Source organism: uncultured Microbacterium sp., assembly GCF_963528945.1.
Classification (GTDB): Bacteria; Actinomycetota; Actinomycetes; order Actinomycetales; family Microbacteriaceae; genus Microbacterium.
Window position 1 is genome coordinate 167,740 of record NZ_CAURWX010000003.1, and the last position, 112,738, is coordinate 280,477.

Below are 112,738 nucleotides of genomic sequence, written 5' to 3' on the forward strand. Positions count from 1 at the left end.
TGTACACGGCCCACGTGCCGCGCGCCCGACGCGCCGACTTCCCGCCGGGCCGCGGCTACCTGATCCGCGGGGGAACCGTCACCGGGGTGCACGTCGCCCTCCCGTGAGGCGCGGGAACGGGCACGCCGACCGCCTGCGAGAATGGCAGCGCGCGTGTCGTGCCGACGCGCGCGGGAAGGAACCTCGTGTCCTGGATCGTCACCGGCGGCGCCGGCTACATCGGATCGCACGTCGTGCGCGCGCTCGCCTCCGCAGGTCTGTCGCCGGTCGTGCTCGACGACCTGTCGACGGGCGTCGCGTCGTTCGTGCCCGAGGGCGTGCCGTTCGTGCAGGGCAGCATCCTCGACCGCGCCCTCGTCGAGGAGACCCTGCGCGCGCACGACGCCGAGGGTGTCATCCACGTCGCGGGCTTCAAGTACGCCGGGGTCTCGGTGCAGCGCCCCCTGCACACCTACGCGCAGAACGTGGAGGGCATGCGCGTCATCCTCGAGGCGATGGAGGCGACCGGCGTCGCGAACATGGTGTTCTCGTCGTCGGCGGCGGTGTTCGGCACCCCCGACGTGCCGCTCGTCGTCGAAGACACCGCGAAGAAGCCCGCCAGCCCGTACGGCGAGTCGAAGCTGATCGGCGAGTGGATGCTGCGCGACCAGGCGATCGCCACCGCCGACGGCCCCGCGCCGCTGCGGCACACCTCGCTGCGCTACTTCAACGTGGTCGGGTCGGCCGATCCGACGGTGTACGACGTCAGCCCGCACAACCTCTTCCCCATCGTGTTCGAGGCGCTTCTCGCCGGGAGGACGCCGCGCATCAACGGCGACGACTACGCCACCGACGACGGAACCAACGTGCGCGACTACGTGCACGTCGGCGACATCGCCGCCGCCCACGTCGCCGCGGCCCGACGCCTGGCAGCGGGCGAGCCGATCGAGCCGGCGTACAACCTGGGTTCCGGTGACGGCCTCAGCGTGAAGCAGATCATGGATGCCGTCGCGCGGGTCACCGGCATCCCCTTCACGCCCGAGATCGGGCCTCGCCGCGCGGGCGATCCCGACCGCATCGTGGCGACCGGCGAGCTCGCCGCCCGCGACCTCGATTGGCGCATGCGCTTCTCGGTCGACGAGATGGTGCGCACGGGCTGGGAGGCCCGCCGCGCCGCCGACTGACGACTCAGAGGTCGCGGCTGCGGATCGGGTAGAGGAAGAAGCAGAGCCAGGCGAGCGCCGTGAAGCCCAGGGGGATGACGGCGAGCATCAGACGGATGCCGCCGTCCACCGCTTCGGGCTGCGCATCGCCGAGCGTGGCGTCGAAGCCGGATGCCGTCAGCACCACCGCGACGACGACCGCCTGCAGCACGACAGACCCGCGCACGACGAAGCCGTTCACCCCGAAGTAGGCCCCTTCGCGCCGGTGCCCGGTGCGCACGGCATCCTCATCGATGATCTGCGCGAGCACCACCTCGAGAAGCTGCAGCAGGCCGCCGACGCCGACCCCCGCGGCCACGCCCACGAGGGCGGCGGCCAGCACGCTCTGCGGCAGCACGAAGCCGAGCACGGCGACGCCGAAGACCGCGACGCTCCACAGCAGCGCCGTGCGCGGACTGGTGCGCCGCACGACCGCGCTCCACAGCACGATCGACGGGATCGCGGTCACGAAGATCGCCCCGAGCAGGATGCTGCCCTCGGCCTCGGGCGCGCCCAGCGAGTAGCGCACGTAGAACGGCAGTGCCGCGAGGATCACCGCGATCGACGTCTGGATGAACAGGGAACCGATGACGTACGGCACGAAGGCGCGGTTCGCGAACGTGTACCGCATCTGCATGCGCCACGGCATCGCCGACGCGACGACCGCCTCGGGCACCCGCCGCTCGACCATGCCCCCGGCGAACGACCACACCAGGATGATCAGGCACACACCGCCGAGCACCACCGCCATGCCGGGCCACCCCAGCGGCGACCCGTACAGCAGCGGCGCGCCGGCGGTGCCGAGGATCATGCCGAGGATCGCGAAGATCTGCCGGGGCACGTTGCCGCGGGCGCGCTCGTCGGTCGTGCGGAAGATCTCGGGGAACAGGGCCGAGATGTTCAGCACCACCACGACGAAGGCGATGTCGTACACGGCCACGACGACGAGGAACCACACGATGAGTCCGGCGGCGGGCAGCGCGGGCGGCATCCACACCAGTGCGAAGGCGACCACGAGCGGCACGATGCCCAGGCCGATCCACGGGATGCGTCGCCCCCAGGGGGTGCGCAGACGGTCGGAGAGCGCCCCGACGATCGGGTTGAGCACCGCGTTCAGCACGCCGTGCGCGATCATCGCGGCGGCCACCCATCCGGCGGGCACGGCCAGGTGCGACACGTAGAAGTAGACGACGAACGCCGAGAACGTCTGCGTCATCAGCTGCGTCGGGAATCCGGATGCTCCGAACGCGATCGACTGCGCGCGGCTCGGCGCCGCGTCGAGCCGGCGGTCTCGCAGACGCTCGGTCAGGGTGCTCATCGCTCTCCTCCTCGCTGCAGGTCGCGCAGGTCGCGCCAGCCGATGCGCACGAGACCCTCGTCCTCGATCGCGCGCAGCACGACGGGGTCCTCCAGCAGCCGCCGTTCGTACTCGCGTTTCGGGGCTGCGAAGTCGACGGCGGCCCGCAGCTCGTCGCCGTCGACCATGGGATGCAGGTAGATCTCGGTGACCCCGGTCGGCACGGCGCGCAGCAGCGCAACGAAGGCATCCCGCACCTGCTCGTAGGTCTCCTCGACCTCGGTGCCCTCGCCCGCGAGCGCGAACGGATGCGTCCACAGGCGGTCGACGATCTCGATACCCAGGGCATCGGCGGCCGCGGCGGCGCCGTCGAGCCTCTCGCGCAGCGCGGCATCCGTCTCGTCGCCGTCCATGCGTCGCGGCAGGCGGAACGGCAGCCCGTGCCGCGCCGCGAGCGCGAACACCGGGTCGAGGAAGTCGCGTCCGGTCTCGAGGCCGTAGACCGAGCCCATGTGGTTGTCGAGGTGGGTGACGTCGACACCTGCGGCGAGCGCGGCCTGCAGCTGCGCGTCGAGTTCGGCGGCCACCTCGTCGATCGCCGCGCGCGTCTCGACCGCGGCGGTCTCGGCGGGGAAGTAGCCGTCGGCATCGACGAGCGTCGCCCCACCGGTGAGCGGGCGCCAGCGGTAGCGGGTCCATTCGCTGGTGAGCACCAGGTGCACACCGACGTCGAGGTCGCCGCGGCCGGCGGCGAAGGCCAGCGCCTCGGGCGCCCAGGGGCACGGCACCATCACGGTCGCCGAGTCGATGCGGCCCTCGTCGAGCAGCTCGCCGATGGCCACGTTCGCCGCGTGGCACATGCCGAAGTCGTCGGCATTGAGGATGATCGCCCGGGTGCCGTCGGGCAGACCGAGACGGCGGGTGAGGGCGGCGCGGGGGGTCATCGGGGTCCTGTCCGGGGAGATTCAGTGCCCGGTGCGTTCGACCGGGGAGAGGATGCGGGTGAACAGCGCCGCACGCAGCGCCGCCGACGCTTCGCCGATCGCACCGAGCAGCGGCGCCTCGGGGCCGAAGTCCGACACCTCGAAGCGCATGGGCAGTCGCGGCGCGTACTGCTCGGCGACGCGCTGCACCGCTTCGACGAGCACCGGGTGCGTGCCGAAGCCACTGAGCACGAACGCCTCGGGGTCGAGCACGAGGCTGACGGTGCCGGCGACGACGGCGACGCGGCGGCCGATCTCGGCGACCATCGCCTGCGCTCCCCTGTCGCCCTCGGCGGCCGCGCGGAGGTGCACCGGGAGCGGCAGCGTCTGGTCGCGGCCGTTCACGAGCGCGAGGTCGGCGTACACCTGGTCGTTGAGCACCGGGGCGCCGAGCGGCAGCGGCGACTGCGGCACGTAGGTGACTTCGCCCGCCACACCGGATGCCCCGCGATGCAAAGCGCCGTCGATGATGATGCCCGCGCCCAGGCCGTCGTCGATCAACAGCAGCGCGAAGCTCGACAGCGCGGCCCCCACGCCATGGCTGAGCTCGGCGAGGGCGGCGAGGTTCACGTCGTTCTCGATGCGCACCGCGCAGCCGAGCCGGTCGGTCAGCGCGGCGCGGAACGCCCCACCGTCGGGGCCCTGTTCGTTGCGGATCATGCCCTCGGCCGACACGATGCCGGGCACTCCGATGACCGCGAGATGCACGGGCCCGCCGACCTCGGCGCGGCACTCGTCGACCAGCGCGACGATGCGGTCGACGCGGCGGCCGGTGTCATCCCGTTCCGCGACGGCGCCGTGCCGCTCGGCCCGCACCGCCCCCGTCGCGTCGACGAGGGCGATATGGGCGCTGCGATGGTCGACGTGCACCGCGACGGCCGTGCCCAGCGCGGGGTGCAGTCCCACGCGCCCGGCGGCGGGGCCGCGTGCTCCCGGTTCCACTCCGGCGGGGGCGACGGCGCCCGCGCTCTCGAGCATCCGCAGCACCTGCGACACCGCCGTGCGCGACAGACCGGTCGCGGCCATCAGATCAGTACGCGTCTGGGGGCCCTCGCTCGCCAGCGACTCGAGGATTGCGCGGCCGTTGATGGCGCGCAGAAGTGTCTGCGGCCCTGCGAGCGGTCTGGTCATGAGGTGGCTGTCCCCCGGTCGGTCGCTCTACTTTCCCATACGGCCCGGGCCGGGGGTAGCGCCGTCGCGTCCGCGTCGCACGGTCGGTGCGCGGTGCGGTGCGCGCGGTGTCACAAGGCGCACCCCGGGGCTACGAAAACAGCAGAAAATAAGCGTCGGAGCGACGGAATCTGTTGCCTTCGCGGTGCCGCCCTGTCAGGATCGACACATGGTCACGAAGCCGACGCCCGCGCTCGACGACATCGCGAAGCGCATCATCGAGCTGCTGCAGGAAGACGGCCGACGCCCGTACGCCGAGATCGGTCGTGAGGTCGGACTCAGCGAGGCCGCGACGCGTCAACGCGTGCAGCGACTCACCGAGGCCGGGGTCATCCAGATCGTCGCCGTCACCGACCCTCTGCAACTGGGCTTCCCGCGTATGGCGATGATCGGCATCCGCGTCACCGGCGACCCGCGCACGATCGCGGAGGCGCTGGCCGGAATCACTGAGCTCGCCTACGTGGTCGTGACCCTCGGCAGCTTCGACATCCTCGCCGAAGCCATCTGCGAGAGCGACGAGCACCTGGTCGACCTCATCTCGACCCGCATCCGCACCATCCCGGGCGTCGTCCACACCGAGAGCCTGCTCTACGCGGGCCTCTACAAAGACCTCTACAACTGGGGAACGCGCTGAGGCGTTCCCCGAGGAGGCCACCATGGGAACCACCGTCTTCGAGCGTCATCAGCCCCCGGCATCCGTCATCGATGCCTCGCTGCGCGACACGGCCTTCGCGGTCTTCTGGCTCGACGACGTCTCCCGCACCGCCTACCCTCCCCTGACGGGAACGACGCGCGCCGACCTCGTGATCGTCGGCGGCGGGTACGCCGGGTTGTGGACCGCGGTGCGTGCGAAGGAACGCGACCCCGATCGACGCGTCGTGCTGCTCGAGGCCTCACGGGTGGCGTGGGCCGCGTCGGGACGGAACGGCGGCTTCTGCGAGGCCAGCCTCACCCACGGGCACGAGAACGGCATGAACCGCTGGCCTGACGAGATGGACGTGCTCACGCGACTCGGGCGTGAGAACCTCGACGCGATCGGCGACACGGTGCAGCGGTATGGGATGGATGCCGGCTTCGCCCGCACCGGACAGCTCGCCGTCGCCGTCGAGCCCCACCAGGTCGAGTGGTTGCGCGACGAGGAGGGCTTCCTCGACCGCGAGGCCGTGCAGGCCGAGGTGCACTCGCCCACCTTCCTCGCCGGGGCCTGGGACCGCGACGACACCGCCCTCGTACACCCCGCGAAGCTCGGACTCGAGCTCGCGCGCGTCGCCGCGGAGTCGGGCGTCGAGATCCACGAGCACACCCTCGTGACCGGTCTCGAGGGTGACGGGTCGGGTCCGGTCACGGTCGTCACGAAACAGGGCCGGGTGGTGGCGGATGCCGTCGCCCTCGCCACCAACGTCTTCCCCTCGCTGCTGCGGCGCAACCGCCTCATGACCGTCCCGGTCTACGACTACGTGCTCATGACCGAGCCGCTCAGCGCCGAACAGCTCGCCTCGATCGGCTGGTCGCGCCGGCAGGGCCTCGCCGACAGCGCCAACCAGTTCCACTACTACCGGCTCACCGACGACGACCGCATCCTGTTCGGCGGCTACGACGCCGTCTACCACTTCGGCGGGAAGGTGCGCCCCCGGTACGAGGACCGGATGGAGAGCCACCGCCGGCTCGCCTCGCACTTCTTCACGACGTTCCCGCAGCTCGAAGGTCTGCGCTTCACGCATCGATGGGCCGGCGCGATCGACTCGTCGAGCCGTTTCTGCGCCTTCTTCGGCACTGCTCGGCGCGGCCGGGTGGCGTACGCCTCCGGGTTCACCGGCCTGGGTGTGGGGGCGGCCCGGTTCGCCGCCGACGTGATGCTCGACCAGCTCGCCGGTCGACCCACCGAACGCACGGAGCTCGCGATGGTGCGGGAGCGCCCCGTGCCGTTCCCGCCGGAGCCCGCGGCCTCGATCGGCATCAACCTCGTGCGCACCGCGATGGACCGCGCCGACCACCACGGCGGGCGCCGCAACCTGTTCCTCAAGACGCTCGATGCCCTGGGGATGGGCTTCGACTCGTAGGGCGCCGGTGACGGAGATCTTCTCCCGCCCGCGGCGGGGGATGCTCAGTCGAGACGGGTGACCTGGGCGTGGGGCATCCGCTCTCGCATCACCCGGACGGCCTCGGGGTTGTCGTCGACGAGCACGCTGTCGCGGCCGAGCGCCGAGGCGACCGCTCCGGTGGTGCCGCTGCCGGCGAAGAGGTCGAGCACCCGGTCACCGGGCCGGCTCGACGCACGGATGATCCGCCGCAGGATGCCCTCGGGCTTCTGCGTCGGGTACCCGGTCTTCTCGCGCCCGGTCGTCGGCACGATCGTGTGCCACCACACGTCGGTGGGGAGCTTGCCGCGCGCCGCCTTCTCGGGCGTCACCAGCCCGGGCGCCATGTAGGGCTCACGGTCGACCTCGTCGGAGTCGAAGAAATACGTGCGGGGATTCTTCACGTACACGAGGATCGTGTCGTGCTTGGTGGGCCAGCGTCGGCGCGACTTGGCGCCGTAGTCGTACGCCCAGATGAGCTCGTTGAGGAACGAGTCGCGCCCGAACACCGCGTCGAGCATGACCTTCGCATAGTGCGCCTCGCGGTAGTCGAGGTGCAGGTAGAGCGTGCCGTCGTCGGCGAGCAGGCGCCAGGCCTCCTCCAACCGTGGCATGAGGAAGTCGCCGTAGTCGTCGAAGCGGTCGTCGTAGGTGCGCAGCATGCCGCGCACGCGCTCGTACCGGTGCCCGTGGAACCCGTGACGCACCTCGGCCGTCGGCGTCTCCGCGACGGGTTCGGCCGGGATTCCGTGGGCCACCTCGGCGGCGGTCCCACCGGAACTCAGGACCGACGCGTCCACGGCGGCCGCATCCTGCCCGGATTCCCCCTCAGCGTCGGATGCGTCCTGAGCTGGTGTCGCCCGGCGGGCGGTGACGATCTGGCGCTCGCGGGTGCGACCCGTGTTGAACGGCGGATCGAGGTAGACCAGCGTGAACGAGGCATCGGGCAGGGCGCGCGCCGCCGCGAGGTTGTCGCCCTCGACGATCGAGACCGACCCCCGGCGCACCGGCGCGACCGACACGTCCGGGACGATCGCGACAGCCGGCGCGACCGAGGCATCCGGCGCGACCGAGGCACCCGGCGCGACCGAGGCGTCCGGCGCAACCGGCGCGCCCCGCTCTTCGACTTCTGGCGCGTCTGCGGGCTCGTCGCGCGTCACGGAACGCGGTGCAGCCACGCGTCCGTCGCGAACTTCGACTCGATGAGCGCTTCGGCGTCGGCGAGCTCGTCGGGCGACACCGTGCTGTCTTCCGCTCCGGTCAGCGAGCGGAACGTCGCGATGAACCGGTCGATGATCTCCTCGCGGCTGAGCCCGGTCTGGCTGCGTAGCGGATCGACGCGCTTCGCGGCCGACGTCGTGCCCTTGTCGCTCAGCTTCTCGCGCCCGATGCGCAGCACCTCGGTCATCACCTGACCGTCGATGTCGTACGACAGCGAGGCGTGGTGCAGTACGCCGCCGTTGGCGAGGCGCTTCTGCGCGGCACCGCCGATCTTGCCGGTCGGGCTCGCGATGTCGTTGAGCGGACGGTAGGTCGCGTCGATCCCGAGCGACCGCAGCGCCTGCAGCACCCAGTCGTCGAGGAACGCGTACGAGTCGGCGAACGTCATGCCGGCGACGAGCGACGCGGGCACGTACAGCGAGTAGGTGATGATCTGTCCCTGCGGGATGAGCATCGCGCCACCGCCCGAGATGCGGCGCACGACCTCGAAGCCGTGACGTGCGGCACCTTCCGGGTCGACCTCGTTGCGATACGACTGGAACGAGCCGATGACGACGGCCGAGGCATCCCACTCCCAGATGCGCAGCGTCGGGCGGCGGCGCCCCTCGCCCACTCGCGAGGTGAGCACCTCGTCGAGCGCCAGGTTCATCTGCGGCGACACGGCCTTGTCGTGGATGACCTCCCAGTCGAAGTCGCGCCACCCCGGCGCCGTGACGAGCGCCCGGCGCACCGCCGTGCCGACCGACTCCGGCGTGAAGCCGAGCAGCTGGGCACCCTCGGGCAACGCCGATCGCACGGCCGCGCTGATGGTCGAGGCATCCGATTCGACGGGCAGGCCGTTCACGGCCGCGTTGATGTCGTCGAGTGCCGAGTCGGGTTCGAGGAAGAAGTCTCCCGCCAGACGGAACTGCGCGATTGCGCCGTTCTCGACCTCGAGGTCGACGACGACGAGCTTCCCACCAGGAACCTTGTATTCTCCGTGCACCCACCCAGCCTACGACCCGCCCCCTCTGTTCGCCCCCCGGTGCGGGATCGATATGGCACGCTCCCGGGCCCCTGAACCTGCCATATCGATCCCGCATCGCGGTGGGGCGGTGGGGGTGGGGGTGGGGGTGAGAACCGGGGTCAGGGGCGGGGGAAGCGGGTGTCGAGCCAGGCGAGCGTGTCGGCGCGCACCTCGGCCTGCTGCAGCTCGGCGAAGATCTCGTGGCGGGCGTCGGGGTACACCAGCGTCGTGACGTCGGTCAGACCCGAGCGTCGACGATACGCGTCGGCAAGACGGTGCACGCTGCGCGGCCCGCCCACCGGGTCGTCGCGGCCGACCAGCAGCAGCACCGGGATGTCGTGGCCGAGGTCGGCACGCGGGAGGCCGTAGAGGCGCGCGGCGTCGAGCAGTCCGAAGAGCTTCAGCAACGGCACCCCCGTCGTGAGCGGGTCGGCCTCGAAGGCCGCCCAGATCTCGGGGTCGCGGCTCAGCCACTCGTAGCCGGTCGCATCATCGGCGGCCCACCGCTTGTTCAGCGGCGCAGGGTTGAGTGACCGCGGCGTGCGCAGCGCCGAACCAGACAGGATCACCGCATCGTAAGCCTCTGGATGCTCGTTCACCAGAATCTGCGCGAGGAACGACCCCCACGAGTGTCCGAGCAGCACGAGAGGCAGCGCGGGATTCTCGTCATGGATGATGCCGGTGAGCTGCCAGATCGCCTCCTTCGCGGCGCGCAGCCCGCCGACACCCAGGCGTCCGAGCTTCTCGGGTCCGCCGTGCTGACGGATGCCGGTGCGCCCGTGCCCGCGATGATCGTCGGCGTAGACGTGGAACCCGGCGTCGGTGAGCGCGGCGATCAGCGCGCCGTAACGCCCGGCGTGCTCGCCGACACCGTGCAGCAGCTGCACCACACCGCGCGGCTCGCCCGAGGCGGGGTGCACGTCGTAGACGATGGCGATGCCGTGGGCATCCGTGAACTCGCGGGTCTCCGTCACGCCTGGAAGCCTACCGATTCGCGCGGTCCGCCGATCGGGCCCCGCCCGCGCCCGCTCACAGACCCAGCGCGGTGCGCACGGCGAACGCGGCGTCGCGGTCAGTGACCTCGTGCCCGCCCACCCCGTCGGAGGCCGATCCCAGCCGCACGCCGCCGTCGGCCAGGACTGTGCGCTTGGCCGAGAAGTGTAGGGCGTCGACGCCGGTGCCGGCGAGGGCGACGGCGCTCGCGGCATCCACTCCGCTGCCGGCCATGACCTCGATCGCCCCGTCGGCCGCGTCGACGAGCGCCCGCAGGGTGCCGAGGCCGTCGATCGCGGCGGATGCTCCGCCCGAGGTGAGCACCCGACGCAGCCCGAGGTCGTGCGCGGCGGCGAGGGTGACGAGCAGGTCGGGGGTCATGTCGATCGCGCGATGCAGGGTGACGGATGCTCCGCCCGCCGCGTCGCGCAGCCGTGCCACGGCGTCGGCGTCGAGCCGCCCGTCGGCGCCGAGGGCGCCCACCACCACGCCGTGCGCGCCGGCCTCGATCGCCCGGCGCACGTCGCGCTCGGCCACGGCGAGCTCGTCGCCGGTGTAGTGGAAGCCGCCCGGTCGCGGCCGGATGAGCACGTGCACCTCGACGCCGCAGCCCCGGGCCTCGTCGATCGAGAGCTCCAGCGTCGCGGGTGACGGGGTGAGCCCGCCGAGGGCGAGGGCCGCGGTCAGCTCGACGCGGGCCGCGCCGACCTCTCCGGCGATGCGCACGCCGGCGGCATCCTGCACGGCGATCTCGAGAACGGGGGTTCGGGTCATCCGTTCATTCTGCCCGTCCAGCCCGCCGACCCGATTACTTAGATAGACTAACTAAACGATGACGGCATCCGACGACTCCCTGCAGCTCACCGCGACCGACCTGCGGCTGGCGACGTTCCGACTCGCCCGTCGACTGCGCTGCGCCCGCGCCGCCGACGCCATGAGCGACGCGCAGCTCGCCGTTCTCGCCGACCTGCGCATGCACGGCCGCCGCACGATCTCGACCCTCGCCGAACGCGAGCGCGTGACCGCGCCGTCGATGACGAACATGATCAACGGCCTGGAAGAGCAGGGATACGTCAGCCGCACTCCCGACGCCGACGACCGCCGGCGCGTGCAGGTCGAGATCACGGATGCCGGGGCCGAGGTCGTCGTCGAGACAATCCGCCGCCGCGACGTGCTGCTGGCCGACATGCTCGCCGAACTCGACTTCACCGCCGACGAGCTTTCGACACTGCGGGCGGCGAGCGAGCTGATGAGGCGGGTGACCGACCGATGAGCTCGATGTTCCGTTCCTTCGCGAACATCAACTACCGCATCTGGTTCGCCGGTGCGCTCGTGTCGAACGTGGGCGGCTGGATGCAGGCGACCGCGCAGGACTGGGTCGTGCTCACCGAGCTCACCGATAACGACGCCACCGCGATGGGCGTCACGATGGCCCTGCAGTTCGGCCCGCCGCTCGTGCTCGTCAGCCTCACGGGCTACGTCGCCGACCGGTTCGACCGACGCCGCATCCTGTTCGCGACGCAGGGGGCGCTGCTGCTGCTCGCCGTCGCGGTGGGCACACTGCTGCTCTCCGGCGTCATGACCCTCCCCCTCATGCTCTGCTTCGCCGCCGCGTTCGGCGTGGTGAACGCGTTCGACGCCCCCGCGCGGCAGGCGTTCGTGTCCGACATGGTGTCGGCATCCGACACGTCGAACGCCGTCGCGCTCAACTCAGCGTCGTTCAACCTCGCCCGCATGATCGGTCCCGCCGTCGGCGGCCTGCTCATCGTCGCGATCGGGTCGGGGTGGGTGTTCATCGTGAACGCCGCGACGTTCCTGGCGATGATCGTGGCGCTCTTCCTGCTTCATGCGCAGCTGCTTGCGAAGCGCCCGAAACATCGCGGCCGCGGCGGTCTCGCCGCCGGGTTCCGATACGTGTGGGGCCGCAGCGACCTGCGCGTGGTGTTCGTGACGGTGTTCCTCATCGGGGCGTTCGGCATGAATTTCCCGATCTTCGCGTCGACGATGGCGATCGAGTTCGGGGCGGGAGCCGACGGATACGGTGTGCTGTCGTCGATCCTCGCCATCGGATCGCTCGCCGGCGCGCTGCTCGCTGCGCGGCGCGACCGGGCACGCGTGCGAGTCGTCGTCTTCGCGGCCGGGGGCTTCGGCGTCGCCGCCTTCCTGTCGTCGGCGATGCCGTCGTACGCGCTCTACGGCGTCACCCTCGTGCTCATCGGATTCATGACGGTGACGCTGCTCACCACCGCGAACGGCTACGTGCAGATCACCACCGACCCCGCCCTGCGCGGGCGTGTGCTCGCGCTGTACATGGCCGTGATCATGGGGTCGACCCCGGTGGGCGCTCCGATCGCCGGATGGGTGGCGGATGCCTTCGGCCCACGCGCCGCGATCATGCTGGGCGGCGCGGCGGGGCTCATCGCCTGTGCGATCGGCGCCGTCTGGATGCTCACGTCCGGTCGCGTGCACCGCGACGAGCGGCGACGGTTCGCCCTGACCCTCGACGAGACGCGTCCGGTGAGCGTGATCGACGAGCGCAGCCCGGCGGAGTTCAGCGACGAGGCCGCCATCACCACCCCCATCCGCCTCCCCCGCCGCGACACCCCCTGACCCTCGTCCCGGCTCCCTCCTCCCCCGTCCCCTCCCTCCCTCCCTCCCTCCCATGCGGGATCAATATGTCGGGTTCCCGGGCCCCTGGGCCTGACATATCGATCCCGCACCGCGGTGTGGCGGGCGGGGCGGGGCGGGGACTAGGGGCGGGCGGGGCGGGCGGGGAGGGGCGTGCGGGGAGTAGGGGGCGCGGCGGCGGATGTCAACGGGGTGACCGGAGGGAGAGCGCGGGCGTATTTTCTCGCGCATGGACGACAACAGCACTCCGCACCCGCAGGACCCGGCCGAGGGCGCCGAAAGCGCCGGCGTGCCCGGCACGAGCGGCCAGGGCGGCGCGATCCAGGGCGACAGCTCGCACGGCGACTCGCCGCGCGGACCGATCCAGGGCGACGCCGACGAAGACCACACCGACGACAACGGCAACCAGGGCGCAGCGCAGGGCGGCGCGATCCAGGGTGACAGCTCGCACGGCGACTCGCCGCGCGGTGCCATCCAGGGCGACGCCGGCCCCGACCGTGAAGCCGACCTCGGGGGCGACGCGACCACCGCGGCGCAGCTCGACGCCGACAACCCGGCCGAAGAGGACATGCTGAAGACCCTCGACCCGGAAGACCCGCCCGCGTAGTCCCCAGCTACCGGGCGAGCGCCGTCCCCAGCGGCGCGCGAACACCTCCTCGCCGGCGAGTGATCCCCTTCTCGCACATGACGCAGGGGGTGTTTCGCACGAGCGGCCTCAGGCCAGCAGCAGACTCAGCCCAGCGGCGGCCACTCGTCGTAACGGTAGGTCCGACCGAGCCCGAGGCTCTCCTCATCGATTCTGCCCATCTCGTTCCCCAGCTCGTAGGTGTCACCCCACCACTGGGGACTCTCAAGTTCGATCGACAGGCGGTTGTTCGCGGGGTACACGGTCACCCGCAGGCGGTAGCCCTCGGCATCCGTCCATCCGTCGCCGTACTCGGGCGGCATCCACCCCGCGTCGCGCAGCGCGTCGTCGAACCGGTCGCGGTCGAAGTCGGCCGGAGCCTGGTCGAGCGAGAACCGCACCTGGAAGGTGTAGCACTCGACGTCGGCTTGCCGGCACTCCCACGGGCGCGTGCCGAACCCCACGGAGCCGACCCACTCGCCGTCCTCGGCGCGCAGCCGCCAGCCGTCCTCGGCGATCAGCTGCCGCACCTCCGACAGCCGCTGCTGCGTGCGCTCGTAGTTCTCGAGCGCACGGTCGGCCTGCGCGGCAATCGGCATGGCCTCCACCTCGGCGACCGTGTCGCCCGAGGCATCCGGCTGGGCCGCCGTGACCTCGACGCCCACGACCACCGCCGTCACGAGCAGGGCGGGAACGAGGAACGCGCTGATCCAGGCGACGACGACCCACGGCCGCTCGTCGCGACGTCCGGCGACCATCGCCGGCTCGGCAGGCGGGGCAGCGGCGGTCACCCGGGGCAGCACGATCGCGATGACGAGCACGGCGAGCCAGGCCGCGATCGCGACGCAGATCGCGACGACGTACAGCCCCTGCTCGTAGTCGACCGACAGCGGCACGGTGAGCATGCTGCGCAGCAGTGACATGAGGGGGCCGGAGTCTCCGGCATCCTGCATGGTGAGCGTGAGGGCGACCCACCCCCACCAGTTGACGAACAACAGCGACACGATCGGGGCGGGTGTCGTCGTATAGCCGCGCTTGCGGAGGAGGAAGCGCGGCAGGGCTCCGAGCAGGCCGGCGGCGGGGATGAAGATCGGCGAGGAGAAGAGCAGCAGGAGCGTGCCCCATCCGCCGACGCCGAGGAAGCCGTGCAGCACGAAGAACGTCGGCAGGATCCAGTTCATCCAGGGCCAGACCGCCCAGACGAACCCTTGGATCCCCGCAGGGCGCGCCTTCGGCTGCGGCTGGGGCAGCTGCCAGGGCGGCGCCCCGGCCGCCACCGATTCCGGATTCTGATATGCCATGACTCCCCCTCCGCCGCCAGCCTAGCGAGCGGACGGAGGGGGATCGGATGCCGTGGCGCTATACGCCCAGCACGACCTTCAGCTGCTCGACCGCCCAGTCGAGCTCGGTCGCCCGGATCACGAGCGGCGGAGCGATGCGGATGGTCTGGCCGTGGGTGTCCTTCACGAGCACGCCGCGGTCGAGGAGCTTCTCGGCGATCTCGCGGCCGGTGCCCTTCGCGGGGTCGATGTCGACACCCGCCCACAGGCCGGCGATCCGCACCTCGGTCACGCCGTGGCCGATGAGCGGCTCGAGCTTCTCGGCGAGGTGGGCGCCGAGAGCGCGGGCGCGCTCCTGGAACTCGCCCGTCTGCAGCATCTCGACGACCCGCAGACCCACCGCCGAAGCGAGCGGGTTGCCGCCGAACGTCGACCCGTGCTCGCCGGGGCGGATGACGCCCAGCACGTCCTCGTTGCCGACGACGGCCGAGACGGGCAGCACGCCGCCGCCGAGGGCCTTGCCGAGCAGGTAGAGGTCGGGCACGACGCCCTCGCGGTCGCAGGCGAACGTCTCGCCCACGCGGCCGAGACCCGCCTGGATCTCGTCGGCGACGAACAGCACGTTCTTCTCGTCGCAGATCTCGCGGATGCGCCGCAGATAACCCTCCGGCGGGATGATGACCCCGGCCTCGCCCTGGATGGGCTCGACGAGCACCGCGGCGGTGTCGTCGGTGATCGCTGCGGCGATGGCATCCGCATCTCCGTACGGCACCACGTCGAAACCGGGCGTGTACGGGCCGAAGCCGTCGCGCGCCTGGTCGTCGTCGCTGAAGCTGACGATCGTCGTCGTGCGGCCGTGGAAGTTGCCCGCCGCGACGACGATGCGCGCGCGGCCCTCGGCGATGCCCTTCACGCGGTATCCCCAGGCGCGAGCGACCTTGATGCCCGTCTCGACCGCCTCGGCGCCGGTGTTCATCGGCAGCACCAGGTCTTTACCGGCGAGCTGCGCCAGGGCGGCGGCGAACGGCTCCATGCGGTCGCTCATGAACGCGCGGCTGACGAGCGTCACCCGGCCGAGCTGCTCGGTGAGCGCGGCCACGAGAGCCGGATGCCGGTGCCCGAAGTTCACGGCCGAGTACGCCGCGAGTAGGTCGAGGTAGCGCTTGCCCTCGACATCGGTGACCCAGGCGCCCTCACCGCGGGCGATCATCACGGGCAGCGGGTGGTAGTTGTGCGCGACGTGCGGTTCGGCGTGCGCCTGCTTCTCGTCGACGGGCTCGAGGCCCGCGACGCCGTCGACTCCCTCGGCGCCGGTCACGGCATCCACCGCCGTCACTTCGCACCCCGCAGCTCGAGCGTGCAGCACTTGATGCCGCCGCCGCCGAGCAGCAGCTCGGAGAGGTCGACGGTGATCGGGTTGTAGCCGCGCTCACGAAGCTGCTTCTCGAAGCCCTTCGCGCGCGGCGAGATGATGACGTTGTAGCCGTCGCTGGCCGAGTTGAGGCCGAACACGGCGCCGTCCTCGTCGGACACGAGGATCGCGTCGGGGAAGCGCTCCTCGAGGATCGCACGGCTCTCGTCGTCGAACGCGCCCGGCAGGTACGCGATGTTGGCGCGCTCGGGGCCGCCGTTCTCGACGCCCTGCACCGGGTCGAGCACCGCGATGGCCGTGTCGAGGTGGTAGAAACGCGGGTCGGTGAGGTTGAGCGAGACGACCTCGCGCCCGAAGACCTCGCCCACCTCGCGGTGGCTGTCACCGGTCGAGCGGAACCCGGTGCCGGCGAGGATCACATCGCCGACGAGCAGGAAGTCGCCCTCTCCCTCGTTGACCTCCTGCGGCATGACGGTGTCGTAGCCGTTCGCACGGAACCAGTCGGCGAACGCGGGGGCTTCGCCCTGACGCTCGACGAAGCGGAACTCGGGCACGTAGGCGCGACCGTCGATGAGGAATCCGCCGTTGGCCGTGTAGACCATGTCGGGGTAGCCGGCGAGCGGCTCAATGAGCTCGACCTCGTGGCCCAGCTCGAGGTACAGGTCGTACAGCTTCTGCCACTGCGCGACCGCGTTGGCGGTGTCGGTCGGGCGGCTCGGCTCCATCCACGGATTGATGGAGTAGTTGACCGTGAAGTGCTCGGGGCGGCACATCAGGTAGCGGCGGTGGTGCGCGGTGCGCGCGGGGGCGGACGTGACGGCGGCTTCAGGCGTCGACATGGATGCTCCTCGAATGAACGGGTGCGGCGGACGCTGTCCAGGGGCCCGGCGGTCCTTCGACCTGCTCCTCTCGCGGGAGGTGGCGGGGAAGATGCGACTCGGGCACGCCGCGTCCATTGTGCCACCCGCGGGTCGCGCGACGCCAGAGCGCCGGGTTCCCCCGCTGATTCGCGTCTCGTATCGATCGCCCGTCCTCCCCCTCCGCTTCCCGTCGCACTTTCTGTCGCTCCGGCGGCCCGCGAGCGACAGAAAATGAGACGGGAGCAGCGAGGGGGAGGGGGCGAGGCGAGGGGCGAGGCCGGGTCAGGGGGCGGCGACGACGACCTTGCCGACGGTGTGGCCGGCGGCGACGTGGGCGAGGGCAGCGGATGCCTCGGCGAACGGGTACGCGCGCTCGATCACGGGTTGCAGCGCTCGCGCCTCGAAGAGGGCGAGCAGCTCGCGCACGATCTCCGGCTTCGGCGTCGCCGCGATCGGACGCACCGGCCGCTTCGACCCGATCGAGAGCACCGCCGCGGCGATCATCCGTGGGAGCGGTCCGAGCACGTACCCGCCGTTCCCGGTCACCAGCACGACGCGACCGCCGTCGCGCACGAGCCGCTGCAGCACACGGATCGGCACGCCGCCGGCGACATCGATCACCGCATCGAAGTGCCCCTCGGGGAGTTCCGAGAGCGGCGAGCTGCGGTGGTCGAGCACCCGTACCGCGCCGAGCTCTTCGACGAGCGCGCCGTTGCGCGCCCCGCACGTCGCCCACACCTCGGTGCTGCGCATCGCCGCGAGCTGCACGGCGAACGTGCCCACACCCCCGGATGCGCCGAGCACCAGCACCCGTCTTCCCGGCGCCTCCGCACCGCCCGAGCGGATGCCCGCGGCGTCGAGCGCCTGCCACGCGGTGCCCCCGGCGATCGGGATGCACGCGGCCGCTGCCGCTCCGACCGAGTCAGGACGGACGACGATGCGATCGGCGGGAGCGACCGCATACTCGGCCAACCCTCCCCCGCCCGGCAGCTCGACGACGACGGATGCGCCGAGCGGGGCATCCGTCACCCCCTCCCCCGCCGCAACCACGACGCCCGCCACGTCCATCCCGCGGATGGGCTGCTTCGGCCGGGTGAGACCGAACACCGGTCGCACGAGAAGCGGGTCGCCGAGCATCAGCCGCACGTCGCCGGCGTTCAGAGCCGTCGCCTCGATGCGCAGGAGCACCTCGCCGGGGCCGGGGGTCGGCACGGGCATCCGCTCTTCCTGCACTCCTTCGGCCGGACCGTACGTCTTCCGTCGCCACGCGCGCATGGTCGTCGGCAGGGTCTCGCTCATGTCAGGCCTCCGGGTACTGGAACACGTCGTCGAGTCCCACACCGAACGCGCGGGAGATCTGGAAGGCGAGCTCGAGCGTGGGCGAGTACTTCTGCTGCTCGATCGCGATGAGGGTCTGCCGGGTGACGCCGATCGTGCGGGCGAGCTCGGCCTGCGTGAGGCCGGCGGCCTCGCGGTGCGTGCGGATGCTGTTCGACACGAGCGTGGGCTTGACCATCACACGAGTCCCCGGCGGTAGGCGATGACCCGGGCGACGCCGCCGACGACGGCCGAGACCGCGAAGCCGGCGAACATGGTGTTCGCGATCCAGAAGACGTCGGCGCCGAGGGCGCAGAGGACGATCACTCCGAGTCCCGCGATCACGACGAACGCCTGCTGGACACGGCTGCCCATGCGGCTGATGTCGCGGTCGCGGATGTCGCTGCGGCCCGTGTTCTCGGGGTCGCGCCGGTGGGCGATCAGCCCCCACAGGATGCTGAGGATGATCGTGGCCACGATGCCGAGCCCGATGCTCCACAGCATGAGCGGGAACCAGTCGACGCTCTCGATCGGCCGGGATGCGGCCTGCTGCAGCACGAGCACGACGTACGCGGGGATGACGATCACGCTGACGATGAGCCCCGCCCACGCATTGCGCTCTTCGTAGACCACCACGCACCTCCATGTAAAGGATTCTTGACATGAGGGTACGGCCGGGCAGATCGGAGTGTCAAGAATTATTTACATGCCGCGGATGCATCGCCCGCACACCTTCGCAGATCTGCACTTTCGCGCACCGCATCCGTCGATCCCCTGCGAGATCTTGCAGATCTGCGAGATCTCGCGGGGCGGGCCGCGCACCCTCAGATGACGTCGGCGAACACCGGATCGGGATTGCCGAAGCGGTGGGCGGTGATCGAGATCGCCTGCTCGTGCACGAACGGCAGCAGTTCGATGCGGCCGGCCGAGGTCACCTCGCCGTCGTAGACCGCGAGGTCGGGGTCGCCGTCGACCGCACGGGCGAGCGCCTCGTGCGCCGCCGCGACCGCGGGCCGCGATCCGATCAGACGGATGCGCGAGGCCCGCGTCGCAGGCACCTCCGACCCCTCGACCCCGACGTCGCGCCCACGCACGCGCGTCAACCACTCCTCATCCGTCTCCACGAACACCGCCGCGTCGAGATCACCGAGCGAGTGCCGCACCGCGGCCGGCAGCCCGGTCGGCAGCGAGAGGACGAAGCGCGCCCCGGCCCGCACGGCGGCGAGCACCGTGCGCAGCACCTCCTGCAGCGGAGCATCCGCCGTCGCCCGCAGCTCGACCGTCACCGGCCGGTAGCGGAACAGATTGCGCTCCACGCCCAACCGCGACACGTCGCGCACCTGGCCGAACTCGCGGTCCCAGGCGAGGGCATCCGAGAGCGCCGACTTGCGCAGCCACTCGAACGCCTCGAAGCCGAGCGACGGCTGCGCCGACTCGATCAGCGCGGTGATGCGCGAGTCGAGCCCGCGCAGGTGCAGGGTGCTCGACGGGGTCGACCCGGGAAGCGACCGCCACGACCCCAGCCCCAGCAGATAGTTCGGGCCGCCGGCCTTCGCCCCCGCGCCCACCGACGAGCGCTTCCACCCGCCGAACGGCTGCCGCTGCACGATCGCTCCGGTGATGCCGCGGTTGACGTAGAGATTGCCGGCCTGCACGCGGTCGAGCCACACCGCGAGGTCGTCGGGGTCCTGGGTGTGCAACCCGGCGGTCAGCCCGTAATCGACCGCGTTCTGCATCTCGATCGCCGCGTCGAGCGACGGTGCGTACATGACCCCGAGCACGGGGCCGAAGAACTCCTCGAGGTGGTACCGCGACCCCGCACGCACCCCCACGCGCACGCCCGGGCGCCACAGCCGCCCGCTGCCGTCGTCGTCGGGCGACAGCGCCGGCTCGACGAGCCACTTCTCGTCGCCCTCCAGCTCGGTGAGCGCCCAGGCCAGCTTCCCCTGCGGCTTCTCGATCACCGGCCCGACCTCGGCGAGCGGGTCGGTGGGGAAGCCGACGTGCAGCGAGCGCACCGCATCCGCCAGCTGTCGCGCGAACCGCTGCGACCGCCCGACGGATCCGACGACGATCGCGAGCGACGCCGCCGAGCACTTCTGCCCCGCGTGACCGAACGCGCTCTTCACGAGGTCGGCGACGGCGAGGTCGAGGTCGGCCGAGGGCATGATGACGATCGCGTTCTTGCCGCTCGTCTCAGCGAGCAGCGGCAGGTCGGGGCGCCACGATCGGAACAGAGCCGCCGTGTCCCACGAGCCGGTGAGGATGACCCGGTCGACGGCGTCATGGGTGAGGAGCCGCTGCCCGAGGTCGCCTTCGTCGATGTCGACGAGGGCGAGCACATCTCGCGGTACACCGGCCCGCCAGAGAATGTCGGCGATCACGGCCGCGCACCGGCGCGCCTGCGGGGCCGGCTTGAACACGACACCCGATCCCGCGGCGAGCGCAGCCAGCACGCCGCCGGCCGGGATGGCGAGCGGGAAGTTCCACGGCGGGGCGACCACGGTGACGGATGCCGGCACGAACGACGCCCCCGCGATCGCGTCGAGCTCGCGGGCCTTCGCCGCGTAGTAGCGCGCGAAGTCGACGGCCTCGCTCACCTCGACGTCGGCCTCGGCGAGCACCTTGCCGGTCTCGGATGCGGCGACCTCGATCAGCTCGCCGCGCGACGCCTCCAACGCGGCGGCGACCCGCATGAGCACCTCCGACCGATCGACCGCGGGGCGCGTGCCCCACCCCGATGCCGCGGCACCGACTCCGACGACGACGCGGTCGAGGGCATCCGCCTCGTCGATCCGCGCCGCGGCGAGCACGTCGTCACCGGCGGTCGACCCCGCGATGCGCGCACGGATGCCGGCCGCCCACTCGCGATTCGCGGGCAGGGCGGGGTCGCTGTCGGCCGTGTTGACGAACCCCGGGGCACCGCCCGCCGGGTCCACGACCTCACGCGAGGAGTACACCGCGGTCTCGAGGAACGCCTCGCCGTCGAAGCCGGATGCCTCGTCGGAGCTTCGCGAGATGCCCAGCACCGCTTTGGTGAGGTCGGCTTCCGGCAGCGGCGCGGCGGGCAGAGGACGGACCGACTCGTGAGCGGGCGCCGAACGGTCCTGCGCGCGCCGCGGTCCGGTCGCGAGGTTCGGGTCGGTCGAGCGCTCCAGGGCGTCGAGGAAACGGTCCTGCTCGCGCACGAACAGCGTCTCGTCCTCCCCCAACCGGAACGCGGCCGAGAGGAAGTTGTCGCTCGACGCGTTCTCCTCGAGCCGACGCACGAGGTAGCTGATCGCCACGTCGAACTCGGCGGGCGCGACGACCGGGACGTACAGCAGAACAGGGCCGACCTCACTCGAGACCGCCTGCACCTGCCCCTGCGCCATGCCGAGCAGCATCTCGAATTCGACGTGCTCGCGCACCCCGCGCTCACCCGCGAGCAGCCAGGCGTAGGCGATGCCGAACAGGTTGTGCCCCGCGACGCCGAGGCGTACGGCGTCCGTGTTCTCCGGCCGCAGCGCCCAGTCGAGGCAGCGCAGGTAGTTGGCGTCGGTGTCGAGCTTCGTGTCGTAGGTCGCGGGGGTCCAGCCGTGCATCGTCGCCTCGACGCGCTCCATGGCGAGGTTCGCGCCCTTCACGAGACGCACCTTGATGGGCGCGCCCCCGTGGGCGACCCGGTCGCGCGACCACGCCGTGAGCTCCTGCAGCGCAGGCAGGGCGTCGGGCAGATACGCCTGCAGCACGATGCCGGCGTGGAGTGCGGCCAGGCGCGGATCTTCGAGGATGCGCGTGAACACCGCGATCGTCAGGTCGAGGTCGCGGTACTCCTCCATGTCGAGGTTGATGAAGGTGCCGTTGTCCGCCGCCGTGAGGTAGAGCGGCAGCAGCCGCTCGACGACCCGATCGACGACCGCGTCGAACGCCCACATCGAGATGTGGCTGACCACGGCCGACACCTTCACCGACACGTAGTCGACGTCGGGGCGGCGGATGAGGTCGTGGATGCCGTCGAGCCGGCGCCGCGCCTCGGCCTCACCGAGAACCGCCTCGCCGAGCAGGTTCAGGTTGAGCCGCGCGCCCGACTCGCGGATGCGCTCGATCGCCGGCCCGAGCTTCGCGGGGCGGGCGTCGATGACGAGGTGCCCCACCATCTCGCGCAGCACGCGGCGTGCGATGGGCACCGTGGGGGCGGGCAGCACCGGGGCGATACCGCCGCCGAGCTTGACCGCGCCCTTCAGGTACCAGGGCAGGAAGTCGGGCACGATCGGGGCGAGGCGATGCAGGCGGGATGCCGCGGCACCGAGGCTCTCGGGGCGCATCACGCCGTCGACGAATCCGAGGGTGAAGGGCAGGCCGTTCTCGTCGCGCAGCACTCCGGCGAGCCGCGCTGCCGCGGGGTCGACCTCGGCCGCCGCCGCCTCGATCACCCAGCGGCGCGCGAGCTCGACGGCCCGGTCGGCGAGGGGGGCGGATGCCGCGGCATCCGGAGCGGGAGACGACGACTCTGCCATGCCTCTCACCCTAGGACCGCGCCCCCGCGCGGCCCCGTCGGCGCGCCACGCCCGTCCCCCCGCGCTCTGGGCCCGCACCCGATTGCCCCCTCCCGCCCGCACAACTTCGGAGTCGCGGCGCGCCACGCACCCCTCCCGCCCGCACAACTTCGGAGTCACGGCGCGCCGCGCCGGGGGACGGATGCCTCAACCGGGGTGTCCCGGGGCGCGCTCCGAAGTTGTGCGCGGGGCGGGTTCCGAAGTTGTGCGCGGGGGGAGCCGCGGGGCGAACCAGTCGTTGGCCGACGGCATGGTGATGAGCACGCACTGGACCGCGAGCAGCAGAGTGCCGGCGACGGCCCAGCCTCCCTGCTCCGCAGCCGAGAGCAGCACGATCATCACGAGCGCCTGCATCGTGACGATCCATCGCGTCCACGCCCTCCGACGGATGCCGCCGACGACGACCGCCGCATTGGCCACCACCCCCGCCGCGACCCCGACGACCCACACCGGGAGAACACCGCCCGTCACCAGCGCTCGTTGGGGAGCGACGATCACCAACAGGCCGCCCGCGACCCACGCCCCCACCGAAACCGCGGAGATGAGGAGCGCGAGGACCATCGTCCACGGCATCCGCTCGCGGCCGGCCACCCGCCCCGCGGCGGGCACTCGTTCTCCACCGGGCATCCGCTCCCCCGCCTGCACCCGCGTCTCCGCCTGCGCCCGCGTGGACCCGCCGTCGCGCGCCGGTCGACTGAGCCACTCGGTCATGACACTCCCCCCTCGCCGTCGCCAGACGGCATCGGGCGGACGACGCTCCGGCTCTGGGGTTCGGTCTGTCAGGGCATCGACCGGAGCAGGGCGTCTCCGCTGTGGCGCACGACTTCGGATATCGCCCGCCGACACGCCACGATAGGGCGCTGCGGCGCGGCGTGTCGAGGCCTCGCTCCGAAGTTGTGCGAGGCGTATTGATATACCGCACCACCAGGGGAAAACAGAGGCCAGACGGGCTCAGTTCCAGATGCTGGGCGCGGGCTGCCGCACGGGCGGCAGGGAAGAGGCCGCAGCCCAGTCGTGCACCCACGCGTCGATCTCGGGCACACCCTCGGGTTTGCCGACGGCCGCGAACAGCTCTTCGTTCGGAACGGTACCGCCGGTGCGGCGCAGCATGCGCGCCCGGATGATCGCCCGCGCGTACACCTCGCCCTTCACCACGGCCCGGTGTTCGAGGAACAGCGCCTTGTCGTCGTGCCCGATGAACCGCGACTGCACCTCGAACCGCTGCCAGAGCTGCAGCGACTTGCGGAAGGTGATGGTCTCGCTCGACACGACCGCGTACCAGCCGCGGTCGTTCATCGCGTCGAACAGGCCGGTGCGGATGAGCAGGTCCCACCGCCCCAGGTCGAAGAGCGACAGGTAGCGGCCGTTGTTCATGTGCCGCAGGATGTCGATGTCGGTCGGCAGGGTCGTCAGGCGGATGCTCGCCACCGCCGTCGGGTCGAGCGCCTTGCCGCGGCGCACGCGGGTGCGGGCCCGGAGGATGACGAGGAGGGTGCGCCAGATCACGTTCACGAGGATCGATCGTATTCTTCGGCGCACGATCTGCCCACATCGTTGTCGGAATCCTCCATCGCCGAGAGGGGTGTCGGGCGGGGCATCCGTCCGATTTCCAGATCGCGGATGCCGCGCGTAGAGTCACCGCATGAGCGCCGAAGCCCAGCCTGAAGTCATCGTCCGCCCGGTCCGTGATGTCGACGCGGAAGCCCTCGGTCGCGTGCACGCGCAGTGCTGGCACGAGACCTACGACCACCTCATCAGCAAGGCCGCGCTCGAGAAGATCTCGCCGCGCCGCATGGCCGAGCTCTGGACGCACTGGGCCTCGCAGGGACCCGACTTCACGATGCGCGCTGCGCTCGTCGACGGCGAGATCGTCGGCTTCGTCGGCTCGGGACCGGCCCGCGACAAGGATGCTCCCGCCCTGCGCGAGCTGTACTTCATCTACCTGCTCGACGCGTACCACGGCACCGGCATCGGCCAGAAGCTGTTCGACGCTGCGGTCGAGAAGGACGCGCCGGTCTACCTCTGGGTCGCCGAGGACAACCCCCGCGCGCACCGCTTCTACACGCGCAACGGCTTCACCCTCGACGGTGCGACGCACACCGAGCCGTTCCTCGGCGAGACGTTGACCGAGGTGCGCTTCACGCGCTGACCCCTCGAGCGGTACCGCCCGCGAACGAAGCCCCCACCTGCGAGTGTCTGCAGGTGGGGGCTTCGCCGTGAATGCGGGGGGCGCCGTCAGCGTCCGGAGACGTTGCCGAACACGCGCGCGATCGGCGCGATGACGAGCGGACGGGCGGCGGCCCAGCCGACCGCCATGACCACGAGCGAGGCGATGAACACCCCGAACCCCGTCCAGGTGACCGCGTCCTGCGCGGCGTACATGTGGTTGAGGTTGCGCAGGAAGCCGGTGAGCATGACCAGGGCGACGTGCGCCACGATGAAGATCACGAAGTAGATCATGACCGGGAAGTGCAGCTTGCGCGCCCACTCGACGGGGTACGCCCTCGACAGCCGCTCGGCCTTCTTGGGCCACATTCCCGACATGCGGAACCCGGTGATCGCGGCCAGCGGCGCCGCGATGAACACGGTCACGAAGTACGCGAGCTGCTGCAGGCTGTTGTAGTTGTTCCAGCCGTTCTCGTGCGGCCAGTCGAACGAAACGTACTGCAGCGCCGCCGACAGCGCGTTCGGGATGACCTCCCAGCTCGTCGGCACGATGCGCGCCCAGTGCCCCGTGACGAAGAGCAGCACCACGAAGATCACGCCGTTCACGAGCCAGAGCACGTCGAGCGCCTGGTGGAACCAGATCGTCAGGCTGGTCTTGCCCTTCGGGTTGTTGCGCGGCGCCCAGAACGCGGTCGGCCGCTTCTCGTGACGGATGCGCAGGCCCGAGCGGATGATCAGCACCATCAGGAAGGCGTTGAAGAAGTGCTGCCACCCGACCCACGGCGCGAAGCCGGGCTCGACGGTGACCGCGGGGGCGTACTCGCCGGGGTACGTCGCGAGGAAGTCCTGCAGTGCGGGGAGGCTGAGCAGCGCGCGCACCAGGGCGACGGCCGCGCCCGCGAGCACGCCCAGCGCGGCGGCGCCGAACAGCACGGCGATGCCCTGGGTCCACGTCGGACGCGGTCGGGCGGATGCCGCGGCCGACGCCGCGGGGGCGGCCGGGATGCGGCGCGGTGCCCGGCCGTCCCACACGGTGCGGGGCACGGCGAGGGGTGTCGCCAGATCGCGCGCCAGCACCGATCCGCTGGGAGCGACGGCCGTGGAGGCCGCGGCCGCGGGCGGCGCCTCGGCGGGTACGGGCTCGGATGTCGACGCGGGGGCCGGCGACGCGGGCGGGACGGGCGCGGGCTGGGCCGGCGCGGGAGCCTGCTCGTGCTCGTGGTCGGCTGCGGCCACGGGCGACGATGCCGTGTGGACGGTGTCGGCGGGGACAGTGTCAGCGGGCGGCCAGGGCTCGCCGCCCTGCGCGCGCGGCAGGCCGCGGCGGATGCCCGACGTCGGACCCGAGGCCGCATGAGCGTTCGCCGACGCAGCAGCCGGGGCGGAAACCGCGACGCCATCGGCGGCTACCGCTCCGGGCGCGATGACAGCGGGCACGTCGCTCGCAGCGGGCGTTGCCGACGCGGGGGCCTTCGAGACGTCGCCCTCATCGACGGTTCCGCCGTGCGCAGCGGACGCTCCGGCACCCGTCGCCGGCTCTGCACCGGCGGCGAGCGCAACGGCGGCATCGGCGGGCGGCCACGGCTCGCCACCGGGCGTGCGCGGCAGCCCCCGGCGCACCCGCTGGACGCCCGCATTCTCCGCAACCCCGGGCTCGGCAGCCCCACTCGACGCCGCTCCTGCTGCAGCATCCGCACCCGCCGCGGAGCGATCCACCTCAGGTGCGACAGCGTCCACTCGCGGCTCCGCAGCATCCACCCGCAGCTCCGCAGCACCCGCGCCGCTGGTGACGCCGGCAGCCCCGGCAATAGTCTCGACTCCATCCGGCTCGGCGTGCACGGGCATCGCCGCGACCGCGTCGTCGACGTCCCCCTCGCCCGCCGGCAGCGCGATCTCGGGAGGCCAGGGGTCGCCGCCGGCGACGCGCGGCAGACCGCGGCGCAGCATCCGGCCTTCGCGTGCCTCAGCCACCATGGCTCCCTACTTCCGGGCTTCGAGGGCGGCGATGACCTGCGGGACGACGGTGAACAGGTCTCCGACGATACCGAAGTCGGCCACATCGAAGATGGGGGCGTCTCCGTCTTTGTTGATGGCGACGATGGTCTTCGAGGTCTGCATGCCGGCGCGGTGCTGGATGGCACCCGAGATGCCCAGAGCGACGTAGAGCTGCGGCGACACCGAGACGCCGGTCTGACCGACCTGGTACGACTGCGGCACGTAGCCCGCATCGACCGCCGCACGCGAGGCCCCCACGGCGGCCCCCAGGGCATCGGCGAGGTCTTCGACCAGGGCGAACTTCTCTTTCGAGGCGAGGCCGCGGCCGCCCGAGACGACCCGGGTCGCGCCGCGCAGCTCGGGGCGGGTCGACGTCGCGGCGAGGGCTTCGACGGGGCCGACCGATGCCGCAGCCATGCCGGAGGGTTCCACCGTCAGCGCCTCGACCTCGGGGGCGGCGACCGCTGCGGCGCGCGCCTCGACCGCGCCCTGGCGCACCGTGATGACGGGGGCGCGGAAGGTCGCGGCCGCATCGACGAGGTACGAGCCGCCGTAGACGGAGTGGTGGGCGACGACGCCCTCGTCGTCGCGCGAGACGCCGACGACGTCGACGCAGAGCGCGAGCCGCGCGCGGGCGGCGAAGCGACCGGCGACATCCCGCCCGGCGATCGAGTGCGAGGCCAGCACGGCGTCGGGCTGCACCTGCGCGAAGGCGGCATGCAGCGCGTCGACGACCGGAACGGTCAGCACGGTCGGGTCACCGTCGGCGGTCAGCACGACGGATGCTCCGACGGCAGCCGCCTGTGTGGGCGCTTCCCCCGACCCGCCGACGATCAGCGCGACGGGCGTGCCGATGGTCGAGGCGGCGCCGAGGAGGGCGGCGGCGCTGCTGGCGATGCCGCCGGACGGGTCGACATCGACCAGCACGAGCACGGGGTTCTCGGGACGATTCATCTCACACCAGCCTGTTCTGCACGAGGTAGTCAACGAGCTGCTGGGCGGCGTCGCCCTCATCGACGATCTTCACGCCCGCCGCACGCGGTGGCTTCTCCGACACCGCGGTCATGATCGAGCGCGGCGCGACCGCCGGGTCGGCCGAGACACCCAGATCATCGAGCGACACGACCTCGAGAGGCTTCTTCTTCGCGGCCATGATGCCCTTGAAGTTGGGGAACCGGGCATCCGGCATCGCCTCGGTGACCGAGATGACGGCGGGCAGCGCGGCGGTGACCGTCTGCGACCCGAAGTCGGTGGCGCGCGTGCCGGTCACGGCATCCGCCCCGATCTCGACGGCCGTGAGCGCGGTCGCCTGTGTCCAGCCCAGGTGCTCGGCGAGCATGGCCGGCATCACGCCGCCCGTACCGTCGGTCGACAGGTTGCCGGTGATGACGAGGTCGGGCTCCCCCCGGCGGATGGCGGCGGCGAGCACCTCGGCGGTGAGGCCGAGGTCGGCGCCCCGCAACTGCTCGTCGGCGATGTGCACGGCCGACGCCGCTCCGATCGCGAGCGCCCGACGCACCGATGCGGTCGAGCCCTCCGGAGCCATCGACACGGCCACGACCTCGGTGCCCTCGTGCGCGTCGGCGTACGTCAGCGCGACCTCGAGGGCGCGTTCGGTGATCTCGTCGAGCACCAGGTCTCCCGCGGCGCGGTCGGCCAGACCGGTCTCGAGATCGAGTCTGCGATCGCCGTAGGTGTCCGGCACCTCTTTGACCAGGACGAAGATCTTCATCGAATGCTCCTCACGACTGTGTCGATTCTAGTCCTGCGACACTGCGTCTCAGGCGAGCTGAAACCCAGAACCAGCGGCTCGGCGGCCCAGGGTCGGCACGCCGCGCCCGGTACCGTAGAGGCGTGGCCCGTCCCCGTCCGCTGCCCGTGGATCCGCTCGCCGAGGCGAAGCGGCAGTGGCTCGCGCACGGATGGGCGGATGCCGCCGACGGCATGGCGCTGGTGACCTCGGTCATGCGGGCTCAGCAGTTGCTGCTCGCGCGGGTCGACGCGGCCCTCAAGCCGTTCGGGCTGAGCTTCGCCCGCTACGAAGTGCTGCGACTGCTCGGGTTCAGCCGCGAAGGCCGCTTGCCGCTGTCGAGCGTCGTCGCCCGCCTGCAGGTGCATGCCACCACGGTCACGAGCACCGCCGACCGCCTCGTGCGCGACGGCCTCATCGTGCGCGAACCGCACCCCCACGACGGTCGCGCGGCCCTGCTCGCCCTCACCCCGGCCGGCCGCGACCTGGTCGAGCGCGCGACCACCGCGCTGAACGCCGACGTCTTCTCCTCGCCCGGCATCGACGCAGGCGACGCCGCCGAACTCGTGGCGATCGTCGCGCGGCTGCGCAAGCACGCCGGCGACTTCACCGACCCGCGCCCTGCACCCGACCCGCTCTGACATGGCCCGCTTCGTGCTCGAGACCGTGATCGCCGCGCCGGCGGCCGCGGTCTTCGCCGCCTCGCTCGACCCCGATCTGCACGTGCGGTCGATGGCGGCGCACGGCGAGACGATGGTCGAGGCACCGGCGGGCGGCGTGTTCACCGAGGGGTCGACGGTCACCTGGCGGGCGCGGCACTTCGGCATCCCGTTCCGGCTGCGGTCGCGGGTGTTCGACATCGACGCGCCGCGCGGCTTCCGCGACCGGCAGATCGCCGGGCCGTTCGCCTCGTTCCTGCACGAGCACACCTTCGCGGAGCATCCGCAGGGCACGCTCATGCGCGACGTCGTGACCTTCCGTTCGCCCTTCGGCCTGCTCGGCCGTCTCGTCGACCGCGTGGTCATGCGGGCGCATCTGCGGCGTGTGATCGCCGAGCGCAACCGCACGCTCGTCGCGGAGCTGACGCAGGCATCCGGCCGCGAGTCCGACACCCCGGCCCCGGACAGCGCCTGACCCGCGGCCCCCTCGGCCCTCACCCCTGTCTCGCCCTGCCCGCCCGGGCGTACCCTGAGCGCATGAGCGAACTGCGCCTCCACACCACCCTCGTGCGCCGCGGACCCGCCGCCGCGCTCCTTCTCGACGACGAGCAGGTCGCGGCTCTCGGCGCGGGCAAGACCTTCCCCGTCGCGGTGACGATCGACGGTCGTACCGCCCGACTGCGACTGGCACGCATGGGCGGTGAGAACATGATCGGCTTCAACAAGGCCGTGCGCGCCGAGATGGGTGTCGACATCGATCAGGAGGTCGACGCGGTGATCACGGTCGATGCCGAGGACCGCACCGTCGAGGTGCCGCCCGCCCTCGCCGCCGCGCTCGACGCCGATCCCACCCTGCGGGCCGCGTTCGACGCCCTCAGCTACAGCACGCGCAAGGAGCACGCCCGCTCCGTCGCCGACGCGAAGCAGGACGCGACCCGCGACCGCCGCATCGCGAAGATCGTCGAGACGCTGCGCGGCTGACCCGCTCCGCCAGCGAATCACCCGCCCCGCGTCGTCGCGGGGCATCAGCGGTGGCGGAAGTCGGGCTGCCGCTTCTCGCGGAACGCGGCCATGCCCTCCTTCTGGTCGTCGGTGTCGAACAGCGACGCGAACGCCTGCTTCTCGTGGGCGAGTCCCTCGGCGAGGCCCGTCTCCATCGCCGTGTCGAGGGCGGCCTTGGCGGCGTATACCGACGGCAGCGACTTCGACGCGATGGTCTCGGCCAGCGTCTCGGCCTCGGACAGCAGGTCGGATGCCGCCACCACCCGCGACACGAGACCGATCCGCTCGGCCTCGGCGGCGTCGATGATGCGCCCGGAGAGCACGAGTTCGGCCGCCTTGTAGTAGCCGACCGCGCGGATCAGGCGCTGTGTGCCGCCCATCCCGGGGATCACGCCGAGGTTGATCTCGGGCTGCCCGAACCGGGCGGTGTCGGCGGCGAGGATGATGTCGCACATCATCGCGAGCTCGCAGCCACCGCCGAGCGCGAAGCCCGAGACGGCGGCGATCACCGGGGTGCGCACGGCGGCGAAGTCGCTCCAGGAGCCGAAGTGGTCGGTGGCGAGCATGTCGGCCGCGGTCATGCCCTCCATCTCCTTGATGTCGGCTCCGGCGGCGAACGCCTTCTCCGACCCGGTGACGACGATCGCGCCCACCCCGGGGTCGGCGTCGAAGGCGACCGCCGCGGCGGTGACCTCCTCCGAGACCCGGCTGTTGAGGGCGTTGAGGGCCTGGGGGCGATTCAGGGTGATCCACCCCACCCGTCCGCGCTGCTCGACCAGGATCGTCTCGTACTGATTCATCGGATGCTCCGCCTCCACGTCGTCGTCGGTCCTCTCAGTCTGTCGGCTGGCGCGCGCGGCGTCACACCGACCCGTCGCGGATGTCGGTGATGATGCCGGAGAAGTCGCGGCCGGCCCCGTCGCCCGCGGCGTAGGCGGCGTAGAGCTGCTGGGCGAGGCGACCCATCCGGGCATCCGTGGAGGTCTGCTCGATCGCCTGCAGCGCGAGTCCGAGGTCCTTCGCCATCAGCGCTCCGGCGAACCCCGGCTGGTAGTCGCGGTTCGCGGGGCTCGTCGGCACCGGACCGGGTACGGGGCAGTTGGTGGTGATCGACCAGCACTGTCCCGAGGCCTGCGACACGACCTCGAACAGCGCCTGGTGCTCGAGTCCGAGGCGCTCGCCCAGCACGAACGCCTCGGCGACGGCGATCTGCGACACCGCGAGGATCATGTTGTTGCAGACCTTCGCGGCCTGCCCGAGCCCGGGGCCGCCGCAGTGCACGATGCGCTTCCCCATCGTCTCGAGCAGCGGCCGCGCCACGGCGACATCGTCGTCGCTGCCGCCGACCATGAAGGCGAGCGTGCCGTTCTCCGCACCGACGACCCCGCCGGACACGGGCGCGTCGATGTTGCGGTGCCCCGCGGCGAGCGCGAGGGCGTGCGCGGCGCGGGCCTCGTCGACGGCGATCGTCGACGACTCGATGAAGAGGGTGCCGGGGCGGGCAGCGGCGAGCAGCTCGTTCCGGTACGCGTCGAGCACATGCTTTCCGGCGGGGAACATCGTGATCACGACGTCGGCGTCGGCCACGGCATCCGCCCCGCTCGCGGCGACCCGGATGCCGGCGGCCGTGGCCGCGTGGACGGCGGCGGGAACGAGGTCGAAGCCGTGCACCTCGTGCCCGGCCTTCTGGAGGTTCACCGCCATCGGCAGCCCCATGTGGCCGAGACCGAGGAACGCGACGCGCGTCATGATGCGCTCCGCATCGAGGTGGAGCCGGCGGGGCGGAGCATCTCGCGTCCGACGATCAGCCGCATGATCTCGTTGGTGCCCTCGAGGATCTGGTGCACCCGAAGGTCGCGCACGACCTTCTCGATGCCGTAGTCCTGCAGGTAGCCGTAGCCGCCGTGCAGCTGCAGCGCGCGGTTGGCGACGTCGAAGCCGGCGTCGGTGGCGAAGCGCTTGGCCATCGCGCAGCGCATCGTCGCATCGGGCGCCTTCGCATCGACGGCTTCGGCGCCGTCGCGCACCATGAGGCGTGCGGCCTGCAGGTCGGTGCGCATGTCGGCGATCTGGAACAGGATCGACTGCTTCTCGGCCAACGGTTCGCCGAACGCGAGGCGCTCGTGCACGTACTGCACGGCACGGTCGAGCGCCCACTGCGCGCCGCCGAGCGAGCAGGCGGCGATGTTGAGGCGCCCGCCGTTGAGCGCCGACATCGCGATGCGGAAGCCGCGGCCCTCCTCGCCGAGCAGGGCGGATGCCGGCACCCGCACGCCGTCGAAGATCACCTGCCGCGTGGGCTGGGCGTGCCAGCCCATCTTCTTCTCGAGGGAGCCGAAGCTCAGCCCCTCGGCGTCGCCGGGCACGAGGAACGCGCTGATGCCGTCGGCGCCGGGCCCCCCGCTGCGCGCCATCACGACGTACACGGCGGCCTCGCCCGCCCCCGAGATGAACTGCTTGACGCCGTTCAGCACGAAGTCGTCGCCGTCGCGCACTGCGCTCGTGGCGATGTTCGCGGCGTCCGATCCCGCCCCCGGCTCGGTGAGGCAGTATCCGCCGAAGGCCGCCATGGTGGTGAGGTCGGGCATCCAGCGGGCGATCTGCTCGTCGGTGCCGTAGGTGTCGATCATCCACGCCACCATGTTGTGGATCGAGATGTACGCGGCGACCGCGGGGTCGGCCTGCGCGAGCTCTTCGAAGATCGCGACGGTGTCGGCACGGCTGAGCCCCGAACCGCCCGACTCCTCGCGCACGTAGATGCCGCCGAGCCCGAGCTCGCCGCCGCGGCCGAGCGACTCCCGGGGGAAGATGTGCTGCTCGTCGCGTTCGAGGGCATGCGGGGCGAGTTCCGCGTCGGCGAACTCGCGGACCGCCTCGAGGATAGCCTGGCGCTCCTCGGCGGTGGTGGTGGTGACGGAGGTCATGGTCATCGTCGACTCCTCGGGTGGGTGGCTCGTGGCCGGGTCAGTGCATGGTGGGGATGACGAAGCTGGCACCCTCGCGGATGCCGGAGGGCCAGCGGCTCGTCACCGTCTTGGTCTTCGTGTAGAAGCGGAAGGCGTCGGCGCCGTGCTGGTTGAGGTCGCCGAAACCGCTGCGCTTCCAGCCGCCGAACGTGTAGTACGCGATGGGCACGGGGATCGGCACATTGACCCCGACCATCCCCACCTCGACGCGGGCCGCGAAGTCGCGCGCCGCATCGCCGTCGCGCGTGAAGATCGCGACGCCGTTGCCGTACTCGTGCTCCGAGGCCATGCGCAGCGCCTCCTCGTAGTCGTCGGCGCGGGCGATGACGAGCACCGGTCCGAAGATCTCCTCGCGGTAGATCGCCATGTCGGTCGTGACGTGGTCGAAGAGCGTCGGGCCCAGGTAGAAGCCCTCCTCGTAGCCGGCGACCGAGAACCCGCGACCGTCGGCGAGCAGCGTCGCGCCCTCGTCGACACCCTGCTGGATGTACCCCTCGACGCGTTCCACCGCGGCGCGGGTCACCAGCGGACCGTAGTCGACATCGGGCGACAGGGCCGGGCCCACGCGCAGGCGCTGGACGCGTTCGACGAGCTTGGCGGCGAGAGCATCCGCCGTCGCCTGCCCGACCGGCACGGCGACGGAGATGGCCATGCAGCGTTCGCCCGCCGACCCGTATCCCGAACCGATCAGCGCGTCGGCGGCCTGGTCGAGGTCGGCGTCCGGCAAGACGATCATGTGGTTCTTCGCGCCGCCGAAGCATTGCGCGCGCTTGCCGTTCGCGGCGGCGGTGGCGTAGATGTACTCGGCGATCGGCGTCGAGCCGACGAAGCCGACCGCGCGGATGCGGTCGTCGGTCAGCAGCGTGTCGACCGCCTCCTTGTCGCCGTGCACGACATTGAGCACGCCGGACGGGAGTCCCGCTTCGAGGAACAGTTCGGCCAGGCGCACCGGCACCGAGGGGTCGCGCTCGCTGGGCTTGAGCACGACCGCGTTGCCGGCGGCGAGCGCGGGACCCGCCTTCCAGAGGGGGATCATCGCGGGGAAGTTGAACGGGGTGATGGCGGCGACCACGCCGAGCGGCTGCCGCATCGAGTACACGTCGATGCCCGTGCCGGCGTCGGTGGAGTACTCGCCCTTGAGCAGGTGCGGCGCACCGGCGGCGAACTCGACGACCTCCAACCCGCGCTGGATGTCGCCCTTCGCGTCGTCGACGGTCTTGCCGTGCTCGCTCGCCAGCATCTCCGCGAGCGACTGCATCTCGCGCTGCACGAGGTCGAGGAAGCGCAGCAGCACGCGCGCCCGCTTCTGAGGGTTCGTCGCCGCCCATCCGGGCTGGGCGGCCTCGGCGACGTCGATCGCCGCGCGCACCTCATCGGCCGAGGCGAGCGGTACCCGGGCCTGCACGGCGCCGGAGCTCGGGTCGAACACGTCGGCGAACCGCCCCTCGGTCGGAGCGTGGAGCGATCCGCCAAGGAAATGGGGAATGGTGCGAGTCATTGTGTGACATCCCTTCGTGCCGTCGTTGGCACAACAGGAGTTTACTTCGATGGCCGCTCATTTACTAGGGCGTCCATGTATCTGTCGATCGTGCTCGTCCGGGCCGTTCGTGCGGCGTTCACCGACGCGTCACCTGCGACGACTACACCTGTACATGCGCGGACGGACTCAGACCGGATCGGGTAGTCACAGGATTCCGCGCCACGGAGAGCGCATCGCGCTCCCGAGCCCCCGCCGAATCGGGTCGGCGGGGGCTTCTCCGTTCCCGCGGGGCGCACGGAGCGAACGGATGCGACGACCGATCAGTCGGCCGCGGGGACGAGCACGATCTTGCCGCGCAGCGAGCCGTCGGCCGCCGCGGCATGCACCTCGGCGAGCTCGTCGAACCCGACGCGACGGGAGTCGACCAGCCGCAGTCGGCCGGCGTCGACGAGCGACACGAGATGCGCGAGCTGTGCGGGATCGCTGCGCACGAACACCGTCTCTGCACGCACTCCTCGACCCTCGTCACCGGGGGTCGGCATCCACGCCGTCGTGCTCACGACCGCGCCGCCGTCGCGCACGAGCCCGACCAGCGCCGCGAACTCTGTCGGCTCGATCGGGGCGAGGTTCAGCAGCAGGTCGACCGGCGCCGTGACCGCATCGCCGACCGAGGTCGTCGTGTGATCGACGATTTCGTCGGCTCCGGCCGCCGCGACCGACGCCCGGCTGCGCGGACTCGCCGTGGCGACGACCTGCGCCCCGGCATCCTTCGCCAGCTGCACCGCGTACCGCCCGACCGTTCCCCCAGCGCCCAGGATGAGCACGCGCTGACCGCGCTTCAGCCCCCCGAGATCGAACAGGGCCTGCCACGCGGTGAGGCCCACCGAGGGGAGAGCCGCGGCATCCGCGAGGTCGGGCGCGGCCGGTGCCGCCACCAGCAGCTCGACGGGAGCGATCGCGTATTCGGCGCTCGCCCCGTCGTCGGTCATCGACAGGAATCCGACCACGCGGTCGCCGACCGCGAGTTCGTCGACGCCCGGACCCGAGGCATCGACGGTGCCGGCGAGGTCGTAGCCGGGGACATGCGGGAGCGAGACGGGGAACGGGAGCGTGCCCGCGCGGATGCCCCCGTCGGCGGGGTTGAACCCGGCGCCGGCGACGCGCACCCGCACCTGGCCCGCTGCCGGTTCGGGGATCTCGACCTCGTCGACGCGCAGAACCTCGGGGCCGCCGAGCTGGTGGAAACGCACTGCCTTCATGATGTCCTCTTCTCGTCAAGTGCTTCGATGTTGAAGCACCTGCTCACCGTAGCAGTGCTTCAACATCGAAGCAAGTAGTTCGATCTCGAAGCACGTAAGATGGGCGCATGGCATCCGACTCCCCCGCCCTCGACCCCGCCGAGCTGGGCGTCTACTTCTCGCTCATCGAGGTCAGCAGCCTGCTGCGGCACGCGGTCGAGCAGCAGCTCCGCGAGGCCGGAGGACTCAGCTACGTGCAGTTCCAGCTGCTCGCGACCCTCGGCGACTCACCCGACGGCAGCCAGCGCATGACCACGCTCGCCGACGGCGTCGTCTACAGCCGCAGCGGACTCACCCACCAGGCCGGACTGCTCGAGAAGATGGGCCTCGTCACCCGCGCCCCCTCGCCCGACGACGAACGCGGGGTGACGCTCACCATCACCGCGCGCGGCCGCGACGTGCTCGCCGCCGTGTTCCCCGGGCACATCGAGGTACTGCGCGCCCTCTTCCTCGCACCGCTCGACGCCGACGACATCGCCGCGCTCGCCGGCCCCCTCGAGCGCGTTCGCACGCACATGCGGCAGATCCCGCCCCGGTCGGCCGCACCCCGGCGGAGGAAGAGCGCGGATTGAGGCGGGTGAGCAGCCGGCCTCAGCCGAGCAGCTCGACGATCATCGCGTTCGCCATGCCGCCGCCCTCGCACATGGTCTGCAGGCCGTAGCGTCCGCCCACCGCGTCGAGGTGATCGACGAGAGTGCCGAGCAGGCGGGTGCCCGACGACCCCAGGGCATGCCCGAGCGCGATCGCCCCGCCGCGGGGGTTGAGCTTCGCGGGATCGGCACCGAGCTCGGCCGCCCACGCGAGCGGCACCGACGCGAACGCCTCGTTGACCTCGTACGCGTCGAGGTCGTCGATCGTCAGGCCCGACCGCTCGAGGAGACGGCGGGTCGCCGGGATCGGTCCGGTCAGCATCATCAGCGGGTCGTCTCCGACGACCGCGAAGGAACGGATGCTCGCGCGCGGCGTGAGGCCCAGAGACGCCGCGCGCTCCGCGCTCATCAGCACGGCGGCCGAGGCGCCGTCGGTGAGGGGCGAGGAGTTCCCCGGGGTGATGCGCCACTCGAGCTGTGGGAACCGGGCCGCGAGCTCGTCGGTGCGGAACGCGGGGTGCAGGCCGGCGAGACCCTCCGCGGTGGTGCCGGGGCGGACGGTCTCGTCGGCGACCGCATCCGGTGCCTCGTCGACCGCCACGACCGTGCGATCGAAGAAGCCCGTGGCCCAGGCATCCGCCGCCCGTCGATGCGACTCGGCCGCGTAGGCGTCGAGCACGTCACGGTCGAGACCCCAGCGCTGCGCGATCAACTCGGCCGAGACGCCCTGGTTCACCAGGCCCTCGGGGTACCGCGCGCGCAGCCGGGGCGACATCGGCGACCCGCCCGACGCCGACGACCCGAGCGGCACACGGCTCATCGACTCGACCCCGCCCACCACGACCACGTCGTAGGCGCCGGCGATGATGCCCTGCGCCGCCTGATGCACGGCCTGCTGACTCGACCCGCACTGCCGGTCGATCGTCGCCGCCGGCACCCGCTCGTCGAAACCCGCGGCGAGCACCGCCTGGCGGGCGATGTTCGTCGACTGGTCCCCCACCTGGCTCACACAGCCCAGCAGCACGTCGTCGACCTCGCGGGAGTCGAGGCCGCTGCGGTCGAGCACCGCCTGCAGCACCCCGGCCGCGAGGTCGACCGGATGCACGTGCGACAGCGCCCCGCCCGGCTTGCCCCGGCCCACCGGGGTACGGACCACATCGATCAGAACGGCTTCGCTGCGCGCACTCATCCCCCCATTCTGCGCCCCTGTAACGCCGTCGTCACACGGCCTGCATAGAATCGACGACGCGCCACGACCCCGGCGCATCCCGCTTCATGCTCGCCGCGATCCGGCGCGCCCGCACTCCGAGGACCCACCATGTCCCATGACCCGATCACCGTGTCCATCCGCCGCGAGGTCGACCCCGCCCGCATCGCCGAGGCGACCGCGTGGGTGCAGACCGGCGTGAACCTCGCCAACAAGTACCCGGGATTCCTCGGATCGGGCTGGGTGCGGTCGGGCGATGAGACCAACGTGTGGCACATGCTCTACCGCTTCACCGACGAGGCGACGCTGACTGCATGGGAGCAGTCGGGCGAGCGCGGCTGGTGGCTGTCGATGGGCGAGGGCTTCGTGCGCAGCGAGCGCTCGCGGCGACGCACCGGCATCGAGGGCTGGTTCGACGAGCCGACCACCGGCACCGTCACGGTGCAGACCCCGGGCGGCACGACAGAGGTCGCCGTGGTGAACGCGCCCCCGCGGTGGAAGCAGGCGGTGTCGATCTGGCTCGGGTTCTTCCCCGTGAACCTCGCCTTCACCTACGCGATGTCGCCGGTGCCGGGGTGGGACGGTTTGCCGATCTGGCTGCGGGTGCTCACGACGACCCTCGTGCTCACGCCGATCATGGCGTACCTCGTGTTGCCCTGGGTCACGCGCCGCCTCCGCCGCTGGCTCGCCCGCTAGCCCGCGCCTCCGCGCATCCGCTGCATCCGCTCCGGTCGCACTCCGACCCGCGGTGCATCCGTTCCGGTCGCACGAACGGCTCATCTCGCGCGTCATGACGACCGTTCGTGCGACGGGAGCGGAGAGAACGACCGTTCGTGCGACGGGAACGGGAGCGCGAGCGCGGGCGGGGGCGACGGGCGCGGGTGGCGGCAGAGACGGGACGAGCCCGGCATCCGGGAAGGATGCCGGGCTCGTCGCGCGGTGGATGTTGCGGGTCACTCCCAGACGACGGTGGGCTCCTCGGCCCCGAAGTCGACCTTCGGGGTCTCGAGCGTGACGCCGTAGGTCGAGAACGTGCCGCGCTCGCCGGCCGCGTTCTGCGCGTCGAGCGTCACATCGGTCGCGAGGTAGTCGCTGGCCGAGACGACCGTGCCCTCGGTCACGCGGGCGCCGAGGTTCGCGAGCGTCGACTCGCCCTCGGCGGTCAGCGTGCGCGTGACCGTGCCGTCGATCGGGGTGAAGCCGTTGCCGTTCGTGTCGATGTCGGTGACGTCGAGCCCGCACGGGGTGTCGAACGTCTTCATCGCCAGGCATTCGCGCAACGACGCGGTGACCAGTTCGCGGAACGTCGCGATGCCCGACTCACTGAGCACGGGCTTGAGGTCGTACAGCGCCTCTTCGTCGTCGTCGGTCGCGAGACGGTAGGTCGACTCGCCCTCGATCGCGAAGGCCTCCACGCCCACCCCGAACTCGTAGGTGCCGGGGAAGAGCACGAAGCTCTCGGGGGCCTCCACACCGTTGACCGTCAGCTCGAGCTGCTCGAAGCCGTAGGGCGAGGCCGAGACGAGACCGTCGAACATCGTCATATCGCCGTCGTAACCGACGTACACCTCGAAGTCGCGCGACACCTCTTCGCCGCCGACGGTGAAGGTCGCGGGCACGACGACGTCGCCGTACTTGCTCTCCTTCTCCTTGCCGAGCTCGATGTCGTCGATCGCGCCGAGGTCGAGCGATGCCTGCAGCACCTCGTCGGTGAGCAGCGAGTCGTCATAGCTGGACGTGTCGACGTAGCCCTTGGCCGCCTCGGCGTCACCCTCGGAGAGCGCCGTCAGGTACCCCTCGACGAACTCGGTCGGAGTGGATGCCTCGGGTGCGGGCTCGTCGCCGCCCGAGCTGTCGGACCCGCCGGATCCCCGCATCGACAGGGGGATGATGATCGCCGCGGCGATGACCAGCAGCAGCACGACGCCACCGGCGATGATCGCGATGAGTGCGCCGGTCGAGAGCTTCTTCTTGCCGCCGCCCGGGGCGGGCGGGGTGGGGCCGCCGGGGTACGACGGGCCGCCCGGGTACGAGGGGCTGCCCGGGGCGCCGGGGGCACCGGCTCCGTACGGGGCGCCGTACTGCTCGCCGGGCTGACCCGGCTGGCCGGGGTGACTCGGGTACGCCGCGGTCGGCTGCTGACCGGCGTCCGCACCGGGGTGACCCGGCTGACCGGGGTACGCCGCCGTCGGATGCTGACCCGCATCCGCACCGGGGTACGCCGCGGTCGGATGCTGACCCGCATCCTGGCCGGGGTACGCCGCCGTCGGCTGCTGACCCGCATCCTGACCGGGGTACGCCGCCGTCGGCTGCTGACCCGCATCCGCACCGGGGTACGCCGCGGTCGGTGCGCCGTAGGCCGGAGCCGAGGGTGCCGCGGGCGGCGCGTCCTGCACCGGCGACGCAGGGGCGTCTGCGGTCGGGGCATCCGATCCCTGGCCCGGGTCTGCGGCGGGCGCGGGATCCGACGAGGCCGTGCCGGCGCTCGGGAAGGCGTGGCCGCCGAGGGCGGGCTCGACAGGCGGGGCGCCCTGGTCGGACGGCGCCGGGGGCACCGTCGGATCGGGCTGGTGGTCGTGGGGATTCTCCGGCGTCTCGTTCTGGGTCACGCGATTATCGTAGTGCCCTCATACGAGGCAGGAAGGCTCCCTTGACGGGTACCTCTCCCCACCCCTAGAGAGGGTCGACCCGGCATCCGTCGACGATGCCGGGCCGCTCCCCCTCGATTCAGCCCTCGACGTGCCGCTCGTCGACGCCGACGTACTCGGACAGCGGGCGGATGAGCGCGTTCGCCCCGGCCTGCTCGATCACGTGCGCCGTCCACCCCGTGACCCGCGCCGCCACGAACAGCGGCGTGAAGGTGAGGGTGTCGAAACCGATCAGGCTGTAGGCCGGCCCCGACGGGTAGTCCAGGTTGGGGTGGATGCCCTTGCGCTCCACGAACTGCGATTCGAGCGCGTCGTACAGCGCGGCGACGTCGGGGCGGTCGTAGTGCGCGACGAGCGTGTCGAGCGCCGCCTTCATGGTCGGCACCCGCGAGTCGCCCTTCTTGTACACGCGGTGGCCGAACCCCATGATCTTGCGCTTCTCGGCCAGGGCCTTGTCGAGCCAGGCCTCGACGGCATCCGCCGAGCCGATCTCGTCGAAGATGTGCAGCACGGCCTCGTTCGCCCCGCCGTGCAGCGGCCCCTTCAGCGCACCGATCGCCCCCACGACCGCCGAGTACAGGTCGCTCAGCGTCGAGGTGATGACGCGGGCCGTGAACGTCGACGCGTTGAACGAGTGCTCCGCGTACAGGATCATCGAGCGGTTGAAGGCATCCACCACCACCGGGTCGGCTTCCTCGCCGAACGTCATCCAGAGGAAGTTCGCCGAGTAGTCGAGGTCGTCGCGCGGGGCGATGAGGTCCTCCCCGCGGCGGCGGCGCTGCCCGTAGGCGACGATCGCCGGCAGAGCCGCGAACAGGCGGATGCTGCGCTCGAGGTTCTGCTCGGGGCTGCCGCCCGCGTCGAGCACCGACCCGCCCGCACCGGGGTCGGAGGCGCCGATGACGCTCACCGCCGTGCGCACCTCGTCCATCGGATGCGCGTCGAGCGGCACCAGATCGATGGCCTGCTTGACGTTGTCGGCGAGGGCGCGATGCTTGCGCTCCTCGACGCGGAACGCGGCGAGCTCGTCGCCGGTCGGCAGTTCGCCGTGCCAGAGCAGGTACGCGACCGCCTCGAACGACTGGGTGTCGGCGAGCTCCTGCACGGGGTATCCGCGGTATAGCAGGCTGTTCGTCTCGGGGTTGACCTTCGAGATCGCGGTCGTGTCGACCACCACGCCCGCGAGGCCCTTCTTGATGTCGGACTCGGTCATGCTCACTCCTTCGTGACGGTGAAACCGGCGACGCCCGAGTCGAACTGCGTGTACGACTCGTAGTCGATGAGGTCGTAGAGATCGGCGCGGTGCTGCATCTCGCCGAGCATCGAGGTCAGATGCCCCTCGTCGTTCAGCGTATCGAGCGCACGCCCCGCCGCACCCATCGCCGTGCGCAGCAGCGACACCGGCCAGATGACGATGCTCACCCCGGCGTCCTGCAACTGCTGCGCCGAGAACAGCTCGCTCTTTCCGAACTCGGTCATGTTGGCGAGGATCGGCACGTCGAGCGCCTCGGCCATCGCCTCGAACTCGGCGAGGGTGCGCATCGCCTCGGGGAAGATCGCGTCGGCTCCGGCATCCACCAGCGCCTTCGCGCGGTCGATCGCCGCGTCGAGTCCCTCGATCGCGCGAATGTCGGTGCGCGCCATGATGAGGAAGTTCTCGTCACGGCGGGCGTCGGCGGCGGCGCGGATGCGGCGGATCGCGGTGCGCTCGTCGACGACGCTCTTGCCGTCGAGGTGCCCGCAGCGCTTGGGGTTGATCTGGTCTTCGATGTGGGTGCCGGCGAGCCCGGCGTCCTCGAGTTCCTGGATCGTGCGGGCGACGTTCATCGGCTCACCGAAGCCGGTGTCGGCGTCGACGATCGCCGGGAGGTCGGTCATGCGGGCGATCTGCTTCGCACGACCCGCCACCTCGGTGAGAGTGGTGAGTCCGATGTCGGGCACCCCGAGGTCGGCCGAGAGCACCGCCCCCGAGATGTAGACGCCGTCGAACCCCTTCTGCGCGATGAGACGCGCGCTCAGCGGGTTGAACGCGCCGGGGAACCGCAGCAGCTCGCCGCTGCCCAGGCGTTCGCGGAACAGCCGCCGCTTCTCGGCCGGCGTGACGTTCGAGTACAGCATCAGAAGAGGCCCTTCGGGGCGGCGGACTCGTCGATCACGCCGGGCGTCGCGACGATCGAGAGCTCGGCGACCTCGGCGGCCGTGAGCTCGGGCAGGCGCTGCACGAGGTCGAGGAACCGGTCGATCTCGGCGCGGTCGAGCACGGGCGCCGCCAGCAGCCGGAACTTGGCGATGTAGTGCTCGCGGGCGAACGGACGGGCACCGAGCGGATGCGCGTCGGCGACGGCGATCTCGTCGACCACGGTCGTGCCGTCGGTCAGGCGGATCTCGACGCGCCCGCCGAAGGCCTTCTCGTCGGGGTCCTCGGAGTGGTAGCGACGGGTCCACTCGGCGTCTTCGGCCGTGGTGATCTTGTGCCACAGGGCGACGGTGTCCGGGCGCCCGGCCCGCTCGGGGGCGTACGAGTCGACGTGGTGCCACCCGCCGTCCTGCAGCGCGACCGCGAAGATGTACGGGATGGAGTGGTCGAGCGTCTCGCGCGATGCGGTCGGGTCGTACTTCTGCGGGTCGCCGGCCCCCGAACCGATCACGTAGTGCGTGTGGTGGCTGGTGTGCAGCACGATCGCCTCGATGTTCGCCGGGTCGCGCAGCGCGGGGGTGGCGGTGCCGAGCTTGCGGGCGAGGTCGATCCACGCCTGGGCCTGATACTCGGCCGAATGCTCCTTCGTGTACGAGTCGAGGATCGCGCGCTTCGGCTCGCCGGCGGCGGGCAGCGGCACCTCGTACGCGGCATCCTTGCCGTCGAGCATCCAGGCGATCACGCCGTCTTCACCTTCGTAGATCGGGGCGGGGCTGGTCTGGCCGCGCATCGCCCGGTCGACCGCCTCGACGGCCATCTTGCCGGCGAACGCCGGGGCGTGCGCCTTCCAGGTCGAGATCTCGCCCTTGCGGCTCTGGCGGGTGGCGGTGGTGGTGTGCAGCGCCTGGCCCACGGCCTGGTAGATGGTCTCGGCGTCGAGCCCGAGCAGGGTGCCGATGCCGGCGGCGGCCGACGGGCCGAGGTGCGCGACGTGGTCGATCTTGTGACGGTGCAGGCAGATCGCGCGCACGAGGTCCATCTGGATCTCGTAGCCGGTGGCGATGCCGCGCACGAGCGCCCGGCCGTCGGCGCCGGTGTGCTGGGCGACCGCGAGGATCGGCGGGATGTTGTCGCCGGGGTGCGAGTACTCCGCGGCGAGGAACGTGTCGTGGTAGTCGAGCTCGCGCACGGCGACGCCGTTCGCCCAGGCCGCCCACTCGGGGCTGGTGCGGCGGTCGAGGGCCGTGCCGAACAGGTTGGCCCCGACGCCGCCGGTCGAGACGGGGTGGCTGAACGCCTGGGCGCGCGCCGCGACGATCGGCGCGCGGGTGAGGGATGCCGCCGCCACCGACGCGTTGTCGATGATGCGGTTGACGATCATGTCGACGACCTCGGGCTGCACCTCGACAGGGTCGGCGGCGACCTCGGCGATCTTCCAGGCGAGCTGATCCTCGCGGGGGAGGTTCTCGTCGCTGCGGTGGACGCGGACGTGGTGGGTGACGGTCATGGTCTTCCTTCGGTCGCGGGGTCGGTGGCCCGATTGGTCGCAGGGTCTGTCGCCGGGTCGGCGGGGAGGGAGTCGAGGATGCCGGTGAGCGCGTTGTGCAGGTGCACGTGCGTGGCGTGGGCGGCGAGGTCGCCGTCGCGGGCGGCGAGGGCGTCGGCGATCGTGCGGTGCTCGCGGGCGGATGCTGCGAGCCGAGCGGGCTTGTCGCGGGCCATCCGTCGCACGCGCACGAGGTGGGTGCGCACGGTGCGCAGCGCCGAGGCGATGTAGTCGTTTGCGACGGCGGCATCGAGGGCCGCGTCGAAGCGGGCGATGAGCGCGTAGTACGCGTCTCGCCCCGCAGCGGCGGTGAGGTCGACGTCGGCGAACTCGGCAGCGAGCGCCGCGAAGACCTGGGCGTCGCCGCGGGTGGCGGCGAGCCGGGCCGACATCTCCTCGAGTGCGCGGCGGATCTCGAACAGCTCGCGGATGTCGGAGGCATCGAGCGCGGCGACCACGGTCACCCGCGGCGACTGCTGCACCACGAGCCCGTCGGCGGCGAGTCGGCGGAGCGCCTCGCGCAACGGGGTGCGGCTGACCCCGAGCCGCGCGGCCTGCTCGACCTCGCCCAGCACGGCCCCGGCGGGCAGTTCGCCCGACTGGATCTCGTCGAGGAGCATCCGGTACGCCCGGTCGCCCGCCGTGCGCTCCATCGTCATAGGTCGATTGTATACATACGTGGAACTACATGTCGCCTCGCGCGCCTCGTACTGTCGTTTCGTATGCATTCTGCCGCCCCGACCCGAGCTCGAGCGGCGCGGGTTCGCCGAGCTTCACGACCACGACGCCGGCGAGCACGAGGGCTCCCCCGAGCGCCTGCAGCAGATCGGGCAGCTGGCCGAGCAGCAGCCATCCGAACAGCAGCGCAGCGACCACCTCGGCGAGCGCGACGAACGAGGCGAGGCGCGATCCGAGCATCCGCGTCGATGCGATGCCGAGCAGGTAGGCGACCGCCGTCGCGATCACTCCCATCGCCAGCACCGGGACGAACCAGGGCACGCTGCCGAACCGGTAGGCGATGTCGTCGGTGGTCCAGGCGATCGGGAGCACGCCGACGGCTCCGGTGATCGTGAGTCCGAGCGCCCCGAGCAGCAGGCCGCTGCCGGCGAGCGCGAGCGGCGGCAGTCCGGTGTCGGCCTTCGCCGAGAGCACGAAGTAGGTCGCGGCCCCGACCATGGCGCCGAGCGCCCAGAGGATGCCTGCGACGTTCACCTCGGCCCCGGTCACGATGTCGAGCATGAGCACGAGGCCGACGAAGGCGATGGCCGCGCCGACCAGACTGCGGCGGGTCGGCTTCTCGCCGCGCCGGATCCACAGCCAGAGGATGACGGCGACCGGCGCGGTGTACTCGATGAGCAGGGCGAGACCCACGTCCATCACGGCGACGGCCTGGAAGTAGAAGAGCTGCGTGGCCGTGACGGCGAGCAGCCCGTACGCCGCGATGATGCCGAGGTTGCGGCGCAGCAGGTGCCACCGCCCGCGCAGCGACAGCACGGTCGGCACGAGCAGCACGAGGGCGGCGACCCAGATGCGCGCGGTCACGGCTGCACCCGGGGTCCAGCCGGCGTCGATGAGGCCCCGGGCCCACGCGCCCGACATGCCGAAGGCGAGCGCGGCGCCGATGGCGAGGGGCAGCCCCCACCGCACTCCGCGGGGAGGGCGGATGTCATGCGCCACAGTGCTCATGGGATGTGACGCTACGCACCCCGATGTAAGGTGTCAAGATGATCTTCACCGATGACACAACGGATGCTTTGCGGGCCTCCGTGTGGCTCGCGAACTCGGCGGAGCATCCAGACACGCTCGAGAGCCTCGCCGACGAGGCGGCCTTCCTCGAGGAGTTCCCCTACACCGGGCGCATCGACCGCGATCGGCGCGAGCTCGACGAGCTGCGGAGCATCCGCCCCCGCTTGCGTTCGCTGCTGCTCGCGCCGCGCGACGAGATGGCGACGCGCATCAACACAGTGCTCGCCGAGAGCCGCATCGTGCCGCAGCTCGTGCGCCACGGCGACGCCGACTGGCACCTGCACGCCGTCGGCGACGACCGCCCTCTCGCCGAACGCGTGCTGATCGAGACGGCGATGGCCCTGATCGACGTGATCCGCCAGCAGGAGGAGTCGCGCCTCACCGTGTGCGACGACGCGGACTGCGAGGCGATCGCCCTCGACCTCAGCCGCAACCGCTCCAAGCGCTACTGCTCCCCCACCTGCGCCAACCGCAACGCCGTCGCCGCGTACCGCGCCCGCCGCGCCACGCCCTAGCCCCGCCGCCGCGCATCCGGCCGCGCACCCGCCCGCGCACCCGCGCAGCACCTCCTGCGCGCATGAGCAGCGCGCAGTAGACGCCAACCTGTCATAACAGGTATGCTCACCTGTAATGACAGGTGGCGGTCCCGGCCGCGCCCGCAACGACGCACGCCGCACGAGGAGCACCGATGCCCGAGTACCAGACCCCGCCGATCTCTCCGATGGCGATCGCCTTCGATGCCGAGAAGCTCACGCTCTCCCCCGAAGGCCCGACCCTCACCCGGCGGATGTCCGACCTCGAAGGCCTCTTCCTCGACCACGACGCCTGGAAGGCCGCGGCCGAAGGCGACGACCCGGTCGTCTACACCGTCGTCAGCTCGCCCGTGCCCGAGGTCGATCGCGAGCTGCCGCAGTCGATCACCACGATCATGCCCGGCGACACCTCCGGCGAACTGTGGATGACGAAGGGACACCAGCACCCCGACCACCAGGGCGAGATCTACCTCGCCCTGAAGGGCCGTGGCGGTCTGCTCATGTTCGACGGCGAGCGCACCGAATGGCTCGACATGCTGCCCGGCACCATCGGCTACATCCCGCCGGGATGGGCGCACCGTTCGGTCAACACGGGCGACGAGCCCTACGCGTTCCTCGCCGTGTACCCCGGCGGCGCCGGACACGACTACGGCTGGGTTCTCGAGCACGGCATGGGCTCTCGCGCCTACCGCGGCACCGACGGCTCGACCGACCTGCGCCCGTACACGACCGAGGGCTGAGCGACCGCCATGCTCATCGCCCACGACCTCGGCACGACCGGAAACAAGGCCTCGCTGCACCACGACGACGGACGCCTCGTCTCGTCGGTGACGGTTCCGTACCCCGCGCACTTCGCAGCGGGCGGCGTCGCCGAGCAGAACCCGGTCGACTGGTGGAACGCGGTCGTCGAGGCGACCCGCACCCTGCTCGCGAAGACCGATACCGCCCCGGCCGACGTCGCAGGTCTCGTCGTGGGCGGGCAGATGATGGGCGCGGTGCTGCTCGACGCCGAGGGAGAGCCGGCGCGTCCTGCGATCATCTGGGCCGACACCCGAGCGGGCGCGCAGCAGCGCGAGCTCGAGCGGGCGCTCGGCGCGGAGCACGCCTACGGCATCCTCGGGCACCGCCTGAATCCCACCTACTCGGTCGAGAAGATCATGTGGGTGCGCGACAACGAACCCGACGTGTGGGCGCGCGTGCGCCGCTTCTGCATCGCGAAGGACTTCATCGTGCTGCGCCTCACCGGGCGCCTCGCGACCGACCGCTCCGACGCCTCGGGCACGAACGCCTACGACCAGCGCACCGGCACCTGGTCGGACGAGGTGCTGCAGGCCGCGCGCCTCGACCCGGCGCTGTTCCCCGAGATCCTCGACTCGACCGCGATCGCGGGGCCGTTGACGGATGCCGCGGCCGAGGCTCTGGGCCTGCACACCGGCGTGCGCGTGGTGATGGGCGGCGGCGACGGCCCGCTCGCCGCGGTCGGCTCCGGCGTGGTCGCCCCCGAAGACGGCGCGTACGTGTGCCTGGGCACCTCGTCGTGGATCTCGTTCGCGGCGGATGCTCCGCTGCACGACCCGGCGATGGCGACGTTCACCTTCGACAACGTCGTGCCGGGATCGTTCGTGCCGACCGCGACGATGCAGGCGGGCGGAGCATCCGTGCAGTGGATCGCCGAAGCCCTCTCGCCCGACCCGGCGCACCCCGAGACCGGGCGCCTCATCGCCGAGGCATCCGCCGACGTCGACACCGACGACCTCTACTTCCTGCCGTACCTGCTGGGCGAGCGCTCCCCGCTGTGGGACCCGGATGCCCGCGGGGCCTTCGTCGGCCTGTCGCGCCATCACACCCGCGCCCACCTGGTCCGCGCGGTGCTCGAGGGGACGGCGTTCAACCTGCTCACGTGCATCCAGGCGTTCCGCGCTGCGGGCGCGACCATCGACCGCATCGACGCGGTCGGCGGCGGCGCCCAGAGCGACGTGTACCTGTCAGTGCTCGCCGACGTGTGGGGTGTGCCCGTGCGGCGCCGCACCATCGTCGAGGAGGCGAACAGCCTCGGTGCCGCGGTGACGGGAGCGGTCGGTCTGGGGCTCGCCGACTTCTCGGCGGCCCGCGCGCTGAGCGAGGTCACCGCCGAGTTCACCCCCGACTCCGGCCGGCACGCCGTCTACGCCGAACGTCACGGCCGCTTCGCCGACGCGTACACCGCGCTCGCGCCGTGGTTCGCGTCGAGGCCCCGCTGATGGGCGTCATCCTGGTCACGAGCCGCTCGTTCTCCGACGGCGACCTCGACCTCGTCGCCCGCGCGACGGTCGCGGGCCACCGCATCCTGCGCGGTCCCGCCCACCACGACCTCGACGAGCTGCGCTCCCTGCTGCACGGCGCGGATGCCTGGATCGCCGGCACCGGACCCGTCACCGCCGCTCATCTCGCCGCCGCCCCGAAGCTCAAGATCATCGCGCGCTACGGCGTGGGCACCGAGGCCGTCGATCTCGACGCGGCCCGCAGTCGGGGCATCCCGGTGTCGAACACCCCCGGCGCGAATGCCGATGCGGTGGCCGATCACGCCGTCGGACTCATGCTCGCCGCGCTGCGCTTCGTTCCCGACGGCGACCGTCGTGTGCGCGACGGCGACTGGGGCGTGCGGCGCGGGCGCGAACTCGGAGCGGCGACGGTCGGGATCGTCGGCTTCGGCCGCATCGGCCAGGGCGTGGCGCGCCGGTTGAGCGGCTTCGGCTGCCGCATCGTCGCCGCCGACCCGTTCGTGCCCGCCGACGCCGTGCGCGCGGCCGGGGCCGAGCCCGTCGAGCTCGACGCCCTGTTCGAGACCGCCGACCTGATCTCGCTGCACGCGCCCGGCGGGCAGTTGCTCGTCGACGCCGCCCGCCTCGCCCGCATGCGCCGGGGGAGCATCGTGGTCAACACCGCGCGCGGCGACCTGATCGACGAGCGGGCCGTGGCGGATGCTCTGCGCGACGGCATCCTCGCCGGATACGCCGCCGACACGCTCGACGGCGACACCGCCGCGAAGGACAGCCCGCTGCTCGCCCCCGACCTCGCCGACCGCGTGATCGTCACGCCGCACCTCGGCGCACAGACCACCCAGGCCGTCGACAAAATGGGCGCCCTGTCGCTCGCCGACGTGATCGCCGTGCTGCGCGGCGACGCCCCCCGCTTCCCCGTGACAGCCCCGTAGGAGACCGCGATGACCACCTCCCTCCCCACCGACCTCGGCGACGGCGCCTCCGCCGACCGTGCGGATGCCCGCACCGACGCCGGCTACATGGGCTTCGTCGGCGTGAGCACCGGCTCCTCGTCGATCATGCAGGTGTTCCCCCGGTGGGCCGACGTGCTCGGGTTGCCCACCCGCGAACTGGTCGGTCACGACCTGCCGATCGATGCCACGCCCGCACAGTACGTCGCGATGGTCGAGCAGATCCGCGACGACCCGAACCACCGCGGTGCGCTCGTCACCACGCACAAGATGAACGTGTTCGCGGCGGCATCCGACCTGTTCGACGAGCTCGACCCGTTCGCCGTATCGTGCAGCGAGATCTCGAGCATCTCGAAGCGCGGCGATCGGCTGATCGGCCGCGCGAAAGATCCGATCACGGTCGACCTGGCACTCAACGACTTCCTGCCCGCTGATCACTTCGCGCGCACCGGTGCCGAGGTCGTCATCCTCGGCGCGGGCGGGTCGGGCACGGCGCTCAGCTGGGCGCTCGCCGAGCGGGCGGATGCTCCGTCGCGCGTGACCGTGACCGCCCGCACCGACGAGGCGCTCGCCCACCTCCGTCGCGTGCACGAGCAGCACGGCACCCCCGAGGGCCTCCTCCGCTACGTGCGCACAGACACCCCGGCCGAGGCTGCCGCGCTCGTCGCCGCCGCGGCGCCGGGGTCGGTGATCGTCAACGCCACCGGGCTCGGCAAGGACCGCCCCGGCTCGCCCCTCCCCGACGATGTGGTGTTCCCCGAGCGCGCCTACGTGTGGGAGTTCAACTACCGCGGCTCGCTGGAGTTCCTGCACCAGGCGCGGGCGCACGAACAGGAACGGTCGCTCGTCGTCGTCGACGGCTGGCGGTACTTCATCCACGGCTGGTCGCAGGTCGTCGCCGATGTGTTCGAGATCGACCTCACCCCCGAGACCGTCGAACGTCTCGCCGAGGCCGCCGACTCCGCCCGCCGATGATCCGCACGGTCCTCGGTGACATCGACCCGGCGTCGCTCGGGCCGACGAACTACCACGAGCACCTCTTCCAGGTCACCCCGCTGCTGCCCGGTGACGAGCTCGACGACGAGCAGCGGTCGGGTGCCGAGGCGGCGCTGCTGCGGGGAAGCGGCTTCGCCGCCATGGTCGACGCCACACCGTTCGGCATCGGACGAAACCCGGCGGCGGTCGCGCGGATCAGTGCGGCGACGGGGCTGCGGGTGGTGGCCACGACCGGACGGCACCGCGAGGCGCACTACGCCACGGAGCATCCGACCCGCTCCTGGGATGCGGAGGCGCTGGCCGCCCTGTTCGTGGGCGACCTCGTCGACGGGATGCCACTCGACGACGCGGCCGTGACCCCCGGGTCGCCGGGCGAGACGGCGACCGCGCCGGACGGATCGCCGGTGCGCGCCGGCATCCTCAAGGGCGGCATCGACTACTGGCGCATCAGCACGTTCGAACGCACCACGCTCGACGCCCTCGCCGCCGCGCACCGCGCCACGGGCGCCGCCATCATGGTGCACCTGGAGTTCTGCACGGCTGCCCACGAGGTGCTCGACCTGCTCGCGGCCGCGGGCGTGGCATCCGACCGCGTGGTGCTCGCCCATGCCGACCGCGACCCCGACCCCGGCCTCCACGTCTCGCTCGCCGAGCGCGGCGCGCATCTGGGCTACGACGGCATGGCCCGACCGCGCACCCGGTCGGATGCCGAGCTGCTGGCGCTCACCGCCGCCGTCGTCGAGCGGGGTGCGGGCGACCGGATCGTGCTGGGCGGAGACGTCGCCCGTCGCACCCGGTACGTCGCCTACGACGGCATGCCCGGGCTCGCGTACCTCGGCGAGCGCTACCTCCCCCGCCTGCGCGCCGCCATCGGCGACGACGCGGTCGACCGGATGCTCGTCACTACCCCCGCTCGCCTCCTCGACCTCCGTCCCTGACCCGGGCCCATGCACGTTCGGCCCCGGTCACCCGCACGGGCACGGAGCCGTCGGCCCCCACCCGCCGGATGCACGGGAGGGCCACACCTGCACGGAACATCCGGTCATCCGCCCGTGCATCCGTGGGAACCCCGTGCATCCGGCGACCCGACCATCCCCGCATCCCCCCGAACGAAGGAGCCCTCATGACCGAACCGACCATCCTCCACGCCCAGTTCACCGCGCAGCCGGGCCGCGGTGACGAGGTCGCCGCCCTGTTGCGCGACTTCGCCGACGAGGTGCGCACCGAGGAGGGGAACGTGGTCTTCGACGCGACGCGTCTCGTCGACGATCCCGACCGGTTCTTCGTCTACGAGGTGTACCGCGACGACGAGGCGTTCCGCGCCCATCTCGCCGCACCCGCCGGCGTGCCCTTCAACGCGGCCCTGCAGCAGCTCATCGTCGAGCCGTCGTCGCAGCTCACCTTCCTCCGCCGCCTCTGACCCTCCCCGCACCGCCGCCCCGCCCCGCCCCGCCCCACCACCTGCACGGACCGGCCACGGATGCACGGAGGAACCGGGCATCCGTCCGTGCATCCGTGCAGAACTCGTGCAACCGGCCGACGCCGCCCGGCGAACTGCAGGCACCGCGGCGACCTGCAGGCGAAATCCACCCGTTGCCGCCCGCATCCGCCACCCCTGCCTGCATTCGGCCGCCCGGTCGTCACCTGCACGGACCGGCCACAGATGCACGGAGAATCCGGGCATCCGTCCGTGCATGCGTGCGGAACTCGTGCAACCGGCCGCCGCCGCCCGGCGAACTGCAGGCACCGCGGCGGCCTGCAGGCGGAATCCACCCGTCGCCGCCCGCATCCGCCACCCTTGCCTGCATTCAGCCGCCGAACCCACCCGCCGAACCACCCCGCCCCACCCGCACCCACCCGCACACGAAAGGCCCCCCACCGCGAACGGTGAGGGGCCTCGTCGTGGGAACTCAGATCACTGGTACAGGACCGCGGCGATCTTCTCGTCCTCGAGGTTCGACTTGTCGTACCAGTACGAACCGGTGTCGTAGAACTCGTCGACCGAGTCGCCGTTGGCGGCGTCGTACGCGGCCTGCACGACCTGCGCGCCGATGCCGATCGGGTCCTGCGTGATGGCACCGGCCATGGTGCCGTCCTTGATCGCGTTGATCTGCGCGGCGCCCGAGTCGAAGCCGATGATGGTCAGCTTGCCCTTCTCGAGACCCAGCTCGTTCACGGCGTTGACGACGCCGATCGCCGAGCCCTCGTTGGTGCCGTAGATGCCCTTGAGGTCGGGGTGCGCGGCGATCATAGCCTTGGCGATATCGGCCGACTTCAGGTGGTCGCCGTCGCCGTACTGGATGTCGACGATCTCGATGTCGGGGTAGTCCGACTCGATCTTCTCGACGAAGCCGTCACGACGCTCGACACCGGTCGAGTTGATCTGCGAGTGGCCGACGATGGCGACCTCGCCCTCGCCTCCGATCAGCTCGGCCATGTGCTCGGCGGCCAGCGCACCGGCGACCTTGCTGTCGGTCGCGGCGAGGCTCAGGCCCACGTCGCCGTCGCAGGGGGCGTCGAAGTAGACGACCGGGATGTCGGCGGCCTTGGCCTTGTCGAGGTAGGGCACGCAGGCCTCGGGGTCGAGGGCGGCGTACGCGATCGCGTCGGGCGTCTTGTCGATGGCCGTCTGCAGCATCTGCAGCTGCGCGTCGACCTCGGTCTCGGCGGCGGGGCCCTCGAAGGTGATGTCGACGCCGAGCTCGGCGGCCTTCTCCTCGGCACCCTTCTTGACGGCCTGCCAGAACTGGTGCTGGAAGCCCTTCGAGACGAGTGCGATGTACATCTTGTCGCCGCTGCCCTCGCTGCCGCTGCCGGCGCTGCCGCCGTTGCTCGAGCACCCGGCGACGGTGATCGCCGCGGTGACGACCAGTGCCGCGAATGCGGCCTTCTTGCCGAACTTCATGGAAACTCCGTTGTTTGTGATGGGCGTCGGCCCAGGAGCCGACGTGGGACTTCTTGGTGCGGTGTGCCGGTGCGGAGGGTTCCGCGGGTCATCGGCCGGGTCGCCGAATCGGGGGCAGCGGGCACGGACGCCGCCCCCGGGGTCAGGTGCGTGCGCGGTTGCGCAGCGAGTCGAAGAAGACGGCGATGAGGATGACGACGCCGACGACGATGTTTTGCCACTCCGACTGGATCGACATGATGCGCAGGCCGTTGACGAGCACGCTCATGATGAGCGCGCCGATGACGGTGCCGAGGATCGAGCCGCGCCCGCCGAGCAGCGAGGTGCCGCCGATGATGACGGCCGCGATGGCCTGCAGCTCGTAGCCCGTGCCGATCTGCGGCTGGGCCGAGTCGAGGCGCGAGGCGATGATGACGCCGGCGATGCCGGTGAAGGCGCCCGCGAACATGTAGACGAAGATCGTCCAGCGGCGGGTGTTGACGCCGGAGAGGCGGGTGGCCTCCTCGTTCGAGCCGATGGCGAACGTGTAGCGGCCGAGGAGCGTCTTCGACAGCACCAGGTACGCGACGACCGCGAGCACGAGCGTGATGAGCACGGCGTTCGGCAGACCGGGGATGAGCGTGCCGAGGGCGATCTGCTTGAAGTCGGGCGCGGAGCTCGAGAAGTAGATCGGCGCGACGCCCGAGATCACCAGGGCGAGACCGCCGGCGATCATCATCATCGCGAGCGTCGCGATGAACGGGGGCAGGCGCAGGAAGGTGATGTTGAGGCCGTTGACGAGCCCCATCAGGATGCCGGTGAGGATGCCGCCGAGCACGCCGACCACCACGGGCAACCCCATGTTGGTGATGAACACACCGGTCATGACCGAGCAGAGCGCCATGCCGGTGCCGAGCGACAGGTCGATGCCGCCGGTGATGATGACGAACGTCGTGCCCAGGGCCAGGATGCCGATGACGGCGGTGGAGAGCAGGATGCCCGAGACGTTGTTCCACGTGAGGAAGTTCGGGCTGGCCAGCGAGAAGAAGATGAACAGCACGACGAGCGTGCCGAACGCCAGCGACTGCTGCACCTGACGGCGCAGGAACCCGCCGATGTCGCGCTTGTCGGTGTTCTCCGCGACGGCGGTCTGGATGATCGTCGTCGTCGACGACCCGTTCTGCGGGGTGCTCATCAGTCTTCCTCCCCATGGGCTGCGAGTTGCATGATCTTCTCCTGGCTGGCTTCCTCGTTGCGCAGCGTCCCGGTGATCCGGCCGTTCGCGAACACGGCGATGCGGTTCGCGACGCGGAGGATCTCGGGCAGCTCCGACGAGATGACGATGATGGACTTGCCTGCATCAGCGAGCTGCTGCATGAGGCGGTAGATCTCCTCCTTGGCTCCGACGTCGATGCCTCGGGTGGGCTCGTCGAAGATGAGGATGTCGCAGTCGCGCATCAGCCACCGGGCGATGACGACCTTCTGCTGGTTGCCGCCCGAGAGCAGCTTGACGACCTGGTTCACCGAGGGCGTCTTGACCCGCAGCTGCTGGACGTACTCCTTGGTGCGGTTCTTGGCCTTGCCGTCTCCCATCCAGCCGACGCCGTTGGCGTACGACCCGAGCGAGGCGAGCACGGTGTTGAACGTGACGTCCTGCTCGAGCATGAGGCCGAGCAGCTTGCGGTCCTCCGAGAGGTAGCCGACGCCGTGCTTCACGGCATCCGCCGGCTGGGTGATGCGGGCCGAACGTCCGCCGATGGTGATGGTGCCGCCGTCGCGGGGGTCGGCGCCGATGATCGCGCGGGCGGTCTCGGTGCGGCCGGCGCCCATGAGCCCGGCGAACCCGAGGATCTCGCCCTTGTGCAGCTGGAACGAGACGTCGGTGAGCAGGCTCTTGGTCGACAGGTCCTGCACGTCGAGCACCACCGGGTCGTTCATGTGCTCGCGGGCGGTGGGGCGCGTGCCCTCGTCGATCGGACGCCCGACCATCATCTCGATGATGCGGGGGATGCTCACCTCGGACTTCTCCAGTGATCCGATGTATGCGCCGTCACGGAGCACGGTGACCCGGTCGGCGAGGCGCCGCAGCTCGTCCATGCGGTGCGAGATGTAGACGATGCCCGTGCCGGATGCCTTGAGCTGCTCGATGAGCACGAACAGCGTCTCGACCTCGGAGTCGGTGAGGGCCGAGGTGGGCTCGTCCATGATGAGCACCTTGGCGTTGAACGACAGGGCCTTCGCGATCTCGACCATCTGCTGCTCGGCGACCGTGAGCTCGCCCACGCGCTGGCGCGGGTCGAGGTGGATGCCGAGCCGCTGCAGCAGTTCGGCGGTTTGGATGTTGAGTCGCCGTTCGGAGAGGAACGGGCCGACCTTGGGCTCACGGCCCACGAAGATGTTCTGCGCGACCGTGAGGTCGGGCATGAGGTTGAGCTCCTGGTGGATGATCGTGATGCCGAGTTCCTGCGCCTGCAGCGGGCTGGTCAGCTCGACCTCTCGACCCTCGAACGAGATCGTGCCCTCGTCTTTCGTGTAGATCCCCGAGAGGATCTTCATGAGCGTCGACTTGCCGGCGCCGTTCTCGCCGACGAGCACGAGGACCTCGCCGGCACGCACCTCGAGGTGCACGTCCTTGAGGGCCTGGACACCGGGGAATCCCTTGCTGATGCCCTCCACTTTGAGGATGGGATCACTCACGTGCCTCACCTGCTTCCTTGAAGGTCTTGAATCCTGCTGCGTTCACCGCGGGGGGTGAAACATCGGATCAATTGTGACTTGCGACGCCCTTCGGCGCAAGTTGTATCTAAATGTATCTAACAGGGCCGGTTCGCGGAAGACCTGTAATAACATCTTGGTCACGGCTGGCCGCCGCATCCGCTCCCCCGCCGTGCGGACTCAGTGCAGACGGATGCTGTCGACCGCGACGAGCTTGTCGCGGATGAACGCGTTGGCGTGCGCCCCGAGCTCGGCGTTGTCGGTCCACAGGTTGCGCCAGATGCCGAGCATGCGGCTGAGATCGGGCGCGACCACCGCCGACGAGAACGACTCGAACACGATCGGACCGTCGTAGTCGATGCGCCCCAGCGCCTTGAAGAACGTGTCGAAGTCGACCGAGCCCGTGCCGAGGTACCCGCGGTGGCTCTCGCCGATATGCACGTACTGCAGCTGCGGTGCCGCGTCGAGAACCGGCGCGAACATATCCGACTCCTCGATGTTCATGTGGTACGTGTCGAGGTGGATGCCGAGGTTCGGGCGATCGATGCGTCCGACGAAGTCGATCGCCTGGCGCGCGGTGTTCAGCACGTTCGTCTCGTAGCGGTTGACGACCTCGAGGGCGACCTGCACCCCCCGCTCCGCGGCGTGATCGGCGACCTTGGCGATCGCGCGCCGACTGCTCTCGAGCCCCTCCGGCGTGACCGGCTCCATGTACTTCTTCATGGCGCTGTAGATCACGCCGCAGAAGTGCGAGCCGCCGAGATCGGCGAGCACGTCGACGGCCTGCAGCAGCAGCGCCTCGCCGGCGGCGACGATCGCGGGGTCGGAGCTGGTGACGTCAGTCGCCTCCGAGAGTCCGAGCGAGGCGCTGACGGCGAGGTCGTGCTCCTCGAGCGCATCCTTCGCGGCCGCCACATCGAAGGCGAACGGGTCCATGAGGGGGAACTCGATCAGATCGAACCCGGCCTCCTTGGTCTTCTCGACCGACAGGCGGATGCCGTCGGCGTCGAAGTTCCCGGTCCAGACCAGTCCGTGGCATCCGATGTTCATGGGGCCCTTCGGAGGCGGGTGTGCGGCACCGTCGCCCCGTTCGAGTTGGCACGTTCCAACTCGGTGTGCAGGTCACGCTATGCGGCGCTGCGATCCGCTGTCAAGAAGATTCTTGTAACGTGCCAATAACGTCGGTACGCTGAGGCCGATCGTCCGGGCGAGTCGCCCGCACCGGCTCCGTGCCGGCCGCCATCTCACCAGGGAGCACCGATGCCCGCGAGCGTCAAAGACGTCGCCGCACTCGCCGGAGTCTCGTCGTCGACGGTCTCGAACTACCTCAACCACCCGCACGTGCTCGGTGAGGCGAGCCGCGAGCGGGTGCGCGCCGCGATCGCCGAACTGGGCTACGTGCCCAACGAGTCGGCGCGGCAGTTGCGCGCCGGGGCCAGCAAGGCGCTGGCGCTGATCCTGCTCGACGCCTGGCTGCCCTACTTCCACGAGCTCTCGCGCGGAGTCGAAGACGTGGCGCGCGAGGGCGGGTGGTCGCTGTTCTTCAGCAACAGCAACCGCGACCGCGCGCAGGAGCGCCGCAACCTCGACATGTTCGAAGCGCACCGCGTGCAGGGCATCATCATCTACCCGCTCGACGACGTGGTGCCCCGGCTCGAGACGCTCGCCGAACGCGGCATCCGCTCGGTCGTCGTCGGCCCGATCCGCCCTTCGCGCTCCGTCGCCTCGGTGCTGTTCGACGACACGGGCGGCGGTCGCCTCGCCGGTGAGCACCTGATCGGCCTCGGTCGCCGCCGCATCCTCTTCCTCGGCACTCCGACGGTCAGCCAGTCGAACGACCGCCTGGCGGGGCTGCGAGAGGCCGTCGCCGGCACCGGGGCGACGGTCGAGGTGCAGGAGGTCGCGCACCTGATGACCGACGACGGCATGGAGGCCGGCGAGCGCCTCGCCGCCCTCCCGCCCCATGAACGCCCCGACGCGGTGTTCGCCGCCAACGACATGGTCGCGCTCGGGGTGCTGACCGTGCTGCTGCGCCACGGCATCCGGGTGCCGGACGACATCGCGATCATCGGCTTCGACGACGTCGACCAGGCGCATCAGGGTGTGGTGCCGCTCACGAGCATCCGTCAGCCCGGGTACGAGATCGGCCGGGCCGCCGGGGCCGTGCTGTTGCAGCAGCTCGCCGACCCGACCGCTCCCCCGCCCGCGATGACCCCCTTCGCCGCCGAACTCGTCGTGCGCGAGTCGACCGCCGGCCGCTAGCCGCGGTCGCCCCGCAGGTTCTGCCGCGTCCGACCGCACACCGGCCGGCACCGACGTCAGGCGGAGGCGTGCCCGACGACACCCTTGCGCAGCAGCGCGTTGCCGTACTTGCGCGTCTCGCCGGTGCGCACCATCAGGTACGCGCCCTTCGCCACCTCGTAGTAGTCGAACCGCTCGACGAAGCGCGTCGTCTCGAGCGCCGTGCCGGCCGCGGCCATGAGTTCGCGCTGCACGTCGAGCACCTCGCCGTCGGCGGATTCCATGAGGTCGAGTCCGGGGGCGTCGTCGAGCGGCAGCACCGAGCGGATGGCTGCGACGACCTCGGGGGTCGTCGTACCCGGCAGGTCGACGACGCGTGCGCCGAGCGCCCACGCCGGGAAGTGCGCGTCGGCGACGACGACCGAGTCGGAGTGCCCCATCCGGTCGAGGTGCAGCAGCAGCTCGCCGGTGAGCAGGGGGTGGATGCCTTCGAGCAACGGATGCTCCTCTCGATCAGTCGTCGGCGCCGGGGATGAGCCCCTGCGCCGCGAGGTCGTGCCAGAGCGCGTCGGGGATGTCGAGCGCCGCGTACTCCGCATTCTGCCGGAGCTGTGCCGGGCGGCTGCCACCGACGACCACCGACCGCACTTCCGGCGCCTGCAGCGGGAACCGGATCGCCGCGGCGGGCAGCGGCACGTCGTGGTCGGCGCATACGGCGGCGATGCGCACGAGACGGTCCCACAGCTCGTCGGGCAGCTGGCCGTACTCGTACCGGCCGTCGCGGCGCGGTTCGCTCGCTGCGAGCAGGCCGGAGTTGAACACCGACGCCGCGACGATCCCCGTTCCGGTCTCGCGGCACGCCGGAAGCACATCGGCCGCGGCCGGCTGTTCGAGCAGCGTGTAGCGACCGGCGACCATGACGAGGTCGAGGTCGGCCGACCGCACGGCGGTGGCGAGAGCATCCGACACCATCGATCCGATGCCGATGGCTGTCACCTCGCCGTCGGCCCGCAGCTGCTGCATCGCCGGGAAGGCCTCGGCGAGCGCGAGGTCGAGGTCGTGCCGCTCGGGGTCGTGCAGGTAGAGCAGATCGATGCGCTCGATGCCGAGGCGTTCGCGCGACTCGTCGAGGCTGGTGCGGATGCCGTCGGCCGAGAAATCCCACACGCGCTGCAGGTCGTCGGGCACGTCGAAGTCGTTGGCGGTGTCGAGGCCGCCCGCGTACTGCGGGTTGGGGCGCAGCAGCCGGCCGACCTTGGTGGAGAGCACGTACTCGTCGCGCGGCTTGGTCTGCAGGAACGCACCCAGCCGGCGCTCCGACAGTCCGAGCCCGTAGTGCGGGGCGGTGTCGTAGTACCGGATGCCGCTCTCCCACGCCGCGTCGAGCACGGCCCAGGCGTCGTCGTCGCTCAGTTCGCGGAACAGGTTGCCGACGTTCGCGGCTCCGTAGCCGAGGGTGGGAAGGACGAGGGCGCGCTCAGGCGACGACATGCGCGCCCGTCCAGGTGTAGGTGCGGATGCTGTCGGCCTTCATCTCCATGCCAGAACCCGGGGCGGTGGGGGCCATGTACGACCCGCCCTGGATGTCGGTGGGGACCACGAAGTGCTCGTGCAGATGGTCGACGAACTCGATCATGCGGCCCTCGCGGGTGCCGGTGACGGCGACGAAGTCGAACATCGACAGGTGCTGCACGGCCTCGCACAGGCCGACGCCGCCGGCGTGCGGGCACACGGGCACCCCGAACTTGGCGGCGAGCAGCAGGTTGGCGATGTTCTCGTTGACGCCGGCGACGCGCACGGCATCGATCTGCATGACCGAGATCGCGTCGGCCTGCAGCAGCTGCTTGAAGATCATGCGGTTCTGGGCGTGCTCGCCGGTGGCGACGCGGATCGGCGCGACGCCGCGGGCGATCTCGGCATGGCCGAGGATGTCGTCGGGGCTGGTGGGTTCCTCGATCCAGGCGGGGTGGAACTCGGCGAGCGCGTTCACCCACTCGATCGCCTCCGACACCTCCCAGCGCTGGTTGGCGTCGATCGCGATGGGGAAGTCGGGGCCGCACACCTCCCGGGCCTTGCGGAAGCGGCGGATGTCGTCGTCGAGGTCGGCACCGACCTTGAGCTTGATCTGGGTGAAGCCGTCGGCCATCGCCTCGCGGGCGAGGCGCTCGAGCTTCTCGTCGGAGTAGCCGAGCCAGCCGGGGCTGGTGGTGTAGCCGGGGTACCCGGTGGCGAGCAGCTCGCGTTCGCGCTCGGCGCGGCCGGGCTCGGCGGCGCGGAGGATCTCGAGGGCGTCCTCGCGGGTGAGGGCGTTGGTGAGGTAGCGGAAGTCGACGAGGTCGACGAGCTCCTCCGGCGTCATGCGGGCGAGCAGCTGCCAGAGGGGCAGTCCGGCGCGCTTGGCCTTGATGTCCCACAGCGCGTTGACGACGGCGCCGATCGCCATGTGCATGACGCCCTTCTCGGGGCCGAGCCAGCGCAGCTGCGAGTCGCCGATGATGTCGCGGAAGGTGCCGCCCATGTCGTCGAGCAGCGGTTCGATCTCGCGGCCGACGAGGTGTCCCGCGAGGGCGTCGATCGCGGCGACCTGCACGTCGTTGCCGCGGCCGATCGTGAAGACGAAGGCGTGCCCCTCGACGTCGTCGTCGGCATCCGTTCGGACGATCACGTACGCCGCGGAATAATCGGGATCGGGATTCATCGCGTCGGAGCCGTCGAGGCTCAACGACGTGGGGAAGCGGATGTCTGTGGTGTCGAGTGCGACGATGCGGCTCACGGGTGCGGTTCCTCTCGAGCGCGGCCGGATGTTCCGCGCGGATCCCTTGGAGTGTAAACATCCGATGTCTATACTGTCAACGACGATGGCCGTCCCCGGGCGGTCCCCCGAAGGATCAGGAGAATCATGAAGTTCGCGCGGCTCGGTACCCCCGGAGAAGAGATCCCCGTCCTCGTGGAGGGGGATCGCCACTTCGATCTCCGCCCCGTGACATCCGATGTGAACGGCGATTTCCTGGCCGGCGATTTCGTCGCTCGCGTCACCGCCGCGCGCGAGGCCGGAGAGCTCCCCGAGCTCGACGGCGCCGACACGCTGCGCATCGGCGCCCCCATCGCGCGACCCAGCGCCGTGATCTGCATCGGCATGAACTACGCCGCCCACGCGGCCGAGTCGGGTTCGGAGCCGCCGACCATCCCGATCCTGTTCCTGAAGACGCCGAACACCGTCGTCGGCCCGAACGACACCGTCACCATCCCCCGCGGCAGTACGAAGACCGACTGGGAGGTCGAGCTCGGCATCGTGATCGGCACCCGCGCCGCCTACCTCGACTCCCCCGACGAGTCGATGGCGCACGTCGCCGGCTTCGTGCTCGCGAACGACGTCTCGGAGCGCGACTTCCAGATGGCGGTCTCGGGCGGGCAGTGGTCGAAGGGCAAGATCGCCGCGGGCTTCAACCCCACCGGCCCGTGGCTCGTCACCCCCGACGAGGTCGACCACCACGCCCTCGGCCTGCGCAGCTTCGTCAACGGCGAACCGCGTCAGGACTCGAACACGAGCGACATGATCTTCGACGTCGAGACGATCGTGCACCACCTGTCGCAGTACGTGACGCTCGAGCCCGGCGACCTCATCCTTACCGGCACCCCGCAGGGCGTGGCCCTGTCGGGCAACTTCCCGTACATCGCCCCGGGCGACGTGGTCGAGGTCGAGATCGACGGCCTGGGCCACCAGCGCCAGGAGTTCGTGGCCTGGGAGGCCCGCGCATGACCGGCGCACTCGACGGGCTCGTCGCCATCGTCACCGGCGGCGCCTCGGGCATCGGGGCGGCGATCGCCGACCGCCTGCACGCCGACGGCGCCCGCATCGCGGTGCTCGACCGCGACACCTCGGGAGCGGATACCCGATTCTCGGCGTTCACCGCCGACGTCTCCGATCGCGCCAGCGTCGACACCGCGGTGGCCGCGGTCGCCGAGGAGTTCGGACGCATCGACATCGTCGTCAACAACGCCGGGGTCGGGGCGCAGGGCGACATCTCCGCGAACGACGACGCCGAGTGGGCGCGCGTGCTCTCCATCAACGTCACCGGCATCGCCCGCGTGACCTCGGCCGCGCTGCCGTGGCTGCGCAAGTCGCCGTCGGCGGCGGTGTGCAACACGGCATCCATCGCCTCCACCACCGGCCTGCCCCAGCGTGCGCTCTACAGCGCGTCGAAGGGGGCCGTCTCGGCGCTCACCCGGGCGATGGCCGCCGACCACCTGCGCGAGGGCATCCGCGTCAATGCCGTCAACCCCGGCACCGCCGACACCCCCTGGGTCGGACGGCTGCTCGACGCGGCATCCGACCCCGACGCCGAACGCGCCGCCCTCGAGGCCCGCCAGCCGCACGGACGCCTGGTGAGCCCGGCCGAGGTCGCCGGTGCCGTCGCCTACCTCGTGTCGCCCGCGTCCGGGTCGACGACGGGCACGTTCATCGAGGTCGACGGCGGAATGGCGCAGCTGCGCCTGCGGTCGGAGTAGCCCCGGCGGGTCGCGGCACCGCGCCCGGGGCTGCGCCTCGCAACGCCCCGGGGCGGGTGCCGTGCCGCGCGGCAGCGAAGGAGATCTCGCGATGCGGAGGAGCATCCGCGCGATCCACTCCTGCACAGCGAGAGATCTCCGTCGCTACGCGCGCGCCCCGGTCGCTACGCGGGCGCCCCGGTCACTACGCGCGCGGACCGAGCAGCCGCGAGAAGAAACCGCGTCGGCGCGGCGGCTCGACCGGCACGATGCGCGGTTCGTCGAGGCGGTAGAACGCGCGTGCGGTGCCCCACATGATCGCCTCGACGTCGTGGCCGCGCGCGGCGGCCCAGGTGGTGACGGCATCCGCCCACCGGCTCCGCGCGGTGTACTGATAGGTCGCCGAGCCGTCGGCGGGAGCATGCGGGTCGCCCTCCTCCGCGGGACCCACCGCCGAGACCGGCCAGTCGCTCCCCCACATCAGACGGTCGGCGCCGAACGCATCGGCCGCCGCGTCGAGGAACGGCACGAGCTGCTCGGCACTCCACGCGCCGCCCGCCTCGGCCGGCAGCCCCGACAGTTTGCAGAACGTCTCCGGATGCTTCGCCACCTCCTCGAGGTCGCGCACCCATTCCGGGGTCGGGGCGAGGGGAGCATCCGCCGTTCCCACCGCCGGCTTGCCGAGGTGATCGAGCACCATGCGCAGGTCGGGCACCGCCCCGGCGAGCCGTGCGATGTCGGGGAGCTGCTCGGCGCGCACGCACACGTCGAAGCTGAGCAGCCGAGCCGCGACCTCGCGCGCGCCCATCACGAAGGCCGACGACATCGCGAGCCCGTCTGGGTCGTCCTGCAGGTTGTGCCGCACGCCGACGACGAGCGGATGCGCGATCAACTCCTCGAGGTGCGTGACCGTGTCGACGCCGCGGTGCAGCTGCGCGCCGGCGACGATCCCGACGATGCCGAGGCGGTCGGCCATCGACTCCACCCACTTCACCTCGCCGAGGTAGTCGTCGTCGACCGTCTCGGCCTGCACGAAGACGCATTCCTCGCGGTGCACCCCGGGCAGGCGGGCGTGCTCGAGTTCGGTCTCCGCGAAGCGGAGGGCGTAGGGGCCCTTCAGCCACGTGTAGGTGAGGACTTCGTCGTCCCACAGGTGCAGATGGGAATCGAGGACTCGCATGCCCCCATCCTGCCTCAGACATCGGATGACTGGCTAGGATGACGCCCATGGCAGTCACCGACGAGGCGATCGAGAAGATCAAGGCGATGATCGTGTCGGGCGAACTCTCCCCCGGCGACCGACTGCCTCCCGAGAAGGAGCTGTCGGAGCGCCTGGGCCTCTCGCGCAACTCGATGCGGGAGGCCGTGAAGGCGCTCGAGGTGATCCGCGTGCTCGACGTGCGACGCGGCGACGGCACCTATGTCACCAGCCTCGAACCGCACCTGCTGCTCGAAGCCATCGCGTTCGTGGTCGACATGCACGACGACGACTCGATGCTCGAGATCTTCGCGGTGCGACGGATGCTCGAATCGCAGGCCACCGGCCTCGCCGCCACCCACGGCGACGATGACGACATCGCGGCGCTCGTCGCGGAGGTCGAGGGCGTCGACGCGTCGGTGACGATCGAGGAGCTCGTGGCGCACGACATCCGCTTCCACCGGGAGATCGTGCGGATGGCCGGCAACGCGTACCTCGCGAGCCTCATCGAGCACCTCAGCAGCCAGACCGTGCGCGCCCGGGTGTGGCGCGGTCTCACCGAGGCCAACGCGGTCGAGCGCACCCTGTCGGAGCATCGCGCCATCGCCGACGCGATCGCCCTGCACGACTCGGCCCTCGCGACGTCGCTCGCCACCGCGCACATCGCGGGCGTCGAGCGCTGGCTGCGCCAGGCCGCCACCGCCTAGCCCTGCCCCCTTCGCGCGGGAGTCAGCGCGCTACGCGCCGAGGCGCACCATGGCGGCATCGAACTCGGCGGCCGAGCTGTCGCTCACGTCGTGGAACAGGGTCTGCTCGATCACGTCGGGCGCGGCCGTGAAGTACGGCACCCCGGCGAGCCGCAGGCCCACGATGTCGTCGGCCGACCGCAGCGACGCGGCCAGCACGTTCGAGCCGCTGCCCGCGCACACCTCCTGCATGCGGGCGATCACGGCGTCGCCGTCGAGGCCGGCGTCACGCATGCGTCCGAGGTACGGCGCGATGTACTGCGCTCCGATGCTCGCGCACGCGAGCGCCTGGGCGACGGAGTAGACGGCGGTCACGAGCACCGTCGCGCCGTCGCGCACGAGGGCGGATGCCGCGGCGAACCCGGCGGCCGTGGCGGGCACTTTCACGGCCACGCGCTCGCCCAGGCCGCGGATGGTCTCGGCGTTGCGCAGGAACGAGGCGGTGTCGCCGCCCCACGTCTGGAAGAAGATCTCCTCGGCCCCTTCGCCTTCCCATCGCGCGTACAGGTCGGGGATCTCGGCGGCGGTGCGACCACCGCGTTCGAGGATCGTGGGGTTCGTCGTCACGCCGTGCACGACGCCCGCCGTCAGCAGCCGGGAGACCCGGTCGACGTCGGCGCTGTCGACGTAGAGGCGGGGGGCGATCGCGGTCATCGGGTCTCCTCGGGGTCGACCTGTCGTTACAGGTTCGGCTTCAGCTAATGTAATGACAGGCGCAGACCGATGTCAAAGCATCCGCGCCGCCCCCTTCCGTCGACGACGACCAGGAGCGACATGGCCACCGCACACCCCTCCGACCGCACCGGCGTCGTCATCGTTGGCAGCGTCACCGCCGACGTCACGACCTTCTCGCAGCGCCTTCCCGCGCGGGGGGAGACCATCCTCGGCGAGCAGTTCACCCTCATGCTCGGCGGCAAGGGCGCGAACCAGGCCGTGGCCGCCGGCCGCTCCGGCGCACGCACCAGCTTCGTCGGATGCGTCGGCGACGACCTCTTCCACGACCTCGTCGTCGACGGTCTCACCGACGCCGGGGTCGACCTCGCACACCTGCGCACCGTGCCCGGACCCACCGGCATCGCCCACATCCGCGTGGACTCCTCGGCGCAGAACGACATCGTCATGGTGCCGCTCGCGAACGCCGCCCTCAGCACCGCGCAGATCGACGAGGCCCTCGCCGCGCTCGCGCCCACCACCTCGGTGCTGCTCACGCAGCTCGAGACCCCGTCGGCCCTCACCGCGCACATCACGGCGCGCGGTCGCGAGCACGGCATGACCGTCATCCTCGACCCGGCACCCGCGGCGCCGCTGCCGCCCGAGGTGTGGGCGAGCATCGACATCGTCACCCCCAACGAGACCGAGGCGACGCTCATCAGCGGCATCGAGGTGACGGATGCCGCGTCCGCCGAGCTCGCCGGACGCTGGTTCCTCGACCAGGGCGTCGGCGCGGCCGTCATCACCCTCGCCGGCCAGGGGTCGTGCGTGGTCACCGCCGACGGGGCATCCGTCATCGCGCCGTTCCCGGTCGAAGCGGTCGACACCACCGCCGCCGGCGACGCCTATGCCGGGTACCTCGGGGCGGCTCTCGCGAACGGCCTCGACCTCACCGAAGCCGTGCGCCTGGCGACGGCCGCCGGGGCCCTGACGGTCACCAAGCAGGGCGCCTCGCCCAGCCTGCCGCTGCGCGCCGAGGTCGACGCGTTCCTCGCCGAGCGCGAGGGCGCGAGCATCCCAGCCGCCTGACCGGCGTCGCGACCCACCCTTTTCCCATCGCCCGACCGGAGACGACCATGCGCAAGACCCCGACGACCATCAACCCGGCGCTCTCGCGCGTGATCAGCGAGACCGGCCACACCGACCTGATCGTGGTCACCGACGCGGGCCTGCCGATCCCGCCCGGGTCGGAGCGCATCGACCTCGCCTACCGCCCCGGCGCCCCGGCATTCTTCGACGTGCTCGACACGGTGCTCGCCGAACTCGTCGTCGAGGGCGCGACGGTGTCGGTCGAGGTCGCGGAGAAGAGCCCGGAGGTGCTCGACGCCCTGCGTGAGCGCTTCGCGGGCATGGGGTTCGAGATCGAACTGATCCCGCACGTCGAGTTCAAGGAGCGCACCCGCGGCGCACGCGCGTTCGTGCGGTCGGGCGAGTTCACCCCGTACGCGAACGTGATCCTGCACGCGGGGGTAGCGTACTGAGATGACCTCGCCGACACTCGACGCGATCGATCGCCGCTCGGCGGCCCCGATGTACGACCAGCTGCGACGGCTCATCATCGACGGGATCGCGCGCGACGGCCTGCAGCCCGGCGACCCGCTGCCCGGCGAGCACGGCCTCTGCGAGCGCTACGGCGTCTCGCGCACCGTGGTGCGGCAGGCGCTGGCGCAGCTCGAGCACGAGGGCCTGGTCGAGCGGGTCAAGGGCAAGGGAACGTTCGTCTCGCGCCCGCGCACCGCCGAGAGTCTGGTGCACACGCTGGTCGGCCTGTACGAAGACGTCGAGAGCCGCGGGGGCCACGTGCACAGCGACGTGCTGCGGCACGAGCGCACGATCGCCGACGAGGAGATCGCCGCGGCCCTCGAGATCGCGGTCGGTTCTCCGGTGGTGGTGCTCGAACGTCTGCGGCACGTCGACGACGAGCCGTGGTCGTTGTCGACCACGTGGATGCCGGATGCCGTCGGCTCCGTCACCCTCGGCGTCGATCTGTCGGATGCCTCGCTCTACCGCCTCCTCTCGGAGCACGACATCGTCGCGACGCACGGCGTGCGGTCGGCGGAGGCCACGGTCGCGACGCACGAGCAGGCGGGCCACCTCGGGGTGAGCGCGGGGTCGGCGCTGCTGCGTCTGCGCAGCGTCAGCCGCACCGACGACGGCACGCCGATCGAGTACTTCATCGCGTACCACCGCGGCGACCGCTCGCGGTTCGAATTCCAGTTGCAGCAGGAGCAGTCGCAGGCGTCGCTCCTCCACGTCGATGGACGCGGAGGCATGACGCTCGCCGGACGAACGAGGGTGCAGTCATGACCGCGCACGACGATCAGCAGCCGGGCCCCGACGAGGTCGTGGCCCCGCCGCCCTCCGGCGCCACCCCTCCCCCTCCCCCCGCGCCCCAGCCGCCGCTGGCTCCGCCGGTCGGGTCGGATGCGCCGGCCCCGGGCCTGCCCGCCGGCGCACCGCAGCCGCCGCACTACGGCGCACCCGGAGCGCCACAGCCGCCCTACGGCGCGCAGCCCGGATACGGGGCTCCCACCGCGCCGCAGCCGCCGCAGTACCAGCCGCCGCAGCCGTATCGGCCCACCCCGGCGTACCCGCCGGCATCCGGTGGTTCCTACCCGCCGGCATCCGGTGGTTCCTACCCGCCGGCATCCGGTGGTTCCTACCCGCCGGCATCCGGCGGCTCCTACCCACCCGGCAGCACCGGCTATCCGGCATACCCGTCCGCCCCGAACCCGAGCCAGAGCCCGAAGCGCACCGGGCTCGTGGTGGGACTCATCGCCCTCGGCGCCGTCATCGTCATCGGCGGGATCGTGACGGCCGCAGTGCTGCTGTCGAACCCGGGGCGTCCCGAAGCGGTGCCGTCTCCCGTTCCCACCCGCAGCGAGACCGCCGCACCCACCCCGCGCCCCACCCCGTCGAGCGCGCCCACCACCGCCCCGTCGGAGGCCCCGCCCGCCGCCGACCCCGGTTCGGCCGAGGCCGTCATCCAGGGCAAGATCGACGAGTACAAGGCCGCCCGCCAAGACGGCTCGCTGTGGGAGCGCATCCCGAACACCGAGTTCAACCAGACCGCGGTCAGCGCCTTCCTCTACCTGCTCACCGACATGAAGGTCGCGACGATCTGGGGCGGCGACGCGTCGGAGTATCTCGGCGACGTCGAAGAACTCGAACGCAAGCTGCTCGCTGGCGAACCGCTGGGCAGCGACATCCGCATCGTGCTCGAAGACCGCACCTTCACATACGACGGCGACACCGGCGAGGGCGGCTACACCGACAACTGACGCCCGGTACGCTCGACCCGTGGACATCTGGACCTCCCGCGCGATCGCCCTGCTGGAGGCCGACGCGAATCGCAGCGCCGACACGCACCTGCACGTCTTCCCGCTCCCCGCCGAGTGGGGCATCGACCTGTACCTGAAGGACGAGTCGGTGCATCCGACGGGCTCGCTCAAGCACCGGTTGGCGCGGTCGCTCATCCTGTACGGCCTGGTGAACGGGCACATCCATGAGGGCACCACCCTCGTCGAGTCGTCGAGCGGGTCGACGGCCGTCTCGGAGGCCTACTTCGCGCGGATGCTCGGACTGCCCTTCGTGACCGTCGTGCCGCGCTCGACCGTGCAGGAGAAGATCGCGCTCATCGAGTTCTACGGCGGCACCTGCCATTTCGTCGACCGCGCGGAGGACATGTCCGACGAGGCACGCCGCCTGGCGAGCGACTGCGACGGCCACTACCTCGACCAGTTCACGTTCGCCGAGCGGGCCACCGACTGGCGTGGCAACAACAACATCGCCGAGAGCGTGTTCAGCCAGTTGGCGCAGGAGCGGCATCCGATCCCGCGCTGGATCGTCGTGGGCGCGGGCACCGGCGGAACCAGCGCCACCTTCGGCCGCTACGTGCGGTACCGGCGCCACGAGACGCAGGTCGCGGTCGTCGACCCCGAAGGGTCGGCATTCTACGACGGCTGGGCGGGCACCGCGGATGCCCCGGCCGGCCGGCCGAGCCGCATCGAGGGCATCGGGCGTCCCCGCGTCGAGCCGTCGTTCGTGCCGACCGTGATCGACGAGATGATCCGCGTGCCGGACGCCGGGTCGATCGCGGCGATCCGCATGCTGCGCGACCGCACGCTGCACTGGGCGGGCGGCTCGACCGGAACGAACCTGTACGGCGCCTTCCAGCTGATCGCGCGCATGCGGGCGGCCGGCGAGACCGGCAGCGTCGTGACCCTCATCTGCGACAGCGGCGTGCGCTACGCGGGCACCTACTACTCCGATGAGTGGGTCTCCGCCCAGGGCTGGGACCTCGCGCCGCACCGCGCCCGCCTCGACGCGTTCCTCGAGACCGGCACCTGGGGCGAGTAGCCCCCGGCCTCCGGGGGTACATCGTCCGCCTACCAGCGCCATAACTCAGGACCGCCGGCTGCATCCTCCGCCGCCCACCCCGCCAAACGGGCCGCGCGCGCCGAGGGCGGCGTCCCAACCTTCGTCTGTCCTGAGTTGTGGCGGCTACGCTGGCCGCATGACCACCCTCATCCTCACCGTCGCCGGCGCCGACCGTCCCGGCCTCGTCTCCGCCGTCGCCGATGCCGTCGACGCGCACGGCGGCAACTGGGAGAACAGCCGCCTCGCCGAACTCGCCGGCACCTTCGCCGGTGTGATCGAGGTCTCGGTCGCCGACGACCGCGTACCGGCACTGCAATCCGCGCTGCGCGCGCTGACGGGGCTGCTGACGGTGACGATCCACACCGGGTCGGATGCCGCGGCCGCCGCCTCGAGCAGCCTGTCGCTCTCCGTTCTGGGCAACGACCGTCCGGGTATCGTGCACGAGGTGTCCGGCGTGTTGAGCGCTCACGCCCTCAGCATCTCGAGCATGACCACCGAGACGCGCGACGCCGCCATGGCCGGAGGACGGCTGTTCGAGTCGACGGTCACGGCGACGGTTCCGGCATCCGCCGATATCGATGCCCTCCGCGCCGACCTCGAGCGTCTCGCCGCCGAGATCCAGGTCGACATCACCCTCGCCTGACGCCGCCCGCGCCACCCGCACGCCCCGTGCGCCCGCACTCCCCGTGCGGGATCGATACTGCACCTTCACAGGCCGATTAAGCCGACATATCGATCCCGCACGAAGCAGACGCGCGCCGTCAGGCCAGACGTGTCTTCGGCGAGGTGGAGTAGGTGTGCTCGGCGTCGCGGTTGACCGTGTCTCCCAGCGCCTCGTCGATGGCCGACATGGTGTCGGCGTCGAGGGTCACTCCCGAGGCCTTGACCGTGTCGGCGAGCTGCTCGGGGCGGGATGCGCCGACCAGCGCCGCGGCCACGTTCGGGTTCTGCAGCACCCACGCGATCGCGAGCTGCGGCATCGTCAGGCCGGCCTGCTCGGCGATGGGCTTCAGCCGCTGCACGGCGGTGAGGATGTCGTCCTGCAGGAAGTTCTTGATGAACTGCGCACCGGAGTTCTGGTCGGTCGCCCGCGACCCCTCGGGAACCGGCTGACCAGGCAGGTACTTGCCGCTGAGCACGCCCTGCGCCATCGGCGACCACACGATCTGCGAGATGCCGAGCTCTTCCGACGCCGGCACGACCTTGCCCTCGATCACGCGCCACAGCATCGAGTACTGCGGCTGGTTCGAGATGAGCTGGATGCCGAGCTGCTTCGCGAGCGCGTGGCCTTCACGCAGCTGCTCGGCCGTCCACTCCGAGACGCCGATGTAGAGCGCCTTGCCCTGCCGCACGATGTCGGCGAAGGCCTGGAACGTCTCTTCGAGCGGGGTCTCGTAGTCGAAGCGGTGCGCCTGGTAGAGGTCGACGTAGTCGGTGCCGAGGCGCGTCAGCGAGCCGTTGATCGACTCCATGATGTGCTTGCGGCTGAGGCCGGTGTCGTTCGGACCCTTCGGGCCGGTCGGGAAGTAGACCTTCGTGAAGATCTCGAGGCTCTCGCGGCGCTGACCTTCGAGCGCCTTGCCGAGAATGACCTCAGCCGCCGTGTTGGCGTAGGTGTCGGCGGTGTCGAACGTGGTGATGCCGGCGTCGAGGGCGGCGTGCACCGTCTTCACGGCGGCGTCGTCTTCGACCTGCGAGGCGTGCGTGACCCAGTTGCCGTACGTGATCTCCGAGACCTTGAGACCGCTGTTGCCGAGATAGCGATAGTTGACCATGACACCACGCTAGCCCCGGCATCCGACGTCAGGGCCGGATGCCCCGCATCCACCCGCCCAAACGCACGCGCGGGGACTAGGGCGCCTGCGCGACCGTCTGGCTCACGGCGCTCGACTGGGTCTGCACGATCGCAGCCCTGTCGGTGAACCCCTCGGCGGTCACCTTGTCGAGCGCGACCTGCTTGCGGATCGCGACCGCCTTCTCGTACAGGCTGGGTTCGCCGTACGAGGTGAGCACCTTCACCAGCACCGGCAGCAGCTCGATCATGAAGAACAGGGCGGCGATGAGGATGTGCGCCCACAGGATCGCGGGCTCCTTCTCGCTGAGCCGGTTCAGGCCACTGATCTGGCTGAGCAGCCCGACGGCTCCCGCGTTGCCCTGCGCCACGGCATCCGCGCGGGCGTTGTAGGCCTCGAGGGCCTGCTCGTAGGTGTTGCGGGCGGCGGGCAGCTGGTCCTGCGCGAGCTGGCGGTTCTGCGTCTCCGACGTGGCGGTGTTCTGCTTGGCGGTGGTGCCCGCGGCGGCGAGCTCCTCGTTCGCGACGCGCAGCTGCTCGGCGAGTCCGTCGTAGGTCTGCTGCGCCTGGGCGAGCTGGGCCTGCGCGGCATCCGAGCTGGCTCCCTCACCGTTCACGCCGGTGCATCCGGGCACCGTCCCGGCGCCCTCGCCCGTCAGCTCGCACTGGTACAGCGCGCGGGCCTGGTCGATGACGCCCTGCTGCTCGGTGAGCTTGGCGGTGAGGTCGTCGACCGTCGACTGCGCGGCCGATTCGGAGGCCGACGACGCATCGGTGCCGGCGACCACACCGGTGGCGGCCTGGTTCTCGAGCTCGGCGACCTTGGCGGTGGCGGCGTCGAGGGCGATCTTCTCGGGCCCCGACTCGAGCGCCTCCTGATCGGACTGCGCCTGGGTGATGTTCGTCGCAGCGACCTCGCGGGCGATGTCGTTGTGGAACACCTGCAGCACGAGCGGCTCGGCGACGACGAATCCGATGATGGCCGCCATGATCACGCGAGGGATGGCGAGCCCGATCAGCCGCCACACGTTCTTGGTCGACGACATGGTCGAGGTGAGGAACCGGTCGAGGTTGAAGATGATGAGCGCCCACACGATCGCGAGCGGCACGGCGAGCCAGATCGCCGCCTGCACGCCGGTGGTCAGGGCGAACAGCATCGAGATCGCCGAGACCAACGCGGTGCCGGCGAGCACGAAGAACATCTGCACGAAGCGCGGCGTCTCGCCCGGCACGCGGTCGAGGATCTCGCCCTCCGCGCCGCCGAGGATCGCGAGCTGACGCAGCCGCGATCCGGGTGTCCGCGGGGTGCGCACCCGTCGGGGCCGCGGCTCGCGGCGCGGGCGGGGTTCGCGGGATCGGGGCGACTCGTCGGTATCGGATGCCTCGGCCGGGGCATCCGTCTCGTCGCCGTTCGAGGCGCGTCGGGTCTGCGCGGGCGCGCCGACGAACGGTTCGTCGTCGGCGCCGGTGGGCTCGAACTCGCGGAGGAAGTCGAGGTCATCGGTCTCGGCGTTCGGGTCGCCGTCGAGGATGATCCGACCCTGCGAGTCGAAGCGACCCGGTCGGTGAGCGGAATAGGGCATCCCGATATCGTACGAATCCGCGCCTGTGCGCACGGTGGAAGAGTGCTTTGACGGCTCTCAGCTTCGCGTGCCGGCGAGCCGCGCGGACTCAGGCGGCGACGAGGCGCGCGAGCAGCGCCGAGAATGCGGCGAGCGCGTCGTCGAGACCGAAGTGGCCGGCGGCGGCGAGCGTGCCCAGGCCGTGGATGAGGCCCCACAGGGCGGTGACGTCCGTCGGCTGGTCGAGTCCGGTCGCGGCCGCCGCGGTGGCGAGTGTTTCTTCGAGCGCATCGATGAGCGGCGCCATGGTCTCGGTGGGCGATCCGGGCACGCAGACGGTCGGGTCGTAGACGGCGTCGAACGCATGCGGATGCTCGACGGCGAAGCGGATGTACGCCTCGCCTCCCGCGGCGAGCGCGGCGCGCGGGTTCGGCTGGTCGCGGGACGCGCTCTGCACGTGTGCGAGGAGGTCGGCCATGCTGCGCTCCGCGATCGCCTTCAGCAGGCCACGACGGTCGGAGAAGTGGTGGTACGGGGCGTTGTGGCTGACGTTCGCCGCGCGCGCCACCTCTCGCAGGCTGATGTCGGCCGCGGGCATCCGTTCGAGCAGGTGCATCGCGGCGTCTTCGAGGGCGCGGGCGAGATCGCCGTGGTGGTACCCGGGCTTCGAACTTGACATGCGCAACATCCTCTCCTATCTTGACACTGTCCAGCACGTTGACACTGTCCAGATTGGAAACCGCATGCCTGCTCTCGTGATCGACGGCCACCCGCACGCCGACTCCCTCACCGCCGCCCTCGCGCAGCGGTACGCCGACGCGCACGGCGACGCCCGCGTGCTGGCGCTGCGCACCCTCGCCTTCGATCCGCACCTGCGATTCGGCTACCGCCGGCGCATGACGCTCGAACCCGACCTCGTCGACGCGAAGCAGGCACTCGCGGACGCCGACACGGTCGTGATCGCGACCCCGCTGTGGTGGGGGTCGGTACCCGCGCTGCTCAAGGGCTTCTTCGATCGCGCCCTGCTCCCGCAGCAGGAGTACCGCTACTCACCGAGAGGACTCCCGGTCGGACTCCTCACGGCGCGCCACGGGAGACTGATGCTCCTCGCAGACACCCCCTGGTACGCGGCACCCTTCACCGGCCTTCCCGCTCAGCGGCAGGTCGTACGCAACACGATGCGGTTCTGCGGCATCCGATCGGTCCGCACGCACCGGATGCTGGGGGTCAAAGCGGCCGCGCCCGCCACGATCGCGCGCTGGCTGACGGAGGCGGAGCGCCTCGGCGCTGCCGACGGCAGGCGCGATGCCGCGCGTGCTCAGGCCATCGCGGCCGACGCGGCCTCGTCCTCGGTGGTCGCGACGAGCTGACCGCAGGCCCCGTCGATCTCCTTGCCGCGGGTGTCGCGGAGGGTCGTGGGGATGCCGGCATCGTTGAGGCGGCGCACGAACTCGTCGGTGACGTCCTTCTCCGACGACGTCCAGATCGAGCCGGGGGTCGGGTTCAGCGGGATCGGGTTCACGTGCACCCAGCCGCGGCCGCGGGCGTTGAGCTTGTCGGCGAGCAGATCGGCGCGCCAGGCGTGGTCGTTCATGTCCTTGATGAGCGCGTACTCGATCGAGACCCGTCGACCCGTCTTCTCGTAGTAGTTGTAGGCCGCATCGAGGGCCTCGTCGACCTTCCACCGCGAGTTCACCGGGATGAGCTCGTCGCGCAGGTGGTCGTCGGGCGCGTGCAGCGACAGCGCGAACGTGACGGGGATGTTCTCGTCGGCCAGCTTGCGGATGGCGGGCACGAGGCCGACGGTCGAGACCGTGATGCCGCGGGCACTCATGCCGAGGCCGTCGGGCTGCGGCGCGACCATGATGCGCACGGCATCCATCACTCGCTTGTAGTTCGCGAGCGGCTCGCCCATTCCCATGAAGACGATGTTCGAGACGCGCTCCATGCTGTGGTCGTCGCGGCGCTTCCCGCCCAGCTCGCCGTTGGCAATGGCCCGGTTGGCCCGCACGATCTGCTCGATGATCTCGGCGGTCGACATGTTGCGCGTGAGCCCCGCCTGGCCCGTGGCGCAGAACGGGCAGTTCATGCCGCAGCCGGCCTGGCTCGACACGCACAGCGTGATGCGGCCCGGGTAGCGCATGAGCACCGACTCGACGAGAGCGCCGTCGTGAAGACGCCACAGGAACTTGATCGTGTCGCCGCGGTCGGTCTCGAGACGGCGCACCTCGGTCATCAGCGGCGGCAGCATGCCGGCGACGAGATCGTCGCGGATGCCGGCGGGCAGATCGGTCATGTGCGCCGGGTCGGACGTGTAGTGACGGAAGTAGTGGGTGGCGAGCTGCTTGGCGCGGAAGCCGGGCAGACCCAGCTCCTTCACCTTCTCGACGCGCTCCTCGGGCGTGAGGTCGGCGAGGTGCACGGGCGGCTTGCCGCGCTTGGGGCTCGCGAACTGCAGCAGCGGACGACCTTCGGCATCCTTCTGCTGGGTCCAGCCCTCGGTCGCCGGGCGCACCTGCGTGCTGCCGGCGGGCCGGCCGGTGGTGCGGACCTTCCCCTGGGCGGGTCGACCCTCGGGGGCGGACGCGGATGCTGCGGGGCGCGTCTCGCGCGTGCGGGGGTTCTCGGTCATACCCTCCAGGGTACCGGCGAGCGGGTGGGAGGCGGCTGGACCCCGGGAGGGCGGCCGATGTCGGATGCTCTTCCTAGACTGTTCCGCATGGACCTCATCATGATCATCGGCATCGTCGTTGCGGCCCTGGCCGTGGTCGCGCTCGTCTACGGCGTGGTGCAGGCGGTGCGGCCGAAGGTCCCCGAGACCCCTTCCGCCTCGGCCGGCGCGGCGCCGGTTCTCGCCCCCGAGGTGGTGGCGCGCATCGACGACCTCGTACGGTCGGGCAACACGATCGCGGCGATCAAGGTGCTCCGCGACCACACGGGCGAGAGCCTGCAGTCGTCGAAGCGCCGGATCGAGCGATGGACGGTCGGGGCGGCGCCCGCGACGACGGCGATCCCGATCTTCCCGCCGACCATCGACGATCCGGTCGAGGTGCGCGCGGCGCTCGCCCCCGCGGCCGCGTCCGAGGTCGACCGGTTGGTCGCCGCCGACCAGCAGATCGCGGCGATCAAGCTGCTCCGCACCGAGGCCGGGCTGGGTCTGAAGCAGGCCAAAGACGCGATCGACGCCTGGCCGCGGTGAGCCTCGCGGCGCGCCTCTCTGGTCGGCGCGTTGTAATGACAAGTGCGCATCCGCGACAATGGAGCCACCCCCACCGCTAGGAGCATGATGTCCGACCGTCTCGACCGCGCCCGCGCCACCGGAGTCCTCGCCGTTCTCCGCGCCTCCTCCCCCGAGCTCGCGCTCGAAGCCTCCGAGGCCATCATCCGCGGCGGGGTGACCGGCATCGAGGTCACCTTCTCGACCCCCGACGCGCCGGCCGTCATCCGCGAGCTGATCGCCCGTCACGGCGACGCCGCCTACGTCGGCGCCGGCACCGTCACCACCCCCGAGCAGGCGACGCTCGCGGCCGAGGCCGGTGCGGAGTTCCTCGTGAGCCCCGGCACGCTGCCCGACCTCACCCGTCACATGCTCGACACCGGACGCGTCGTGATGACCGGCGCCATGACCCCCACCGAGGTCATGACCGCGCTCGACCTGGGCGTCGACGTCGTGAAGATCTTCCCCGCATCGCTCGGCGGCCCGTCGTACCTCGGCGCGCTGCGCGGCCCGTTCCCCGACGCGCCCCTCATGCCCACCGGCGGCGTGAACCCCGACAACCTCGCCGACTGGTTCGCCGCGGGTGCGGTGGCGGTCGGCGCCGGTGGCGACCTCGCCAACGGAGCGTCGCTCAAGGCGCAGGACTGGGCCGACATCGAGCAGCGCTCGGCCCGCTTCGCCGCCGCCCTGGCCGCCGTCCGCGGCTGACGCCGGCGTGATCGCGCTCGACCCCTGGGCCTGGGCGGCCCTGGGGGTCGCCGCGGTCGTCATCGGCATCTCGAAGACCGCCCTGCCCGGCAGCAACATCCTCGCCATCGCCCTGTTCGCGACCGTGCTTCCCGCACGCATGTCGACCGCGGCGATGCTGCTGCTGCTCATCGTCGGCGACGTGTTCGCGCTTCTCGCCTATCGGCGTCACGCGAACTGGCCGACGATCCTGCGCCTCGCCCCGGCAGTCGTCGTCGGGCTGCTCGCGGGCTTCGCGTTCCTCGCGCTCGCGGGCGACGGTGTCGTGCGACGCGCGATCGGGGTGATCCTCCTGCTCATGATCGCGATCACTCTCTGGCGTCGGTGGCGGCAGAGCCGAGCGAATGCCGTCACCCGTGAACCCGGGCGGGGCCTTGTGCTCGCCGGCGTCTACGGCGGACTCGGCGGGTTCTCGACCATGGTGGCGAACGCGGGCGGCCCCGTCATGTCGATGTACTTCCTCGCCACGCGCACCCCGGCGCAGGTCTTCCTCGGCACCGCGGCGTGGTTCTTCGCGATCATCAACCTGGTGAAGGTGCCATTCCTCGCGGGCATCGGTCTGTTCACGCCGCCCGTTCTGCTCATGGACGCCGTGCTCGCCCCGTTTGTCGTGGTCGGCGCACTGGTGGGCCTCGCCATCGCGAAGCGCCTGGACCAGCGCCTCTTCGACCGCCTCGTGATCGCACTCACGATCGTCGGCGCGCTGTACCTCCTGCTCTGACGCGGGCGCTGCGGACGCGATCGCACGCCAAAACGGAGATCAGTCGCGCACCGCACGGCGCGTCGACCGACGACACACCGGGCCGACGGCATCCGCTCTCCGTTTCGCACGCCGCGGGACCGAGGAGGCCGGGTGCGGCGACCGCGTCAGTCGAGGAAGATGTCGGGGAACAGGGCAGAGTCGGGGGTACCCGGTACGGCGGCGTAGCTCGAGAAGTCGGTCACCCCCGCCCCCTCGAGCACGTCTTCGACGATGAGCGTCTGGCCGGTGTACGACCGCGCGGGCTGCCGCAGCACCTCGTACGCGGCATCCGCGTAGATGTCGGCGGTGCGGCTCGCGGCCATCACCTGGTCGCCGCCGAGCAGGTTCTGCACCGCGGCCGTCGCGATCGTCGTGCGCGGCCACAGGGTGTTCGCCGCGATCCCGTCCGGCGCGAACTCGGCGGCGAGGCCGAGCGTCGCCATCGTCATGCCGAACTTCGCCAGCGTGTAACCGGTGTGGGCGCCCAGCCACTTGGGCGAGGGGTTGAGCGGCGGCGACAGCGAGAGGATGTGCGGGTTCTCGGCATCCTTCAGAATCGGCACGGCCGCGCGCGACAGCAGGAAGGTCCCGCGCACGTTCACGTCCTGCATGAGGTCGTACTTCTTCGCGCTCAGCTCGAGCGAGCGCGACAGGTCGATCACGCTGGCGTTGTTGATGACGATGTCGATACCGCCGAATTCGCCCTGCGTCTTGAGCACCGCCTCGGTGATGTCGGAGTCTTCACGCACGTCGCCGACGATCGGCAGCGCCTGGCCGCCGGCCTCCCTGATCTGCTCGGCGGCGGTGTGCACCGTACCCTCGAGCTTCGGATGCGGGGTGTCGGTCTTGGCGAGCATGGCGATGTTCGCCCCGTCGGCGGCGGCGCGCAGCGCGATCGCGAGCCCGATCCCCCGGCTGCCGCCGGACATGAGGATGGTCTTTCCTGCGAGTGTCATGGGTTCTCCTCGTTCTGCGGCCGTCTCAGCCAGTTCCTTCGGCCTGCGCCTTCGGCCCGTTCCTTCTGTGCCCGTTCCCGTCGCATTTTCTGTCGCCCCCGAGCCGCGCAGGCGACAGAAAATGCGACGGGAGCGGTGGTGACGGGGTGGGGGCGGGGGTTACTTCGGGGCCATGCGGATGGCGCCGTCGAGGCGGATGGTCTCGCCGTTGAGGTAGTCGTTCTCGACGATGTGCTGCACGAGGGCCGCGTACTCGTCGGGGCGCCCGAGGCGGGAGGGGAACGGCACCTGCTGGCCCAGCGAGTCCTGCGCGGCCTGCGGCAGACCGAGCAGCATGGGCGTCTCCATGATCCCGGGGGCGATGGTGACGACCCGGATGCCGTGGCGGGCGAGCTCGCGCGCCACGGGGAGGGTCATGGCGTGCACGCCGCCCTTCGACGCCGAGTACGCGGCCTGACCGATCTGTCCGTCGAACGCGGCGACGCTCGCCGTGTCGACGATGACGCCGCGACCGCCGTCCTCGACGGCCTCGTTCTTCGCGATCACGGCGGATGCCTGCGACAGCACGTTGAACGTGCCGATCAGGTTGATGCGCACGACGCGTTCGAAGTCGGCGAGAGCGGCGGGATTGCCCTCACGGTCGAGCACCTTGGCGGGAGGGGCGATGCCGGCGCAGTTCACGACGACGCGCAGCGGAGCGGCCTGCTGCGCCTGGGCGACGGCGTCGCGCACCTCGTCGACGCTCGTGACGTCGGCCGGCACGAACAGGCCGCCGAGCTCTGCGGCGATCTCGGCCCCCTTCGAGGTGGCGAGGTCGACGATCGTGACGTGGGCTCCGGCTCCGACCAGCCGCTGCGCGGTGGCGAGTCCGAGTCCCGAGGCTCCGCCGGTGATGAGAGCGCCCTGTCCGCTGATCTGCATCGTGTTCTCCTTCGAACGTCGTTGTGCGACCGAGTATCAGCCTACGTGGTTCCAAGTATCACCACGATCCCCGGAGGGCGACCGACGGGAGCGAGCCTACGACACGGCCCCGGTCAGGCGCTCGGCCCGAGGATGAAGTTCCACGCCCCGGTCGCCACCGCCGCCGCGACGGCCACCGCGGAGATCGCGATGCCGATGCCCAGGAGCATCCACTCGGCGAGCCCGAAGCGCGACTCCCGCGCCCAGGTGCGACGACCCGGCGCGCCGAACCCGCGCGCCTCCATGGCGGTCGCGAGCTTCGCGCCGCGGCGGATCGACAGCACCAGCAGCGCGAACGCCATGCCCACGAAGCGCCGGATGCGCCCCCGATCGGCCACTCCCCGCGCCCGCCGTGCGAGTTCGAGCGCCCGCCAGTCGTCGAGGAACAGTCCGATCATGCGCAGCCCGGCGAGCCCGCCCAGCACGAACCGCGCGGGCAGCCGCAGCACTTGGGCCATGCCGTCGGCGAGGTCGGTCGGGTCGACCGTGATGAACAGCACCACCGACGGCAGCGCGATCGCCAGCACGCGGAGGAACGTGGCGAGCGCGAGCGCCAGCGACCCGTCGCTGATGCGCAGCACGAACCATTCGACATACACCGTGCCGCTCGTCTCGCCGTAGAGGGCGATCGTCAACGCCGTGAGGGGGGCGGCAAGCCACACCGGCCAGGTACGCAGCCAGAACTCGCGCCACCCGATGCCCGCGAAGAGGAACAGCACGCATTCGAGCACGAGAGCGACGGATGCCGACACCGGATCGAGCGTGAGGATCAGAGGGATCGCGATGAGCGCGCTGACCGCGAGCTTGGCGACCGGATTGACGCGGGCGACGCGGCCGGTGCGCGCCGCGGTCTCGACGACGGTCATCGGCCGCTCCGCAGCTCGTAGCGTTCCGCGCGCAGCGCCCGCACGACGTCGAGGTCGTGGGTGATGGTGACGATCGCGGTGCCCTCGTCGCGCAGGGCGGCGAGCATCGCGATCAGCTCGGCCCAGGTGCGGGCATCCTGCCCGAACGTCGGCTCGTCGAGCACCAGCACCCGCGGCCGCGTCGCGAGGGCCGCCGCGACCGTCAGTCGACGCTTCTCGCCGCCCGACAGCGTGTACGGGTTCGCCCGCGCGAGACGGTCGAGGCGCAGGCGGTGCAGCAGTTCGTCGCTGCGGGCGGCGATCTCATCTTCGGGCCTGCCGAGCGCCCGAGGACCGACCGCCAACTCGTCCTGCACCGTCTTGGCGAGCAGCTGGTGCTCGGGCTCCTGGAAGACCATCCCGATGCGGGTGAGCAGGTCACGCGACGCCCAGTCGATCGGGGCGCGACGGATGCCCGCGGCGAGAGCGACGGATGCCTCCACCGCTCCCCCTGCGGGCGGAAGGAGCCCCGCCAGTGTGAGCCCGAGGGTCGACTTCCCCGCACCGTTCGCGCCGGTGATCGCGAGCGCCTGGCCGGCCCGCACGTCGAGGTCGATGCCCGTCGCGACGGGCGCGCCCTTCACCCGAGCGACCGCGAGGCCGCGCGCCGACAGCAGCACCTCGCCGGCGGGTGCGAGCGGGGGTGGCGGAGCATTCGGAGCGAACCCCGGCACCCACACGCCGTCGGCCGCGAGGCCTGCTCCCTGCTCGCCGAGCACCGCCTCCGGCGGGCCGTCCGCCACGACCCCGCCCTGGCCGACGACGATCACCCGGGTGATGAGCGGCAGCCACACCTCGAGCCGGTGCTCCACGACGATGAGGGTCGCCGGGTGCGCGGCGAGCATCCGTTCGACGGCGTCGCGCACCTCGACCACCCCCTCGGGATCGAGGTTCGCCGTGGGCTCGTCGAGCAGCACCACCCCGGGCCGCATGGCGAGGATGCCGGCGAGGGCGAGGCGCTGCTTCTGCCCGCCCGAGAGCGCCTTCGTCGGGCGGTCGAGCGGAACGTCGAGGCCCACGGCGTCGAGAGCTCGGCCGACACGCGACCAGATCTCCGCCCGCGGCACGCCCAGGTTCTCGCATCCGAACGCGACGTCGTCGCCCACCCGGGCGAGGATCACCTGCGAATCGGGGTCCTGCAGCACGAGCCCGGCACGACCGCGGGTCGCGGCGGCCGGGTGCCCGTCGACCAGCAGCGCGCCCTCCGACTCGCCCTCCTCGTCACCCCCGAGAACACCGGCGAGACCCTGGAGGAGGGTCGACTTACCCGCCCCGGAGGCCCCGAGCACGAGCACGCGCTCCCCGGGTTCGATGCGGAACGACACATCACGCAGGGCCCAGGCGAGGCGACTGGCGTGACGCCAGCCCCACGAGACCGCCTCGACGGCCGCGGGGCCGGCGGATTCGCCCGACATCAGACGCGCACGCGCGCCTCGCGGCCCGATCCGAAGCGGTCGAGCGCTCCCGTCGCGGCGATGCCGCGCGCCAGGACCCACGAGAGGGCGCCGGCGATGACGGCACCCGAGACGACGGTGCTCACGAGGTAGATCGCCGTGAACTCGGCGCCCGACCCGGCGTACCAGAGCACGAGGTTGTTGATGCCGCCCGCGAGCGCCGCGCCCGCACCCGCGAGGATCGCGACGGGCAGCGACCAGCGGCGGTAGAAGAACAGCAGGAAGATCAACTCGGCACCGAGGCCCTGAACGAGTCCGGCTTCGAGCGTGAGGAATCCGCCCCACTGGTTGCCGATCAGCGCCGAGACCACCGCGGCGAGCAGTTCGACGTAGATCGCGGCACCCGCCTTGCGGATGATCAGCCCGCCGAGCACGCCGGCGAAGAGCCAGGGCCCGTCGAGCAGGCCCTGCAGGCCCGGCAGCAGGGGCTCGAGAAGAGCCTTCGGGCCCAGGTAGCCGACGTTCCAGGCGAGGAAGATCAGGCCGGCGGCGACACCGAGCACGCTGGCGACGACGATGTCGACGACGCGCCAGCGCCAGATCGACGCGGGTGCGGTGCCGCGCTTCGCGGAAGCCGGGGCGGATGCCGTGGCACCGCTGTTCTTCGCGGTGGATTCGGGCGTGGACGTACTCATCTGAACTCCTCCCTGCGCTGGCATGACCCAGATCAGGTTCGACGGTCGAAGCGCGATTCGCTCCCTCTCAGCCCGGCTCGCCGGACTCCCGTGGTTGTGGTGACCAGCATACCCGGGGGCGACATCCGGAGGTCGCGCCTTCACGCACGCGGTTTTTCGCGGGAGATTGGGTACCGTAAACGAGTGACCGCAGCTCACCCCACCGACGCCACCGCCGCCGATGCGACGGATCGCGCCGTCCGTGAGGGGGAACCCGCGGCCGAGACGGATGCGCAACCCGCGCCCGAGACGGACGCAGAGCACGTGGCCGAGGCCGACGCTCCGCCCACCGCTGCCCTCGCCGACGACGATCGCGACGAGGCGGAGGCCTGGGCCGCGGCGCAGTGGGCCGACGAGGAGCGCCCGGCCACTGCACTGACCTGGGTCGATTCCGAAACCGTCGCCGCGCACTCCACCGCGCGCTCCCTCGACGAGCCGGTCGACGCCGGCGGGGCGGGGCTGCTCCGTGGTGCCCGGCTACGCCCCGCGGTGGCAGGCCCCGGGGTGCTCGTTCCGCTCGGCATGGTCGTGGCACTGACGGCGGCGTACGCCGGGACCACCGCGCTGTGGCCGCTGCACGAGGTCGCGCCGACCGCATCCGCCGTGTCGTTCGAGACGGTGTCCGCGCCGGCCGCGACGATCACCTGGCCCGCGCAAGGGAGCTCGGCCGTCGGTGTCGGCGGCCTGACCACGACCGCGTCGTCGGTCGACCCCGCGAGCATCGCCAGCATCACCAAGGTCGTGAGCGTGCTGATGGTGCTCGACCGTCTGCCGCTGGCGCTGGGCGAGCAGGGCCCCGAGTTCGCGTTCACCGCGGCCGACAGCCGTGACTTCTGGTCGTACCGTCGCTCGAACCAGTCGTCGCTCGACGTGCCTGTGGGCGGTGTGCTGACGGAGTACCAGATGCTGCAGGGCACGCTGCTGGGTTCGGCGAACAACTACATCGACCGGCTGGCGCGCGAGCTCTGGGGCTCGGAGCAGGGGTTCGCGGTGGCTGCGGAGGCGTGGCTGCGTGATCGCGGGCTGGCCGATGACATGACCATCGTGACTCCGTCGGGCTTCGACGAGCGCAACACGGCGACGCCGGAAGCGCTCGTGCGCCTGGGCGAGATCGCCATGAAGAACCCGGTCTTCGCGCAGATCGTCGGCACGCGCTCGGCGGAGATTCCGGGCGCCGGCGCGGTGACGAACACGAACGGCATGCTCGCCGATGCCGGGGTGACGGGCATCAAGACCGGCACGCTCGTCGGGTGGAACCTGCTCACGGCGAAGACCGTCACGGTCGACGACATCCCGGTGACGCTGTATGCGGCGGTGCTCAACCAGGACGATGACGCGCAGCGCCTCGCGGGCACCCGCTCGCTCTTCGCCGAGGTCGAAGCGGCGCTGCAGACGCAGCCGGCGGCCGTGCCCGCCGGAACCGTGGTGGGTCGGGTCGACACCGAGTGGGGCGAGCAGGTCGACATCGTGACGGATGCCGACGCCGATGTGATCCTGTGGAACGGTGCCGCCGCGACCTCGTCGCCCGAGTTCACCCTCGACGACGAGGTCGACGACGGGGCTGTCGTCGGAACTCTCCGCACGGTCGGTCCGCTGAACACCGCGACGACCGAGCTGAGCCTGAGCGACGACGTCGAGGGGCCCACCTTCTGGTGGCGCCTGACGAACCCGATCGCCCTCTTCGGCCTCGACGCCGACTAGCCCCCGCACACACCGTTCCCGTCGCACTTTCTGTCGCCCCGCGGGGCGGGAAGCGACAGAAAGTGCGACGGGAGCGGGTCAGCCCCGGTCGCCCTCGGGGGTGGGGCGTTCGACGACACCCTGGGCCGCGGCGGCCTCGGCGGTCGGCACCTGGGCACCCACAGCCACACCGGCGACGGCGTCGGCTGCGGCGGCCTCCGAGGCGTTCACCGGGGTGTCGGCGTCGCCCGTGATGACGGTCGGCGTGGAGCCCGTGAGCGCGCCTTCGGCATCGATGTCGGTCGCCGCCTGTTCGAACTGCGACTGGTACAGCCGCCAGTACGCGCCCTGCGCCTGGATGAGCTCGTCGTGCGTGCCCTTCTCGACGATGTCGCCGTGCTCCATCACGAGGATGAGATCGGCGTCGCGGATCGTCGAGAGCCGGTGCGCGATCACGAACGAGGTGCGCCCCTTGCGGAGCGCGGCCATGGCGTTCTGCAGCAGCAGTTCGGTGCGCGTGTCGACCGCTGACGTCGCCTCGTCGAGGATGAGGATCGACGGCTGGGCGACGAACGCCCGGGCGATCGTGATGAGCTGACGCTCACCCGCCGAGACGTTCGAGGCGTCTTCGTCGAGAACGGTGTCGTACCCCTCGGGCAGCGCGTGCACGAAACGATCGACGTAGGTCGCCTTGGCCGCCTCGAGCACCTCGTCGTCGGTGGCCGTCGATCGTCCGTACCGGATGTTCTCGCGGATGCTCCCCGCGAAGAGCCACGGATCCTGCAGCACCATGCCGGTGCGGGAGCGCAGCTCGTCGCGGGTGATCTCGGAGATGTCCTGCCCGTCGAGCACGATGCGCCCGCTGCTCAGTTCGTAGAACCGCATGATGAGGTTCACGAGCGTTGTCTTGCCGGCGCCGGTGGGGCCGACGATCGCGACCGTCTGCCCGGGCTCGACCCGGAACGACAGATCGGTGATGAGCGGACGGTCGGGGCTGTACGAGAACGCGACGTTCTCGAACTCGATGACCCCGCGGCCGTCCGGCAGGTCGGGGGCGTCTGCGGCGTCGGCCTCCTGCTCGTCGGCGTCGAGGAAGTCGAAGACCCGCTCGGCCGAGGCCGTGCCGGACTGCACCACTGCGGCCATGCCGCCCAGTTCAGACAGCGGCTGCGTGAACTGCTGCGAGTACTGGATGAACGCCTGCACGTCGCCGATGCGCAGCTGCCCGCTCGCGACCAGCAGGCCACCGAGCACCGCGATGCCCACGTAGGTCAGGCTGCCGACGAAGGTCATGGCGGGCATGATGATGCCCGACAGGAACTGCGCCTTGAAGGCCGCCTGGTAGAGCTCTTCGTTCTCGTCGCCGAACTTCTGCAGCGCGTCCTTCTCGCGACCGAACACCTTCACGAGCGCGTGACCCGAGAACGCCTCCTCGACACGGGCGTTGAGCCGCCCGACCTTGCGCCACTGCGTGCCGAAGGCCTTCTGCGACCGCGGCCCGATGATGCCGAAGATCACGGCCATCAGGGGCAGCGCCACCAGCGCGACGAGCGCGAGCTGCCACGAGATGGTGAACATGAGCACGAGCACGCCGACCACGGTGAGCACCGCGGTGAGCGCCCCCGACAGCGACTGCTGCATGGTCTGGGTGATGTTGTCGATGTCGTTGGTGACGCGCGAGATGAGCTCGCCGCGCTGCACCTTGTCGAAGTACGCCAGCGGCAGGCGGTTGATCTTCGCCTCGACCTGCTCGCGCAGACGCCACATGGTGCGCACCATGATGACGTTGATGACGTAGCCCTGCAGCCAGCTGAGGAACGCGGCGACGACGTAGATCGCGAGCACCGCGGCGACGATCCACCGCAGCGCGTCGAAGTCGATGCCGTCGCCGACCCGGAAGTTCTCGAGCGCCGACACCTGGTTCGCGTAGTCGTCTGCGCCGAACGATCGCAGCTGCTCGACGACCTCCGACTTCGGCGTTCCGGCCGGGAAGCCCGGGAAGTCACCCTGCCCTTCGGCCAGTTGCCGGGAGATGAACCCGGTGTAGATGAGGTTCGTCGCCTCGGCCAGCACCTTCGGGGCGGCGACGGTGAGCACGACGCCCACCGCTCCGAGGATCGAGACGAACACGAACCACACGGCCGACGGCTTGAGCAGTCCGATCATGCGGGCGAAGCTCTTGCCGAAGTTGTCGGCCTTGCCGGGCGCCACACTGTCCCAGCCGCCGCCGTTCTGGCGCGCCTGCTCGGCGAGCTCGGCCTCGTACTTCTCCTCGTCGGTGAGCTCGGGCTCGACCACGGCCGCCGGTGCGGCTCCGTTCGCGACGGCCGCGCGACCGCGGCGCTTCGGCGATGCGTTCTGCTCGCTCATGCGTCCACCCCCAGCTGCGACTCCACGATCTCGCGATAGGTGTCGTTGGTTTCGAGGAGTTCCTCGTGCGTGCCGAGTCCGACCATGGTGCCGCCCTCGAGCACGACGATGCGGTCGGCGTCGGTGATCGTCGAGATGCGCTGCGCGACGACGATCTTGGTCACGTGCGGCAGCTCCCGCCACAGCGCCTGACGCAGGCGGGCGTCGGTGGTGAGGTCGAGCGCCGAGAACGAATCGTCGAACACCAGGATCTGCGGCTGGCGCAGGATCGCCCGGGCGATGGCGAGACGCTGACGTTGACCACCCGAGACGTTCGTGCCGCCCTGCGCGATGCGGGAGTCGAGCCCGTCGGGCATCTCCTCGACGAAGTCGCGGCCCTGCGCGATCTCGAGCGCCTTCCAGAGCTCGTCGTCGGTGGCCTCCTCACGGCCGTAGCGCAGGTTCGAGGCGATCGTTCCCGTGAACAGGAACGGTCGCTGGGGCACGAGGCCGATGGTCTTCCACAGCGACTCGACATCCGCCTCGCGAACGTCGGTGCCGCCGACGAAAACGGCACCGCCCGAGACGTCGAAGAGTCGCGGGATGAGGGAGACGAGCGTGGTCTTGCCCGCGCCCGTCGAACCGACGATGGCGACCGTCTCGCCGGGCTGCGCGACGAAGCTGATCCCCGACAGCACCGGCGCGTCGGCGCCGGGGTAGGTGAACTCGACGTCGTCGAAAGCCACGGCGCCGGGGGCGGCGAACGTGGTCACGCCGTTCTCGGGGCGCACCATGCTCGACTCGGTGTCGAGCACCTCGCCGATGCGCTCGGCCGAGACCGCCGCGCGCGGGATCATGATCGCCATGAAGCTCGACATGATGACGCCGCCCATGATCTGACCGATGTACTGCATGAACGCGAACAGCGTGCCGACCTGCACCGTGCCGGCGTCGACCTCGATTCCGCCGAACCAGATCACCCCGACCACGGTCACGTTGAGGATGAGCATGAACAACGGGAACAGCAGCACGAACAGCGAACCGACGTTGCGGCCGACGACCATGATGTCGGTGTTGGCGCCGCGGAAGCGCTCCTCTTCGATGCGCTCGCGCACGAAGGCGCGCACCACGCGCACACCGGTGAGCTGCTCGCGCAGGACGCGGTTCACGGCGTCGAGTTTGCCCTGATAGCTGCGGAAGAGCGGCACCATGCGCCCGACGACGATCGCGGCGACGATGAGCAGCAGCGGCACGGAGACGGCGATGATCCAGCTGAGACCCGCGTTGGTCTGCACCGCGAAGATCACACCGCCGATCGCGAGCAGCGGAGCCGTGACGAGCATGGTGGCGCCCATCATCGCGAGCATCTGCACCTGCTGTACGTCGTTCGTGTTGCGGGTGATGAGCGACCCCGCGCCGAAGCGCGACACCTCTCGCTCGGAGAAGCCGCTCACCTTGGCGAACACGTCGGCGCGGATGTCGCGCCCGGCGCCCATCGCGGCGCGTGCGGCGAAGTAGGTGGCGACCACGGCGGCGACGATCTGCCCCAGCGAGACGGCGAGCATGAACAGGCCGGTGCGCCAGATGTAGTCGGTGTCGGAGAGCGCGACACCCTTGTTGATGATGTCTTCGTTGAGGCGCGGGAGATAGAGGGTGGCCAGTGCGCTCGTGAACTGGAAGACCAGCACGGCGAGAAGCAGCCACTTGTATCTGGCGAGATATCGGACGAGGAGTTTACCCAGCACAGGCGGACTTTCTGAGAGAGGAGGATGCGGATTGACTGTGGGGGAGGCGGGCGGCCCGAATGCGGCCACAACACAGGGTGACACGAAGCGCAGACATTCGTACCCGCGGGTTTGCGTCCTTCGCTCTCAGCGAACCGCCAGGCGGCTTCCTGCGGGCGATCAGCGTGACCCGATACGCGCACTCGCCCGAGTCGCTGGGGCGAGGGTCAGAACAGCGGAACGGCGGGCCGGTAGTGCCGCGCGCCGGCCCCGGCATCCTCGTCGAGCTCATCGAGCGTCGCCGGCTGCCAGTGCGGGTCGCGGTCCTTGTCGACCAGCTGCGCACGGATGCCCTCGACGAGATCCGGATGCTCGTTCACGAACCAGAGCACCCGGCGGTACTCCCCCTCCAGCGCCGCCCGGAGGCCGCTCGCCGTGCGCGCCTCGCGCACCGCGTCGAGCGTCACGGCCAGGCCGGTGGGCCCGAGCGATCCGAGGAGGTCGGCCGTCTGCAGGGCATCCGCCGTGGCGCGCGTGCGCAGTCGCTCGACGATCTCCTGCACCGTGGGCGCGGAGAAGTCCTCGTCGATCCAGGCCCGCGCCTCCAGCAGATGAGACGGCTCGGGCGTCTCGTCGAAGAGCAGCACGATCTCGCTCGTGCCGGTGGGGTCGGCACGGTGGGCGAGGGCGTCGCGCAGTGCGTCGAGGCGGTCGGACGGCACCAGGTAGTCGGCGAAGCCGGTGGCGACGGCATCCGCCGCGGTCATCGTGCCGCCGGTCAGCCCCAGGTACTCGCCCAGACGACCAGGCGCTCGGCCCAGCAGCCACGTGCCGCCGACGTCGGGGGTGAAGCCGATCCTGGTCTCGGGCATCGCGAGCTTCGACCGCTCGGTGACGATGCGGATCGCGGCGTGCCCGGCGAGGCCGATGCCGCCGCCCATCGTGATGCCGTCGGCGATCGCGACCACGGGCTTGGGGTATTCGGCGATCATCGCGTTCAGCGCGTACTCCGCGCGGAAGAACTCGGCGGTCTCGTCGGCGCGTCCGGCGGTGATCTGCGCGTGCAGGGCGCGCACGTCGCCGCCGGCGCAGAAGCCGCGCTCCCCCGCCCCGTCGAGCAGCACGATCTGGACGTCGCTGTCGTCGCGCCATGCCTCGAGCACCTGCGTGATCCGCTGCACCATGCCGAGATCGAGGGCGTTGATCGCCTCCGGACGGTCGAGCGTGAGGCGGCCCAGCGCTCCGTCGGTGCGGACGAGAACGCGGTCGGGAGAGGGGGAATCGGTCACGGGAGTCAGGCTACCCGCTCGCCCCCGGCACCCCGGCCTGTGCAGGAAATACGCGATCCGGACGCTTTTCCGGCAGGATAGAGGGGACTGACCGACCAAGCAAGGAGAGGTCGAGGATGCCCGATCGACAGGTTCTCGAATTCACGCGCGTGACCAAGCGCTTCAATGAGGTGACCGCCGTCTCGGACTTCTCCGCTCGCATCGAGCCCGGCGCCGTGACCGCCTTCCTCGGCCCGAACGGGGCCGGCAAGACCACCACGCTGCGGATGCTCCTCGGCCAGGTGCGCCCGACCTCGGGCATCGCGACCATCGGGGGAGCCGCCTACGCCGACCTGCGGCAGCCACTGCGCGTCATCGGATCGGTGCTCGAGGAGACGGCCTACCGGCCGCGTCGCACCGCCACCCGGCAGCTGACGATCGCCGCGAAGGCGAACGACATCCCTCTCGCGCGGGTCTCGGAAGTGCTCTCGCTCGTCGGACTCGAGAACGATGCGGATGCGCGTATCGGCGGTTTCTCGCTCGGCATGCGTCAGCGTCTGAGTGTGGCGCACGCCCTGCTCGGCGACCCCGGCGCGCTGGTGTTCGACGAGCCGGCGAACGGACTCGACCCCGAAGGCATCCGGTGGATGCGCCTGCTCATGCGCCGCCTGGCCGACGAGGGGCGCACGGTGCTCGTGTCGTCGCACGTGCTCAGCGAGGTCGAGCAGGTCGCCGACCACGTGCTCGTGCTCTCGAAGGGACGCCTCGTGCTCTCGAGCGGCATCGAGGAACTGGCCGACCCGTCGGGCGGGGCCGTCGTGGTCGACGCCGCCGATCGTGCGGCGCTCACCGAGGCCCTCGCGGCCGCCGGCTTCGACATCGAGGTGCTCCGTTCCGGCCTGACCGTGCGCGGCACCGATGCCCGTCGGGTGGGCGAGGTCGCCGCCGACGCCGGCATCGCGCTCACCACGCTGCTGCAGCGCGGCCCCACGCTCGAAGACGTCTTCATCCAGCTCACCCGCGGCGGGCTCCTGGAGCCGCGCGTCGAGGCCCTCGCCGCCGCGAGCGCGCTCGCCGCCCCGGCCATCGCCGAGGCCGTCGCCGAGGAGTCGACGGCGGTCGCCGACGAGCCCGAGGTGGAGGCGGATTCCTCGGAGGCCTCCGAGGAATCCGTTCCCCCCGCGGTCACCCCCGCTAGCGAGGACGCGTCGGGCGTCACCGACGCGTCGAACGACGCTGACGAGGCACCTGCGGATGCCACGGCCTCCGATGACGCGGCCGACGACGACGCTGCCGACGCGGATGCCTCGGCGACCGCATCCGCCATCGCCGCCGATGTCGCGACCGCCGCACCCGGCGGCCCCGTGTCGGCCGGTGTCGTGGCCGCCGGCGCGGGCACGGCCATCGCGGCCGGTGCCGGCCTCCGTCGCGGCAACTCCGCGAGCGGCGCATCGACCGACACCGACGTCTCCCCCGCTCCGTCGACCGACGGGCAGGGCGACGGCCACCGGTCGTTCGATGACATCCTGTTCGGCTCCGCCGCACCGGAGTCCGAGGAGCCGTCCACCTTCCCCCGCTCCGCGGACCACGCCACCGACGCGCACGACGCACCGGTCGACGGCGACGGTGACGTCGCGTCTGCCGACGACGCAGCGAGCGACGAGACCTCCGTTGCGGACTCCGCCAGCGACGACGGAGCGGATGCCCCCGCCGACGATGCACTCGCGTCCGACGCGGACACGGACACCGACACGGGCGCGCTCGGCGTCGAGGTGTTCGACGGGCTCGACGCCGAGACGGGCGCCTTCCCGGCCCTCGACGACCACGACGCCACTGAGGACAGCGCCGCGGACGCATCGGGCGAGGCCGGCGCTCCCGCGACGGACGATGACGACCCGCGCGCGGCGGCCGTGAGTTCGATGCTCGCCGACGCGGCGCGCACCTACTTCCACGATGAGCCGCGCGACTACCCGTACGCATCGCCCTCCGACGCCTCCGATGAGGCGACGGACGACGACGAGCCCGGCGCATCCGCCGCCAACGCCCCGCTCGCCACCGACCCGTCGCTGGCCGACGGCGACGATGACGACGACGTGCGCACCCGGGTGATCGAGATCGTCGAGACGGTGCCGCTCTCGGCATCCGACGACGAGGCCGCGAACGCCGACGAGCACGACGACGTCGCCGCCGCCGCCGAAGGCTCCTCGACCGACGAGCACCACGGGCACGAGAGTGAGCACCACGAGGGCGACCACGACCACGGTCACGAGGGCGAGCACCACGACGGCGAGCACCACGACGACCACCCTCACGGTCACGACGGCGAGCACCACGGGCACGAGGGCGACCACCCCCACGAGGGCGAGCACGCTCACCACGACGACCAGCACCACGACGACCAGCACCACGGCTGACGCCGCCACGGTCACCACGACGGAGCCCTCCGCCACCTTCTCGGTGCGGAGGGCTCGGTCGTTCGTCTGGTCGGCGGGTCAGGCCGGTCGCGGTCGGATCACCGGTCGACGACGCGTCGGCGGGGTGGGGATCGCACCGGTCGTCGACACGATCTCCTCGACATCGGCGGGCTCGTCCGACACGTCGAGCCGCAGCGCTTGCGTGAGCGCCGGACCGTGCCGGGTGGTGAGAATCAGGCGGCGGTACTGGTCGTCGCCGGTCAGGTCGATGACCACGCTCGGGCGTCGCCGCCGGATGAGCACGAAGTCGGTGCTGCCCGCGGCTTTCCAGGTTCCGGCTGCGAGGACGGTCGGAATGTGCGTGCCGGGGTTCGGGACCCCGCGCAGCCAGGTCCACGCGTCGTCGGTGAGCTGCACCTTGGTGATGGTCTCGCGCTCGATGCGCAGGTTCTCACGATGGAAGGTCGCGGCACGCTCCAGAGGCGAGAGCACGATCTCGAGTTGCGTCTGATCCAAGAGCAACGTCACCATGCGACAAGTCTGCCAGCGGCATCCTGCCGTTTGTCTGCATGTTCCTCACAGACGCACAACGATCCCACTGTGCGGACCGGCGCTTCCGGTCGCACGAACGGCTCGTCTCGACCCCGAGAGCGACCGTTCGTGCGACGGGAAGCGGGCCGAACAGCCGTTCGTGCGACCGGAAGCGGGCCGGACAGCCGGGCGAGCAGGCTCAGGGCTGAGCGGATGCGGCGGCCGCCGCCGCGACGGGCAGCGCGCGCTCGATGTGCGCGAGCTCCTCCTCGCCGTGCGCCGCCGTGAGGAACCAGGCCTCGAACACGCTCGGCGGGAGGGCCACCCCCTGCTCGCGCATCGCGTGGAAGAAGGGGGCGTAGCGGAACGTCTCCTGCGCCTGCGCCTCGGCGTAGTCGCGCGGCGCCGACGAACGGAACGAGGCGCTGAACAGGTTGCCGGCCTCGGCGACGGAGTGCACGACCCCGGCCTCGGCGAGCGCACGGTCGAGCGCGGTCGCGAGCCGGTCGGCGGCGGCATCGATCGTGGCGTAGACGTCGGGAGTCGCGAGGCGCAGCGTGGCGAGGCCCGCGGCGACCGAGAGCGGATTGCCCGACAGCGTGCCCGCCTGGTACACCGGGCCGAGCGGCGCGAGCAGGTCCATGATCTCGGCACGCCCGCCGAGCGCCGCGAGGGGCATGCCGCCACCGACGACCTTGCCGAACGTCAGGATGTCGGGGAGGTACTCCTCGCCCGCCACGGCCTGCAGCCCCCAGTACCCCGCGGGGTGCACGCGGAACCCGGTGAGCACCTCGTCGAGGATCATCAGGGCGCCGTGCGCGTGCGCGGTCTCGGCGATGAGGCGGTTGAAGCCGGGGAGGGGCTCGACGACCCCCATGTTGGCGGCGGATGCCTCGACGATGACCGCCGCGATGCGCGGACCGTGCTGGGCGAAGACCGCGGCGAGAGCCTCAGGGTCGTTGTAGTCGATGACGAGCGTCTGCGCGGCGATCGGTGCGGGCACGCCGGCCGAGCCGGGGAGCGCGAGCGTCGCGACGCCCGAACCCGCGGCGGCGAGGAGGCCGTCGGAGTGGCCGTGATAGTGCCCGGCGAACTTCACGAGCAGGTCGCGCCCGGTCGCCCCGCGGGCGAGTCGGATCGCCGTCATCGTCGCCTCGGTGCCGGTCGACACCAGCCGCACCCGCTCGACGGGCCGCACCTCGCCCACGCGCACGCGGTCGGCGATGAGGGCGGCCAGTTCGACCTCGCCCTCGGTGGGCGCGCCGAACGACAGGCCGCGGGTCGCGGCCTCCTGCACGGCCGCCACGACCTCGGGGTGCGCGTGGCCGAGCAGCGCCGGTCCCCACGACGCGACGAGGTCGACGTACGTGTTGCCGGCGGCATCCGTCACCGTCGCGCCATGCGCGGAGGCGAGGAACCGGGGCGTGCCGCCGACCGAGCCGTAGGCCCGCACGGGGGAGTTGACGCCTCCGGGGATCACCGCGCGAGCGGCGGAGAACAGGTCGTCGTTGCGATCGGACATGGGGGTTCCTCTCGAAAGGTGCGGGCGGCGCGGATCAGGCGCGCAGCCAGCGGGCGACGTCGGTCGCCCAGTACGTCAGCACGGCGTCGGCCCCCGCACGACGGATCGACAGCAGGGACTCGAGGATCGCCGCCCGGCGATCGATCCAGCCGTTCGCGGCGGCCGCCTCGATCATCGCGTACTCGCCCGAGACCTGGTAGGCCCACACCGGCACGTGCACGGTGTCGCGCACCTCGCGCAGCACGTCGAGGAACGCCATGGCCGGCTTCACCATGACGATGTCGGCGCCCTCGGCCTCGTCGACCACGGCCTCACGCACACCCTCGCGGCGGTTGCCGGGGTCGAGCTGGTACGTGCGACGGTCGCCCGTCAGCTGCGAGTCGACGGCCTCGCGGAACGGACCGTAGAACGCGCTCGCGTACTTCGCGGCGTAGGCGAGCAGCAGCGTGTCGGTGAAGCCCTCGGCGTCGAGCGCCGCGCGGATCGTGGCGACCTGGCCGTCCATCATGCCCGACAGGCCGAGCAGCTGCGAGCCGGCGCGGGCCTGTGCGAGCGCCATCGAGGTGTACCGCACGAGGGTCGCGTCGTTGTCGACCGAGCCGTCGGATGCGAGCACCCCGCAGTGCCCGTGATCGGTGAACTCATCGAGGCACAGGTCGGTCTGCACGACGAGCGCGTCACCGACCTCGGCGGCGAGCGCCTCGGTAGCGAGGTTCAGGATGCCGTCGGGGGCGTCTGCACCCGACCCCTGCGCGTCGCGGACCGCCGGCACACCGAAGAGCATCACGCCGCCCACGCCCGCCTCGGCCGCCTCGACGGCGGTGCGCCGCAGCGAGTCCATCGAGTGCTGCTGCACGCCGGGCATCGAACCGATGTCGACCGGCTCGGTCAGCCCCTCGCGCACGAACAGCGGGAGCACGAGCTGGTGCGGGAGCAGGGTGGTCTCGCGCGCGAGGTTGCGGACGGCGGGCGACTGGCGCAGTCGCCGCAGGCGTGTCTGGGGGAAGGTCACGGCGCCACCTCGTCGGATGCGTGCGGGAGGGGGAAGAGCGAGACGGCCTCGATGAGCGCGTCGACCGTCTGGCGGTCGGCGACCACCGAGACGGGCAGGCCGGCCTTGCGGGCGTCGCTCGCCGTGCGCGGGCCGATGGCCGCGAGGATCGTGTCGTCGGGGATCACCGGGAACTGCTCGCGCACCTGCTCGGCGACCGAACCGCTCGTGATGAGGATGGCGTTGATGCGGCCGTTCTCGACGTCGCGGCGGATGCGCTCGGTCACCGGCACCCCGACCGTGCGGTACGCCACGACGCTCTCGACGTCGTGGCCGGCGTCGGTGAGCATGACGCTGAGCACGGGCTTCGCGATCTCGCTGCGGAGGGCGAGGATGCGGCGCGGCTCGGTCTCGAGCGCGATCATCTGCTGCGCCATGCCGGCGGCGGAGTTGTCCTGTGCGGGCACGAGGGCCACGTCGTAACCGACCGCCTGCAGGGCGGCTGCCGTGGTCTCCCCCACCGCGGCGATGCGGGTCGTCGGGGGCACCACCGCGCGGTGCGCGAACATCACGTCGACGGTGGTCGCGCTCGTGACGGTGAGCCAGTCGAAGGCGCCGTCGGCCAGCTGCGCTAGCGCGGCGTCGAGCGCGGCCTGGTCGGTCGTGGCGGCGAAGTTGATGAGGGGCGCGACGACCGGCACCGCTCCCTGCGCCCCCAGGCTGGCGGCGACGCCGTCGCCCCAGGGGCCTCCGCGGGGGACGAGGATGCGCCAGCCGTCGAGCGGCTTGTCGTGCTTCGATTCGGGTGTCGTGGTCATGAGGATTGCTCTCGGGGGACGAGGTCGGCCGCCCCGTGATCGAGCAGCCGATGCGCGAGGGTCAATCCCAGAGATCGAGCGGCCGGGATCGGGCCTGCGCCATCGGCAGCATCCGCCCCATTGCCACTGCCGTTCCGACGAATATACTCCTCGTCCAGGGTTTCGGTGACGTCGAGCCCGATCCGGCGCCCGCCGTCAGGGGCGTAGACCACCGTCCGGATGCGGATCGACGAGCCCTCGACCTGCGCGTGAGCGGCCATCGGCGCCTGGCATCCGGCATCCAGTCCTTCGAGCACCCCGCGCTCCACGCTGATGGCGATGCGCGTGGGTTCGTGATCGAGCGCGGCGAGCGCCGCGAGTAGTTCCGCCGGGGCATCCGTGCGGGTCTCGATCGCGAGGGCGCCCTGCCCTGGGGCGGTCGGCCACTCGGCGAGGCCGAGCTCCTCCCGCCGCAGCGGGCTGTCGGTGCCGAGGCGCGAGAGGCCGGCGGCGGCGAGGATCACGGCATCCAGCTCGCCCGACGCCACGCGGGCGAGGCGGGAGTCGACGTTGCCGCGCAGATCGACGACCTGCGCGTGGGGCGCGCGGCGGCGCACCTGGGCGATGCGACGCGGCGACCCTGTGCCCACCGTGCTGCCGGTACGCAGTTCGTGCAGGGGCGTGCCCCCGCGGGTGATGACGACGTCGCGGGCGTCTTCGCGCTCCGGCGTCGCGGCGATCACGAGCCCCTCGGGGATGGCCGTCGGCAGGTCCTTGAGCGAATGCACGAGGAAGTCGCACTCCCCCGCCAGCAGGGCCTCGCGCAGACGCGTCGCGAAGATGCCCTGCCCGCCGATCTCCGACAGCGACGCGCGGTTGGTGTCGCCCTCCGACGTGATCGGCACGAGCTCGACGGGTCGCCCCGCCACCTTCTCGAGGGCGGCGGCGACGTGGCCGGACTGGGCCTGCGCGAGGGCGCTGCGCCTGGTGCCCAGGCGGATCGGAGTGCTCATGACGTCACTGCAGCACGTCGGCGATCTCGTCGAATCGCAGGCGGCGACCCGTGTAGAAGGGCACCTCCTCCTTCACGAAGCGACGAGCCTCGGTGTAGCGGAGGTCGCGCATCATGTCGACGAGGTCGGTCACGTCGTCGGCCTCCATCGGCAGGATCCACTCGTAGTCGCCCAGCGCGAACGCGGCGACCGTGTTCGCGATGACGCCGGTGAACGCCGCCCCCTTGCGCCCGTGGTCGATGAGCATCTCGCGACGCTCCTCCTCGGGGGCGAGGTACCACTCGGGGGTGCGCACGAACGGGTAGAGGCACAGCCACTGCTTCGGCTCGATGCCGCGGAGGAACCCGGGAACATGCGACCGGTTGAACTCGGCGTCGCGGTGCACGCCCATGACGTTCCACACCGGGAGCAGCGAGCGCAGCAGCTCGGTGCGGCGCAGGCGGCGCAGGGCGACCTGCAGCTCCTCGGCCGTGGGTCCGTGCAGCCACACCATGAGGTCGGCATCGGCCTTGAGGCCCGAGACGTCGTAGAAGCCGCGCACGGTGACGCCCGAGTCCTCGATGTACGAGACGATCGTCTCGAGTTCGGTCGAGTCGGACTCGGTGACGGCGGCATCGGGGTTGCGTCGCCACACGGCCCAGAGGGTGAAGCCGGACGGGTTCTCTACGGTCTCTGCGGACATGATTCCAGTCTGCCCCTTTTGTCGGAGGGCCGCGAATGCGCCCCGTCGTGAAAACGATCGGCGACCCGGAGCATCCGCCCGGGCCGCCGATCGAGGAGAGTGAGACGGATGCTCAGCGCGAGAGCCCTCGCGCGATCACCCATACGGCGCTGCCGACCACGGCGGCCGCGGCCACGGCGACGGCGATCGCACCGGCCGGGTTGCGGTCGGCCATCGTGCGCAGACGCACGGCCGCACGCTTCGAGGCCTTGTCGAGCCGACGGGGCACGTTGCCCTTGATCTCGATCGCGGCCAGCGCCGCCTTCAGCTCGGCCCGCGCCGAGAGCACGGGGTCGACGATCCCGGCGGGGACCGCGGTGTTCGGCAGGTCAGAACTCGTCATTGTCGCCGGCCTCCTTCACGATGCGGACGTCGGTCTTGACGGCCTGGGCGGGGTTCTCGCGGCGCAGCACCTTGCGGAACTTCAGCACGCCGAGCAGAGCGAACAGCAGCGCGACGAGCAGCAGACCGCCGAACACGACGATCGCCGACAGCCACACCGGCCACCACGAGGCGATTCCGGCGATGGCGAAGACCAGCAGCACGGGGATCGCCCAGAACAGGAAGAACAGCGCGACGACGAACCACAGCGATCCGACGCCGGCGTCCTTCGCCGTACGCGACACCCAGGCCTTGGCGGCGTTGATCTCGGCCTTGACCAGGTTCGAGACGAGCTCGGGCAGGTCGCCGATCAGCGAGAGGAAGCTGTCATCGGCCCGATCGCGGTACCCGCGGGGCACCGATCAGCCCTCGGACTTCTTGGCCGCCGACGCAGCGGGCTTCGACGTGCCGGAGGCGGACGGCTGGGCCGACGATCCCGACTTCGACGAGACCTTATCCTTGACGTCCTCCGCCGCATCCTCGATGTCGTCGGCGACGTCCTTGCCCGCGGCGATGACCGAGTCGAGCTTCTGCCCGGGGGTCTTGTCGCTGCCGACGGACTTGACGATCTTCACCGCGCCGTTCCAGACGGCACCGGGCACCGCGGCGGCCTTGTCGCCCACGAAGCCCTTCACCTGGTCGACGCGCTCCTGCACGGGGTCCATGTTCCAGACCTTGAGCCACTGCGTCTTGATCTGCTCGTAGCGCTCCTGTCCGGCGCGCGTTCCGAGGACGTAGCCGGCTCCGAGTCCGACGATGAGTCCGATCTTCCCCTTCATGGGGTCTCCTCACGTTGTTCCGGTCGAGCCGCAGGCGTTCGATCCCCGTCGGCCAGGTCACCAGAGTAACGCCGTATGCCCGTTTCGGCATCTACGGCTCTGGGGGTTGACAGGCCGGGGCGATCCGGTCAGGTCGCGCGGCTCGTCAGTCCCAGAGCAGCGCGCGACGCAGGCGGTCGGTCTCGTCGACGGCATCCGGCACCACCTGGGCGAGCCCCGTCCCGGCGAGCCAGGCGCCGACCGCGGCGAGACCCGGCACCGCACGTACGGCGGCGCGCGCGGCATCCCGACGCTCTCCCGAACCGATGACCGACGCCGGCTGCGCCTGCACGTACCGCGCACGGTGCGCGGCGACGACGGCGGCGGGTGCGATGTCGACGCCGAGCAGGACGGATGCCTCGCGCCGGGCGAGGTCGGCGGCCGCCTCGTCGTCGAGCACCGCGGTGGCCGCGGGTTCACCCTGCGCACCGAACGAGACGCGCACCACATGGCGCGAACCGGCCGCCCGACGCACCCACTCCCACTTCGCAGTCGAGTGGGTGAGCGCCTTGGCGATGCTGCTGCCGGGCACGGTGAGCACGCCGGTGCCGCGGGGCGCGGCGTCGAGCGCCGGGGCGTCGAGCAGCAGGGTCACGACCTCGATCTCGGGGGCCACGGCATCCGACGCCTCAGCCAAGGCGGGCACGGTGTCGGCCAGGAGCGCGCGGGCCGTGCGCTCGTCGACCGCCATCACGAGGGCGTCGGCGAGGAGGTCCTCCACCGGGGCGGCGGTGCCGGAAGCGGAAGTGGTCGGCGCGTCGGGCGCGGTCTCGTCGACGGCGGGGAGCGCGTCGTCGATCGGGGCGGCGTCGGCATCCTGCGCGTCCGGTGCCGCGTCGACCGTGAGGCGCCACCCGTCGCCCTGTCGCGCGATCCCGCGCACGGGCGTGACCGTGCGCACCTCCACCCGGAACGTCGAGAGGTCGCGCAGCAGGGCGTCGACGAGCTGCGTCATGCCGCCGTCCAGTCCCTCGACCGCGGCGCCGGGCTTCCGATCGACGGTACGCGCCGCACTCTCCTCCTTGAGCGCCTGCACCGCGCCCGCCAGCGAGCCGACGCGGGTGAGGGCGGCGTTGAGACCCGGGGCGGCGACGTCGACGTCGATGTCGTCGGGGGTGGCGGAGTAGACGCCGGTCGTCACGGGGGCGACGAGACGGTCGCGCACCTTGCGCCCCATGCGCGAGGCGACGAGGGCGCCGAGGCTGTGCTGGTGCCCGATCGTCAGCGGAGGACGCAGTCGGTCGAGGTAGGCGCGCCACACGCCGGACCACCCGAGAATGCGGCGGACGTCGGGCTGGAAGGGGTTGCCCGGGATGCCGAGGATCCCCCCGACCGGAAGGGGGGCCGCGCCGATGCCGGGGATGCCCGCGAGCCAGGCCCCGCCCGGAGCCGGGGGCACGATGCGGTCGGCGATCCCGAGCTCGGTCAGCAGGGCGCGCACGTGCCCGCCGCGGGTCGCGAAGCTCTCCGCCCCGGCATCCACCCGGACGCCGTCGAGCTCGGCCGCGCGGATCGCGCCGCCCGGAGCATCCGACGCCTCCAGCACGGTCACCCGCATGCCGACCTTCGCGCACTCGCGGGCGGCGATGAGGCCTCCGATACCGCCGCCGACCACGACGACGTGCTTCTCGGCGGCGCGGGCGGCGAGTTCGTGGGGCTCGGTCATGCCTCCATCCTCCCATCGCCCTCCTCCGCGCCCGCCGGGGATAGCCGTGCGGGGCGTGGCGCGACCGCCGGTCAGGCCTGCTGCGCGTGCACGAGCTCCACGATGCGGGTGAGCTGATCGGGGTCGGTCTCGGGCGGCACGCCGTGGCCGAGGTTCACGATGTGGGCCCGCGCGGCGCGGCCCCGCGCCAGCACGTCGAGCACGTGCGCCTCGAGCACCGGCCACGGCGCCGACATCAGCGCCGGGTCGATGTTGCCCTGCACGGTCACGTCGGGTCCGAGCAGCGCCGCGGCCTCGTCGAGCGGCTGACGCCAGTCGACACCCACGGCATCGGCCGCGCCGTCGAGGCGCATGTCGGCGAGGAAGGGCCCCGTGCCGACCCCGAAGTGGATGCTCGGCAGACCGATTCCCTCGAGCGCGACGCGCGAGTGCGGCTGCACATATGCGCGGTAATCGGAGCGGCTCAGGCCGCCGGCCCACGAGTCGAACAGCTGCACGGCGGATGCTCCGGCGTCGCGCTGCGCGGCGAGGAACACGCGAGACACCTGCGCGAGCCAACCGGCGAGGCGGTTCCACGAGTCGGGGTCGGCGTGCATCATGGCCCTGGCGCGCAGGTGCTCCTTCGACGGGCCGCCCTCGACGAGGTAGGCGGCGAGCGTGAACGGGGCCCCGGCGAATCCGATCAAGGGGGTGTCGCCCAGCTCGGCGACGGTCAGGCGAACGGCTTCGGCGATGGCCGAGGAGTCGAGCGACTGCGGGTCGATGGCCGTGATGCGGTCGACATCGGCCGCCGTGCGCACCGGATCGGCGAACACCGGTCCGCGACCCGGCTCGATCTCGACGTCGACCCCTGCGAGGCGCAGCGGGATGACGATGTCGCTGAAGAACACGGCCGCGTCGACGCCGTGGCGACGCACCGGCTGCAGCGTGATCTCGGCGGCGAGGTCGGGGGTGAGGCAGGCGTCGAGCATCCGCGTGCCCACCCGCAGCTCGCGGTACTCGGGCAGCGAGCGGCCGGCCTGGCGCATGAACCAGACGGGCGTCGTGGCGGGGCGGTCGCCGGCGAGGGCGCGCAGGAGCGGAGCGTCGGAGAGGGGCATGCTCCCATCCTCGCATCGCACGCTTGTGCGGATGCCGTGCCCTCACGGCCGACCTCGACGTGCGCTGCGGTAGAATCGAAGGGTGCTGCTGTGTGTCACGGCGAGTCACAAGACCGCCAGCTTCGATCTGCTCGAACGCCTGAGCCGCACCCCCCACGATGTCGCCCCCACTCTCGTGGGGATGGCCCCGTGCGTGCAGGGTGCGGTCGTTCTCGCGACGTGCAATCGCTTCGAGGCGTACGTGGAAATGGACGAGCCGGTCACCGCTGCCGGTGCGATCGGCGTCGAAGCCGTGCTCGAGGCCGTCGAATCGGCCACCGGGGTTCCGGCATCCGAACTCGACGGCGCCTACGCCGTGCACTCCGGCCGCCACGTCGCCGAGCACCTCTTCTCGGTCGCGTCCGGCCTCGAGTCCGTCGTCTCCGGAGAGGGCGAGATCGCCGGTCAGGTGCGACGGGCACTGAAGTCGGCCCGCAAGGAGGGCACGACCTCGCCCGAGCTCGAGCGCCTCTTCCAGCGCGCCAGCCAGGCGCAGCGCAAGGTCAAGAACGTCACCGCCCTCGGCCGCGCCGGGCGTTCGCTGGTGCGTCTGGCCCTCGAACTCGCCGACAGCCGCATCGCCGACTGGTCGGCCGAGCGCGTGCTGCTGGTGGGCACCGGCGCCTACGCGGCCGTGACCCTCGCCACGCTGCGCGAGCGCGGAGCGGTCGACATCTCGGTCTACTCGCCCTCGGGTCGCGCCGAGATCTTCGCCGCGAAGCACGGCATCCGTCCGGTCGCCGAAGCCGAGTACGCGCGCACCGCCGCCCGCTCCAGCCTGCTCATCACGTGCACGTCGGCCACCGAGCCGGTGCTCGGCCCCCAGCACCTGCAGGCCCCGACCGGACCGACCGCCGTCGGCTGCCCGGTCGCCCACGGCTCGCAGCTCGTTATCGACCTCGGCATGCCGCGCAACGTCGATCCGGCGATCGCGACGGTCGAGGGCGTCGCGCTGCTCGACCTCGAGACCATCCGCCTGCACGCTCCGCTCGAAGAGCTGCAGGCGACGGATGCGGCACGCGATGTCGTGCGCGAGGCCGCCGAGACCTTCCACGTCGTGGGTTCGCGTCAGAGCGTGACGCCCGCCGTCATCGCGCTGCGTTCGCACATCTTCTCGCTGCTCGACGGCGAGATCGATCGCGCCCGAGCCCGCGGCGACGAAGACGGCAAGGTCGAGCAGGCCCTGCGCCACCTCGCCGGCGTGCTGCTGCACACCCCGACCACTCGTGCGCACGAGCTCGCCGCATCGGGCCGTGCAGACGACTTCACCGCCGCGCTCGAGACGCTGTACGGCCTGTCGCCCGAGGCCCCGGCCGTCGCCGCCGTCGATCCGCTCGACGACGCCGCCTCGGCCTGACGCCGCGACCCGCCCGCCACGTCGGCGCGCGGGACCGGTGGGAGAATGAGGGCATGGCCCTGCACATCACCGGAGACGACGCCGCCGACGCGCTCCTGACCGACAACCCGCTCGCACTGCTGGTCGGCATGCTGCTCGATCAGCAGATCCCGATGGAGACCGCGTTCACCGGTCCGCTCAAGATCGAGCAGCGCACGGGAGCAGCGGATGCCCGGGCGATCGCCGGCATGGACCCGGAGACGTTCCTCGAGGCGTTCAAGACGACGCCGGCGGTGCACCGCTTCCCGGGGTCGATGGCGGCGCGCGTGCAGACGCTGTGCCAGACGATCGTCGACGACTGGGACGGCGACGCCGCGGCGATCTGGACCGAGGGCGACCCGGACGGCGCCGAGGTGCGGAAGCGACTCGAGGCCCTTCCCGGTTTCGGCGAGCAGAAGGCGAAGATCTTCCTCGCGCTGCTCGGCAAGCAGTACGGCTTCACCGGTGCGGGCTGGCGCGAAGCCGCCGGCGACTACGGCGACGAGGGCTCGTTCCGCAGCGTCGCCGACATCGTCTCGCCCGAATCGCTGACGAAGGTACGCGAGCACAAGAAGGCGATGAAGGCCGCCGCGAAGGCCGCCAAGGCCTGACGCACGCCCCCGACGACGACGCCACCGACGACCACGCCCCCACCGCCGCAGCCACCGCGCGGGCGGCGACTGTCGGAGGCGAGGGCGTCGGATCGGACCGGATGCCGGGTCAGGCGCCCTTCAGGCGCTCGGCGAGGTAGGCGTGCAGCTCGTCGATCGAGACGCGCTCCTGCGCCATGGTGTCGCGGTCGCGCACCGTGACGGCGCGGTCGTCGAGCGAGTCGAAGTCGACCGTGACGCAGAACGGGGTGCCGATCTCGTCCTGGCGGCGGTAGCGGCGACCGATCGCACCGGCGTCGTCGAAGTCGGTCGCCCAGGAGCCGCGCAGCGTGTCGGCGACCTCGCGCGCGAGCGGCGAGAGGCGCTCGTTGCGCGACAGCGGCAGCACCGCGGCCTTGACGGGTGCGAGGCGCGGGTCGAGCTTCAGCACGGTGCGCACGTCGGTGCCGCCCTTGGCGTTGGGCACCTCCTCTTCGCGGTACGCGTCGACGAGGAAGGCCATCATGGCGCGGGTCAGACCGAACGACGGCTCGATCACGTACGGCGTGTAGCGCTCGCCGGTCGCCTGGTCGAAGTACGTCAGGCTCTGGCCGGATGCCTCGCTGTGGCTGGAGAGGTCGTAGTCGGTGCGGTTGGCGACACCCATGAGCTCGCCCCACTCCTTGCCCTGGAAGCCGAACTTGTACTCGACGTCGATCGTGCCGGCGGAGTAGTGCGCCCGGTCGTCTTCGGGCACGTCGAACTGACGCATGTTCTCGGGGTCGATGCCGAGGTCGATGAACCAGTTCCAGCACGCGTCGACCCAGTGCTGGAACCACTCCGGTGCGTCGGCGGGCGGGGTGAAGAACTCGATCTCCATCTGCTCGAACTCGCGCGTGCGGAAGATGAAGTTGCCGGGGGTGATCTCGTTGCGGAACGCCTTGCCGACCTGACCGATGCCGAACGGGGGCTTCTTGCGGCTCGCGGTGAGCACGTTCGAGAAGTTCACGAAGATGCCCTGCGCGGTCTCGGGGCGCAGGTAGTACAGGCCCGACTCGTCGTCGACGACGCCGAGGTAGGTCTTCACGAGGCCCGAGAACGACTTGGGCTCGGTGTACTGCCCCTTCGTGCCGCAGTTCGGGCAGGGCACGTCGGCGAGACCGTTCTCGGCCTTGCGACCCTTGCGCGCCTCGAAGTCCTCGACGAGGTTGTCGGCGCGGAACCGCTTGTGGCAGCTCAGGCACTCGACCAGCGGGTCGGTGAAGGTCGCGACGTGACCGGATGCCTCCCACACGCGCTTCGGCAGGATGATGCTCGAGTCGAGGCCGACCATGTCGCCGCGGCCGCGCACGAACGTCTGCCACCACTGGCGGCGGATGTTCTCCTTGAGCTCGGTCCCGAGGGGGCCGTAGTCCCAGGCCGAACGCGAACCGCCGTAGATCTCACCCGCTTGGAACACGAACCCGCGGTGGCGGGCGAGGGCGATGACCTTGTCGAGGCGGGACTGTTCGGCCATGGTGGCTCCAATGGTCGGATGCGGGTGAGGAGGCGGCACACGCGAGGGCGCGGCATCCTCATTCTATCCGCGCACCCCCGCGCCGCTCCCGGCGTCAACCCCTCGCCGCGTTCCACGCCGCGGACTACCGTCGAGCCATGAGCACGACGGCGCAGCCCCGCAGGAACCGCGACGACGACACCCGCTTCTTCGGGCAGCCGTGGTCGCTCGTGCACATCTTCGGAGTGGAGATGTGGGAGCGGTTCAGCTTCTACGGCATGCAGGGCATCCTGCTCATCTACCTCTACTTCTCGATCGAGGACGGCGGCCTCGGCATCCCCAAGGCGGTCGCCGGCGGCATCCTCGGCGCGTACGGCGGCTCGGTGTACCTCGCGACGGTCCTCGGCGCATGGCTCGCCGACCGGCTGTTCGGGGCCGAGCGCGTGCTGTTCGCGAGCGCGATCGTGATCGTCGCCGGGCACGCCGCCCTCGCTCTGCTGCCCGGATTCGTGGGCGTCGGCGTGGGTCTGGTGCTCGTCGCGCTCGGGTCGGGCGGACTGAAGGCGAACGCCACCGCCGTGGTGGGCACGCTCTACCGCGCGGAGGACGTGCGGCGAGACGCCGGCTTCTCGCTGTTCTACCTCGGCATCAACCTCGGCGCTTTCCTCGGCCCGCTCCTCACCGGGCTGCTGCAGGAAAGGGCGGGGTTCCACTGGGGCTTCGGACTCGCCGCGGTCGGGATGGCCGCGGGACTGGTGCAGTACGCCTTCGGCCGCCGCAGCCTTCCCGACGAGGCGCGCCGGGTCGCGAACCCGCTCCCGGCCGCACGTCGCCCGCTGGTGTGGGGCGTGGGCGTCGGAGCGGTCGTGCTGATCGCCGCGCTCGTGCTCCTCGGTGTCATCCGCGCCGACAACCTCGCTGCCATCGTCATCGCCGTGACGGTCGTCGCCGCGGTCGCGTACTTCGCGGTGATCCTTACCAGCCGGCGCATCGACGCCACCGAACGTTCCCGGGTGTGGGGCTTCCTGCCACTGTTCATCACGTCCGTCGCGTTCTGGTCGCTCTACCAGCAGCAGTTCACGGTGCTGACGGTGTACTCCGACGAGCGGCTGAACCGCGACCTCTTCGGCTGGGAGATGCCCGTGTCGTGGGTGCAGTCGATCAACCCCGTCTTCATCATCATCCTGTCCGGCGTGTTCGCCGCGATCTGGACACGACTGGGGGCGCGCCAGCCGTCGACCCCGGTGAAGTTCGGCCTCGCCGCGATCATCATGGGATCGGCGTTCCTGCTGTTCCTCCCCTTCTCGGGCGGGGGCGCGAACTCCACGCCGCTCCTGGGCATCGTCGGCATCCTGTTCGTGTTCACCGTGGCCGAGCTGCTGCTGTCGCCGGTGGGACTCTCGGTCACCACGAAGCTCGCCCCGACGGTGTTCCACACGCAGATGGTGGCCCTATTCTTCCTCTCGGTCGCGCTCGGCACCGCGATTTCGGGCTGGCTGGTGCAGTACTACGACCCGCAGAACGAAGTGCCCTACTTCTCGATCCTCGGCGCGATCGCGATCGTGGTGGGCATCGGACTCCTGCTCGCGGTGAAGCCGGTGCTGCGGCTCATGCGCGGGGTTCGCTGAGGCCGGCTGACCTCCCGCTGAGACACCACTTCCGCCGCGAGACACCACGGGCGACGCGATGTGTCACGGCGCGGGTGGTGTCTCACCGGCGGTGTCGGATGCCGGTGGCAGACTCGGCGCATGGAACAGCGCGTCAGCTTCATCACCCTCGCCATCGCCGATGTGGAGCGGAGTCGCGCGTTCTACGTCGACGGGCTCGGCTGGGAGCCGATCTTCGCCGGTGACGACGTGCTCATGCTCCCCGTCGCTGACCGGCTGATCCTGTCACTGTGGTCGATCGAGGGATTCACCGCCGAGATCGGCGAGGCACCGGCATCCGGCATCGCCCCGCTCACGCTCGCCCACAACCTGGCGACGCCCGCCGAGGTCGACGCAGTGCTCGCCGAGGCCGCCGCGCTGGGAGCGACGGTCAGCCCCGGCCGCCAACGGGAATGGGGTGGGTACTCCGGCTACTTCGCCGATCCCGACGGCTTCCGCTGGGAGATCGCGGTCAACCCCGGCGACACCGGCGCCTACGTACTCCCCCCGCACTGACCCCCTCCCCCCTCCCCCCTCCCCCGCTCCGCGGTGCGGGATCGATATGTCAGGTTCCTGAGGCCTGTGACGTGCGTTTGTGATCCCGCACCCGCCCCGCGGCGGACGGCGCCGACGGCCCCGGCCCCCGTCGGCACCGGTAGCCTTGATCGGTGAGAGAGAACGACGACCGGGCCAGACGACGACTCTCACGGAACACCCCGCGGTGGGCGATCGTGGCGGTACTCGCCTTCGCCGGCCTGTGCTCGTCGTTCATGTTCACGCTCGTGGTGCCGCTGCAGGCCGAGCTCCCCGCGCTGCTCGACTCGTCGCGGGAAGACACGACCTGGGTGGTCACCATAACCCTGCTCGTCGCCGCCGTGGCCACGCCGATCTCGGGGCGTCTCGGCGACATGTACGGCAAACGGCGGGTCGCGATCGCCCTGCTCGCCCTCTTGATCGTGGGGTCGTTGATTGCGGCGCTGTCGGGGTCGATCGTCGGCGTCATCATCGGCCGCGCCCTGCAGGGAGCCGTGACCGGCGTGGTGCCGCTCGGCATCGCCATCATGCGCGACGTGCTGCCGCCGGAGCGCCTCGGCACGGCGGTCGCGCTCATGAGCGCGACCATGGGCGTCGGCGGGGCCATCGGCATGCCGGTGGCCGCCTACCTCGCGGTCAACGCCGACTGGCACGCCCTGTTCTGGCTCGCCGCCGCGCTCGGCGTGGTCGGCCTGCTGCTCATCGTCTTCGTCGTGCCGGAAGACGTGCTGCGCTCCCCCGGGCGTCTCGACATCGTCGGAGCCATCGGACTCGCGATCGGTCTCACCGGCATCCTGCTGTTCGTGTCGCGCGGCGCCGAGTGGGGGTGGACCGCGCCGTCGACCCTCGCCTGCATCATCGGCGGCGTCGTGGTGCTGCTCGTCTGGGGCTGGTACCAATTGCGCACCGACGACCCGCTGCTCGACCTGCGGGTCGCCGCCCGACCGGCGGTGCTCTTCACGAACATCGCCGCGATCGGTATGGGCTTCGCCCTGTTCGCGTCGAACGTCACGTTCCCGCAGATGCTCGAGATGCCGGTCGGCAGCGGAGCCGGCTTCGGGCTCGACATGATCTCGGCGGCTCTCGTGGTGATGCCGGCGGGACTGGTGATGATGGTGATCTCGCCCCTCTCGGGCTGGTTGGAGCGCACCGTCGGACCGCGCCCACTCTTCACGGTCGGCGCCGCGGCGATCGTGCTCGCCTACGTGTTCGTGCTGATCCTGTCGAGCGAGGTCTGGCACATCCTCGTCGGCAACCTGCTCATCGGCGTGGGCATCGGCTTCACGTTCGCCGCGATGCCGATGATCATCATGCGGTCGGTGCCGGCGCACGAGACGGGCGCGTCTAACGGCCTCAATGCGCTCTTCCGCTCGGTCGGCACCTCGAGCGCGTCGGCCGTGATGGGCGGCGTCCTGGCGGCGATGACCGTGGATGTCGACGGCGTCGCAGTGCCGACGCACGATGCCTTCCAGGTGTGCTTCTGGCTCGCGATCGCCGCCGGCATCGTCGCCCTCGTGCTGTCGCTGTTCATCCCGAAGCAGCGCGCCGAAGAGGCCCACCCCTCCCTCCCCTAGCCCACGTCCCGCTCCACCCCCGTCCCGCTCCACCCCTACCGCACCCCCACCCCTACCGCGGTGCGGGATCGATATGTCGGGTTCCCGGCGGCTGCAGCGTGCGATTTCGATCCCGCATGCCGCGGATGCCGCGGAGGGACGCGTGGGTCAGTGCGTGTATTCCATGAGCTCGACGCCGAGCACGCGGAAGGCGTCGTGCGCCCGCAGACGGTGGGCGATCGAGAGGTCGTCGAAGCATACGACGAGCGAATAGGCGACGCCGGCGCGCGGCCCGGCGAGCACGCCGGCCTCGGCGCGCACGCCACGGTCGCGACCGGTCTTGTTGACGAACAGCAGCCCGTGGGCGTCGTGGTCGTGCGCGAAGGGATCGAGCCCGGTGGATGCCGCGACCAGGCTCAGATCCTGATTGAGGCTCAGCCACTCCGACACTTGGGCGCTCACGGCCGCGTCGACGACCGACGAGTTGACGAGCGCCGAGAACAGCCCGGCGAACTCGCGGGTCGATCCGACGGCGACCTGCGGAGCATCGTCGGGGCCGCGGAGGTCGCGGAACCGGTCGAGCAGAGCGGTGCGGCGCAGACCGAGGGCGTCGATGCGCTCGCGCACTCGATCGTGCCCCACCTTCTGCAGCAGCGCGTTGACGGCGATGGGGTCGCCCGCGGTCGCCGCGAGCACCGCGAGGTCGGCGAGGGGCAGGGCCGGGGCGTGCAGGTGACGCCACAGGCCGGACGACGAGACCTCATCGACGCTCGTGCGTTCGATGATCTCGAGCGGGTCGAGCGCGCCGCTCTCGAAGCCCGCGGCCACTTCGATGAGCAACGGCACGACACCGAGGCCGCCCACGGGCATCGTGACGTGGTCGTCGCCCGAGAGGACGTGCTCGTGGGAGTCGAGGTCGACGACGTGCACCGACACCTGCGCACCGGACTGCGCGAGATTCTCGAGTGCCCGCAGCGTGGCCGTGAACGAGCGACGACCCACGGCCGCCCGTCGGGGGAGGCGCCGGTGCGGGCGCTGCGATCCGCGCAGCACCGCGCGGGGGCCGTCGACCGGCTCCGGATTCGAGGAGGAGAGAGCGCCCACGCGTGATCCTTACGGGGGATGGGATGTGGGGGATGCCGTGAGCTCGTCCGCACGGCACGGATATCGTACCCCCGCCGTGCGGACGGCCTCATGGTGCGAGGCGATTGGTCACCAGATCGTCACGCGCTCGTTCTCGTCGAGCCAGAGTGCATCGCCGGGCGTCACGTCGAACGCGCGGTAGAACGCGTCGATGTTGCGCACGATCTGGTTGCAGCGGAACTCGTTCGGGGAGTGCGGGTCGATCGTGAGCAGACGCAGGGTCTCGGCGTCGCGGCTCTTCTGCTGCCACACCTGCGCCCAGGAGAGCAGCAGGCGCTGCACCCCGGTCAGACCGTCGATGACGGGAGCGTCAGCGCCGTGGAGCGACAGCTCGTAGGCCTTGAGCGCGATACCGAGACCGCCCAGGTCACCGATGTTCTCGCCGATCGTCAGCGCGCCGTTCACGTGGTGCGCGGCGTCGAGCCCCTCCGGCACGAGCGCGTCGTACTGCGCGATCAGAGCCTTGGTGCGCTCCTCGAACGCCGCGCGGTCAGCATCCGTCCACCAATCCTCGAGGCGGCCTTCGCCGTCGTAGCGGCTGCCCTGGTCGTCGAAGCCGTGACCGATCTCGTGGCCGATGACGGCGCCGATCCCTCCGTAGTTGGCGGCTGCGTCTCGGCCCGCGTCGAAGAACGGGTACTGCAGGATCGCGGCGGGGAAGACGATCTCGTTCATCGACGGGTTGTAGTACGCGTTGACCATCTGCGGCGGCATGTGCCACTCGTCGCGATCGATCGGCGCGCCGACCTTGTCGATGTTGCGGTCGTGCTCGAAGATCGCGGCGCGGCGCACGTTGCCGAACAGGTCGTCGCGGTCGATCTCGAGCGAGGAGTAGTCGCGCCACACCTCGGGGTGACCGATCTTGGGGGTGAAGGAGTCGAGCTTGGCGAGGGCGCGCTCCCGCGTCTCGGGGGTCATCCACTCGAGGTCGGTGATGCTGCGTCGGTACGCCTCGATAAGGTTCGCCACGAGCTCGTCCATCGCGGCCTTGGCCGTCGGCGGGTAGTGGCGCTCGACGTAGACCTTGCCGATCGCTTCGCCCATGGCGCCCTCGGTCAGCGAGACGCCGCGCTTCCATCGCTCGCGGATCGTGGGCACACCGGTGAGCTCGGTGCCGTAGAACGAGAAGTTCTCCTGCACGATCTCGTCGGTGAGGTACGGGGCCGCGGCGTGCACGGCCTTGGCCCGGAGCCAGGCCTTCCAGTCGTCGAGACGCGCCTCGACGAGCAACGAGCCCAGACCCTCGAAGAAGCTGGGCTGGGCCACGACGACCTCGTCGAAGGCGGCCGGGTTCGACGGCGTCACGGCCTCGCGCCAGGGCGTCAGGTCGACGCCCGCGAGAGCCTGCAGCTCGTCCCAGGTCTTGAGGTTGTAGGTGGCGACCGCGTCGCGGCTGCGCACGTTGTCCCAGTGGTGCGTCGCCAGCTCGGTCTCGAGCGCGATGGAGCGCTCGGCCTGCCCCTCGGCCTCCGCCACCCCCGCCAGTGCCAGCAGACGGCCGAGGTGCGCGCGGTACGCGGCACGGGTGCCCTCGAAGGCGTCGAGTCGGAAGTAGCTCTCGTCGGGCAGCGACAGCCCCGCCTGCACCAGCACGGGAAGGTAGCGCTCGGGGTTTCCGGGGTCGCCGTCGACGTAGAGACCGACCACGGCGGCGCGCCCGTCGCGGTCGTACGCTCCGACCGTGCGGAGCAGCGCCGGGATGCCGTCGATCGCGTCGATCTCGGCGAGGGTCTCGGCGAGCGGGCTCGTGCCCGCGTCGGCGATGCGCTCGGTGTCCATGAAGCTGGCGAACAGGTCGCCGATCTTGCGCGCCGTGGTACCGGGCTCGGCCTGCTGCGACTCCTCGATGATCGCGCGCACGTCGGCCTCGGCCTGCTCGGCGAGGAGGTGGAACGAGCCCCAGCGGGCCTTGTCGCCCGGGATCTCGGTGCGCGAGAGCCAGGCGCCGTTGACGTGGCGGTAGAGGTCGTCCTGCGGGCGGATGTCGGAGCTGAACTCGTCGAGGGCGAGGCCCGAAGGAAGCGCGTCTGTCATGCCTTCCACCCTAGGACGGGTCCCCGACATCGTGTCCAGCGGATGCTCTGGAATCACTCCGCGCGACGGCGACCCCACCGGAACCGACGGCGGGGAGGGAGCGGATCCGCCGGCGCGATCGCCGCGGCTCGACGTGCACGGCGCTCGGTCCAGGCCTCCACCTCGGCGTCGACGTCGCGGGTCGTCGTGACCACGGGCGGACCGCCGAGCAGCTGGCGACGCGCCTCGACGACGCGACGGTTGAAGTCGTCGAGCACCGCCCGCACATCGGCCTCCCGACCGAGCAGATCGAGCTGCGCGTCGAGTCCGCGGTCCTCCTCGCGCAGCAGCAGCGCCGGCGGCCCCAGCCCCGTGAGGTTCTCGGTCTCGATCTTGCGGCGGATCCACCAGTCGGGGTCGTGATGGTCGCCGAGCCCCTCGATGGGCTTCCCCGCTCCCGGCAGATCGTCGAACTCGCCCCGGCGGATCGCGACCTGGATGGCCGATTCGATGAACGCCGCCCG

Annotated in this window: 108 protein-coding genes and 1 riboswitch (2 of these 109 running past the window's edge); of the genes, 41 read left to right on the forward strand and 67 right to left on the reverse strand. The window is 71.2% G+C overall.

The annotated features are described in order from the left end of the window. Both RWS82_RS10715 and galE read left to right on the forward strand, forming a co-directional pair. Positions 1-107, forward strand: the final stretch of a protein-coding gene (locus RWS82_RS10715; protein WP_314649928.1) for an FtsK/SpoIIIE domain-containing protein. It extends 4,366 nt beyond the left edge of the window; the window shows 107 of its 4,473 coding nt (coding positions 4,367-4,473); its start codon lies beyond the left edge, outside the window; it ends in the stop codon at positions 105-107. A 78-nt stretch (positions 108-185) separates the two neighbouring features. Continuing rightward, entirely contained in the window at positions 186-1,163 is a 978-nt protein-coding gene (galE, locus tag RWS82_RS10720) for a UDP-glucose 4-epimerase GalE (RefSeq protein WP_314649931.1), read from the forward strand. Between the two features lie 4 nt (positions 1,164-1,167). On the opposite strand, the gene RWS82_RS10725 is transcribed toward galE, so the two are convergent. Genes RWS82_RS10725 through RWS82_RS10735 form a run of 3 tightly spaced genes read right to left on the reverse strand, consistent with a single transcriptional unit; the run spans position 1,168 to position 4,592 of the window. Continuing rightward, on the reverse strand, positions 1,168-2,499 hold the full coding sequence (locus RWS82_RS10725) for an MFS transporter (protein WP_314649934.1): 1,332 nt from the start codon (positions 2,497-2,499) through the stop codon (positions 1,168-1,170). Next, a complete protein-coding gene (locus tag RWS82_RS10730) occupies positions 2,496-3,422 on the reverse strand; it encodes a polysaccharide deacetylase family protein (RefSeq protein ID WP_314649936.1) in 927 nt (308 codons plus the stop codon). Before RWS82_RS10730 ends, RWS82_RS10725 begins: the two co-directional genes overlap by 4 nt. Before the next feature lie 21 nt (positions 3,423-3,443). Continuing rightward, a complete protein-coding gene (locus RWS82_RS10735) occupies positions 3,444-4,592 on the reverse strand; it encodes an ROK family transcriptional regulator (protein WP_314649941.1) in 1,149 nt (382 codons plus the stop codon). A 208-nt stretch (positions 4,593-4,800) separates the two neighbouring features. Between RWS82_RS10735 and RWS82_RS10740 the strand changes: the two genes are divergently transcribed. Both RWS82_RS10740 and RWS82_RS10745 read left to right on the forward strand, forming a co-directional pair. Further along, positions 4,801-5,265, forward strand: coding sequence for an Lrp/AsnC family transcriptional regulator (locus RWS82_RS10740; RefSeq protein WP_314649943.1), 465 nt, complete (start codon positions 4,801-4,803; stop codon positions 5,263-5,265). A gap of 22 nt (positions 5,266-5,287) precedes the next feature. Beyond that, positions 5,288-6,691: an FAD-dependent oxidoreductase gene (locus tag RWS82_RS10745; RefSeq protein ID WP_314649947.1), complete on the forward strand. Its 1,404-nt coding sequence runs from the start codon at positions 5,288-5,290 to the stop codon at positions 6,689-6,691. Positions 6,692-6,735: 44 nt separating this feature from the next. On the opposite strand, the gene RWS82_RS10750 is transcribed toward RWS82_RS10745, so the two are convergent. The 4 genes from RWS82_RS10750 to RWS82_RS10765 all read right to left on the reverse strand — a co-directional run bounded on the left by RWS82_RS10750 (position 6,736) and on the right by RWS82_RS10765 (position 10,703). Next, complete coding sequence (locus RWS82_RS10750; RefSeq protein ID WP_314650637.1) at positions 6,736-7,743, reverse strand: site-specific DNA-methyltransferase; 1,008 nt, start codon at positions 7,741-7,743, stop codon at positions 6,736-6,738. Between the two features lie 122 nt (positions 7,744-7,865). After that, positions 7,866-8,915, reverse strand: a complete 1,050-nt coding sequence (locus RWS82_RS10755; RefSeq protein ID WP_314649950.1) for a biotin/lipoate A/B protein ligase family protein — start codon at positions 8,913-8,915, stop codon at positions 7,866-7,868. A gap of 140 nt (positions 8,916-9,055) precedes the next feature. After that, a complete protein-coding gene (locus tag RWS82_RS10760) occupies positions 9,056-9,910 on the reverse strand; it encodes an alpha/beta fold hydrolase (protein ID WP_314649952.1) in 855 nt (284 codons plus the stop codon). Between the two features lie 55 nt (positions 9,911-9,965). Beyond that, a complete protein-coding gene (locus RWS82_RS10765) occupies positions 9,966-10,703 on the reverse strand; it encodes a copper homeostasis protein CutC (protein ID WP_314649955.1) in 738 nt (245 codons plus the stop codon). Positions 10,704-10,761: 58 nt separating this feature from the next. On the opposite strand from RWS82_RS10765, the gene RWS82_RS10770 reads away from it, so the two are divergent. The 3 genes from RWS82_RS10770 (at position 10,762) to RWS82_RS10780 (ending at position 13,164) form a co-directional block, all read left to right on the forward strand. Then, the gene (locus tag RWS82_RS10770) at positions 10,762-11,202 is read left to right on the forward strand and encodes a MarR family transcriptional regulator (RefSeq protein WP_314649957.1); all 441 of its coding nucleotides are present in this window, start codon (positions 10,762-10,764) and stop codon (positions 11,200-11,202) included. Positions 11,203-11,207: 5 nt separating this feature from the next. Next, the gene (locus RWS82_RS10775) at positions 11,208-12,539 is read left to right on the forward strand and encodes an MFS transporter (RefSeq protein WP_314649959.1); all 1,332 of its coding nucleotides are present in this window, start codon (positions 11,208-11,210) and stop codon (positions 12,537-12,539) included. 247 nt (positions 12,540-12,786) lie between these two features. Beyond that, positions 12,787-13,164: a hypothetical protein gene (locus tag RWS82_RS10780; RefSeq protein ID WP_314649962.1), complete on the forward strand. Its 378-nt coding sequence runs from the start codon at positions 12,787-12,789 to the stop codon at positions 13,162-13,164. A 125-nt stretch (positions 13,165-13,289) separates the two neighbouring features. Here the strand turns inward: RWS82_RS10780 and RWS82_RS10785 are convergent, their stop codons facing one another. From RWS82_RS10785 to RWS82_RS10825, 9 genes are all read right to left on the reverse strand, one after another. Continuing rightward, positions 13,290-14,483 (reverse strand): hypothetical protein, encoded by a 1,194-nt coding sequence (locus tag RWS82_RS10785; protein ID WP_314649966.1) that lies wholly within the window; start codon positions 14,481-14,483, stop codon positions 13,290-13,292. Between the two features lie 58 nt (positions 14,484-14,541). Beyond that, positions 14,542-15,780 (reverse strand): ornithine--oxo-acid transaminase, encoded by a 1,239-nt coding sequence (gene rocD / locus RWS82_RS10790; RefSeq protein WP_314650639.1) that lies wholly within the window; start codon positions 15,778-15,780, stop codon positions 14,542-14,544. Positions 15,781-15,794: 14 nt separating this feature from the next. Continuing rightward, on the reverse strand, positions 15,795-16,673 hold the full coding sequence (gene ddaH / locus RWS82_RS10795; protein WP_314649968.1) for a dimethylargininase: 879 nt from the start codon (positions 16,671-16,673) through the stop codon (positions 15,795-15,797). 303 nt (positions 16,674-16,976) lie between these two features. Continuing rightward, positions 16,977-17,993, reverse strand: a complete 1,017-nt coding sequence (locus tag RWS82_RS10800) for an NAD(P)-dependent alcohol dehydrogenase (RefSeq protein ID WP_314649970.1) — start codon at positions 17,991-17,993, stop codon at positions 16,977-16,979. 1 nt (position 17,994) lies between these two features. Continuing rightward, the gene (locus RWS82_RS10805; protein ID WP_314649973.1) at positions 17,995-18,210 is read right to left on the reverse strand and encodes a helix-turn-helix transcriptional regulator; all 216 of its coding nucleotides are present in this window, start codon (positions 18,208-18,210) and stop codon (positions 17,995-17,997) included. Beyond that, positions 18,210-18,647, reverse strand: coding sequence for a hypothetical protein (locus tag RWS82_RS10810; RefSeq protein ID WP_314649975.1), 438 nt, complete (start codon positions 18,645-18,647; stop codon positions 18,210-18,212). Before RWS82_RS10810 ends, RWS82_RS10805 begins: the two co-directional genes overlap by 1 nt. A gap of 188 nt (positions 18,648-18,835) precedes the next feature. Then, positions 18,836-22,510: a bifunctional proline dehydrogenase/L-glutamate gamma-semialdehyde dehydrogenase gene (locus RWS82_RS10815; RefSeq protein WP_314649977.1), complete on the reverse strand. Its 3,675-nt coding sequence runs from the start codon at positions 22,508-22,510 to the stop codon at positions 18,836-18,838. A gap of 186 nt (positions 22,511-22,696) precedes the next feature. Continuing rightward, on the reverse strand, positions 22,697-23,260 hold the full coding sequence (locus tag RWS82_RS10820; protein ID WP_314649979.1) for a hypothetical protein: 564 nt from the start codon (positions 23,258-23,260) through the stop codon (positions 22,697-22,699). A 240-nt stretch (positions 23,261-23,500) separates the two neighbouring features. Next, positions 23,501-24,061 (reverse strand): acyl-CoA thioesterase, encoded by a 561-nt coding sequence (locus tag RWS82_RS10825; RefSeq protein WP_314649982.1) that lies wholly within the window; start codon positions 24,059-24,061, stop codon positions 23,501-23,503. 130 nt (positions 24,062-24,191) lie between these two features. Between RWS82_RS10825 and RWS82_RS10830 the strand changes: the two genes are divergently transcribed. Further along, positions 24,192-24,698, forward strand: coding sequence for a GNAT family N-acetyltransferase (locus RWS82_RS10830; protein ID WP_314649985.1), 507 nt, complete (start codon positions 24,192-24,194; stop codon positions 24,696-24,698). Positions 24,699-24,784: 86 nt separating this feature from the next. Here the strand turns inward: RWS82_RS10830 and RWS82_RS10835 are convergent, their stop codons facing one another. From RWS82_RS10835 to RWS82_RS10845, 3 genes are read right to left on the reverse strand one after another with little or no spacing between them, the layout of a single operon-like run. Beyond that, positions 24,785-26,689: a cytochrome b/b6 domain-containing protein gene (locus RWS82_RS10835; protein ID WP_314649988.1), complete on the reverse strand. Its 1,905-nt coding sequence runs from the start codon at positions 26,687-26,689 to the stop codon at positions 24,785-24,787. Between the two features lie 6 nt (positions 26,690-26,695). After that, on the reverse strand, positions 26,696-27,664 hold the full coding sequence (locus RWS82_RS10840; protein WP_314649990.1) for an electron transfer flavoprotein subunit alpha/FixB family protein: 969 nt from the start codon (positions 27,662-27,664) through the stop codon (positions 26,696-26,698). Position 27,665: 1 nt separating this feature from the next. After that, positions 27,666-28,442: an electron transfer flavoprotein subunit beta/FixA family protein gene (locus RWS82_RS10845; RefSeq protein ID WP_314649993.1), complete on the reverse strand. Its 777-nt coding sequence runs from the start codon at positions 28,440-28,442 to the stop codon at positions 27,666-27,668. A 122-nt stretch (positions 28,443-28,564) separates the two neighbouring features. On the opposite strand from RWS82_RS10845, the gene RWS82_RS10850 reads away from it, so the two are divergent. From RWS82_RS10850 to RWS82_RS10860, 3 genes are all read left to right on the forward strand, one after another. Next, the gene (locus RWS82_RS10850; RefSeq protein WP_314649995.1) at positions 28,565-29,101 is read left to right on the forward strand and encodes a MarR family transcriptional regulator; all 537 of its coding nucleotides are present in this window, start codon (positions 28,565-28,567) and stop codon (positions 29,099-29,101) included. 1 nt (position 29,102) lies between these two features. After that, positions 29,103-29,594, forward strand: coding sequence for an SRPBCC family protein (locus RWS82_RS10855; protein WP_314649998.1), 492 nt, complete (start codon positions 29,103-29,105; stop codon positions 29,592-29,594). 62 nt (positions 29,595-29,656) lie between these two features. Continuing rightward, positions 29,657-30,100 (forward strand): YdeI/OmpD-associated family protein, encoded by a 444-nt coding sequence (locus RWS82_RS10860; RefSeq protein ID WP_314650002.1) that lies wholly within the window; start codon positions 29,657-29,659, stop codon positions 30,098-30,100. 44 nt (positions 30,101-30,144) lie between these two features. Here RWS82_RS10860 and RWS82_RS10865 read toward each other — a convergent pair whose 3' ends face one another. From RWS82_RS10865 to RWS82_RS10885, 5 genes are all read right to left on the reverse strand, one after another. Then, entirely contained in the window at positions 30,145-30,921 is a 777-nt protein-coding gene (locus RWS82_RS10865) for an enoyl-CoA hydratase (RefSeq protein WP_314650003.1), read from the reverse strand. Positions 30,922-30,982: 61 nt separating this feature from the next. Then, the gene (gene mmsB / locus RWS82_RS10870) at positions 30,983-31,870 is read right to left on the reverse strand and encodes a 3-hydroxyisobutyrate dehydrogenase (RefSeq protein WP_314650007.1); all 888 of its coding nucleotides are present in this window, start codon (positions 31,868-31,870) and stop codon (positions 30,983-30,985) included. Further along, on the reverse strand, positions 31,867-33,051 hold the full coding sequence (locus RWS82_RS10875) for an acyl-CoA dehydrogenase family protein (RefSeq protein ID WP_314650010.1): 1,185 nt from the start codon (positions 33,049-33,051) through the stop codon (positions 31,867-31,869). Before RWS82_RS10875 ends, mmsB begins: the two co-directional genes overlap by 4 nt. A gap of 34 nt (positions 33,052-33,085) precedes the next feature. Continuing rightward, positions 33,086-34,585 (reverse strand): CoA-acylating methylmalonate-semialdehyde dehydrogenase, encoded by a 1,500-nt coding sequence (locus tag RWS82_RS10880; protein WP_314650012.1) that lies wholly within the window; start codon positions 34,583-34,585, stop codon positions 33,086-33,088. Positions 34,586-34,887: 302 nt separating this feature from the next. After that, the gene (locus tag RWS82_RS10885) at positions 34,888-35,826 is read right to left on the reverse strand and encodes an NADP-dependent oxidoreductase (protein WP_314650015.1); all 939 of its coding nucleotides are present in this window, start codon (positions 35,824-35,826) and stop codon (positions 34,888-34,890) included. Positions 35,827-35,933: 107 nt separating this feature from the next. Between RWS82_RS10885 and RWS82_RS10890 the strand changes: the two genes are divergently transcribed. After that, positions 35,934-36,437 carry a MarR family transcriptional regulator gene (locus RWS82_RS10890; RefSeq protein WP_314650018.1) on the forward strand — a complete coding sequence of 168 codons (504 nt, stop codon included), beginning with the start codon at positions 35,934-35,936 and terminating at the stop codon, positions 36,435-36,437. Positions 36,438-36,456: 19 nt separating this feature from the next. On the opposite strand, the gene RWS82_RS10895 is transcribed toward RWS82_RS10890, so the two are convergent. Beyond that, positions 36,457-37,644, reverse strand: a complete 1,188-nt coding sequence (locus RWS82_RS10895) for a thiolase family protein (protein WP_314650022.1) — start codon at positions 37,642-37,644, stop codon at positions 36,457-36,459. Positions 37,645-37,773: 129 nt separating this feature from the next. Between RWS82_RS10895 and RWS82_RS10900 the strand changes: the two genes are divergently transcribed. Beyond that, positions 37,774-38,358 carry an antibiotic biosynthesis monooxygenase gene (locus tag RWS82_RS10900; RefSeq protein WP_314650024.1) on the forward strand — a complete coding sequence of 195 codons (585 nt, stop codon included), beginning with the start codon at positions 37,774-37,776 and terminating at the stop codon, positions 38,356-38,358. A 257-nt stretch (positions 38,359-38,615) separates the two neighbouring features. Here the strand turns inward: RWS82_RS10900 and RWS82_RS10905 are convergent, their stop codons facing one another. From RWS82_RS10905 to RWS82_RS10930, 6 genes are all read right to left on the reverse strand, one after another. Further along, positions 38,616-40,271, reverse strand: coding sequence for a hypothetical protein (locus RWS82_RS10905; RefSeq protein ID WP_314650027.1), 1,656 nt, complete (start codon positions 40,269-40,271; stop codon positions 38,616-38,618). Positions 40,272-40,389: 118 nt separating this feature from the next. After that, on the reverse strand, positions 40,390-41,523 hold the full coding sequence (locus RWS82_RS10910; protein WP_314650031.1) for a bifunctional 2-methylcitrate synthase/citrate synthase: 1,134 nt from the start codon (positions 41,521-41,523) through the stop codon (positions 40,390-40,392). Positions 41,524-41,525: 2 nt separating this feature from the next. After that, positions 41,526-42,428 carry a methylisocitrate lyase gene (gene prpB / locus RWS82_RS10915; RefSeq protein WP_314650033.1) on the reverse strand — a complete coding sequence of 301 codons (903 nt, stop codon included), beginning with the start codon at positions 42,426-42,428 and terminating at the stop codon, positions 41,526-41,528. Beyond that, positions 42,428-43,954 carry an MmgE/PrpD family protein gene (locus tag RWS82_RS10920; protein WP_314650036.1) on the reverse strand — a complete coding sequence of 509 codons (1,527 nt, stop codon included), beginning with the start codon at positions 43,952-43,954 and terminating at the stop codon, positions 42,428-42,430. The genes prpB and RWS82_RS10920 overlap by 1 nt, the downstream gene beginning before the upstream one ends. Further along, positions 43,951-44,652, reverse strand: a complete 702-nt coding sequence (locus tag RWS82_RS10925; RefSeq protein ID WP_314650039.1) for a GntR family transcriptional regulator — start codon at positions 44,650-44,652, stop codon at positions 43,951-43,953. The genes RWS82_RS10920 and RWS82_RS10925 overlap by 4 nt, the downstream gene beginning before the upstream one ends. Positions 44,653-44,677: 25 nt before the next feature. Further along, complete coding sequence (locus RWS82_RS10930) at positions 44,678-45,679, reverse strand: EamA family transporter (protein ID WP_314650042.1); 1,002 nt, start codon at positions 45,677-45,679, stop codon at positions 44,678-44,680. Between the two features lie 38 nt (positions 45,680-45,717). Here RWS82_RS10930 and RWS82_RS10935 point away from each other — a divergent pair, with 38 nt between their 5' ends. From RWS82_RS10935 to RWS82_RS10965, 7 genes are all read left to right on the forward strand, one after another. Further along, positions 45,718-46,254: a CGNR zinc finger domain-containing protein gene (locus tag RWS82_RS10935; RefSeq protein WP_314650044.1), complete on the forward strand. Its 537-nt coding sequence runs from the start codon at positions 45,718-45,720 to the stop codon at positions 46,252-46,254. A gap of 173 nt (positions 46,255-46,427) precedes the next feature. Further along, on the forward strand, positions 46,428-47,012 hold the full coding sequence (locus RWS82_RS10940) for a glucose-6-phosphate isomerase family protein (protein WP_314650047.1): 585 nt from the start codon (positions 46,428-46,430) through the stop codon (positions 47,010-47,012). Between the two features lie 9 nt (positions 47,013-47,021). Then, positions 47,022-48,512, forward strand: a complete 1,491-nt coding sequence (gene xylB, locus RWS82_RS10945; protein ID WP_314650048.1) for a xylulokinase — start codon at positions 47,022-47,024, stop codon at positions 48,510-48,512. Further along, the gene (locus tag RWS82_RS10950; RefSeq protein WP_314650051.1) at positions 48,512-49,465 is read left to right on the forward strand and encodes a phosphoglycerate dehydrogenase; all 954 of its coding nucleotides are present in this window, start codon (positions 48,512-48,514) and stop codon (positions 49,463-49,465) included. The genes xylB and RWS82_RS10950 overlap by 1 nt, the downstream gene beginning before the upstream one ends. A 9-nt stretch (positions 49,466-49,474) precedes the next feature. Further along, a complete protein-coding gene (locus RWS82_RS10955; protein ID WP_314650053.1) occupies positions 49,475-50,458 on the forward strand; it encodes a shikimate dehydrogenase in 984 nt (327 codons plus the stop codon). Further along, complete coding sequence (locus RWS82_RS10960; protein ID WP_314650055.1) at positions 50,455-51,417, forward strand: aryldialkylphosphatase; 963 nt, start codon at positions 50,455-50,457, stop codon at positions 51,415-51,417. Before RWS82_RS10955 ends, RWS82_RS10960 begins: the two co-directional genes overlap by 4 nt. A 185-nt stretch (positions 51,418-51,602) precedes the next feature. After that, a complete protein-coding gene (locus tag RWS82_RS10965; RefSeq protein WP_314650057.1) occupies positions 51,603-51,899 on the forward strand; it encodes a putative quinol monooxygenase in 297 nt (98 codons plus the stop codon). 495 nt (positions 51,900-52,394) lie between these two features. On the opposite strand, the gene RWS82_RS10970 is transcribed toward RWS82_RS10965, so the two are convergent. From RWS82_RS10970 to RWS82_RS10985, 4 genes are all read right to left on the reverse strand, one after another. Beyond that, entirely contained in the window at positions 52,395-53,384 is a 990-nt protein-coding gene (locus RWS82_RS10970) for an ABC transporter substrate-binding protein (protein WP_314650060.1), read from the reverse strand. Positions 53,385-53,526: 142 nt separating this feature from the next. Beyond that, the gene (locus RWS82_RS10975) at positions 53,527-54,558 is read right to left on the reverse strand and encodes an ABC transporter permease (protein ID WP_314650063.1); all 1,032 of its coding nucleotides are present in this window, start codon (positions 54,556-54,558) and stop codon (positions 53,527-53,529) included. Continuing rightward, a complete protein-coding gene (locus RWS82_RS10980) occupies positions 54,558-56,060 on the reverse strand; it encodes a sugar ABC transporter ATP-binding protein (protein ID WP_314650066.1) in 1,503 nt (500 codons plus the stop codon). Before RWS82_RS10980 ends, RWS82_RS10975 begins: the two co-directional genes overlap by 1 nt. 198 nt (positions 56,061-56,258) lie before the next feature. Continuing rightward, positions 56,259-57,128, reverse strand: coding sequence for a sugar phosphate isomerase/epimerase family protein (locus RWS82_RS10985; protein WP_314650069.1), 870 nt, complete (start codon positions 57,126-57,128; stop codon positions 56,259-56,261). A gap of 210 nt (positions 57,129-57,338) precedes the next feature. Here RWS82_RS10985 and RWS82_RS10990 point away from each other — a divergent pair, with 210 nt between their 5' ends. Further along, positions 57,339-58,340 (forward strand): LacI family DNA-binding transcriptional regulator, encoded by a 1,002-nt coding sequence (locus RWS82_RS10990; protein ID WP_314650071.1) that lies wholly within the window; start codon positions 57,339-57,341, stop codon positions 58,338-58,340. Positions 58,341-58,396: 56 nt separating this feature from the next. Here RWS82_RS10990 and RWS82_RS10995 read toward each other — a convergent pair whose 3' ends face one another. From RWS82_RS10995 to RWS82_RS11005, 3 genes are read right to left on the reverse strand one after another with little or no spacing between them, the layout of a single operon-like run. Then, on the reverse strand, positions 58,397-58,816 hold the full coding sequence (locus RWS82_RS10995) for an RbsD/FucU domain-containing protein (RefSeq protein ID WP_314650073.1): 420 nt from the start codon (positions 58,814-58,816) through the stop codon (positions 58,397-58,399). Positions 58,817-58,832: 16 nt separating this feature from the next. Then, entirely contained in the window at positions 58,833-59,810 is a 978-nt protein-coding gene (locus RWS82_RS11000; RefSeq protein WP_314650075.1) for an aldo/keto reductase, read from the reverse strand. Then, a complete protein-coding gene (locus RWS82_RS11005; RefSeq protein WP_314650077.1) occupies positions 59,797-61,092 on the reverse strand; it encodes an L-fuconate dehydratase in 1,296 nt (431 codons plus the stop codon). The genes RWS82_RS11000 and RWS82_RS11005 overlap by 14 nt, the downstream gene beginning before the upstream one ends. Positions 61,093-61,218: 126 nt before the next feature. On the opposite strand from RWS82_RS11005, the gene RWS82_RS11010 reads away from it, so the two are divergent. Together RWS82_RS11010 and RWS82_RS11015 are read left to right on the forward strand one after the other, a co-directional pair. After that, positions 61,219-62,079, forward strand: coding sequence for a fumarylacetoacetate hydrolase family protein (locus tag RWS82_RS11010; protein ID WP_314650078.1), 861 nt, complete (start codon positions 61,219-61,221; stop codon positions 62,077-62,079). After that, on the forward strand, positions 62,076-62,828 hold the full coding sequence (locus RWS82_RS11015; protein WP_314650080.1) for an SDR family oxidoreductase: 753 nt from the start codon (positions 62,076-62,078) through the stop codon (positions 62,826-62,828). Before RWS82_RS11010 ends, RWS82_RS11015 begins: the two co-directional genes overlap by 4 nt. Before the next feature lie 184 nt (positions 62,829-63,012). Here the strand turns inward: RWS82_RS11015 and RWS82_RS11020 are convergent, their stop codons facing one another. Beyond that, a complete protein-coding gene (locus RWS82_RS11020) occupies positions 63,013-63,987 on the reverse strand; it encodes an amidohydrolase family protein (protein ID WP_314650082.1) in 975 nt (324 codons plus the stop codon). 47 nt (positions 63,988-64,034) lie between these two features. Between RWS82_RS11020 and RWS82_RS11025 the strand changes: the two genes are divergently transcribed. Continuing rightward, positions 64,035-64,712: a FadR/GntR family transcriptional regulator gene (locus RWS82_RS11025; protein WP_314650084.1), complete on the forward strand. Its 678-nt coding sequence runs from the start codon at positions 64,035-64,037 to the stop codon at positions 64,710-64,712. Positions 64,713-64,742: 30 nt separating this feature from the next. On the opposite strand, the gene RWS82_RS11030 is transcribed toward RWS82_RS11025, so the two are convergent. Further along, the gene (locus RWS82_RS11030; RefSeq protein WP_314650085.1) at positions 64,743-65,405 is read right to left on the reverse strand and encodes a transaldolase family protein; all 663 of its coding nucleotides are present in this window, start codon (positions 65,403-65,405) and stop codon (positions 64,743-64,745) included. Between the two features lie 120 nt (positions 65,406-65,525). Between RWS82_RS11030 and RWS82_RS11035 the strand changes: the two genes are divergently transcribed. From RWS82_RS11035 to RWS82_RS11060, 6 genes are all read left to right on the forward strand, one after another. After that, positions 65,526-66,491 (forward strand): ribokinase, encoded by a 966-nt coding sequence (locus RWS82_RS11035; protein WP_314650087.1) that lies wholly within the window; start codon positions 65,526-65,528, stop codon positions 66,489-66,491. A 47-nt stretch (positions 66,492-66,538) separates the two neighbouring features. Next, positions 66,539-66,943, forward strand: coding sequence for a D-ribose pyranase (gene rbsD / locus RWS82_RS11040; RefSeq protein ID WP_314650089.1), 405 nt, complete (start codon positions 66,539-66,541; stop codon positions 66,941-66,943). 1 nt (position 66,944) lies between these two features. Then, positions 66,945-67,769, forward strand: coding sequence for a GntR family transcriptional regulator (locus tag RWS82_RS11045; RefSeq protein WP_314650090.1), 825 nt, complete (start codon positions 66,945-66,947; stop codon positions 67,767-67,769). Next, positions 67,766-68,743, forward strand: a complete 978-nt coding sequence (locus RWS82_RS11050) for a hypothetical protein (RefSeq protein WP_314650092.1) — start codon at positions 67,766-67,768, stop codon at positions 68,741-68,743. The genes RWS82_RS11045 and RWS82_RS11050 overlap by 4 nt, the downstream gene beginning before the upstream one ends. Before the next feature lie 19 nt (positions 68,744-68,762). After that, the gene (locus tag RWS82_RS11055) at positions 68,763-69,821 is read left to right on the forward strand and encodes a PLP-dependent cysteine synthase family protein (protein WP_314650094.1); all 1,059 of its coding nucleotides are present in this window, start codon (positions 68,763-68,765) and stop codon (positions 69,819-69,821) included. A gap of 157 nt (positions 69,822-69,978) precedes the next feature. Continuing rightward, positions 69,979-70,485: an ACT domain-containing protein gene (locus tag RWS82_RS11060; RefSeq protein ID WP_314650096.1), complete on the forward strand. Its 507-nt coding sequence runs from the start codon at positions 69,979-69,981 to the stop codon at positions 70,483-70,485. A gap of 118 nt (positions 70,486-70,603) precedes the next feature. Here RWS82_RS11060 and RWS82_RS11065 read toward each other — a convergent pair whose 3' ends face one another. From RWS82_RS11065 to RWS82_RS11075, 3 genes are all read right to left on the reverse strand, one after another. Next, the gene (locus RWS82_RS11065; RefSeq protein WP_314650098.1) at positions 70,604-71,617 is read right to left on the reverse strand and encodes an aldo/keto reductase family protein; all 1,014 of its coding nucleotides are present in this window, start codon (positions 71,615-71,617) and stop codon (positions 70,604-70,606) included. Positions 71,618-71,693: 76 nt separating this feature from the next. Next, positions 71,694-73,217, reverse strand: coding sequence for a DUF4407 domain-containing protein (locus tag RWS82_RS11070; RefSeq protein ID WP_314650100.1), 1,524 nt, complete (start codon positions 73,215-73,217; stop codon positions 71,694-71,696). An 88-nt stretch (positions 73,218-73,305) separates the two neighbouring features. Next, entirely contained in the window at positions 73,306-73,875 is a 570-nt protein-coding gene (locus RWS82_RS11075) for a TetR/AcrR family transcriptional regulator (protein ID WP_314650102.1), read from the reverse strand. Between the two features lie 64 nt (positions 73,876-73,939). Here RWS82_RS11075 and RWS82_RS11080 point away from each other — a divergent pair, with 64 nt between their 5' ends. Continuing rightward, positions 73,940-74,566: an NAD(P)H-dependent oxidoreductase gene (locus RWS82_RS11080; protein ID WP_314650103.1), complete on the forward strand. Its 627-nt coding sequence runs from the start codon at positions 73,940-73,942 to the stop codon at positions 74,564-74,566. On the opposite strand, the gene rlmN is transcribed toward RWS82_RS11080, so the two are convergent. Then, complete coding sequence (gene rlmN / locus RWS82_RS11085) at positions 74,515-75,828, reverse strand: 23S rRNA (adenine(2503)-C(2))-methyltransferase RlmN (RefSeq protein ID WP_314650105.1); 1,314 nt, start codon at positions 75,826-75,828, stop codon at positions 74,515-74,517. The genes RWS82_RS11080 and rlmN overlap by 52 nt on opposite strands. Positions 75,829-75,915: 87 nt before the next feature. Between rlmN and RWS82_RS11090 the strand changes: the two genes are divergently transcribed. The 3 genes from RWS82_RS11090 to RWS82_RS11100 all read left to right on the forward strand — a co-directional run bounded on the left by RWS82_RS11090 (position 75,916) and on the right by RWS82_RS11100 (position 77,881). Continuing rightward, a complete protein-coding gene (locus tag RWS82_RS11090) occupies positions 75,916-76,395 on the forward strand; it encodes a hypothetical protein (protein ID WP_314650106.1) in 480 nt (159 codons plus the stop codon). Between the two features lie 87 nt (positions 76,396-76,482). Further along, the gene (locus RWS82_RS11095; protein WP_314650108.1) at positions 76,483-77,121 is read left to right on the forward strand and encodes a bifunctional 4-hydroxy-2-oxoglutarate aldolase/2-dehydro-3-deoxy-phosphogluconate aldolase; all 639 of its coding nucleotides are present in this window, start codon (positions 76,483-76,485) and stop codon (positions 77,119-77,121) included. A gap of 7 nt (positions 77,122-77,128) precedes the next feature. After that, the gene (locus RWS82_RS11100; protein WP_314650110.1) at positions 77,129-77,881 is read left to right on the forward strand and encodes a sulfite exporter TauE/SafE family protein; all 753 of its coding nucleotides are present in this window, start codon (positions 77,129-77,131) and stop codon (positions 77,879-77,881) included. A gap of 146 nt (positions 77,882-78,027) precedes the next feature. On the opposite strand, the gene RWS82_RS11105 is transcribed toward RWS82_RS11100, so the two are convergent. The 5 genes from RWS82_RS11105 to RWS82_RS11125 form a co-directional block, all read right to left on the reverse strand. Then, on the reverse strand, positions 78,028-78,858 hold the full coding sequence (locus RWS82_RS11105; protein WP_314650113.1) for an NAD(P)-dependent oxidoreductase: 831 nt from the start codon (positions 78,856-78,858) through the stop codon (positions 78,028-78,030). 159 nt (positions 78,859-79,017) lie between these two features. Beyond that, a complete protein-coding gene (locus RWS82_RS11110; protein ID WP_314650115.1) occupies positions 79,018-79,779 on the reverse strand; it encodes an SDR family NAD(P)-dependent oxidoreductase in 762 nt (253 codons plus the stop codon). 113 nt (positions 79,780-79,892) lie between these two features. Then, positions 79,893-80,684, reverse strand: coding sequence for an energy-coupling factor transporter transmembrane component T (locus RWS82_RS11115; RefSeq protein ID WP_314650116.1), 792 nt, complete (start codon positions 80,682-80,684; stop codon positions 79,893-79,895). Next, complete coding sequence (locus tag RWS82_RS11120) at positions 80,681-82,138, reverse strand: ABC transporter ATP-binding protein (protein WP_314650118.1); 1,458 nt, start codon at positions 82,136-82,138, stop codon at positions 80,681-80,683. Before RWS82_RS11120 ends, RWS82_RS11115 begins: the two co-directional genes overlap by 4 nt. After that, entirely contained in the window at positions 82,138-82,812 is a 675-nt protein-coding gene (locus RWS82_RS11125) for an ECF transporter S component (protein WP_314650120.1), read from the reverse strand. Before RWS82_RS11125 ends, RWS82_RS11120 begins: the two co-directional genes overlap by 1 nt. Beyond that, positions 82,803-82,914: riboswitch (TPP riboswitch) on the reverse strand. Its footprint overlaps the gene before it by 10 nt. Before the next feature lie 81 nt (positions 82,915-82,995). Here RWS82_RS11125 and RWS82_RS11130 point away from each other — a divergent pair. Then, positions 82,996-84,552 (forward strand): D-alanyl-D-alanine carboxypeptidase, encoded by a 1,557-nt coding sequence (locus tag RWS82_RS11130; protein ID WP_314650122.1) that lies wholly within the window; start codon positions 82,996-82,998, stop codon positions 84,550-84,552. A 78-nt stretch (positions 84,553-84,630) separates the two neighbouring features. On the opposite strand, the gene RWS82_RS11135 is transcribed toward RWS82_RS11130, so the two are convergent. From RWS82_RS11135 to RWS82_RS11145, 3 genes are all read right to left on the reverse strand, one after another. Next, positions 84,631-86,901: an ABC transporter ATP-binding protein gene (locus RWS82_RS11135; protein ID WP_314650124.1), complete on the reverse strand. Its 2,271-nt coding sequence runs from the start codon at positions 86,899-86,901 to the stop codon at positions 84,631-84,633. Then, positions 86,898-88,625 carry an ABC transporter ATP-binding protein gene (locus RWS82_RS11140; protein ID WP_314650125.1) on the reverse strand — a complete coding sequence of 576 codons (1,728 nt, stop codon included), beginning with the start codon at positions 88,623-88,625 and terminating at the stop codon, positions 86,898-86,900. Before RWS82_RS11140 ends, RWS82_RS11135 begins: the two co-directional genes overlap by 4 nt. Before the next feature lie 206 nt (positions 88,626-88,831). Continuing rightward, complete coding sequence (locus RWS82_RS11145; protein WP_314650127.1) at positions 88,832-89,893, reverse strand: enoyl-CoA hydratase/isomerase family protein; 1,062 nt, start codon at positions 89,891-89,893, stop codon at positions 88,832-88,834. 116 nt (positions 89,894-90,009) lie between these two features. On the opposite strand from RWS82_RS11145, the gene RWS82_RS11150 reads away from it, so the two are divergent. Further along, positions 90,010-92,286, forward strand: coding sequence for an ATP-binding cassette domain-containing protein (locus tag RWS82_RS11150; protein ID WP_314650129.1), 2,277 nt, complete (start codon positions 90,010-90,012; stop codon positions 92,284-92,286). A 78-nt stretch (positions 92,287-92,364) separates the two neighbouring features. Here RWS82_RS11150 and RWS82_RS11155 read toward each other — a convergent pair whose 3' ends face one another. From RWS82_RS11155 to hemE, 11 genes are all read right to left on the reverse strand, one after another. After that, positions 92,365-92,817 carry a hypothetical protein gene (locus tag RWS82_RS11155; RefSeq protein ID WP_314650131.1) on the reverse strand — a complete coding sequence of 151 codons (453 nt, stop codon included), beginning with the start codon at positions 92,815-92,817 and terminating at the stop codon, positions 92,365-92,367. A gap of 199 nt (positions 92,818-93,016) precedes the next feature. Then, positions 93,017-94,339 carry a glutamate-1-semialdehyde 2,1-aminomutase gene (locus tag RWS82_RS11160; protein WP_314650133.1) on the reverse strand — a complete coding sequence of 441 codons (1,323 nt, stop codon included), beginning with the start codon at positions 94,337-94,339 and terminating at the stop codon, positions 93,017-93,019. A gap of 34 nt (positions 94,340-94,373) precedes the next feature. Further along, a complete protein-coding gene (hemB, locus tag RWS82_RS11165) occupies positions 94,374-95,351 on the reverse strand; it encodes a porphobilinogen synthase (protein WP_314650135.1) in 978 nt (325 codons plus the stop codon). Continuing rightward, positions 95,348-96,148, reverse strand: a complete 801-nt coding sequence (locus RWS82_RS11170; RefSeq protein ID WP_314650137.1) for a uroporphyrinogen-III synthase — start codon at positions 96,146-96,148, stop codon at positions 95,348-95,350. The genes hemB and RWS82_RS11170 overlap by 4 nt, the downstream gene beginning before the upstream one ends. Beyond that, positions 96,145-97,140 carry a hydroxymethylbilane synthase gene (gene hemC, locus RWS82_RS11175; RefSeq protein WP_314650138.1) on the reverse strand — a complete coding sequence of 332 codons (996 nt, stop codon included), beginning with the start codon at positions 97,138-97,140 and terminating at the stop codon, positions 96,145-96,147. Before hemC ends, RWS82_RS11170 begins: the two co-directional genes overlap by 4 nt. Positions 97,141-97,144: 4 nt before the next feature. Then, on the reverse strand, positions 97,145-97,825 hold the full coding sequence (gene hemQ, locus RWS82_RS11180; RefSeq protein WP_400190093.1) for a hydrogen peroxide-dependent heme synthase: 681 nt from the start codon (positions 97,823-97,825) through the stop codon (positions 97,145-97,147). A 109-nt stretch (positions 97,826-97,934) separates the two neighbouring features. Then, the gene (locus RWS82_RS11185) at positions 97,935-98,204 is read right to left on the reverse strand and encodes a hypothetical protein (RefSeq protein ID WP_314650143.1); all 270 of its coding nucleotides are present in this window, start codon (positions 98,202-98,204) and stop codon (positions 97,935-97,937) included. Continuing rightward, positions 98,191-98,601 carry a phage holin family protein gene (locus RWS82_RS11190; protein WP_314650144.1) on the reverse strand — a complete coding sequence of 137 codons (411 nt, stop codon included), beginning with the start codon at positions 98,599-98,601 and terminating at the stop codon, positions 98,191-98,193. The genes RWS82_RS11185 and RWS82_RS11190 overlap by 14 nt, the downstream gene beginning before the upstream one ends. Before the next feature lie 3 nt (positions 98,602-98,604). Further along, entirely contained in the window at positions 98,605-99,021 is a 417-nt protein-coding gene (locus RWS82_RS11195) for a hypothetical protein (protein ID WP_314650146.1), read from the reverse strand. A 145-nt stretch (positions 99,022-99,166) separates the two neighbouring features. Further along, positions 99,167-100,726 (reverse strand): FAD-dependent oxidoreductase, encoded by a 1,560-nt coding sequence (locus RWS82_RS11200; RefSeq protein WP_314650148.1) that lies wholly within the window; start codon positions 100,724-100,726, stop codon positions 99,167-99,169. A 71-nt stretch (positions 100,727-100,797) separates the two neighbouring features. After that, a complete protein-coding gene (hemE, locus tag RWS82_RS11205; RefSeq protein WP_314650149.1) occupies positions 100,798-101,826 on the reverse strand; it encodes a uroporphyrinogen decarboxylase in 1,029 nt (342 codons plus the stop codon). 82 nt (positions 101,827-101,908) lie between these two features. Between hemE and RWS82_RS11210 the strand changes: the two genes are divergently transcribed. Then, positions 101,909-103,222: a glutamyl-tRNA reductase gene (locus RWS82_RS11210; protein WP_314650151.1), complete on the forward strand. Its 1,314-nt coding sequence runs from the start codon at positions 101,909-101,911 to the stop codon at positions 103,220-103,222. A 53-nt stretch (positions 103,223-103,275) separates the two neighbouring features. Further along, complete coding sequence (locus RWS82_RS11215; protein WP_314650153.1) at positions 103,276-103,851, forward strand: HhH-GPD-type base excision DNA repair protein; 576 nt, start codon at positions 103,276-103,278, stop codon at positions 103,849-103,851. A 109-nt stretch (positions 103,852-103,960) separates the two neighbouring features. On the opposite strand, the gene RWS82_RS11220 is transcribed toward RWS82_RS11215, so the two are convergent. Then, positions 103,961-105,346: a glycine--tRNA ligase gene (locus tag RWS82_RS11220; protein ID WP_314650155.1), complete on the reverse strand. Its 1,386-nt coding sequence runs from the start codon at positions 105,344-105,346 to the stop codon at positions 103,961-103,963. A 137-nt stretch (positions 105,347-105,483) separates the two neighbouring features. Here RWS82_RS11220 and RWS82_RS11225 point away from each other — a divergent pair, with 137 nt between their 5' ends. From RWS82_RS11225 to RWS82_RS11235, 3 genes are all read left to right on the forward strand, one after another. Continuing rightward, positions 105,484-106,953, forward strand: a complete 1,470-nt coding sequence (locus tag RWS82_RS11225; protein WP_314650157.1) for an oligopeptide:H+ symporter — start codon at positions 105,484-105,486, stop codon at positions 106,951-106,953. 120 nt (positions 106,954-107,073) lie between these two features. Next, entirely contained in the window at positions 107,074-107,487 is a 414-nt protein-coding gene (locus tag RWS82_RS11230) for a VOC family protein (RefSeq protein ID WP_314650158.1), read from the forward strand. A 152-nt stretch (positions 107,488-107,639) separates the two neighbouring features. Next, positions 107,640-109,079, forward strand: coding sequence for an MFS transporter (locus tag RWS82_RS11235; RefSeq protein WP_314650160.1), 1,440 nt, complete (start codon positions 107,640-107,642; stop codon positions 109,077-109,079). A gap of 147 nt (positions 109,080-109,226) precedes the next feature. On the opposite strand, the gene RWS82_RS11240 is transcribed toward RWS82_RS11235, so the two are convergent. The 3 genes from RWS82_RS11240 to RWS82_RS11250 form a co-directional block, all read right to left on the reverse strand. Next, positions 109,227-110,162 (reverse strand): serine hydrolase, encoded by a 936-nt coding sequence (locus tag RWS82_RS11240; protein ID WP_314650162.1) that lies wholly within the window; start codon positions 110,160-110,162, stop codon positions 109,227-109,229. 108 nt (positions 110,163-110,270) lie between these two features. Beyond that, positions 110,271-112,235, reverse strand: a complete 1,965-nt coding sequence (locus RWS82_RS11245; protein WP_314650164.1) for a M13-type metalloendopeptidase — start codon at positions 112,233-112,235, stop codon at positions 110,271-110,273. Between the two features lie 53 nt (positions 112,236-112,288). Next, positions 112,289-112,738: the 3' portion of a DUF1992 domain-containing protein gene (locus RWS82_RS11250; RefSeq protein ID WP_314650166.1), read on the reverse strand. Its footprint extends 132 nt past the window's final position; the window shows 450 of its 582 coding nt (coding positions 133-582); its start codon lies beyond the right edge, outside the window — the gene reads right to left on this strand; its stop codon occupies positions 112,289-112,291.

Bases quoted from the DNA above. Each gene is read 5' to 3' on its own strand.
- RWS82_RS10920 (WP_314650036.1), bottom strand. From the start codon at position 43,954: ATGACCGTCACCCACCACGTCCGCGTCCACCGCAGCGACGAGAACCTC.
- rlmN (WP_314650105.1), bottom strand. From the start codon at position 75,828: ATGACCGAGAACCCCCGCACGCGCGAGACGCGCCCCGCAGCATCCGCG.
- RWS82_RS11000 (WP_314650075.1), bottom strand. From the start codon at position 59,810: ATGTCGTCGCCTGAGCGCGCCCTCGTCCTTCCCACCCTCGGCTACGGA.
- RWS82_RS10845 (WP_314649993.1), bottom strand. From the start codon at position 28,442: ATGAAGATCTTCGTCCTGGTCAAAGAGGTGCCGGACACCTACGGCGAT.
- RWS82_RS10855 (WP_314649998.1), top strand. From the start codon at position 29,103: ATGGCCCGCTTCGTGCTCGAGACCGTGATCGCCGCGCCGGCGGCCGCG.
- RWS82_RS10780 (WP_314649962.1), top strand. From the start codon at position 12,787: ATGGACGACAACAGCACTCCGCACCCGCAGGACCCGGCCGAGGGCGCC.
- RWS82_RS11225 (WP_314650157.1), top strand. From the start codon at position 105,484: ATGAGCACGACGGCGCAGCCCCGCAGGAACCGCGACGACGACACCCGC.
- RWS82_RS11155 (WP_314650131.1), bottom strand. From the start codon at position 92,817: ATGGTGACGTTGCTCTTGGATCAGACGCAACTCGAGATCGTGCTCTCG.
- RWS82_RS11065 (WP_314650098.1), bottom strand. From the start codon at position 71,617: ATGGTCAACTATCGCTATCTCGGCAACAGCGGTCTCAAGGTCTCGGAG.
- RWS82_RS10735 (WP_314649941.1), bottom strand. From the start codon at position 4,592: ATGACCAGACCGCTCGCAGGGCCGCAGACACTTCTGCGCGCCATCAAC.
- RWS82_RS10815 (WP_314649977.1), bottom strand. From the start codon at position 22,510: ATGGCAGAGTCGTCGTCTCCCGCTCCGGATGCCGCGGCATCCGCCCCC.
- RWS82_RS10890 (WP_314650018.1), top strand. From the start codon at position 35,934: ATGGCATCCGACTCCCCCGCCCTCGACCCCGCCGAGCTGGGCGTCTAC.
- RWS82_RS11115 (WP_314650116.1), bottom strand. From the start codon at position 80,684: ATGACCGTCGTCGAGACCGCGGCGCGCACCGGCCGCGTCGCCCGCGTC.
- RWS82_RS11030 (WP_314650085.1), bottom strand. From the start codon at position 65,405: ATGACCGCGATCGCCCCCCGCCTCTACGTCGACAGCGCCGACGTCGAC.
- RWS82_RS11025 (WP_314650084.1), top strand. From the start codon at position 64,035: ATGGCAGTCACCGACGAGGCGATCGAGAAGATCAAGGCGATGATCGTG.
- RWS82_RS10725 (WP_314649934.1), bottom strand. From the start codon at position 2,499: ATGAGCACCCTGACCGAGCGTCTGCGAGACCGCCGGCTCGACGCGGCG.
- RWS82_RS11110 (WP_314650115.1), bottom strand. From the start codon at position 79,779: ATGCAGATCAGCGGACAGGGCGCTCTCATCACCGGCGGAGCCTCGGGA.
- RWS82_RS11070 (WP_314650100.1), bottom strand. From the start codon at position 73,217: ATGCCCTATTCCGCTCACCGACCGGGTCGCTTCGACTCGCAGGGTCGG.
- xylB (WP_314650048.1), top strand. From the start codon at position 47,022: ATGCTCATCGCCCACGACCTCGGCACGACCGGAAACAAGGCCTCGCTG.
- hemC (WP_314650138.1), bottom strand. From the start codon at position 97,140: ATGAGCACTCCGATCCGCCTGGGCACCAGGCGCAGCGCCCTCGCGCAG.
- RWS82_RS11230 (WP_314650158.1), top strand. From the start codon at position 107,074: ATGGAACAGCGCGTCAGCTTCATCACCCTCGCCATCGCCGATGTGGAG.
- RWS82_RS11170 (WP_314650137.1), bottom strand. From the start codon at position 96,148: ATGACCACGACACCCGAATCGAAGCACGACAAGCCGCTCGACGGCTGG.
- RWS82_RS10740 (WP_314649943.1), top strand. From the start codon at position 4,801: ATGGTCACGAAGCCGACGCCCGCGCTCGACGACATCGCGAAGCGCATC.
- RWS82_RS10960 (WP_314650055.1), top strand. From the start codon at position 50,455: ATGATCCGCACGGTCCTCGGTGACATCGACCCGGCGTCGCTCGGGCCG.
- RWS82_RS10865 (WP_314650003.1), bottom strand. From the start codon at position 30,921: ATGAATCAGTACGAGACGATCCTGGTCGAGCAGCGCGGACGGGTGGGG.
- RWS82_RS11160 (WP_314650133.1), bottom strand. From the start codon at position 94,339: ATGTCCGATCGCAACGACGACCTGTTCTCCGCCGCTCGCGCGGTGATC.
- RWS82_RS11120 (WP_314650118.1), bottom strand. From the start codon at position 82,138: ATGTCGGGCGAATCCGCCGGCCCCGCGGCCGTCGAGGCGGTCTCGTGG.
- RWS82_RS10745 (WP_314649947.1), top strand. From the start codon at position 5,288: ATGGGAACCACCGTCTTCGAGCGTCATCAGCCCCCGGCATCCGTCATC.
- RWS82_RS10910 (WP_314650031.1), bottom strand. From the start codon at position 41,523: ATGACCGAGTCCGACATCAAGAAGGGCCTCGCGGGCGTGGTGGTCGAC.
- RWS82_RS10765 (WP_314649955.1), bottom strand. From the start codon at position 10,703: ATGACCCGAACCCCCGTTCTCGAGATCGCCGTGCAGGATGCCGCCGGC.
- RWS82_RS11060 (WP_314650096.1), top strand. From the start codon at position 69,979: ATGACCACCCTCATCCTCACCGTCGCCGGCGCCGACCGTCCCGGCCTC.
- RWS82_RS11075 (WP_314650102.1), bottom strand. From the start codon at position 73,875: ATGTCAAGTTCGAAGCCCGGGTACCACCACGGCGATCTCGCCCGCGCC.
- RWS82_RS11080 (WP_314650103.1), top strand. From the start codon at position 73,940: ATGCCTGCTCTCGTGATCGACGGCCACCCGCACGCCGACTCCCTCACC.
- RWS82_RS11150 (WP_314650129.1), top strand. From the start codon at position 90,010: ATGCCCGATCGACAGGTTCTCGAATTCACGCGCGTGACCAAGCGCTTC.
- RWS82_RS10875 (WP_314650010.1), bottom strand. From the start codon at position 33,051: ATGACCATGACCTCCGTCACCACCACCACCGCCGAGGAGCGCCAGGCT.
- RWS82_RS10950 (WP_314650051.1), top strand. From the start codon at position 48,512: ATGGGCGTCATCCTGGTCACGAGCCGCTCGTTCTCCGACGGCGACCTC.
- RWS82_RS11015 (WP_314650080.1), top strand. From the start codon at position 62,076: ATGACCGGCGCACTCGACGGGCTCGTCGCCATCGTCACCGGCGGCGCC.
- RWS82_RS11245 (WP_314650164.1), bottom strand. From the start codon at position 112,235: ATGACAGACGCGCTTCCTTCGGGCCTCGCCCTCGACGAGTTCAGCTCC.
- RWS82_RS10880 (WP_314650012.1), bottom strand. From the start codon at position 34,585: ATGACTCGCACCATTCCCCATTTCCTTGGCGGATCGCTCCACGCTCCG.
- RWS82_RS10965 (WP_314650057.1), top strand. From the start codon at position 51,603: ATGACCGAACCGACCATCCTCCACGCCCAGTTCACCGCGCAGCCGGGC.
- RWS82_RS11195 (WP_314650146.1), bottom strand. From the start codon at position 99,021: ATGAAGGGGAAGATCGGACTCATCGTCGGACTCGGAGCCGGCTACGTC.
- RWS82_RS11220 (WP_314650155.1), bottom strand. From the start codon at position 105,346: ATGGCCGAACAGTCCCGCCTCGACAAGGTCATCGCCCTCGCCCGCCAC.
- RWS82_RS10860 (WP_314650002.1), top strand. From the start codon at position 29,657: ATGAGCGAACTGCGCCTCCACACCACCCTCGTGCGCCGCGGACCCGCC.
- ddaH (WP_314649968.1), bottom strand. From the start codon at position 16,673: ATGTCGACGCCTGAAGCCGCCGTCACGTCCGCCCCCGCGCGCACCGCG.
- RWS82_RS10840 (WP_314649990.1), bottom strand. From the start codon at position 27,664: ATGAATCGTCCCGAGAACCCCGTGCTCGTGCTGGTCGATGTCGACCCG.
- RWS82_RS10775 (WP_314649959.1), top strand. From the start codon at position 11,208: ATGTTCCGTTCCTTCGCGAACATCAACTACCGCATCTGGTTCGCCGGT.
- RWS82_RS10990 (WP_314650071.1), top strand. From the start codon at position 57,339: ATGCCCGCGAGCGTCAAAGACGTCGCCGCACTCGCCGGAGTCTCGTCG.
- RWS82_RS10975 (WP_314650063.1), bottom strand. From the start codon at position 54,558: ATGAGCACCCCGCAGAACGGGTCGTCGACGACGACGATCATCCAGACC.
- RWS82_RS10835 (WP_314649988.1), bottom strand. From the start codon at position 26,689: ATGGTGGCTGAGGCACGCGAAGGCCGGATGCTGCGCCGCGGTCTGCCG.
- RWS82_RS11010 (WP_314650078.1), top strand. From the start codon at position 61,219: ATGAAGTTCGCGCGGCTCGGTACCCCCGGAGAAGAGATCCCCGTCCTC.
- RWS82_RS10800 (WP_314649970.1), bottom strand. From the start codon at position 17,993: ATGAGCGAGACCCTGCCGACGACCATGCGCGCGTGGCGACGGAAGACG.
- RWS82_RS11020 (WP_314650082.1), bottom strand. From the start codon at position 63,987: ATGCGAGTCCTCGATTCCCATCTGCACCTGTGGGACGACGAAGTCCTC.
- RWS82_RS11135 (WP_314650124.1), bottom strand. From the start codon at position 86,901: ATGAGCGAGCAGAACGCATCGCCGAAGCGCCGCGGTCGCGCGGCCGTC.
- RWS82_RS10935 (WP_314650044.1), top strand. From the start codon at position 45,718: ATGATCTTCACCGATGACACAACGGATGCTTTGCGGGCCTCCGTGTGG.
- RWS82_RS11035 (WP_314650087.1), top strand. From the start codon at position 65,526: ATGGCCACCGCACACCCCTCCGACCGCACCGGCGTCGTCATCGTTGGC.
- RWS82_RS10805 (WP_314649973.1), bottom strand. From the start codon at position 18,210: ATGGTCAAGCCCACGCTCGTGTCGAACAGCATCCGCACGCACCGCGAG.
- mmsB (WP_314650007.1), bottom strand. From the start codon at position 31,870: ATGACGCGCGTCGCGTTCCTCGGTCTCGGCCACATGGGGCTGCCGATG.
- RWS82_RS11050 (WP_314650092.1), top strand. From the start codon at position 67,766: ATGACCGCGCACGACGATCAGCAGCCGGGCCCCGACGAGGTCGTGGCC.
- RWS82_RS10900 (WP_314650024.1), top strand. From the start codon at position 37,774: ATGTCCCATGACCCGATCACCGTGTCCATCCGCCGCGAGGTCGACCCC.
- RWS82_RS10925 (WP_314650039.1), bottom strand. From the start codon at position 44,652: ATGACGATGGAGCGCACGGCGGGCGACCGGGCGTACCGGATGCTCCTC.
- rbsD (WP_314650089.1), top strand. From the start codon at position 66,539: ATGCGCAAGACCCCGACGACCATCAACCCGGCGCTCTCGCGCGTGATC.
- RWS82_RS10940 (WP_314650047.1), top strand. From the start codon at position 46,428: ATGCCCGAGTACCAGACCCCGCCGATCTCTCCGATGGCGATCGCCTTC.
- RWS82_RS10970 (WP_314650060.1), bottom strand. From the start codon at position 53,384: ATGAAGTTCGGCAAGAAGGCCGCATTCGCGGCACTGGTCGTCACCGCG.
- RWS82_RS10820 (WP_314649979.1), bottom strand. From the start codon at position 23,260: ATGACCGAGTGGCTCAGTCGACCGGCGCGCGACGGCGGGTCCACGCGG.
- prpB (WP_314650033.1), bottom strand. From the start codon at position 42,428: ATGCTGTACTCGAACGTCACGCCGGCCGAGAAGCGGCGGCTGTTCCGC.
- RWS82_RS11200 (WP_314650148.1), bottom strand. From the start codon at position 100,726: ATGACCGAGCCCCACGAACTCGCCGCCCGCGCCGCCGAGAAGCACGTC.
- RWS82_RS10985 (WP_314650069.1), bottom strand. From the start codon at position 57,128: ATGAACATCGGATGCCACGGACTGGTCTGGACCGGGAACTTCGACGCC.
- RWS82_RS11185 (WP_314650143.1), bottom strand. From the start codon at position 98,204: ATGACGAGTTCTGACCTGCCGAACACCGCGGTCCCCGCCGGGATCGTC.
- RWS82_RS10770 (WP_314649957.1), top strand. From the start codon at position 10,762: ATGACGGCATCCGACGACTCCCTGCAGCTCACCGCGACCGACCTGCGG.
- RWS82_RS11045 (WP_314650090.1), top strand. From the start codon at position 66,945: ATGACCTCGCCGACACTCGACGCGATCGATCGCCGCTCGGCGGCCCCG.
- RWS82_RS11215 (WP_314650153.1), top strand. From the start codon at position 103,276: ATGGCCCTGCACATCACCGGAGACGACGCCGCCGACGCGCTCCTGACC.
- RWS82_RS11105 (WP_314650113.1), bottom strand. From the start codon at position 78,858: ATGACACTCGCAGGAAAGACCATCCTCATGTCCGGCGGCAGCCGGGGG.
- RWS82_RS10730 (WP_314649936.1), bottom strand. From the start codon at position 3,422: ATGACCCCCCGCGCCGCCCTCACCCGCCGTCTCGGTCTGCCCGACGGC.
- RWS82_RS10785 (WP_314649966.1), bottom strand. From the start codon at position 14,483: ATGGCATATCAGAATCCGGAATCGGTGGCGGCCGGGGCGCCGCCCTGG.
- RWS82_RS10885 (WP_314650015.1), bottom strand. From the start codon at position 35,826: ATGAAGGCAGTGCGTTTCCACCAGCTCGGCGGCCCCGAGGTTCTGCGC.
- RWS82_RS11125 (WP_314650120.1), bottom strand. From the start codon at position 82,812: ATGAGTACGTCCACGCCCGAATCCACCGCGAAGAACAGCGGTGCCACG.
- RWS82_RS11095 (WP_314650108.1), top strand. From the start codon at position 76,483: ATGTCCGACCGTCTCGACCGCGCCCGCGCCACCGGAGTCCTCGCCGTT.
- RWS82_RS11090 (WP_314650106.1), top strand. From the start codon at position 75,916: ATGGACCTCATCATGATCATCGGCATCGTCGTTGCGGCCCTGGCCGTG.
- RWS82_RS10955 (WP_314650053.1), top strand. From the start codon at position 49,475: ATGACCACCTCCCTCCCCACCGACCTCGGCGACGGCGCCTCCGCCGAC.
- RWS82_RS10830 (WP_314649985.1), top strand. From the start codon at position 24,192: ATGAGCGCCGAAGCCCAGCCTGAAGTCATCGTCCGCCCGGTCCGTGAT.
- RWS82_RS10930 (WP_314650042.1), bottom strand. From the start codon at position 45,679: ATGAGCACTGTGGCGCATGACATCCGCCCTCCCCGCGGAGTGCGGTGG.
- hemE (WP_314650149.1), bottom strand. From the start codon at position 101,826: ATGCCCCTCTCCGACGCTCCGCTCCTGCGCGCCCTCGCCGGCGACCGC.
- RWS82_RS10895 (WP_314650022.1), bottom strand. From the start codon at position 37,644: ATGAGTGCGCGCAGCGAAGCCGTTCTGATCGATGTGGTCCGTACCCCG.